The following is an 86,792-nucleotide window of genomic DNA, read 5'->3' on the forward strand; positions in this document are numbered from 1 at the left end:
CTAATATGGTTCGTGTCACGAACTTTCTAGTTCGTGGCACGAACTGCAACCTTCTCTGAGGAGCACGAAATCATGAGTCGCACAGTGGCGGTCATTGGCGGAGGCTACGGAGGCGCTTCGGTCGCCAAGGCGCTGGAGTCCGAGGCCGACGTCGTCCTCATTGATCCCCGGGACGCGTTCGTCAACTCGGCCGGATCGCTGCGGGCACTGGCCCAGCCCGACTGGGCGAGCAACATGTTCTTCCCCTTCGAGACGTTGCTTACCAAGGGCACGGTGGTACGCGACCGCGCGGTCTCGGTGGACCCCGGCGGTGTCACCCTGGCCTCGGGCGAGCGTGTTGCGGCGGACTACGTGGTCCTGGCCACCGGGTCCAGCTACACCTACCCGGCCAAGCCCGCCTCCGACTCGATCAGCGCGGCGATGGACGACCTGCGCTGGACGCACAAGGAACTGCGCCAGGCCGACAAGGTGCTGATCCTGGGTGCGGGTCCGGTCGGCCTGGAACTGGCCGGAGAGATCAAGGAGGTCTGGCCGGGCAAGCACGTGACCATCGTCGACCCGGCCGGGGAACTGCTCCCCGGGTTCCAGCCGGAGGTGGTCGAGGACCTGCACGGCCAGCTCGATGCCCGGGGCGTCGAGGTACGCCTGGGCACCAGCCTGGCGGCGCTGCCGAGCACCGAACCCGGCCGGGCCGACCCGTTCGCCGTCGCCACCACCGACGGCGAGGAGATCACCGCCGACATCTGGTTCCGCGCTTATGGGGTGAGCACCAACAGCGGCTACCTCGCGGACGGCAAGCTCACGACTCTCAACTCGCGGGGCCAGGTCCCCGTGACCGAGTTCCTCAACGTCGAGGAGTACGACAACGTCTACGCGGTCGGCGACATCACCGATGTCGCGGAGGCCAAGATGGCCGGCTACGCGATGCAGCACGCCGAGGTGGTCGCCAAGAACATCACCGCCCAGCTGAACGGCGAGCAGCCCACGGCCACCTACCAGCCTCTGCCCTACCCCATGATCCTGCTCCCGCTCGGTCCGAACGGCGGTGTGGGCCAGCTGCCCTCTCCCGAGGGCCCGTTCGTCGCTCCGGCGTCGATGGTCGCCGAGTTCAAGGGCACGGACCTGTTCACCGGCCGTTTCATCGAGCAGTTCGGCCCCACAGTCTGAAGAGACAGCCGGAAGAGACCACCTGAAGGGTTGGCACACATGCAGTACACCCGCCTGGGCCGCAGCGGCCTGTCGGTGTCCCGGCTGGTCCTGGGCACCATGAACTTCGGGCCGCAAGCATCCGAAGCCGACAGTCACGCGATCATGGACCGTGCGCACGCACACGGAATCAACTTCTTCGACACGGCCAACGTGTACGGCATCCAGCCGGGCGACGGCGTCACCGAGGAGATCATCGGCCGGTGGTTCGCCGCCGGCGGCGACCGGCGCGCCAAGACGGTGCTGGCCACCAAGGTCTACCTCCCGACGGGCGATGGGCCCAACGAGTCGTTCCTGTCCGCACTGCACATCCGGCGCGCGTTCGAGGCGTCGCTCAAGCGGCTCCAGACCGACTACATCGACCTGTACCAGATGCACCACATCGACCGGAATACGCCCTGGGAGGAGATCTGGGAGGCGTTCAGCGTTCTGCGCCAGCAGGGGAAGGTGCTGTACTTCGGCTCGTCCAACTTCGCGGGCTGGCACATCGCGCAGGCGCAGGAGGCCGCGCGGTCCCGGCACTTCCTCGGACTGGTCTCCGAACAGTCGAGGTACAACCTGATGACCCGTTGGGCCGAACTGGAGGTGCTGCCCGCAGCCCGGGCGTACGGCGTCGGCGTGATCCCATGGGGGCCGTTGAACGGTGGCGTGCTCGGCGGCGCCCTGCGCAAGCTCAAGGAGGGGGGCGCCTCCCGTGGCGCCTCGGGGCGCGCGGCCGCCACGCTCGCCGAGCATCGGGAAACCATTGAGAGATATGAGAAGTTGTGCGCCGACCTCGGCGCGGACCCGGCCCACGTCGGACTGGCGTGGCTGCTCGCGCAGGACGGGGTGACCGGGCCGATCATCGGGCCGCGTACGACCGAGCAGCTCGACGGCTCGCTGCGCGCACTGCAGATCACACTCGACGACGGCATCCTGGCCAAGCTGGACCAGCTGTTCCCGCCGCCGGGACCGAACGGGGCCAAGCCGGCACCCGAGGCGTACGCCTGGTGATCACATCCCTACTCTGAACGCCGGCATGCCGGCGATCACGTCCGGGCCGTTGCCGACGTCTCCATGCCACGACGGCTTCGCGGGCACACCGTGCGCAGCGGACTGACCGGCGACACAGCACATCGAATGAAAGGCAGAGAATTGTCTGTACAAAAGGTCGTCTTCGGGTTCGGCGCGCACAGCGGTATCGACGACGGGCCGGAGCTGCTGCGCATGGTCGAACAGGCCGACCGCGACGGGCTCGACCACTTCTCGCTGTCGGACCATCCCTACATCGGCAGGCGGCTGGACGCCTACGCTTCCATCGGATTCATCCTCGGACGCACGCAGCAGATCTCGGGCTTCGCCAACGTGACCAACCTGCCGACCCGCCCCGCTCCGATGCTGGCGCGGATGGTGACATCGCTGTCGGCGCTGTCCGGCGGTCGCGTCGTGCTGGGCATGGGCGCGGGCGGGTTGTGGGATCGGATCTCGGACATGGGAGTGCCACGGCTGTCGCCGGCCGATGCCGTGGACGCCTTCGAAGAGGCGATCATCCTGGTCAAGAAGCTGTCGGGTGGCGGACCGCCGGTCACCTACCAGGGCCGCCACTACCAGGTTGACCAGATCGAGCCCGCTCCCGTGGCCGCGCCCCCCGTGTGGACCGGATCGGTCGGCCGGAAATCCCTGGCCGCCACCGGCCGGGTGGCCGACGGCTGGATCCCCGGCCACGCGGCGGATTGGCTCAGCGACCGATATCGGACCTCGCGACCGATCATCGACCAGGCGGCGGCGGCCGTGGGCCGCGATCCGCACGAGATCCGCACGGTCTTCAATCTCCCCGGGCGCATCACCGACCGGCCGCTGCCCGCCACGCGCGACCGCGAGGGCCGCTGGATCGGCGGTTCGGTGGGCCAGTGGGTCGAGGAACTGACCGAGGCCGTACTGGAGCATCGCGCATCCGGGTTCACGCTCTTCTCACCCGAAGGCGGGACGCAGGACCTCGTCTCCCTCGGTCACTGGGCCACAGAGATCGTCCCGGCCGTACGCGAAGCGATCGCGAAGGAAGACGGCTAGGCGGTGGATCACGTGCCATCCCGCGCAGCGGCTTGAGCACCGTGATGGTCGCCTCAGGCGAGCCGCCACGCGAGCAGCCCCTCGGGCGCATCGGTCTGCACGAACCCGGCGCCGACCAGCTCGCCTTCGAGCGTCTCCCACACCGGACGGTAGGCGTGGCCGACGATCTCCTCCTCGCTGATCACCTTGCCGTCCTGGGTGATCTGGTAGAGGTAGCGGGCCGTACACACCTCCCCCTCCGCCCCCTCCGAACCCTCCGACTCGAGGATCTCGGAGGAGACCGTGTAGGTGTGCCGGCCGACCTGACGCGACTCCAGCTCCTTGAGGGGGCGCACCGGCGGGGCACCGCCGGCGCGCCAGGTGAAGACCAGCAGCCCGCCGGGTTCCAGCTGGGCCGCCAGCACCGGCCAGAGCCGCTTGCGGTAGCCCGACTCCATGGCGTACATCACGTTGATCATCACCATGGCCTCGACCGGCTCGTCCAGGGCCACGCTCAGCGCGTCGCCGGGGAGCACGGTCACGCGCTCGAGCAGTTCCGGACGCGCGCCCAGCCGGGACAGCAGCACCGCGCGCATGCCGGCCGAGGGCTCCAGCGCGAAGATCTCGGCGGGCGTCCAGTCGGCCAGCGACGTGGTGATCAGGCCGGTCCCCGCGCCGATCTCCAGGATGCTGCGCCGTACCCCCGCGAGGAGCGGGGGGAGCTTCTTACGGATCTCCGGCACGTGCCCGTTTTCGTGGAACAGGTCATAGAAGGGGAGGGAGATGAAGTCGGTCACGGCGGGCCACGCTACTCCACGCCCGGGGCGGCTGACCGTCTTTCCGATCTCGGCTTCGGCGTCACTGTGGCCCCTGGCTCATGCTCGGCGGGGCGCCGGAGCACACAATGAGGTGTGGCCCGATGGGTGCTGCACGTCGACCTCGACCAGTTCGTCGCCGCCGTCGAGTTGCTGCGCCGTCCCGAGCTGCGCGGCCGTCCGGTCGTCGTCGGCGGGGACGGTGACCCGACCAAGCGCGGCGTGGTCAGCACGGCCTCGTACGAGGCGCGTCCGTACGGCGTGCACTCCGGCCTTCCGCTGCGCACCGCGGCGCGGCGATGCCCGGACGCGGTGTTCCTGCCCGTGGACCGCGAGGCGTACGAGGCGGCGTCGGCTCAGGTGATGGCGACGCTGCGGGAGTTCGAGGCCGTGGTCGAGGTGGTCGGCTGGGACGAGGCGTTCCTCGGCATCGTCGACGACGATCCCGAGGGGACGGCCCGGCTCATCCAGAGGCGGATACGGGAGTCCACGGACCTCGACTGCACGGTCGGCATCGGACGGAACAAGCTGCAGGCCAAGCTGGCGACCGGCTTCGGCAAGCCCGCCGGCGTCTTCCGGCTGACCGGCGAGACGTGGTTCGACGTACTGGGCGACCGGCCGACGGACGCCCTGTGGGGAGTGGGGCCCAAGACCGCCAGACGGCTCGCCGCCATGGGGATCGGCACCGTGTCCGAGCTGGCGGGCACCGATCCGCGCGTCCTCGCCGAACGGTTCGGCCCCACGATCGGGCCGTGGCTGGTCCGGCTCGCCCGCGGCCAGGACACGTCGCCGGTGGTCGGCACGCCGTACGTGCCGCGTTCGCGCAGCCGTGAGACCACCTTCCAGCACAACCTCGACGACTGGGACGAGGTGCGGCGCGAGGTGGTACGGCTGGCCCGGCGGGTGGCCGACGACGTGGCCGCCGAGCGGCGGCCCGCGGTCCGCGTCGTGGTCAAGGTGCGCTACGCGCCGTTCGTCACCCACACCCACGGCCACGCCCTGGAGACGCCGACGGCCGAGCCGGCGACGATCGAGGAGGCGGCGCTCGCCGCCCTCGACCGCTTCTCGGAAGGGCGGCCGGTTCGGCTACTGGGCGTCAGAGCCGAGTTCCCCGGCTAGGGAGCGTCCACGAACCTTGGCCGGTCACTTGGCCCGGAAGGAACCTGCGGTCCTCGCGAAAGGTCGGTGGGCACGGAGTGCGGGAGGCCACGGCATCCGGTGGACTCGGTGCCTTCCACTCACCGCCCGCGGGGGCGCGTCGGCCGTCACCCATCGGAATCTTGCGCGCTCCGAGTCCTCCCGATCAGGTGGCCGTCGTGTCACACATCCCCCATCATTACAGTTCGCGATCAATCGATCGCTGACAGTCACAACAAAGGGAGATGCTGTGGTGGCCGAGCGGGAGGTCCCGGCGGAGTGGATGGCGAGCTGGCCCGGACCGGGCGAGCCGGTCGATGTGCCCACGCAGGACCGGCCGCACCTCGACTGCGGAACCGAGTCGTGGCGGTTCGCCGCCGACCTGCGCGATGAAGACGGGGAGGAGCTCCAGCTCCTGGTCACCTTCATGAGCCACCGGACCACCAGGCCGGACGGCAGCCCGTTGACCTCGTACGGGTGTTCCTGGAGTACCGCGGAGGGTGCCACCTACCGCACCGAGACCTGGCGTGACGTCGGCGCGCTGGAGCTGACCTGTCTGGACGCGTCCAGAGGTTGGGATCCCTGTGTGGGCGAGGCGGTGTGGGAGGCCTGCTCCAGCGGGCGGCCGATCGCCCCCGACCAGGTGTTCCCCGGCCCGGTCCGGCTCGCCGCCGGTGAGCTGCGTCTCGATTTCGGCGGGATCGCCGAGCTGTCCGGGGACACCGACGGCACCTATCGCATCGTCCTGCGCGGCGACCGGGAGAGCTGGCGCCTGCGGCTGCGCCCCCTCAAGCCCGCCGTGACGGAATCGGTGCGGCTGGGGGCCCCGCTCGGCGTGGACGAGGCGTGCTACACGTACGTCGTGCCCCGTCTGGCGGTCGAGGCGACGCGGAGCCGGCCGGGACGGCGGGACGCGGCGATGTTCGGCGAGGCGATGTACCGGCACGCCTTCGGCGCGGCCGAGCTTCCCCAGGCAGACGCCCGTGCGCCGATCGACCACAGCCGGACGTGGAGCGGGTTGCACCTGGACAACGGCTGGGAGGTGGTGGCCGTCCACTCCCGGACGGCGGACCTCGCCGGCGGCGTGGCCGACCGGCCGGCGTCGGTGGTGCTCGTGGCGCCGGACGGCGTCCGCCACGAGGCTCCCGCGCAGCTCACGGGTGCCGCGTCGTGGAACTCGATGACGACGCTGAACTCCTATCCCACGGAGTGGCGGATCGAATCACCTCAGGCGGGCCTCTCACTACGGGTCCGCACCCGCTTCCCCGAGCAGGAACGGTACGTCGTCTTCGGCCTGGGCTCCCAGCTGGACGGCGGCGCCACGGCGGAGGGCACGCTGCACGGCCGACCGGTGCGCGGCAGCGGATGGCTGGAGGTGCTGCCGGTCAACCGCATCCCCGACTTCGAACGTCATATGGAGCGGCTGCGTGAGGTCACCCATGCCGAGCTTGTACGCGTATATCCGGATGCTCCGGAACCTGCGGCGATCGCGGCGTTGGCCGGGATGGACCTGGACGGGGGATGGCCCATCGACCTCGTCGCCGACCCGCTGCACCGCTCGCTGGTCGCGCCGATCCGGCACATGGCCGACGCCATGGGCAAGGGCTGGCGCAGCTACGGCGCGCTCGCCGCGATGGAGATGCTGGGCGTGGACAGCCGGTCGTATCCGGAGCTGACCGCGCTGGCCGAGTTGCTGCACACGGCCAGTCTCATCGTGGACGACGTGGAGGACAGCGCCCCGACCCGCCGGGGCCGTCCCTCGGTCCACACCGTGTTCGGCCCGGCAACCGCGATCAACACCGGGACGCACGCGTACTTCGTCTTCGACCAGGTCGTCCGACGACTGCTGCCCGACGACCCGCGACGGCGGCTGCGCCTGTACGAGGCCTACCTGGGCGGCCTGCGCCGCAGCCACGCCGGGCAGGCGCTGGACATCATCGGACACCACGACGCCATGGACGCCGCCGTCGCCACGGGGGACGCCGGCACGGTGCTGCAGAGGGTGCGGACCACGCACCGGCTGAAGACCGGCGGAGTGGTCCGCGGAGTGGGAGAGTTCGGGGCGATCCTGGCCGACGCGGACGACGAGCGGTTCGCCGCGATCAGCGCGTATTACGAGGCCGTGGGGCTGGCCTACCAGATCAACGACGACATCGCTGACCTGCTCGGCCTGCTCGCCTCCCCCGGCGACGCCGCCGCCCGGGTCGCCCGGGTCGCCGGCGAGGACATCCGCGAGGCGAAGGTCACCCTGCCCCTGGCCCACGCCGTCACCCTCCTGCCCCGGCCCCGGCTGCGCGAGGTCTGGGAGATCGTCCGCGCGGGCGGCACCGCCGACCCGGCCGCCGCGGTCCGCGTCGCCGAGGCCCTGCGGGACTGCGGCGCCGTCGCGGCGGCGCTGGCCGACGCCCGCGAGGTGATCGACCAGGCATGGAAGCCGCTGCAGGATCTGCTGCCCCTCAACCGGCACACGATCACGATCCGCGCCCTCGGCATCTATGCCGCCCAGCGCTACCTCGACGAATAACCGTCCGCCGGGGAGCCGGCCCACGGCGACCCCGGCCCGACGTTCGGGGACTCGCTGAACCTCGCTATCCCCCGGCGGTGGCTGCCAGGTGAGTACCCCAAGGCGGTCTGAGGCACTCTGGCCTCGCCGAACGCCACCCGGCGGTGGCTGTCGTGCGATGCCCCAATGCGGCCCCAGGCGCTCGGGCCTCGCTGAACCTCGCTGTCCCCCGGCACCCGGTGGCGGCTGCCGTGCCCTTCGGCGCCGCCCCGGAGGTCCTGCCGTGCCGCCCTGTCACGTGACGTCCGAGGGTTCGGGGAGGGCGGTGGTCTCGCCGGGCACGACGCCGGAGCCGCCGCGTGGCGCGGGCAACAGCCGCGCCAGCCCGCCGGGCAGCCACCAGTTGCGCGCGCCGAGAATGCGCATCAGGGCCGGGACCAGGGCCAGCCTGATGACGGTGGCGTCCAGGGCGATCGCGGTGGCGACGGCCAGGCCGAGCTGGGCCAGCTCGTGGCGGTGCGCGGTGAGCAGCGCGCCGAACGTGGTGACCATGACGGCCGCGGCGACGGTGATCGGCCGAGCGGTGTGGCGCAGGCCGTGGACCACGGCGTCGGTGTTGTCCCCACTGACGTGGTAGTGCTCGGCGATGCGGTGGATGAGGAACATCTCGTAGTCGATCGAGAGGCCGAACACCAGCGTGAAGGCCAGCAGCGGGATCAGCGTGTTGACCTGGTGGCCGACGATCTGCGGGAAGTGGCGGGTGGCCAGGGTCAGCAGGCCGAACGCGGCGGTGACGGCGAGCAGGTTCATCACGACGGCCTTGATCGGCAGCAGGACGCTGCGGAAGGTCACCAGCAGGAAGACCAGCGAGCACCCGAGCACGAGCGCGATCACCGTGCCGAGCTGGGCGGTGCTCTCCTCGACCAGCTCGGAGAAGATCGCGTTGGGCCCGGTCACCAGGACGCGCTGGCCGGGCGGCAGCAGGGCCGGAGCGTCGTGATCCGTGAGCCGCCGCGCCAGCGCCGTGGTCACCGGATCGTCGATCGGCGTGCGCACCACGACGAGGATGACGGTCAGGTCGCGGCCGTTGTCCATGGGGGCCGCCAGAGCGACCCGCGGGTCCGCGCGGAGCGCGGTGACCAGCGGGCCGGTGTCGACCAGCGGCGCTCCCGTCGCATGCGGCAGCACCACGGCCAGCGCGGACGCGACCCCGTCGGCCTCCATGTACGTCAGCCCTCGCCCGAGATCGGTCCGGGCGATCGAGGCGCGGTCCAGGTCGAAGCCCAGGTGCAGGCCGGCGGCCGGCGCCGCGGCGGCGGCGAGCACACCGGCGCAGGCCAGCGTGTACGCGATGGGATGGCGCATCAGGTGGCGCGCCCACCGGCTCCACCCGCCGCCGTCTCCGTCGCGTTCCGGCCGGCCGGGGTGGACGCGCCGGCGCCGGCCGGCGGCGCGCCGTCGGCGCGGCAGTCTCAGCCGCCCCCGGGCCAGCCACCGGTCGGCGGCCACCAGCGCGGCGGGCAGCAACGTCAGGGCCGCCGTCGCGGCGATCACGGCCGCTATGCCCACCGCCGCCGCCATCGTGCGGATCATCGACATGCGCACCACGAGGAGCGCCGCCGCCGTCAGCGCGACCGCCAGGGCACACCAGCCCGCCGTCCGCCCCGCGGTGCTCGTGGCGACCCCGGCGGCGTGCACTCGGTCATGCCCCATGCCACGGGCGCGGCGGTAGCGCAGGAGGATCAGCAGCGCGTAGTCCAGCCCGAGGCCCATCCCGACGGTCGCCGCCACCGCCAGCATGAAGGTGTCCGTCTCGGTGCCGAGCAGGCTCGCCGCCGCGAGCACGCCCAGAGCCGTCACCATGACGGTCAGGGCCGTCGCCAGCACCACCAGAGCGGCGCCGGCCGCCCCCAGGCCGATCAGCAGCGCCAGCAGCGCCACTGGGACCGCCACCAGCTCGGCCCGCCGCAGGTCGGCCAGATCGGCCTGCTTGGCCTCCGCGAGCGTGGCGGTCTCGCCCACGATGTGCGCGTCCACGAGAGAGTCGGACGCCTGCCGTACGGCGCGCTGGGCGGCGTCACGCAGTAGCGGCAGAGCCGCCTGGCGCGCCGCCTGGTCCCCGTTCAGGCCGACGATCGCGTACGCCCGCCGCCCGTCCTGGCCGCGCAGCGGAGGCAGGAGCTGCACCCCGCCGACCTGCGGCTGGGCCGACACCGCGCGCACCCCGGCCTGGAGCGCGCGCTGGTACGTCTCGTCGCCGCTCGACAGCGTCGCCGACGCGAACACGAGCAGCATCTGCTCGGTGCCCAGCCCGGCGAAGCCGTGCTCCAGCAGGTTCGCCCCCGCCGCCGAAGGCGATCCGTTCACTCGCACGGCGGGCGCGACGGCCCGCTGGAGCAGACCGGGCGCCATCAGGGCCGACGCGGCCAGCAGTACCAGCCACACGGCCAGCACCGCCCGGTGACGGCGCGCCACCGCCTCCCCCAGCCACAGCCAGACGGAGCGGCGCCCCGACACGGACCGCGGCCCGCCGGCCGACGCCCGGGATGACAACGCCATCAGCCCCTCCAGGACGATCAACGGAAATCACAAAGAGAGATCGAGCAAGCACAGATCGTAGCCATGCCGACCGACGTTTCCGCCGCGACCGCGAACCCCGCGCCACCCAGGCGAGTGAGGGTCCGGGAAAGGCCGGAGGTACGCTCTGGTCCCGTGAAGTGACGACGCGCCGTCCCCTTGCCCGACGCCGTACGAGCCGTGCTCCGGCGTCGGACTGATCGTGTCCGCATCCGAATCGTCCACTTCCGAAAGAGCGCCTTCGATGACCGACCAGACGTTTCTCGACCACGTCGCCGACCGCCTCGCCGCCCTGCCCGCCGTACGTGCCGTCACGCTGGGCGGCTCCCGCGCGCAGGGCACCCACACCCCGTCCAGCGACTGGGATTTCGCCCTCTACTACCGCGGCGGCTTCGACCCGGCCGACCTGCGCGCCGTCGGCTGGGAGGGCGAGGTCTCCGAGATCGGCGGCTGGGGTGGGGGCGTCTTCAACGGCGGCGCGTGGCTCGACATCGACGGACGCCGCGTGGACGTCCACTACCGCGACCTCGACGTCGTGGAGCACGAGCTCGCCGAGGCGGAGCAGGGGCGCTTCCACTGGGAGCCGCTCATGTTCCACCTGGCCGGCATCCCCAGCTATCTGGTGGTGGCCGAGCTGGCCGTCAACCAGGTGCTCCGCGGCACGCTGCCCCGTCCCGCCTACCCTGCGCCGCTGCGCGCGGCGGCCCCGCCGATGTGGCGGGGCCGTGCGGACCTGACGCTCCGGTACGCCAGGTCCGCCTACGCCGCGCGCGGCCAGGTCACCGAGGTCGCGGGAGCTGTCGCCGTCGCGGCGATGCAGACCGCCCACGCCGTCCTCGCCGCGCGCGGCGAATGGGTGACCAACGAGAAGCGGCTGCTGCAGCGAGCCGGGCTGCGCGACATCGACGCGATCGTCGCGACACTACGGCCGGAGCCGGAGGCCCTGACCCGGGCGATCGACGAGGCCGCGGCTCTATTTGCGCTCGCTTCGCTCGCGCGGGCTCGGGGCGCCTGAAGTCGGCTCGTGCCCTCGTCACGTCCTCACTCGTTCCTCGCTCCGGGCGTTCCTCAGTTACTTCACCGCCGCGCCCCTCGCGTGATAGTTCGGCGCTGTAGTGATTGAGCCCACTCATTCCTCAGTCCAGACACCGCCGCGCCCCTCGCGACCCGCCGGGCCGGTCGGACGGCCGGCTCAGGCGGGCTCGTCCGCCGACGTGACCGGCGGGAGGGGCAGCGGCCGGTCGAGAAGGAAGGCCAGGAGCAGGTCGCGGTAGAGGTCGGGGCGGCCGTTCGCGATCGAGTGCCCGGCGCCGCGCACGTAGACGAGGGTCGATTCGGGCAGCGTGCGGCGGTAGTCGTAGGTGACCGCCCACTTCAGGTAGTCGCACTCGCCCCGTACGACGAGCGTGGGCACGTGGACGGCACGCAGCCGCGGCCGCGGGTCGGGGACGGCGGCCGCGTCGGCGGACGTCATCTGGTTGGAGTAGAAGCCGGGCCGGTTGTCGTGGACGGGCGCGGGCGCGCTGCCCGGGCAACCGGTGGCGTCCTTGGCGGTGAGCAGCAGCTCGCGGAAGTACGCGTCGGCCTCGGAGTCGGGCACGAGGGCGTGCGCGGCGGCCGGGTTGACCTGGAGCAGCAGCGCCTGGGCGAGGAACCGGGGGGTGGAGGTCAGCTCGTCGGCGAGTTCGGCCTGGGCCGGGGCGAGCCGGTCCCAGGGGCCGCCCGGCCCACCGGGGAAGGCCGGTTCCCAGATCGCGCCGGGCGAGGTGAGCACGGCCTTGGCGACGTTGCCGGGATGGGCGGCCATGTAGGCCGCCGACAGCGTCCCGCCCCAGGACCTGCCGACGAGGATGACCTTCTCGGCGTGGATCGCGCGGCGGATAGCGTCCAGGTCGGCGACGTGCCGGCCGACCGTGTAGCCGGTCACGTCGGCCAGCCGCGTGGAGCGGCCGGCGCCGACCTGGTCGTACGCGTAGACGTCGAAACCGGCGGCGGCCAGCTCCCGTCCCCCCTCGGGGACGCCCTCTCCCGGCGTCCCCGGCCCGCCGTGCAGGAAGATCACCGGCGTCGGCCGGGCCCGCCCCGACGCGGGGATCTTCACGTACGCGATGCGGGAGCCCGTGGGCAGGTCCCAGTGGGAGACCCCGGGCGGGGCCGCGGCCACTGGCGGCACGGGGAAGGGGTGGAAGACCGTGGCGGCCCCGAGGCAGGCGCCCAAGAGGACCACCACGGCGACGTACGGCCACAGCGCCCGCGGCGCGCCGAACCGCCGGACGGCGGGGCGTCCGAACAGCCAGGCGGCTCCGGCCGCCGCCATCAAGCCGGCCGCGCCGAACACCGCCACCACCGGGACGAGGGCGGCCGTCCCGAGGAGCGCCGCCGTCCCGGCCACGACCGCGGCGATCATCCCGGCGAGCGCCCACGCACCGCCGTACAACAGGTTGGATCTCATGCGAACGACGCTAGGAAGCCGATCTCGCCGCCACCTCATGCCGCGGAACCGTCGTCACCCCCGCCGCGCGGCGGGGTCGCCCTCCCCCTCGGCGAAGTCCGGCTCAGCGGACCCCCGGGCGGATCAGGCCGGTCTCGTACGCGGCGATGGTCGCCTGGAGACGGTCGCGGACCCCGAGCTTGGCGAGGATCACCGCGACGTGGTCCTTGACGGTCGCGGGGCTGATGCCGAGCACCTCGCCGATCTCGGCGTTGGTGAGGCCGCGGGCCATCTGCGTCAGCACCTCGGTCTCGCGCCGGGTCAGCGTGCGGAGTACCGCCGCGTCGCGGGGTTCGGGCTCGGACGCGAACCGGTCGATGAGCCGCCGGGTGACCCCCGGGTCGAGGAGCGCGTCTCCCGAGGCCACCACCCGGACCGCGTCGGCGAGCCGCTCCGGCTCGGTGTCCTTGAGGAGGAACCCGCTGGCGCCCGCGCGGAGCGCGGCGAACAGGTACTCGTCGAAGCCGAACGTCGTCAGCACGACGACCCGCGTGCCGGGTGCCTCGGCGCCGATCCTGGCGGTCGCGCGCAGCCCGTCCAGGCCCGGCATCCGGATGTCCATGAGGGCCACGTCGGGCCGCAGCGCCACGGCCAGCGCCACGGCGGCCTCGCCGTCCGCCGCCTGACCCACCACACTCAGGTCGGGTTCGGCGTCCAGGACCGCCGCGATGCCCACCCGCACCACCGCCTGATCGTCGGCGACCGTCACCCTGATCACGCCAGCACCTCCGGGATCCACACCCTCGTCGTCCCATACTCGTCCTGCGAGAAGCCGCCTCCGGCCGCGTCGGCCAGCGCGCGTAGCCGCCGCTCCGCGCCAGGGGAGGACGGCCCCGACACCGCCACGCCGTCCGCGTGGCAGGCCACGGTGACCTCCGGCCCGCCGTGCCGCAGGATCAGCTCGGCCGCCCGGAACGCGGCGACCTCCACGCTCGGGGACGCCGCACGCCGCGTCCCGGCGTAACGGACGGCGCCCTGGTGCCGCGCGGCGAGCAGGGCGATCCCCGCGATGGTCGGCGGCGGGTCGTCCCCTTGAAGCCGCAGCTCGTCGAGCGACTCCCTGAGCGCGGCCAGCCCGGCCCTGGCCTCGGCCAGCACGTCGTCCAGCCGACGCGCGTCCGCGGCCGCCACGATGGCCCTGGCGTGTCGCAGTGCCGTACGGCGCAGCTCCGCCGCCAGGCGGCTCCGCTCCGCCAGCACGACCGCCGCCGCCTCGCGGCCGAGCAGGTCCCGTTCCCTGGCCATGGCCGTACGGCGCCGCCCGCGCCGGGCCGCGACCGCGAGGCCGAGCGCCCACGTCGCCGTCGCGGGGACCGCGACACCCATGGCCAGCACCGCCCACGCCGCCAGCCGGTTTCCGATGATCCCGGGCCCGCACGCCAGGGCGAGCCCGCCCACCGCCGCCACGGCCGCCGGGGCCATGGCGCCCCACCGCCGGAGCGCGGGCCGGCCGTACGCGCCCACCGCGTACAGCAGCGCCAGCTCCACCCAGAGACACCACAGGAAGACGTCTCCCGCGGGCTGCGTCGTCCAGCCGGCGAGCCCGGCGGCGAGCAGAAGCGGATAGACCGACAGCGCGGCCGCGAGGCCGGCGAGCGGCGCCCGCCTGCGCAGGGCGAGCGGCAGGGCGTGCGCGGCGAAGAGCGGCACCAGCAGGGCGACCTCTCCGGGCAGCTCCTCGGGCACGTCGGCCGTCACCAGGCTCGTCCCGATGGACAGCGCCAGCGCGAGGATCGCCAGCGCCACGTCGGCCGCCTGCCGGCCGCGCCACTCGTACGTCGAGGACGGCGAGGACGGCGAGTACGTCGAGGACGGCGAGGACGGCGGGCGGTCTTCGGGGGCGAGCGGGAGTTCGGCGCGTACGGCCCACCCCTGGCCCTCCGGCCCCGCGGACAGGGAGCCGCCGCAGGCGGCCGTCGCCGCCCTGAGTCCCGCGAGTCCGTGACCGCCGCCCAGCCCGCGCGCCACGTCCCCGCCGTTCACGGCCGGGTCGCCTGGAGTGTTGACGACCGAGACGAGCAGGCGGCCGTGCTCGCGCTCCACGCCGACCCGCACGTCGCCTCCCGGCCCGTACCGCAGGGCGTTCGTCAGCGCCTCGCGGACCACCCGGTACGCGACCGCGGCGATCTCCGGCGGGGCGCTCCCGCCCGTTCTGCGGTAGCTGAGCCGGGGGTCGGGCCAGGTGGCGATCAGGGCATCCAGATCGGCGAAGTCCCCACGGCCGGCCGGGGTGTCGGCGTCGGTCAGCCGCTCCAGCTCCTCGACGGCGAGCCGTCCGGTCTCGGCGGCGTGCCGGGCCGCCTCCTCGACCAGGGCCTGATCGGCGAGGCGCAGCGCGGACGCGGAGCCGACCACGATGCCGGTGAGCCTGTGGGCGGCGGTGTCGTGGAGTTCGGCGGCGAGGCGGTGCCGCTCGACCTCGGCCGCGACCCCGGGAACGTCCGGCGCGGCCGCCCGGTACGCGGCCAATGCGAGGCGTCGCGCCCGGCCGCGCCTGCGCGCCCTGCCGAGGGCCCACGTGACCGCGCCGAGGCCGACGGCCAGCAGCGCCACGCCGGTGACGGACCTGGCCGGCTCTCCGAGCGCGATCGCCGTGCCCGCGCTCAACGCCGCGGCGACCGCGACGCCCCCGGCGGCCACGCCCGCGGTCCGCCGCAGGGCCAGGCCGTACAGCGCCGCCGTCACGATGAGCGGCGGGACCCACCACAGCCAGCCGGGCAGCATGGCTCAGTCCGCGTCCGCGGAAGCGCGCGACGGGGCCTCATGGACCAGGCCGCGTTCGAGCGCGGCCGCGGCGGACCCCTCGCAGTGCAGGCCGGTCATCCTGCGCCGCCCGGCCGGGGTGCCGGCGGCACGGCGGCGCGGAAACTTCCCCGGCTCGCCGCTTCCTCCCATGCCGCCAGGCTACCGGCGTCCCCTTCACCGGGCCTCCACGAAGGATGCCCCTGCCAGTGGTGGCCCACGACAAGCCGCTGACGGTGGTCACCCTGTTCCTCCTCGGGGCCTGCGGGTTCGGGTTCCCCGTACGTGCTGCGGGTCGCCCGGCGGGATTCCGCGCTGGTGGGCACCACGAACACCGCGGCGTTCGGCGCCGGGATCACCCGGTCCCGCACAGTGCCACCCCCGGGGCGCCCCCCCTCACCCGCGGCGGGCGACGAGGCCCGCGTCGTGCGCGACCAACGCGGCCTGTGTGCGGTTGGCGCAGTCCAACTTGGTCAGCACCCGCGAGACGTACCCCTTGATCGTCGTCTCCTCCAGGTACAGCCGAGCGGCGATCTCCGCGTTGGACAGGCCCTCGCCCAGACCGGCCAGAACGTCCTGCTCCCTCGTGGTGAGCGCCGCCACCGCGCGCCGCGCCTCGTGACGGGCGGCCACCTCTGTACGGGTGAACTCGGCCAGGAGCCGCCGGGTCACCGACGGTGCGAGCATCGCGCCTCCCGTGGCCGCCGCCCGTACGGCCGCGACGATGACCTCCGGGTCGGCCTCCTTGAGCAGGAAGCCGACGGCGTGCGCCCGCAGCGCCCGGTGGACGTACTCCTCCAGGTCGAAGGTGGTCAGCATGACGACCTTGGGCGGGTCCGGCAGCCGGGCCAGCCGTTCGGCGGCGGCCAGCCCGTCCACCACCGGCATCCGCACGTCGAGGAGCACGACGTCCACCCGGTGGGCCATGGCCTTCTCGACCGCCTCGGCCCCGTCGTACGCCTGGGCGGCCACCTCGATGTCGCCCGCCGTCGCCAGCAGAGCGGACAGGTAGGCGCAGACCATGCGCTCGTCGTCCACGACCATGACGCGGATCATGACGCGACCGCCGTGACCGGCAGCTCGGCGCGTACCTCGAAACCGCCCTCGGCGGTCGGACCGGCCCACAGGGCGCCGCCGACCAGGGCGACCCGCTCACGCAGGCCGAGCAGGCCGCTGCCGCCGCCGGGCAGCGGGTCGGCCGGGCGGCCCGCCCGAGGAGGGGTGTTGCGCACCCGGACGCCGACCCGTTCGGGGCCGTAGTCCACCTCGACCGCGACAGAGGCGCCGGGTGCGTGCTTGCGCGCGTTCGTCAGGGCCTCCTGCACGATCCGGTAAGCGGTCCTGCTGAGCGGGGGCGGCAGCTCCGGCGCCTCTCCCCTGACGACCAGCTCGACGGGGACGCCGACGGAGCGGCTCTCACGTACCAGTGCGTCCAGGTCGGGCAGGTCCGGCTGCGGCGACAGCGGGGCCGCCTCGACGGGGTCGCCCGCCCGCAGGACTCCGACGACCGCCCGCAGCTCGTCCAGGGCCTGCACCCCGGTCGCGCGGATCTGCTCGGCGGCCGCCCGCACCTCCTCGCCCCGGACCGCCTCCGCCCGCATCCGCAGGGTGCCGGCCTGGAGCACCATCAGGCTGACCCGGTGGGTCACCACGTCGTGCATCTCGCGGGCGAGCCGCGCGCGTTCCTCGGTGCGGGCGCGCTCCACCTGCCCGCGCGCCTCCCGCTCGGCGAGGTCCCGCCGGGTCCGCACGTACAGGCCGAGCAGCAGCGGGGCGCAGACGATGACCGCGGCCTCGACCACGAGTCGCGGCGGCGCGACGGCCGGCCACCCTTCTGGCCTGCCGGGGCCGGCCGCCACCGCGATCGCCGGCACCGCCACCGCCCACAACACCCGTGAGTCACGCACCCGTACGGCGAGGGCGTAGGCGGCGAACGGCAGCGCGAACGGAACACCGCCCAGCAGGCTCGCGGCGGCGACCCCGACCGCCACCGGCACGGGGTGACGCCGCCGCAGCACCAGGGCGAGGCCGCACGCCGCCTCGACGGCGATGCGCCCGGGGGTGGTCACCGCGCTCCCGAACGTGCCGAGCGTCGCCACTCCGATCCCGAGCAGCAGCTCCCACCCCCACGCCGACATCCCGAACCCCCGCACGCCGCACACCGTATCCCGACATTTGCCCAGGTAGCGCGACTAGTCGGGCGAATACCTACTTTCGTGGGTATGTGCGGTACGCGTTCCATACGAACGGTCAGGAGCGCCCGTTCTTCCCGCACAGCAGCGTGTCCACCAGCGCGACGGCGGCCGCTCTGCTCTCGTCCTTGTTCATGCCGGTCACCGACAGCACCACCTGGCGGCGGCCGTCGCGGGTGTTCCCCACGTACGTGTGGAAGCCGGGGCTGCTGCCGCCGTGCGCCAGGCTGTCCACGCCGCAGCTCAGCCGCCTGACCTCCAGGCCCAGGCCGTACCCGAGGCCGGGAACGCCGGTGTCGTGGGAGATGTCCACCGTACGGGTCATCTCGGCGAGCTGCGCCGGGCGCAACAGCTTGCCCTGGAGCAGTGCGGCGAAGAACCGCTGAATGTCGCCGGCGGACGAGATCATCTCTCCCGCCGCCCCGGCGACGGAGGGGTTGAACCGCGTGACGTCCGCCATCGTCGCGCCGGGCTCCATCGAGAGCGGCATGTAGCCGTGGGCGTGGCGGCCGGGGATCGCCGGCGACGTGCCGGGCACGACGGTACGCCCCAACCCCAGCGGGCGCAGGATCCGGCGGGTGATCTCCTCGCCGTAGGAGCTACCGGTGACCTTCTTGATGATCATTCCGGCCAGGAAGTAGTTCGTGTTGGAGTAGCGCCACCCCTTGCCGGGGGCGAAGTAGGGCGGGTTGCGCAGCGCGAGGCGCACCAGTTCCTCGGCGGTGTAGGTGCGGTACCGGTTGCGCAGGAACTCCTCCCCGTACAGCGGCACATCCTTGTCCTGCGAGTAGTCGTACAGGCCGCTGGTGTGGTTGAGCAGCTGCCGCACCGTGACGCCGTCCCCGTTCGGGACCACGCCGGGCAGCCAGCGCTCGACCGGGTCCTCCAGCGAGAGCCTGCCCTCACCCACGAGCTGCAGCACCACAGTGGCGACGAAGCTCTTGGTGGTGCTGCCCATCCTGAAGTTGGGGTCGTGCGGCACCGGCTGCGTCCCGCCCAGCCGCGCCGTGCCCGCGCGTTCGGCCCAATGGCCGTTCTCGTCACGGACGTCCGCGAACGCGCCGACGGACCCCCGCGCGACGACCTGCTCCAACGCCTGGCGCAGCTCGACGTCGCCTCCGGCGGCCGGGGCCGCGAAGGCCGGGGTGGCCGACGCGAGCGCGACCGGCAAGATGAGGGCCGCGAGCAGGGCGGCGCGGGCGCGGCGGCGGTGAACGATCGGCATGTGATCTCCCAGATCCGTTGATTGGGGCCGCGGCCTGGCCGCGCGCCCTGAGGACCGTGCCAGTCTCGTTCGCGATCATCCGGCCGCCCCAGCGGGGAAAGCAGGAACCTGCGGACCTACGGAAGTAGGTGATCGGCCGCCGCCGTCATCCGATTCGGCCGTCCTCGGCCGTCCGGCCCCCGACGTGCGAGGCCAGTTCTGCGTGCAGCCGCGCAACCGCCTCCCTACCGTCGCCGTCGCGCCAGGCCAGCGCGACGCGATGCCGCGGAGCACCCGCGAGCGGACGCCAGACCAGCTCGGGATGGGTCGCCTTGGCGGCGGGCACCAGCGAGATGAGGTCCGGGTCGGCAGTGAGCAGGTGGACGACGGCACTGAGCCGCCGGCTGTGGCACACCTGGACCTCGGGCCGCCACCCTGCCGCGGCGCAGGTCTCCAGCACGTGGTCGTGATAGCCGGGGGCCTCCTCACGGTCGAACCAGAGCAGGCGGCGACCGGCGAGGTCGTCCGCGGACAGTCCGTCGGGCAGTCCGTCGGGCAGCGGGCGCCGCCGCCCGCCGATCACACCGAGCGGCTCGTCGGCCAGACGCAACAGGCGCAGCTCCCCGACCTCCACGGGTTCGAGGAGGAGGCCGAGGTCCAGCTCGCCCCGGGAGAGCAGCTCCGGCTGCTCCGCGCAGGTGGCGTCATGGAAGGCGGCTTCCACGCCGGCGGCGTCGGCGGCGGCGCGGACCCGCCCGAGCAGGTCGGGGCCGATCCCGTTGGACAGCCCGATCCTGAGCGCGGGCCGGTAGCCGGCGGCGAGGTCGCGGATGTCACGCAGGGTCCGTTCGGAACGGGCGAGCAGGTCACGCGCCGCGTCGAGCGTCGCCACCCCCGCCGGGGTCAACCGCAGGCCGCGCGAGGTGCGCTCCAGGAGGGAGGCGCCGACCTCCTTCTCCAGGGCCTTGATTTGCTGGCTCAGCGATGGCTGGGCGATGTGCAGCCTGCGGGCCGCCCGGCCGAAGTGCAGCTCCTCGGCCACCGCCTGGAAATAGCGCAGCCGGCGCAGGTCCCACCCCATTCCGGCAATGATAGGCGCGGCCTATCGGACGTGCGGAAACATGTCTTGGACCAACATGTCGGCGTCCCTGTGGACTAGAGCCATGTCTATCGTCTTGTGGGTGTTTCAGGCCCTGCTGGCCGCGCTGTTCCTCGCCGCCGGCGGTCTCAAGATCGCCAGGCCGCTCGACGCCCTGACCGGGCTGATGCCGTGGGTGGAGGACTTCTCCCGGCTCCAGGTCATCGGCATCGGAAGCCTGGAGATCCTCGGCGCGGCGGGCCTCGTCCTTCCCGGGATCACCCGGATCGCACCCGTGCTGACGCCGATCGCGGCGATCGGCCTCGCGATCCTCATGGTCGGAGCCACCGTCACGCACCTGGTGCGGGGAGAGGCGCACCTGATCGCGGGGAACATCGTCGTGATCGTCATCGCCGCGGTCGTCGCGTGGGGACGCCTCGTCTCCTGGCCGCTCTGAACCCGCATGGGCGACCTCCGCCGCAGACACTCCTCTCGTATTTGAGTTGCCGGCGAGCGAGGTCAGGAAGACCAGATGGCCGGGCCGCCTGGCGACCATGCGGCTCGGCCGCCAAGCGGGCGACCCGCCCTGACGAGGCCCGTCGCCAATCAGCTCGTGATCCCGCATGCGCCGATCAGAGTCTGTTCGACGCCGTCCGCGGTGGTGGGGAAACCACTGGCCACGATCAGCTGCGAAACGCCACTGGACCGGGTCGTACGCCTGCCCGGGAAGATCAGTGTGAAGACGAAGTCCGGGTGCGGGCAATGACGGGTGACCTCGTAGCCCCACGAAAGGCGCCTAATGCATGACTGTCGCACCGCCGTCCGTGCCCGGGAGCGCGCGGATGACCGCTGATCCCACCGACGCGGAGGTGATCGAGCGATCCCGGCACGAGCCCGAACTGTTCTCGCTGATCTTCGATCGGTACTACGCGCGGATCCACCGGTACGTGTCCTCCCGGCTCGGGCCGAGCGCCGCCGATGATGTCGCCGCGGACACCTTCCTGGCCGCTTTCGACCAGCGTCGGCGATATGACCTGACACGGCCGGAGGCGAGCGCCTGGCTTTTCGGCATCGCCACCAACCTCATCGGCCGTCATCGACGGTCCGAGGTGCGCCGGTACCGGGCGATGGCGCGGATGGACGTCCGTGACGACGGCGACTCCCACGACGAGAAGATCGCCGAACGGGTCAGCGCCGAACGCATGCAGCCACGGCTGGCCGCCGCGCTGGCCGACCTGTCCAAGCACGACCGGGACGTGCTCCTCCTCGTCGCATGCGGCCAGCTCACGTACGACGAGGTGGCCCGCGCCCTCGGCATTCCGGCCGGAACCGTCGGCTCGCGGCTCAACCGCGCCAGGAAACGACTCCGCACGACCCTCGGTAAGGAGATGAACATCCATGGATGAGATGACCATGCTGCGCGACCACCACGACGCCCAGCCGGCGCCTTCGCCCGCCACGGTCCGCGCGGCGCGGGAACGGCTCGCGGCACATTCGCGGTCCCGTCGTCTCCGCGTACCCCGCCTCGGCCGGCTCTCCCTGGGGATCGGCGCCCTCGGCCTGGCGGCCTGCGTCGGCCTCGTCGTCGTCCAGGTGATCAATGACGACACTCGGGTGAGCACGCTGAACGCCGTACCGGCCGGCGCGGTCCAGGTGCTGGACCGGGCCGCCACGGCCGCCCGTCAGCAGGACGACCCGCGTCCCCGAGCCGATCAGTACGTCTTCGCGGAGTCACAGAGCGGCGACTATGTGTCCGGCCCCGGGCAGACGCCCAAGTGGCAGGGCATGCGGCGGATGATCTGGCTCCCCGTGGACGGCAAGCGCGAGGGACTGCTGCGGGAGCGGAGGACCGCCGGCGGCGGATCCACCACCGGCGCGTGGAGCACCACGGTGCTCAGGCAGCCGGGTGGTGGGCCCCTGGACGTCCAGAACAACTACGCCGCGCTCGACCGGCTCTCCCGGGATCCCGACGAGTTGCTCGCACAACTCCAGCGGAGGTATCCGGCGCAGCACAGCTCCGATCCGGCTCGTGACCGGAGCGCCGACGAGCAGGTCTTCGACGGGATCAGTGGGATGGTGGCGGAAAGCTACCTGCCGCCTTCGCTGCGGGCCGCGCTGTTCCAGGCGGCCAAGAAGATCAAGGGCATCACTTTGGTCGAGGACTCGATCGACGCCGCCGGGCGGCACGGCGTCGCCGTGGCCCTCACCTTCCGCGAAGGTGTCCGCCAGGAAATCATCTTCGACCGGCAGACGTACGCCCCCCTGGGCTCGCGCAGCGTGCTCGCCGACGCGGCGGCGTACAACCGCCTCTTCTCCGATCTCAAGGGCGTGCCGCAGGGCCGAACGCTGTCGGCCACCGCCCTGGTGAACACGAGGATCGTCGACGCCCCCGGCCGGCTCCCCTGACACTGCCGTGTCTATTTGCGCTCGCTCCGCTCGCGCGGGCTCGGCACCGTGATGATTGATGGTGCTCGCGCGGGCTCGGGGCGCCCTTGAGGCCTTCGCGGGAGGGTGTTCTGGCCGGTAGGCGAGTTATCAGTTAAGAAACTTGACAGATGAGGGGCTCGATCCCGACGATGTAAGCGCGGATCCGTTCCCCCCATCCAGCAGCTCGCCGACGAGGAAATCCGCCGACGACGTCGCCGGCGCGCGCCACTCACCCGTGCCCTCACCCCCCTCGATCGGCGCGACGGCTCCGATCGCTCCTGGTTCGGGAGAACCCCCATGCGAAACCGAACACCGCGCCTGCTGACGCTGGCGGTGGCACTCCTGCTCGCGGCCCTGGGTGCCCTCGTCACCCAGACCTCGGCCAGCGCGGCCAACCTGCTCGTTAATCCGGACTTCGAGACCGGAACCCTCTCCCCCTGGTCCTGCACCGGCGGGCTCGGATCGGTGGTCGGCTCCCCGGTCCACTCCGGCACCAAGGCGCTGGCCGGCGCGGCGAGCGCGTCCGACACCGCCCAGTGCAGCCAGTCCGTGTCCGTCCGGCCGAGCACCGCGTACACCCTGTCCGCCTGGGTCCGCGGCAGCTACGTCTACCTGGGCGTGAACGGCGGCGGGTCCACCTGGACCTCGTCGCCCTCGGCGTACACGCAGCTCACCGTCTCCTTCACCACCGCGGCCGGGCAGACCTCCGCCGTCATCTACCTGCACGGCTGGTACGGCCAGGGCACCTACTACGCCGATGACGTGAACTTCGACGGCCCGGGTGGCCCGTCTCCTTCGCCGTCCGCCTCGGCGTCCCCCTCCGCCTCACCCTCGTCCTCGGCGTCGCCGTCTCCGTCGGCCTCTCCGTCCGCCTCTCCGTCTCCGTCGGCCTCGCCCTCGACGTCACCCACGGGAACGACGTGCCCGGTGAAGTCCCGGCCGACCGGCAAGGTCGTGCAGGGGTACTGGGAGAACTGGGACGGCGCGTCGAACGGCGTGCACCCGCCGCTCGGCTGGATCCCGATCACCGACTCGCGCATCCAGGCGCACGGCTACAACGTCATCAACGCGGCGTTCCCGGTCATCCGCTCTGACGGCACCGTCCTGTGGGAGGACGGCATGGACTCCACCGTCAAGGTCGCGACTCCCGCCGAGATGTGCCAGGCCAAGGCCGCCGGCGCGACGATCCTGATGTCCATCGGCGGGGCGGCCGCCGGCATCGACCTCAGCTCCAGCACGGTCGCCGACCGCTTCGTCGCGACCGTCGTGCCGATCCTCAAGCAGTACAACTTCGACGGCATCGACATCGACATCGAGACCGGCCTGAGCGGCAGCGGCAACATCAACCAGCTCTCGGCGTCGCAGTCCAACCTCATCCGGATCATCGACGGCGTGCTCGCCCAGATGCCCTCGAACTTCGGCCTCACCATGGCGCCCGAGACGGCGTACGTGACCGGCGGCAGCGTCACCTACGGCTCCATCTGGGGCGCGTACCTGCCGATCATCAAGAAGTACGTCGACAACGGCCGCCTCTGGTGGCTGAACATGCAGTACTACAACGGCAGCATGTACGGCTGCTCCGGCGACTCCTACTCCGCGGGCACCGTGCAGGGCTTCACCGCCCAGACCACCTGCCTGGACAAGGGTCTCGTCATCCAGGGCACCACCATCCGGGTCCCGTACGACAAGCAGGTCCCCGGCCTGCCCGCCCAGCCCGGAGCCGGTGGCGGGTACATGGCGCCCTCGCTGGTGAGCCAGAGCTGGAACGCCTTCAGCGGCAACCTCAAGGGCCTGATGACCTGGTCCATCAACTGGGACGGGTCGAAGGGCTGGACCTTCGGCGACAACGTCAAGGCACTGCAGGGTCGCTGACCCGTACGCGGGGGCCGCTCCCGTCCGCCCGGGAGCGGCCCCTTACGCGTCTGAGCCCCGGTCAGCCGTGTGGCCGCGAGATCTCCACGACCCGGAAGGCCAGGCAGACGACGGCGGTCCGATCGTCGACCGGCGCGCCGACCCCATCCCAGTAGCGGCGATGGACGTCGCGCCACTCCTCAAGGGAGGCGTCGCCCTCGCCCTCGGCTCTGGCGTGCTCCCACGTCACCTCCACGAAGGTTGTCACCTCCACGCCGGTGACCTCGACGGTGGCGATGGAGCGGCCCTCGTCGTCCAGGAGCGCCAGGCGCTCGCCGGGATACTCCAGGCCCTCGGTCTCCTTCGTGTAGTCCTCGACCAGCAGGCCAGTCGTGGCGGTCTTCGTCCCGGCCAGGACGAGGGCGTTCAGCTCGCGCCGCACCGCCCCCGGGGTCCCCAGCTCAAGCGAACGCATCCCGTCGACTCTCGGCCACATCGCCTCTCCGCCTCTCTCCGCTGCGTGAGCTCCAGATCGGTCCGCCGGACCATCTCGTCGCGGTGGCGGTCGAATGTCAGGCGGCTGATGCGGTCACAGTACTGACCGGCCACGATGCCTGACGATCTTTTTTCAGCTCGGCCCGGGGGGAATCCGTGCCGCGATCCGGCCGCGGGCGTGCTCGCGTCTACGTCCGGGGGCGGCGCGTCCGGAAGTCGTCCGCGATGGCGTCGAACGTGGCCCACCGGACGCCCTCGTGCCCGCTGATGTGCTCGATGAGGCGCTCCAGCATGAGCAGGACCTGCGGGCGGCCGGAGACGTCCGGGTGGATCGTCATCGGGAAGACGGCGTACTCCGACTCGCGGTGGACCCAGGTGAACTGATCCCGCCACATCTGCTCGATGTCGCGGGGGTTGACGAACCCGTGGCTGTTCGGGCTGGCCTTGATGAACATCATCGGCGGGAGGTCGTCGAGGTACCAGCTCGCCGGGATCTCGACGAGGTCGGTCTCCTGTCCGCGCACGAGCGGCTTCATCCACGCGCGGGCGTCCTTGGCGTAGTCGATCGCCGTCCAGGTGTCCCCGACCCGGACGTAGTAGGGCTCGAAGTCGCGGTGCATGAGCGAGTGGTCGTACTTGATGCCGCGTTCGAGCAGCAGCTCGTTGGTGACCGGCGAGAACTCCCACCAGGGGGCGACGTACCCGGTGGGGCGCCGGCCGGCGCGCGTCTCGATGAGCTCGACGCAGTGGTCGAGGATCGCCGACTCCTGCTCGCGGCTCATCGCGATCGGGTTCTCGTGGCTGTATCCGTGCAGCCCGATCTCGTGCCCGGCAGCCACGACCTGGTCGAACTGCTCCGGAAAGGTCTCTATGGAGTGGCCGGGCCAGAACCAGGTCGCCGGCAGGTCGTACTTCTCCAGCAGGGTGTTGAGCCGGGGAACGCCCACCTCTCCGGCGAAGACGCCGCGCGAGATGTCGCACGGCGAGTTCTCGCCCCCGTAGGAGCCGAGCCAGCCGCCGACGGCGTCGACGTCGATCCCGAACGCCACGAAGATTTCCTTGGCCACGGCGCGTCCTCTCTCCAGGCTTCGTTCACGGACGTGATGTGACGGGGGTCAGACGTACGGCGCGATGGTCGGCTCGGTGACGGCGACGCCCTCGGAGATCAGCAGCGCCAGCAGCAGCCTCGCGTGGTAGAGGGGCAGCGCGCCCATGCTGAGCGCGCCGGCCCGCACCAGGTCCGCCCCTCCGGCGTTGCCGTACGTGGGCACGACCGGCCCCTCGGCCACGCGGGTGGACAGCCCCACGACGGTTCCCGCCGCCACCGCCTCGGACACCCACTCCAGCAGCGCGTGGTTGGCGTTGCCGACGCCGGTCCCGGCGAGCACGACCGCCTCGGCGCCGGTGCGGACGGCGGCCCGCGCGAGCGCCGCGTCGGCCCCGGGGTGGACGGTCACGATGTCCACCCGGGTGCCGTCGAAGCGCGGACCGGGCCGGGCGAGCGGCGCCGGGCGCACCGGCAGCGCCGTGATCACGACCCCGGACGCGCCGATCCGCCCGATCGGCCCGCCATCCGCGGTCCGGTACGGCTCGGCCGCGACGGTGTGGTGCTTGCGGGTGCGCCCGGGGGAGAAGATCCGCCCGGCGAACGAGATGACCGCGCCGCACCCGCGCGCCCCGGGGGACGCGGCGACGGCTATGGCCTCCCGGAGGTTGCGTGGCCCGTCGCTGTCGGGCTGGTCGGCGGCCCGCTGCGCGCCGGTGAGGACGACGGGTTTGTCGCCGTCGTGGACGAGGTCCAGGAGGAACGCCGTCTCCTCCATGGTGTCGGTGCCGTGGCTCACCACGACGCCGGTCACCTCGTCGCGGGCCAGCGCGGCCGCCACGGCTTCGGCGATGACGCGCAGCTCCCGGTGGCCGAAGAGGTAGGAGCCGAGGTTGAGCACATCGCGCCCCTCGACCTCGACGTCTCCGTAACCGGCGGAGCCGAGGAGCTGCGCGGCGGTTCTGCGCGCCACCGCCGCGCCGCCGGGGTCGCTGATTGAGGCGATGGTCCCGCCGGTCGCGATCACGACGACGCGCGCGACGGCCGCGGGCGCGCCGTCGAGTCCGTCGTCCCTGGTCATGCCGGCCCCCCGTTGTCGGCGCGTGGTCGGCCCCTACCCAGGGACGGGGCGAGCATGACAGGCCCCGCTTCCCGACGCGGCACGGAATTGTCGGTGCCCGCTGCAAAACTCCTCCCGTGGACGACGACGTGCGGCTGAGAGCCGTCGAGGAAGCGGACCTGGAGCTGTTCTTCCAGCACGAGCACGACCCCGAGACAGTGCGGCGGTCGAAGTTCCCACCCCGCGAGCGGGACAGGTTCATGACCCACTGGCACACCAGGGTCCTGGGCGACCCCACCATCCTGATCCGCACGGTCACCGTGAACGGCGAGACGGCGGGCAACATCGTGGCCTGGTGGGAGGAGGACCGGCGCTTCATCGGGTATGTCTTCGGTCGCCCGTTCTGGGGCCGCGGCGTCGGCACCACTTCCCTGACGCTCTTCCTGGAGCTGGAGCAGGTCCGCCCGCTGTACGCGGACCCCTACAAGGGGAACACCGGCTCGGTGCGGCTGCTGGAGAAGTGCGGCTTCCGGTCGTCCGGCACGATCATGCACGGCGAGAACGAGCACATCATGTTCGTGCTGGACAGGACGTGACCTCGCACCGCCGCGCGCGGGAGCGGGAGACCGTCTCGCCGGCCCACAGCAGCGTTCCCGCGACCGGGAAGAGCGCGCCGAGCACGCAGACCGCGGTCCAGCCGTAGGCGGAGTAGACGATTGCGGAAAGGCCGCTGCCCAGCGACCCGGCCGCGAAATAGCTCGTCATGTAGGCGGTGTTCAGCCGGCTGCGCGCCTCCGGACGCAGCGGATAGAACAGGCTCTGGTTGCTGATGTGGGTGCCCTGGATCCCGAGGTCGAGCAGCGCCACCCCCGCGGCCAGCGCGGCCACGCTCGTCCGACCCAGCGCGAGCAACACGAAGCTCACCGCCGTCGCCGCGACGAACGCGCCGGTCTGGGTCCGGGCGTGGCCGCGGTCGGCCAGGGTCCCCGCGAACCGCGCGGCGAGCGCCCCGGCCACGCCGACGAGGGTGAACAGACCGATCTGCGCGTCGCTCCACCCGTAACCGGGCCCGGCGAGCAGGAAGCCGACGCTGGTCCAGAACACGCCGAACGACGCGTACGTCAACGCGCCGTAGGCCATGCGCAGCCGCAGCACCGGCTCCTCGGCGACCAGCCGCACGACCGAGCGCAGCAGGGCGCGATAGCCGAGCCGGGTGCTCGGCGCGACCACCGGCAGCCTGCGGTACAGCAGCAGCGAGGTCGCCACCATGAGCGCGGCGGCCAGCCAGAACACCGCCCGCCATCCGGCCACCTCGGCGACCAGGCCGGCCACCGTGCGGGACAGCAGGATGCCGAGGAGCAGCCCGGTCATGACACTTCCGATGACCCGCCCGCGCTCGTCGGGCCGGGCGAGCGTCGCGGCGAACGGCACCAGCACCTGGCCGACCACGGAGGTGACGCCGACGAGCAGGGCGGCCACGCCGAGGACGGGCCAGCTCGGCGCGAGGGCCATCCCGGCCAGCGACAGCGTGGTCGCGGCGAGGATGGCGACCAGCAGGCGGCGCCGCTCGACCAGGTCGCCGAGTGGCACCAGGAGCGCCAGCCCCACCGCGTAGCCGACCTGGCTGGCCGTGACGACCAGCCCGACGCTGGTCGTGGACGCGCCGAATGCGGCGGCGATCGCTCCGACGAGCGGCTGGGCGTAGTAACTGTTCGCCACCACCATGCCGGAGGCCAGCGCCATGACCAGCACCAGACCCCGGTCCATCCGCCGATCGTTTCCCGCGTCTGACGTCGAGCTTCGCATCGCTCCATCTTCAGACGGGGCCGATTAAGCTGTCCAACGCATCTTTCTTGTCGCACTGATCGGTAGAAGCGCTTAATCTCGGCGTCAGCGCGTACGCGCCAGCTCGGCCAGGAAGGCGCGCGCGGCGGGGTTGACCGGCGGCCGGGTCACGAGTGCGATCGTGCGCGTGGGGGCGGGGTCGCCGAGCCGGGCGATCGGCAGGCCGCCGCGCTGCGCGACCGGCTCGGGCACGATCGCGACCCCGAGCCCGTGCCCGACGAGGGCCAGGAGCTGGTCCATCTGGCTGACCCGGCAACTGATGACGCGGGCCAGCCCCTCTCGCGCGCACAGCTCGCGCACCACGGTCTGCAGGCCCATCCCCGCCTGGAAGTCCACGAACGGCTCGGCGTGCAGGTCGGCGAGAACGACCCGGCCGGCCGTCGCGAGCCGGTGCCCGGGTGCGGTGATCAGCACCAGCTCCTCGACGCGCTCCTCGACGACCAGCACGTCCGGCGGCAGCGGCGTCGCGTCCCTGGCCAGGTACGCCAGGTGGAGGTCTCCCGCGCGGACCTGGTCGAGAAGTCGCGCCGTGGGCGCCTCGACGAGCGTGATCTGCACGCCGGGGTGGGCGCGCCGGAAGCCGGCGAGGAGCGCGGGCAGATCCACCGAGGAGAGCGTCTGCACCGTGCCGACGGCGAGCCGTCCGCCGGTCAGCTCGGAGACGGCGACCACCGCTTCCTTCGCCCTCCTGGCCTGGTTGACGAGCTGGCGGGCCAGGGGCAGCAGCGCCTCTCCCGCTACGGTGAGCGCGACCCGCCGCGTACTGCGGCTGAACAGCTCGCCGCCCAGCTCCCGCTCCAGGCTGCGGATGGACGAGCTGAGCGCCGACTGCGACAGGCCGACGGTCTCGGCGGCCCTGGTGAAACTCAGGTGGTCGGTGACGGCCAGGAAGTGCTCCACCTGCCGCAGCTCCATGAGACCCTCCACCGCTCGCCTCGGCGTCCGACACCCTGGCCCTCGCCCCGCGTCACGCGGCCGGGCCTCCACCGTACGAGGGCGAGGGGCCCGGCCGACACCGGGATCCGCCGCCGACCTGCCGGACAGGCAGAGCCGTCGGCGCTGCTGGCGCGGTTATCTGTTAAGAAACTTGACAGATAGGGTACCGATCTCGACCATAGAGGAACGCGGATCCGTGTGCGAGGAAAGCCCACCGGCGACGAGGCCGGTGCACCATCACCCCCCACGATCGGCGCCCGACGGCTCCGATCGCTCCTGGTGCAGGAGACCTTCATGCGACCACGCACGCTGCTGCGCGCGACGCTGGCGTTTTTCGCCACCGCCGCCGCGACGCTCACCCTCACCGCGACCCCGCCCGCCACCGCGCAGGCGTCGGCCGCCCTTCCCCCGCACGTGTTCGCCCCGTACTTCGAGGCGTGGACGGGCGAGGACCCGGCGACGCTCTCCGAGCAGTCCGGGGCCAAGTACCTGACCATGGCGTTCCTCCAGGCCGCGACCCGCGGGTCGTGCACGGCCTACTGGAACGGCGACACCGACATGCCGATCGCGGCCTCGACCTTCGGCGCGTCCATCACCAAGATGCGGAACGCGGGCGGCGACGTCATCCCGTCCTTCGGCGGCTACACCGCCACCAACACCGGCACCGAGATCGCCGACAGCTGCACGAACGTCAACTCGATCGCCGCCGTCTTCCAGAACGTGATCAACACGTACGGCGTCACCCGGATCGACCTCGACATCGAGGACAACTCGCTGGACAACAGCGCCGGGATCGACCGCCGCAACAAGGCGATCAAGCTGACCCAGGACTGGGCCGCGGCCAACGGGAAGGCGGTCCAGTTCTCGTACACGCTGCCGACGACCACGCACGGTCTCGCCGACAGCGGCCTGGCCGTGCTGCGGAACGCCAAGACCAACAACGCCAAGGTCGACGTCGTCAACATCATGACGTTCGACTACTACGACGGCGCGAACCACAACATGGCGAACGACACCCAGACCGCGGCGACCGGGCTGCACGACCAGCTCGCGGCGCTGTATCCGGACAAGACGTCGGCGCAGATCTGGAACATGATCGGTGTCACCGAGATGATCGGCATCGACGACTACGGCCCCGCCGAGACGTTCACCACCGCGGACGCGGTGCCCGTGCTCAACTGGGCGACGTCCAAGGGCCTCGCCATGATCTCGTTCTGGGCGCTCCAGCGCGACAACGGCGACTGCCCCAACGTCCCCGGCTCCGACAGTTGCTCGGGCATCCCGCAGAGCACCTGGTACTTCAGCCAGACGTTCGCGCCGTTCTCCGGCGGCGGCCAGCCCCCGAGCGACGACTTCTCGCTCGCCGTCTCGCCGGCGTCCGGCTCCGTCGATCCCGGCGCCGCCGCGACCGCGACCGTCAGCACCGCGCTGACCGGCGGGAACGCGCAGACGGTCACGCTGTCCGCGACCGGCGCGCCCTCCGGGGTGACCGCGACCCTCAGCCCGCCCTCGGTCACGACCGGCGGCAGCTCGACGCTGACGCTGGCCACCACCTCGGCGGCCCAGCCCGGCAGCTATTCGATCACCGTCAGCGGCACCTCGCCCGCGGGCAGCCACACCGCGACCTACACCCTGACGATCAACGGATCCGGCGGCACCACGATGGGCAACCCCGGCTTCGAGTCGGGCGCGCTCAGCCCGTGGACCTGCCAGAACGGCGGCGCGGTCGTCGGCTCCCCGGTCCACTCCGGCGCGCACGCGCTGCGGGTCTCGCCCAGCGCGAGCCAGACCGGGCAGTGCACGCAGTCGGTGACGCTCGCGCCCAACCACAGCTACACGCTCAAGGCGTGGGTGCAGGGGAACTACGCCTTCGTCGGCGTCTCCGGCGGCGCCACCGGCAGCACCTGGACGTCGTCGAGCGGCTGGAAGGAGCTGTCCGTGCCCTTCACCACCGGCGCGTCCGGCACGGTGACCGTCTACGTCAACGGCTGGTACGGCCAGGGCGACGTCTACGCGGACGACTTCTCCATCACCTGACCGTCTCTCGGCCGGTCCACGTTTCTCGGCCGGTCCACGTTTCTCGGCCGGTCCACATCGAGGCCGCCGTACCCGCGGGGTACGGCGGCCTCATGCGTGCGGCGAGGTTTTGACGGTCGCCGCTGTTAGGCTGCCGCCCCAACGACCACCCGGTACGGCCTCCATATGGGCTTCCTTACGGGCCCGCACGACCCCGCCGTACGGACCGACTCGAGAAACGACCGCGAGGACCGAGTGAGCACGTCCACCGAGCGGCTCGACGCCCTGCGAGGCGGCGCCGCGCCCGTCGACCACAACGCCCGCACCGTCGCCGCCCTGGCCGGCAACCCCGGGTGCGACCGGCGGGCGGTGCTCGACGCGGCCGGGATCAGCAAGCGGGACACCGCCGTCCACCTCGGCCACCCCGCCCCCTTCGGGCAGTCGCCGTTCGCCCTGGCCCGGGCGAGGTCCTTCGAGGAGCTGGTGAAGGCCGACCGCTGCGCGCACCTGCTGCGGCTGCTGCGCGAGACGCTCGGCCTGCCGATCCCCGCGATCGCGTACGTCGACGTCCCGCAGGCGGGCGGCCAGGCCACCCGCGAGCTGCGGCATGCCCGCACCCGCAAGGAACTGCGCCTGGCCGCCGAGAGCGCCGTCCGGGACGGCTCCGGCGACGGCACGCTGGTCGACCACCCGCTGCTCACGCTGCCGGTCGCGGGCCACGAGGTCTACCTGGATCCGGCCGTCCTCGCCGTCCAGGCCGGGGGCCGGTTCCACATCGTCGAGATCAAGTCGTTCGCCGTCATCGACGGCGCCGCCGACTCGGCGCAGGTCGCCGCCGCCTCCCGGCTCTCCGCCGTCTACGTGTACGCGTTGAAGGCGATGTTCGCGGCCGAGGGCATCGACCCCGGGCTGGTGTCGCACGAGGTCGTGCTGGTGTGTCCCAAGGACTTCGCCAACCACCCCACCGCGACCCTGCTCGACGTGCGCCTGCAGCTCGCCGCGCTCAGGCGGCAACTGTCGCGGCTCACCCGCATCGACCGGATCCTCGACCGGCTGCCGTCCGACCTCACGTTCAGCCTGGAGCAGTCGCCCGCCGAGCTGGCCCGGGCGGTCCGCACGGTCGAGGCCAGGTACGCGCCCGAGTGCCTGTCCACCTGCGAGATGGCGTACTTCTGCCGCTCCGACGCCCGCGGGTGCGGCTCGCTGGAGGTCCTCGGCCGGGTCACCCGCGACGACCTCGGCGGCCTCGACTCGGTGGACGCGGTGCTCGATCTCGCCGCCGGCGACCGCCGCGCCTCGTCGGAGCACGCCGAGATAGCCGAGCAGCTCCACCACGTCCATGCGATCTATCGCGCACACGCCACGGCCGAGGCGGTCGTCGCGTGAACGAGCGAAGCGAGCGAACCGAGAAGCACAGCAGCGAGCGAAGCGAGGGAACCGACAGGCGCCGCGGCCTGCTCACGGGCCCGGCGAGCGTCGGCGAGGAGGGGCGGTGAGCGTCGTGACGTCCTACGCCCGCGCGCTGGCCGTCCGCGAAGGCCGGGCGCAGCCGATCGCGACCGTGCGGCACCTGCACCTGGCGGCCGACCCCCTGGTCTTCATCCCGCTCAGGCTCGCGGGTGAGGCCGCCGCGCCGCTGGGCGCGATGGTGGGCAACGACCCGGCCCGCCCCCACCTGCTGGTCGTCCCGCAGCCGCGCAACCGCGACCTGCGGTTCGCCTTCATGGCCGAGCTGGCCCGGATCATGCTTCCGTACATCGAGGGCCGGGCCGCGGCGACCGAGACGGTCCCGGGGAAGAACGAGCGCGAGCGTTATCTGGACGCGCCGCAGGTCATCGTGCCGGGACGGGGCGCGGTCGAGTTCGTCCGGCTGCTGGGCCGCTCCACCCGGTTCCGCCGCCCCGACGGCCCCTACCCGGTCGATCCCGCCGTGCCCGTCCTCGGCCAATGGCTGACCTACCTGTACGAGCGGACCGAGTTCGCCGGGTCGTCGGCGCTGGTCCCGATGACCGAGGCGCTCTCCCTGCACTGGGCGACCGGGCAGAGCCCGATGGAGGACGCGAACCTGGCCACGCTGCTGGCGTGGGTCTGTCCGCCGCCCGGCCGCACCGGGCAGGAGGCGGCCGCCGCCGCGGAGGACCCCGTCCTGTGGCCTCCGGCCGGTCCGGACACCGATCCGGGCTTCGACGCGCGGGTGCTGCGGCCGGCGATCGACGCGTACGACGCGTCCGGCTCGCCGGAGCCGGTCCGCGAGGCCCTGCGCGGCCAGTTGGAGCCGACCTGGCGGCTCATGTGGCGGGCCGTCGAGCTGCTGCGCGGCCTGCCCGAGGCGGCGAGCGTCGGCGAGCGGTGGGCCATGGACCGGGACCGGTACACCCGGGAGGTCGCCCGCCTGGCCGAGGGCGGCCCTCCCCGGGGCCGCCGCGACCGGGCCGGATCCGCCGCCGCGCGGCTCTGGGACATGGAGTCGGCGCGGCAGTCGTACGACGCGCAGCGCGCCTACGACGACCCGTTGGTGATGGCCGAGCATCGCGCGACCGGCAAGGCGTTCGCCGGCGAGGTGGTCCACGTGGACAGGGAGCGGACGATCCTGCTGCCCGGAGGGAAGAAGCCGGTGTCGCGACCGCTGGTCACCGTCCGCACCGCCGACCCGGTACGGCTCGCGCCGGGCAAGAAGGTGTTCTCCGCGCACCGGCGCAGGCAGTCGGGCGAGATCGTCGAGAGCGACGGCGGCCTCGTCGTGGTGCAGCTCAACGACCAGCTCGCCAAGGGCGCGGGCGTGCCGGGCGTCGGCGACGCGGTCTGCTTCACCGAGTTGGACCTCGGCGGACGGATCCGGCCCGGCTTCCCGGCCGCGGAGGAGACGCCCTGGACGCACGGCGGGCCGCCCGCCGCGTACGAGCCGACAGACGAGGACGCCGAGGAGGACTGGTCGTGACCGTCGCCCCCTTCCCCGACCCGCTCGGCCCCGCACCCGCCGACCCCTGGCCGGAGGGCGGCCCGGCGGAGGCGGCGGCCCGCGCCACCGCCGCGATCCTCGCCGACTTCACCGGCGGCGCGCACCGGGGCGTCATCGTCGACTCGCCACCGGGGGCGGGCAAGTCCACCCTGGTCGTGGCCGCCACGCTGGAGCTTGCCCGAGCCGGCGAGCGCCTGATGATCGTGGCGCAGACCAACGAGCAGGTGGACGACCTGGCCGACAAGATCGCCACGCGCAACCCGTCGCTCACGATCGGCCGCCTGCACAAGGACGGCTTCCAGGTGCCCGAGCGGGTGGCCCGGCACCCCGGCGTCCGGGCGTCCAAGAAGATCGACGACGTGGCCTCCTGCTCGGTGGTCCTCGCCACCGCGGACAAGTGGGCCTACGTGGCCGGCCAGACCTGGCAGTGGGCGATCATCGACGAGGCGTACCAGATGCGCTCGGACAAGCTGCTGGCCATCGCCGCGCTGTTCGAGCGGGCGCTCTTCGTCGGCGACCCCGGCCAGCTCGACCCGTTCTCCGTGGTGGAGACCGAGCGCTGGGCGGGCCTCGCCTGGGATCCCCTGCAGAGCGCGGTGGCCGTCACCGCCCGGCTCAACGACCTGCCGGTCCACCGGCTGCCCGTCTCCTGGCGGCTTCCGGCCTCGGCCGCCCCGCTCGTCTCGGAGGCGTTCTATCCGTTCACGCCGTTCCGGTCGGGCACCGGGCCGGGCGAGCGGGTCCTCGAACTCGCCGGCCCCGGATCGCCCGTCACCGGGACCCCCGCCGCCTGGGACCGCGCTCTTGAGGAGGCCGCGGCGACCGGCTGGGCGCTGCACGAGCTGCCCAGCCGCCATACGATACGGACCGACGCCGACGCGGTGCGGGCGTGCGCCGGGCTGGCGACCCGGCTGGTGGAGCGCGGCGCGGTCGCGCACGACGAGCACGGCTCGCATCGCGTGGACGCCGCGCGCATCGCCATCGGCGCCGCGCACAACGACCAGGTGGCCGCCATCCGGGCCGCCGGGGTCCCGGACGGCGTCACCGTGGACACCGCCAACCGGCTCCAGGGCCGGGAGTACGACGTGACGATCGTCCTGCACCCGCTGTCCGGGCGGCGCGACGCCACCGCCTTCCACCTGGAGTCGGGCCGCCTGTGCGTGCTGACCTCGCGCCACCGGCACGCCTGCGTCGTCGTGGCCCGCGCCGGGATCCCCGAGCTCCTGGACGCCCACCCGAGCACCGGGCGGGTACGGCTGAACGAGCCGGTCAAGTTCCCGGACGGCTGGGAGGCCAACCAGGCGGTCCTCGCCCATCTCGCCGCCCACCGCGTGCCCGGCTGAGCGGAGCCCGCCGTGTCAGCCGGCGGGCGGGACGGCGGCCAGGTTGAGGATCTCGTTCTCGTCCCCCGGCTCGACCGTCTCCGTGGTGCACGTTTTGGCGCCCGGCGAGGGGGCGGCCCCTTCCGCGACCAGGGCCTTGCGCTGCCGTTCCGGCATCGCGCGACAGGTCTCCTTGGTCTCGACATCCTGGGCGTTCCAGTAGAAGACCTGGGTGGACGAGGACGAGACGCCGTGCCCCCATCCTCCGCCGCCGCGGCCGTCCGCGCTGGCGGCGCCGATGGCGCCCGCCTTCCCCGTGGCGAGGTCGTAGAGGACGGGAAGCAGGACGCTGCCGCTCACCTCGGCGAAGCGGCCTCCGTAGATCTCCCCCATGTGCGAGAACCCGGTCAGGCGGCGGACGTCGGCGCCGTCGACTCGCATGGAGACCGACGTCCCGTCCACCGCGCCGAGGCACCACTCGGTGGAGCAGCGCAGGCCGGTCACGCCGGGAGGCGGGGTGATCGTCCGCCGCGTGCCGTTCTCCAGATCGACCAGCAGGGCCTGGTTGGCGTTCCGCCACTTATCGTCAATGAAGGGGTCGCCCGGCACGTCACGCGCCCACGGCCAGGAGTCCAGCCACAGCCCGTCGGTTCCCTCGACCTTCTCGGGCTCCCCCCCGGTGATCGGCATCCGGTACACCCCACCGGACTGGGGCGACCAGACGATGTGATCGCCGGTGACCCCGATCCGGTCCACCAGGGCCAGATCCCCGGTCACCTCGCCGACCCGGACCGGCTCTCCGCCCTGCCGGGGGACGACCCAGAAGTCCGCCCACTTCCGGCCGTTGTTCGGGGTGGTGCCGTACCAGGCGATGTAGTCGCGGCCCGGCTCGACGTCCTGCACGTAGTAGCCCTTCCCGCCGGGGGTCATCGTGGCGAGCACCCGGGACGCCCGCGTCCGCGTGTCGTAGACCTCCAGCCGGCCGGCCTTCTCGAACGACCCCTCGGCGGTGAGCAGGATCTCCGTGGGGCCGAGCGCGGTGACGGGCCGGTATTTGAAGCCGTCCGCGGCCTTCTTGGGAAACGTGGCGACCGCCTCCGGCCACACCTCGCGGGCCCGTGGTTCCTTGTCGGCGCCGGCGACGTCGGGCGCGCCCGCGGCGGCCGACGCCACCGGGTCGGCGCTCCGCGCGACGTGGCCACCGCGTACGACGGCCGTGCCGCCGAGGACGACGGCGACGACCCCGGCTGCGGCCAGGAGCGACCGGTGGCGGCGGCGCGTCCTGCGCCTGCGGCGGTCCGCGACGCCCCGGTCGAGGTCGGCCGGGACGGAGGCGCCGTTCGCCGCGTTCCTGAGCGCCTCGACGAGATCGTTTTCCGTTCTCATACTTCCTCCATCCGGATCGCGCGGCGCTGGATCCGCAGCTTGTCGAGGGCGCGCGAGGCCTGGCTGCGTACGGTGCCCTGGGAGATGCCGAGGATCCGCGCGATCTCGGCGTCCGGGAGGTCCTCGTAGTAACGGAGCACGAGCACCGCTCGCTGTTTCGGCGGTAGCCCGGCGAGCTCCTTCCACAGTCCGGCATCGCCGTCGAGCAGCGGGTCGGTGTAGCCGTGCTCGGGCGTGTCCGCCACGAGGTGCTCGCGCCGCCTGCGCCGCCACCAGCTGATGTGCTGGCGGGCCATCACTGTCCGGACGTAGCCTTCGGGGTCTTCCTTACGGACGACGCGCCGCCAGGCGTCGCCGAGGCGCAGCAGCGCCTCCTGCACGAGGTCGGCCGCGTCGTGCGGGTTGCCCGTCAGCGCGACGCCGTAGCGGAAGAGAGCGCCGCTTCGTGCCCGGACGAATTCGTCGAAGGTGTCGTCCACGATCCCAGGGACGTCCGAGCGTCCGGATCCGTTGCATCGCCGTCAGGACGGCGTCCAGTGCTTGTGGAGGATCGTCTCCAGCCGCCGCACCACCGGGGTCCAGGAGGAGGGGAGCGTGTAGCGGAGAACGCGGTGGCCGCGGTAGGTCAGCGTGTAGCCGATGAAGTCGGCGCCCGGCGGCTGGGGCTCGGAGTCACCGAGCCGCAGGTGGGCGAGGTCGCGGCGCAACGCGCGCATCTCCGCGTCGGTGAGGCACGTCCGCACGACCGGTCCGGTGCGGCGGCTCAGCCGGACGCATCCGTCGGTGTACACGGTGACGCGGTCGTCGAAGCCCACGAAGCCGCCCTGCTCGCGGAGCTGCACCAGCACTTTCTTCCGCGCGGCCGCCGCCTGCGCCGACGACTCGGGGGCGATGGTCGTGACACCCACGATCAGGACGAGTGCCGCCAGAAGCGTGATTCGCCAAATCCTCATACTTCCTAGGACGTACCGGAGGATCGATCGGCTCAAACCTCGCCATACAAGGGTGAGAAAAACGAGAGGGGCCCGGCGTCACCGCCGGGCCCCGACCAAGGGTGTTCCCCAGAGAGGCCGGACCTCTCGTTTCCCCGGTCGCTGGTCCCGCTAAAGGATCGAGCCGGACCAGACGTTCGCGGCCTGCGCGTACACGCCGTAGGTCTCACCGTCGAAGTACGGCGAGAGGCTGGTGTCGATGCGCTGGTTGTTGTCGCGGTCGGCGAGGGCGATGGTCACGCCGTTCAGGTAGCCGAGGCGGCGGGCGTTGCTGTAGTTGAGCAGCCAGGCCGAGCCCATGGAGCCCTCACCGGTGAAGGAGGACTTCAGACCCTGCAGCTCCTCGGCCTTCATCGAGGGCGCGGTGGCGCCGAAGGTCTTGCCGTAGCTCCACTTCGCCACCTGGCCGGTGAACGGCTTGGTGCCGTCGGGGTGGGAGCCGCTCGGGTAGCCGAACATGAACACGTTCTTGCCGAGCTTCTGGTTGTAGGCGAAGCCCTGGCCGCCGACCCGGTCGCCCAGACGGCCCGCGTCGGTGATCTCGCGGATGATGTAGGTGTCCTTGTAGTACTTCTCCGCGGCGTCCTTGACCCACTTCTTCACGAAGTACTGCTTCTTGAACGCCTCGACGACGCGCTTGCCGCGCTTGAGCTGCAGGTCACCCTTGAACGTGCCGGCCTTCTTGGCCTTGGACAGCTCGTGGTACTCACGCAGGGAGATGCGGACCCAGTCGTCGCCGCGGAAGCCCCACTTCTCGCCGTTCTTCATGGCGGTGGAGGCGTTCGGGGCGGCCTTGTACTGGGCGCCGGTGACCTCGTCGGCGGTCAGCTTGACGCCGTCGACGCCCTTCTTGATGTACTCCCAGCGCTTGGCGAAGGCGTCGGCCGGCGGGTCCACCTCGGTGCCGCCGGGGACGGTCTCCTTCCAGTACGGCCCGTCCTCGGTGTACTTCTCGGCGAACTCCGCGGCGGTCACCTCCTGGGAGATGATCTGCTTGTCACCGGTGTAGGCGTCGTAGGCCTTCTTGTCGACCGCCTTGTCGCCACCGATGTTGATGCCGTTGTACACGGTGACGAACGCGTAGTCGCGGTCGCCGTCCTCGTACACGTCGAAGTCGTAGTGCGTGAACGCCTGCTTGCCGACGTAGATGCCCCAGGGCGCCTTGCCCTTGTAGTAGCCGGGGACGAAGATCCACTTGTCCAGCGTGGCCTTGCTGCTCTTCGTGTCGTACGCGCAGTGCCCGGCTGTGGCGACGAGGTTGCGGTACTTGGACTGCACCGAGGTGCCGGTGCACCAGTGCGGCTTGCCGTCGGCACCGAGGAAGAACACCTTGCCGATGTTCATCGGGAGGTTGACGTTCTTCGACTTCGAGACGGTCTTCTTCTCGTCGCCGATGGCCGGGACGACACCCGGCTTCGAGCTGCCGGCGAAGCCGCCGGTGGAGACGTGCTTGGCCGAGACGACGGGCTCGACGTTGTACGGCGTCGCCTCCTCCAGTGTCTTGGACGACCAGAAGAACGCCACCTGCTGGGCGACGTTGGAGGTCCCGGCGAGGGTCTCCTTGACCTTGTAGTTGTTCGCCGCCTGGGCCGGGGTGGACACCATGGCGGTAGCGAGGAGGCCGGCGGCGGTGGCGAGGGTTCCGCCGATGGCGAGGGTGCGCTTCAAGGGGGATGCTCCTTGCGCTGTCGTGGGACGTCACCTGCGCCCCATCCGTCAGTAAAGGACAGGCCAAGAAACTACAGAGGGGTCCGGGGGTTCGTAAGGGTCGTCATCCACAGCGTTTTCCCAGGTAAATGGCCGTTATCTTTTCGTGATCAGGCGCGGACGCGGCCTCGGGGCGCGGAGCGCCTCCAGGTCACCCCGGGTTTCCGGTCACCTGGACCCGCCGTTCGGCGAGCTGTCAGGGAATGTTCAGAATGTGACGCGAATCACATCAGATTCTCGGCACCGGATTCGCCATTCGCCCGTCTAAAGCGGCCCGCACATATGAAAGCCGCTGAGTGAGACCCACGGAAACTGGCGCGCCTGTGATCGACAGGCGGCCGTCGCGACGCCCCCCGCCGCCGCGGCGCCACAATCCACCGGATATGCGGACTTATCGTGATCACCTGAGGTAGGTCGGATGATGGGGTAAGTTGGCCGATCATGGATCGGCCGTTCGCGCACGTGCCCCCGCACGCGCCGCCGCACCGGCCGGCGTCCGCGAGCCGTCGGGCTGGAGGTCGAAGGGCGTGAACGCGGAGACTTCCGCATGGGAGCGGCGGAGCGCGGTGCGGGTCGTTCCGCCCGTCCGGCCGCGCAAGCTGGCGAAGGTCCCCTTCGTCGAGCTGGCCGACGGGCGGCTGCAGGGCGTCGTGTCGAGCGGCTCGGACATCGAGCGGGTGTACGTCTCGTCGTTCACCGCCGGCACCCACGCGTACAGCTGCAGCACCAACAACAACCGGCCGTGCGGCGCCCTGCCGTCCGGCAGCTCGCCGTGCAAGCACCTGCACCTGCTCGCCGCCGAGGCGGTGCTGCAGTACGGCGTCGACCGCGTCGCCCGCTATCTCCGCGTCGACGTCGGTGACGGCGCCTCCACGGGCGCGGACCTCGTGGACAGCATGAACGGCCAGGTCGAGCGCGCGCCGGCGGCCACGGTGTTCAGCCGGTTCCTCCGCCACCTGAACTATCTCGAGATCCCGGACACGACGACGCCCATCCCCGAGATGCACTGGTTCCCGGCGCTGGGGGCGGGCCGCTGATGCTCGCCGTGAACCTTTCCGAGCTGCTCGACGGCCCCCTCCACGGGGTCGAGGAGGCCCTCGACCTGGTCGCGGGCTTCGACGACGCCCTCGTCCACGGGCTCGCCCGGCTGGGCGAGGACCGCGCCGCCGCCCTGTCCGCCCTGGCCGGCGCGTTCGCCGGAAGCCCCCTCGGCGTACGGGCGGGCGAGGCGGCCGAGAAGATCGCCGCGGGTTCGGTCACCGACGAGCACCTGAGCGTGCTGGCGGGAGGCCGGGCGGCGCTGTTCGGCGCGGTGCACGACGCCCTGCTCGGCCGCCTCGACGGCGCGCTGGGCCGGGCCAGGGCTCCGTGGGAGGCGTCGCCGTCCGCGGCCTCCTCCGGCGCGGACAACCTGCTCGCCGGTTGCCGGTCCTGGCTGCACGAGCTGGCCATCACCGGCTGGCGCGGCGTGGACCACGACCTCGTCTCCGCGGCCGACCAGACGATCGAGGCGCTGCTCGCCGTACCCGGGCTGCGCAGGACGGCGGTTCTGCTCGACGGCCTGGCGGCCGAGCTGCGGGCATCGAGCCCGATCGCGACGATGGAGCGGCTGCCCGCGCGGCGGTGGGCGGACCTGTGGACCCGCGCCCTGCTGCTGTCGCAGCCCGGCGGCCCGGCCGCCGCCGTGCCGGAACCGGCGGCGACGGTGTCGGGACGGCTGCTGCTCCTCGGCGTGGACGTCCACGAGCACGGCACGGCGGTGCAGATCCAGGTCCACGCCGTGCTGGAGCCCGCGGACGGCGGCCCGGCGCGGCTGGTGCGGGCGAGTGTCGCCGCGCCGAAGGTGGACACCATCGTCGGCCCCGCCCTGTGGCGGCTGCTCCAGTGGCACCCGGTGCTGCTGGGCGCGCTGGCCGAGCACCGCAGCCTGGACATCACGGACCAGCCGATCCTCGACAGCGGCGACCTGGTGTGGCACGACGACCGGGCCGAGGCCGGCGAGCCCGCCGACCCGTTCGCCACCGCACGCGTCCTGCTCGGCGGCGCGCTCGCCCCGGCGGTGCCGCCCCTCGACCGCCATCCGGTACGGATATCCGAACCCGTGCTGGTGGAGGGGTACACGGCGGCAGCCGACGGCGGCGAGGTCACGTTCGACCTCGGCGGGCGGCCGCTCGCGGTCGACGTCGAGCGGCTGCCGTCCTGCGGACCGCTCACGCCCGAGCTGGTGGCGGCCTCCACAGCGTGCATCGGCCTGGTCCGCTGGGACGGCGGCAGGTGGGCGCTGCAGCCCCTCGCCGTACAGGCGACGGTCAAGCGCAAGCCGGTCACCGCGCACAACGGAGACTGGGCGCTCGGCCCGACGGATCCGAAGGTCATGAAGGCGGAGGCCAAGGCCGGCGACTCGGTCGCCGTGCTGCGCGAGCGCGCCGGACGGCTGCTGCGGCGATGAGCGACCCCTTGACCACGCCCCCGGCCGACCCGCCCGCCGCACCGGAGGTCAACGCCGACGAGAACCGGCGGCAGGTGCTCTACTGGCGGCTGCTGGCCCGGCTGTTCGACTCGGAGGAGCAGCCGACGCTTGAGGCGGCGAGCGTCGCCGTCGCCGGGGATCTCGGGCTGCCGCCCGCGCTGCTCGACCCCTCGGTGTCGGTGGACAACCTCGTGCAGCGCTTCCCCGAGCTGGGCGAGGAGCTGCGGGACCTGATGGCGGAGCCGGAGGACGCCGCCGCCCCCGAGCGGGTCGGCGCGGACGAGGTCCGCCGGGCCGTCCTGGTGTCGAAGCTGCTGCTCAACGTGTTCTCGACCGGGACGGGCAGCGTGACCGCCACCCAGCTCGCCGACTGGCAGCAGGACGCCGCCTGGTTCCAGCGCGCGCTCGGCTGCGAGCCGGGGCAACTGCGGTCCCGGCCGGGCGGCGAGGAGTTGGCCGGCGTGCTGGCCGGTCTGGAGGGCGACCTCGTCCGCCGGATGCGGCTGCGCGAGGTGCTGGCCGACCCGGCTCTCGCGCGGCGGCTCACGCCGAGCATGTCGCTCATCGAGCAGCTCCTCCGGGACAAGGCCAACCTGTCCGGTGTCGCGCTGGCCAACGCCAAGGCGTTGATCCGCAGGTACGTGGACGAGGTCGCCGAGGTGCTGCGCACACAGGTCGAGAAGACGACCGTCGGCTCCATCGACAGATCCGTGCCGCCGAAGCGCGTGTTCCGCAACCTCGACATCGAACGCACGATCTGGAAGAACCTCACCAACTGGAGCCCGGACGACCAGCGGCTCTACGTGGACCGGCTGTACTACCGGCACACCGCCAGGCGGACCACGCCCGCACGGATGATCGTGGTGGTGGACCAGTCGGGGTCGATGGTCGACGCGATGGTGAACTGCACCATCCTGGCGTCGATCTTCGCCGGGCTGCCGAAGGTGGACGTGCATCTCATCGCGTACGACACCCGGGCGCTCGACCTGACCCCGTGGGTGCACGACCCGTTCGAGGTCCTGCTCAGGACGACCCTCGGCGGCGGCACCGACGGCACGGTCGCGATGGCCCTGGCCCGGCCGAAGATCGCCGACCCGCGCAACACCGTCATGGTCTGGATCTCCGACTTCTACGACAACCGGTCGCTGCTGACCGACTTCCAGTCGCTGCACCGCTCGGGCGTGAAGTTCATCCCCGTCGGGTCGGTGAACAGCTCCGGCCACCAGAGCGTGGACCCGTGGTTCCGTCAGAACCTCAAGGACCTGGGGACCCCCGTGATCTCGGGCCACATCCGAAAACTCGTGTTCGAGCTCAAGAGCTTCCTCACCTAGGAGACCGCGATGACCGACGACATGTTGCGTGCCCCCGCCGAGGTCAAGTACGCAGAGGAGCTCGACTGGCTGGAGTCGATCGACGACGGACCCAAGCCGTTCTCGTGGCGGCTGAGCCCCCGCATGGTGCGGCTGTTCGTGCTCGGCTCCGAGCGCTCGGACGGGCTCGACCGCGAGATCTCCCAGAAGTGGTTCGGCGACCGCAGCTTCGTCGAGCGCAGCATCGTGACCCTGGCGTCCGACCGGGGGCTGCTGCTGATCGGCGACCCGGGCACCGGGAAGAGCTGGCTCGCCGAGCTGCTCTCCGCGGCGATCTGCCGCAACTCGACCCTCGTCGTGCAGGGCACCGCGGGCACCACCGAGGACCACATCAAGTACTCGTGGAACGTCTCGATGGTGATCGCCAAGGGCCAGTCCCGCGAGTCGATGATCCCATCGCCGATCATGACGGCGATGGAGGGCGGCGTGATCGGGCGCTTCGAGGAGCTGACCCGCTCGACCAGCGACGTGCAGGACGCGCTGATCTCGATCCTCTCCGAGAAGTACGTGTCGATCCCCGAGCTGGACGACGACAACATCGTGTTCGCCAAGCCGGGCTTCTCGATCATCGCCACGGCCAACAGCCGGGACCGCGGGGTGAACGACCTCTCCTCCGCCCTGAAGCGGCGGTTCAACTTCGTCCGCATCCCGGTGGTGACCAGCCGGCGCAGCGAGGCGGAGATCGTGCGGTTCCGCACCACCGAGCTGCTCCGCCGGCACCGGATCGACCTGGACCTGCCGCCCACGCTGCTGGACATCCTGCTGCAGAGCTTCGCCGACCTGCGCGCCGCCGCGGCCTCGGCGACCAGCGACGACGAGAGGCTGGAGTCGGCGCTGTCCACCGCCGAGCAGATCGGCGTACTGGAGGACGCGATCCTGCACAGCCACTTCTTCGGTGACCAAACACTGCGGGCGCGGACGCTCGCCGGCTCGCTCGTGGGGTCGCTCGCCCGCCGCAGCCCGGAGGACCTGGCCATCCTGAACAAGTACTGGCACGGCGTGGTCGAGCCGCGCGGCAAGCAGGACGGCGGGGATTGGCAGGAGTTCCTCGAAGGCGGCCGCGAGGCCATCGCGACGCTCTCGTGACCCCCTTCCCACGGCCGAGGCCGGGGGTCTCCACGCGCAAGGAGATTCCATGACTCCGGACACGTTCGACGCGCTCCGCGGGCAGCTCCTCGACGCCGCCAGGACCTTCGCCCACACGACCGGGACCGCCGAGGCCGCGTCCGACGCGCTGGCCGGCATCCTGTCGGGCATCGTGGACGACGTCGACCGGGCGCTGGCCGAGGAGCTGGAGATCTTCCCGGTGTGCCACCACTCGCCGGCCTCGGCCCTGGCCATGGTGCGCCGCCTGCGCGAGAAGCAGCCCAAGGTCGTCTACCTGGAGCTGTGCGAGGACCTGCGGCCGCTGCTCGACGAGCTGCGCAACTGCCGCCTGCCCGTGGCGTTGCAGGCCTTCGCGTCCGAGCTCGACGGCTTCCCGCCCGGCGCGGGGCCGCTCAGCGTCGTCGCCCCCATCACGGAGGCGTCCGCCGAGTACCAGGCCATCGCGTACGCGCTGGACACGCCGGGCGTCGAGCTGGTGCTGGTGGACCGCTCGACCGACCACGTCTTCCAGTGGCTGCCGGACGAGCCCGCTCGGCCCGCGCCGTCCGAGGGCGACGAGGACGCCGAACGCGCCGAGGAGGCGGCCCTGCACGGCGACGCCGTCGGCATCGAGATCGGCGACCTGCGCCCGCGCTTCGCCGAGCTTGAGGCGCACCTGCTGCACCACGGCAAGGTGCGGCATTGGTCCGAGTGGTGGGACCAGTACGTCGAGCAGCCGCTCACCGGCGCGGACTACGACACCTATCGCCAGGTCATGGTGCTCATCGGCAGCCTGTTCCGCCGGCTGCGGCCGTCGGAGGACGAGCGGGTGGCGCGCGACGAGGAGCGCGAGCGCTACATGTGGACCCGGATGCGCGAGCACCTCGCCGCGTCCGGCGCCGACCCGGCCGACTGCCTGTACGTGTGCGGCGCCTACCACGCCGCGAGCCGGGTCGAGCAGTTCGGGCTGGCATCGGACGCGCCGTACGAGATCAGCCCCCGGACCGGGACACGCTGGCGGTACGGGCTGATCCCGTCCAGCCACTCCGCGATCGAGGCGCAGTTCGGCCTCGCCTCCGGCACGGTGTCGATCGCCGCCGCCACCTGGAGCAAGGCGGTGACCCGCTTCCGTGACACGCCGTTCCGGCTGGACGGCCAGAAGGGGGCCGCGAAGCGGGCCAAGCGCGCCCCGCTGCCGCCGCCCTCGACGGCGGCGACGCCGGCCGCCGACCGGCTGTCCGGCTTCCTGTCGAGCCCTCCGGAACAGGACGGCCTCGACGAGGCCGAGCTGCTCGGCTGGTGCGTGGACATCGTCCGGCTGGCCCGCCGCAACGGCTACCTCGCCAGCACGGCGGACGCCATCGCCGTCTTCGAGACGTCCGTCCTGCTCGCCGGGATGCGCAACCGGGCCAGGCCCACGCCGTACGACTTCCAGGACGCGGCCGTCACCTGCATCGAGAAGGATGTCGTGCCGGGCCGCCGCGACGTACGCCGCCTGTGCGAGATCCTTCTTGGCGGCGACCGGATCGGCCAGGTGGGGTACGAGGCCCTGCCGCCGCTGGCTCGCGACGTGTACGACCGGCTGGAGCCGCTCGGCGTCGACCTGGAGAAGCGCACCATCCAGCGGGCGCTGCTCGACCTCTCCACGAACCCGGAGCTCACCGGCTGCTCGGACCTGCTGTGGATCCTGCGCCGCCTGCTGCCCGAGGACGCGGTACGTCCCATCATGGGCGAGCGACGGCTGGGCGAGCGGTCCACCCAGGAGAGCTGGGACCTCGCGATCGGCCGCCACCAGCGGTCGATCATCGAGCTGGGCTACGAGGGCATCACCATCGAGCAGGTGCTCGAGCAGCGGCTCCGCCGTACGGTGTGGGATCCCAAGGCGACCGCGGCCGTCGCGCTCGGCGCCGTCGAGGACGCCGTCCTGTACCTGGGCGGCGGCCGACTCGCCGACGAGCTGGGGGCGCGTGCCGTCGAGCTGCTGTCCGCCGAGCGCACGGTGGACGACGCCCCCGAGGTGCTGCGCCGGATCCGCCGCCTGCTCACCTACTATCGCGCCACGGAGCCGGCGCTGCCGGGGTGGTGCGAGGCGTTCGTCACCGCCGGGTACGCGCATTACTGCACCCTGCTGCCGACCGCCTTCGTGGACGAGGAGACCGGCGTACGCCAGGTGGCCGCGATGCTCGGCTTCCTGTTCAGCATGGAGAGCCTCGCGCTGGCCCTGGGCTGCGACCGCGCCCAGCTCGAACTCGCCGTGCTGCAGTCGCACCCCGAGGCGCCCGCCAAGGTGGCGCTGCTGTGGGCGGCCCGGTCCCAGCTCGGCCTGCTGCCGATGGCCGAGCTGCGGGAGCGGTGCGACGCGCTGCTCGCCAACCCTCTCGTGGTCCCGTCGTTCCCGATGTACCTGAGCGGGTTCGTGCAGGCGCTCGAACCCGCTCCCGCGCTGGCACCGTTCGTGGTCGAGCTGCTGTCCAAGGCGTTCGCGCGGCTGCCCGACGCGGTCCTCCTCCCGTGGCTGCCCAAGCTGATCACCACGCTGCGCGACCAGGCGGGCGAGCTGGTGCCCGTGCTCGTACGCGAGGCGGGCCGCACGTTCCCGGCGGCCCTGCCGTCCCTGGACGCGTTCGTGCCGCCGTGGCTGGGCCGGCCGCCGGGCGCGGCGAAGGCGGGGCCGGGCGGGCACGCGGGGACCGCGCCGGTCGGCGGGCCGGTGGCCGAGCTGCTGGCGGGCCACCGGGCGGCGTGCGACGCCGTCGCCGCCCTGCTCGGATGCGACGGCGGATGGCAGGAGATCACCGGCGTCGGCGCGGACAGCGGGGAGGCGGGCGCGCTGCTGGCCCGGCATCCCGAGACCACCACCGCCCTCGCGGCCCTGCTCGAGCGATAGCACCCGGATCAGGGACGGTCGTCGTCCCCGTCGTCCTCGGCGTGCAGGCGGACGAAGCCGTCAAGGGAGGTCCGATAGTAGGCGAGGTCGTCCTCCATCCTCGCCCGGGTGAAGCGGGCGGGCTCCCGCTCGTACGCCTCCCGCCCCGGCTCCGTCCAGAACGACGCCTCGGGCAACGCGTCGGCGTCGTCCGGGACGAACTTCAGCGCCTCCGCCACCGCGTCGGCCGCGAACCGCCAGTCCGTGACGATGTCCATGTATCGCTCGTCGGAGGACGGGTCGGCGGCGAAGAAGAGCGACGCCTCCAGCGCCCTGCGCGCGTAGGTGGTGCCGATCTGCACCCACTGGCCGGGGTCGATCAGCTCTGAGACGCCTGAGCCGAACGTCAGGTCCTCGCGCCGTACCTCCGCCTCCGCGACGTACGGGACGAAGACCTCGGCGTCGTCGAGCGTGACCCGCCAGCCGTCCTCCTCCTCGGACAGCACCGCGTGCTCGGCGGCCCTGCGGCCTCCGGGGCCGCCCGTCACGTCCAGGTAGACGTACGCCTCGACCAGCGAGCGGGCCGGGCCCCCGCCGGAAAACCCCGGTCCGCCGGGGTGAGCCGCCGCGCCCTCCCCTCCCGGGCCGGCGGGGCTCTCGCGGTCAGCCATGCCGGGCCACCAGATCGCGGTAGGTGTCGCGGACGATCAGCAGCCGGTCGAGCTGGAAGCGGCCCGGCTCCGCCGCGCGCATCTGCCTTCCGCGCTCGGACCAGAACCCGTCGTCGGGGACCTCCTCCTCGCCCGGCGGGATGAACTTGACGATCTCCTCGACCGCCGCCGCGGCGACCGACAGCGCGCGGCGCGCCTCGGCCGGATCGTCAACCGGCACGTTTCCCGCGGTCAGGTCGGCCACCCACATCCATTCGCCGGCGTCGAGGAGCTGGGAGGGCTCCGATCCGCCGAACGTCGGATAGCCCGCCGACGCGACCGGCCGCTCCGGCAGCCCGAACAGGAACTCGCGCTCCGCGCCGCAGTCCTCGCAGGTGCCGGCGTAGCGGTCGACGAGCGCGCCGTCCATGCTGGCCAGGCCCCTGTCCCAGGTCGTCTCCACGGAACCGCACTGCTTGCACGGATGCAGGTCGAGGTAGAGATGCGCCTCGTCCCTGGTCCGCGCGACCGCGAACGTCATAGCCGTCCTCTCCTAGGGAATCCCCATCATGCCTCGGCCAGGACCGCCTCGCCGCGCCGGCCGCAGACGCAGGGCCCCTCAGCCGGGCACCGGCAGACGTCGTCCTTCAGCGGATCCCAGTCCTCGCCGCCGTCCGGCCCGAGCCGCCTGTCCTCGTCGTCGTCCTCCTCCGGCGGCTGCCAGCCGGTGACGTCGCTGAGGCGGCGTCCCCGCTCCAGGAACTCCCGGACGCCGGAGGGCCGGGGGCCGTCCACCAGGGCGGCGATCCGGTCGAGCAGCGGGTCGGGCGCGAGCCCCCGGAACCGCTCGGCGCCGCCCGCCGCCAGCCCCAGCCGCCCGGCGATCTCGACCAGCACCCGCAGCCGCGCCGCGCGCTGCTGGGGCGTCGCCGTGTCCACCTGGCGTACGGCCTCGCCCAGCTCTGCGAGGGCGCGGGCGTCGGAGACGGTCAGTGCGTCGGCGTCGGGCGCCCCGGACAGCACCGTGGGGCTCGTGGGCAGCCCGGACGCCTCGGCCACCGCTTGGGCCACGGCCGCCGCCGCGGCCCGCTGGTTGGCTCCGATCGTGAGGTAGGGCCGGACCGGGACGTCCACGTCCGCCGCCGTCCCCGGGTCCGGAGCGGACCCCACCCGGACGGTGACGGTCTCCCCGCCCGGCACGGTGACCTCCAGCAGGCCGCCGCCCAGCCGCCGTACGCTCGCGCCCATGTCGGCGGCGGCCCGCTCGGCCGCGTCGGCGGCGGCCCGCTCCGGCAGCGTGAGCGGCCGGGCCTGGACGGCCTGGGGCGCGGCGGGAGCGGGTGAGGCGTCGCCGTTGAGCAGGTCCGCGATCGAGGGCTTGGCTCTCGACTCCGTCGTGGTCTCCGTCGCCTGCCAGGGCGGCGCGGGCGGGGTGTGCCCGCGCCCGGCGATGTCGTCCGCGATGGCGTCGATCGCCTCGGCGATGCGGGCCTTGACCACCGGATCGGTGGTCTCGCTCCACTTGCGGGAAAGATGCGCGTGCTCGTTGAGGCGCGGGGTGAGGCAGTGGTCGGTGCCCTCCTCGTGCGCGTGCTCCGGCAGCGAGGACCGGATCACCCCCTGCGGCGCGCCCGCCGCCTCCGCCGCATGCTGGTCGGCGACGTGCGAGATCTCGTGCACCAGGACCGAGGAGACCACGGCCGGGTCCGTACGCGGGGCGATCGTGATGATGTGCGGGTCCTCGGGCGTCCCGGAACGGTACGTCGTGTAGCCGGTCCGGCCCTCCCCGGGATCGCCGACGACGACGCGGGCGTGCTGCACGCCGTTCGTCGGCGTGGTGACGGCGACGACCGCGCCGTCGAGGTCGGCGGGCGGCGCGTCCGGTGCGATCGGAACGCCCTGGTCGGTGCTCCAGTCGAGCGCGGTGACCCCGCCGCCGAAGTCGGCGACCGAGATGTTCTGGCCGACCAGCTCCGTCACGGTCAGGTCGGGCACCCCCGCCGGCCGGGCCTGGGTGTCGAAGGGCGTGCCCGGCAGCGCCGGCGACGGCGCCCCGGCCGCACTCTGCCCCACGCTGCCGCCCTGCGCCTCGGCGCCGGGCGCGGCGGACTCCGACGGCCAGACCGGCGTCGGCGCCGCCGGCTCGACGTTCTGGTCGGCCAGCGCGGCCATCACCCGGTCGGTCAACGTGCCCGACCTCTGCGGGTCCGTGAAGATCTGCCGCAGGTCGAGGCCCGCCGCCGCGTCCAGCACGTGGGGCGGCAGCGTGGCGACCGCCTCGGTGAACCCGCCGTCCGGCTTCACGCTGTGCAGGGAGCCGTCCGGGGCGGCCAGGTAAATGTCGGCGTGCTGTCCGTCTCGTACGGTGAACCGGACGACCTGGCCCTCGTCCCTGGCCTGCTGTCTCGCCCTGGTGGCGTGCCCGAGCAGATCACTGGGATCCAGTCGTTGGTGGGGACCCTCCGGCTGTTTGAGCGCGGACCTCGGCTGCGACTCGTCGGTGAAATCCCATCCGGGTCGTGCCTGGACCCCGGCCTCCATGCGGGCCTGCATCTCCTTGAAGTCGGCCTCGAACATGACCACGAGCACCTCGCCGGAGGCGGCGGAGGGCAGCCTCACCGGGGTCCTGAAGGGAGCCTCGTTGCCGTCGGTCGACCGCGTCTTGTGCTGGAACGTGAGATCGTAGTCCACCCGGGCCCGGACGGTGACGACCCTCGCCCTTTCGAACGTGCTGGCCTCGTTGCGCAGGCCGCTGTTGTCGCTGACACCGTCCGACGCCTGCTCTCCCACGCTCGCCGAGATGTGGCCGAAGGCCGTCTGCCCGCCCACTCCGCTGCTGATCGGGAGCAGCCGGCCGCGAGAGGTCGAGATGGACGAGGTGTGCTGGACGCGATCGACCACACCGAGCTCGGCCTCGACCGGAATGTCCCCATTCGGGGCGACCACGACGGGGCCGGACACCACCTGAAGGTCGGAGAGATGGGCCTCGACACGGACGTCCACGCCCTGGCTCGTGGTTCCCTTACGGATCGTCGGAACCAACTCGTGGCCGCCGGGGGCGGCCATCTGCCCGAAGGCGGCGGTCATCGACATGGGCGATAGCCGAGCCTCCAGCTCCGCCATCTGCTCCCGAGCCGCGGTGGCGCCCACCATTGACGTCAACTGCTTCTGGACCGCGTCGTACAGGCTGGGGCGGCCGTCCTGGGCGTTGTGCACCGAGCTGACATAGTGGGCGGGCGGCAGCTCCGCCCGCCTGGTGTCGGTGATCCAGTCCGGCTCCGCCGTGCTGTCGTTCACCGGCCGGGTCATGCCGATCGGCATCCGGCGGACCAGGACGGCGTCGAACGTCTTCGTGGACCGGCCGTCGCCTCGGCGTTTCACCCTGTCGAGGGCATGGCGCGCCGGCTGGCGCCCCGGTCCCATCCGCACCGGCGTGCGTTCCACCTCGATCACCAACTGGTACCGCTGCTGGACCCGGTCCACCCCGCCGAACTGCGCGATGCGCTGCAGCCTGGTGACCTGCTCCGTGCTGGCGGCCCCGTACGAGCGGCCCCGATCCGTGCTGACGCTGCCGTCGGCGCCCGCGCCGGACCCGTCTCCCGAGCCCGACAGGCTGAAAGAGTGCGAGCCGCTGTACGAACCGGAGTCGGAGACCTCCCGGTAGAGATAGTCCTGCTGGATCAGGCCGGCGTCGTAGGTGCGACCGACGAGTTCGGCGCTGCCCGGCACCGGAACCAGTTTGGCCCGGACCGTGACCAGCTCGGCCCGGCCGCTCGACGGGTCGGCCAGGGTCTCGTAGGTCTTGACGTAGCCCCGCGGGCTGAGCATGTCGTTGACGTGCCCCCGGACCCGGTCTCCGGCGAAGTCGACGTTGAGGCTCCGGCGCATGACGGGGCTGCTGTCGACCGCGCCGGGCGCCGCCTCGTCGATCGCGGTCTGCACCGCGTCCAGCACGGTGACGGACGCGGTCTTGTCCGTCACCGCGAAGGTCTCCACCGCGGCGAACCCCACGGTCCCGTCGTAGTGCGGGGCCACCCTGACCTGGCGCAGTTTCCGGGTCAGATCCGCCGCTTCGCTCAGCGCCCGATCGAGCCGCTCCTGCTCCGCCAGGCCCTTCGGGTCGATGTCCACCTGCTCCAGGCCGCTCACCTTGATCAGGGCCGGCAGCAGGGTGTCGGCGGTGTGTCCGTCGGCGAACGAGACGTTCTTCCCCGCGTCGCGTGCCTGCTTCAGCTCGACCAGGTACTTCTGGACCAGCGAGGTCGCGAGGGTCCGGTCGAGGGTCAGGCTGCCGTTCACGAACCTCTCCACCGCGTCGGCCACCTGGCTCAGCGGAAGATCGAGCTTGCCCTCGGTGTAGAAGGTCAGCGCGTCGTACTCCGGAATCGAGTAGACGACGGGACGGCCGTTCAACGACGCGTTGCCGGTCGTGGCCTTCGCGCTGCCGCCGAGTTCGGTGAAGTCCGGAACGCTTTCCTTGCCCTCCAGGGCGAAGTCGACGGTGCCGCGGAATATGTACTGCTTGCCGGTTTCGATGATGAGCTGTTCCCGGCCCCAGATGTCGAGCTGGCCGTGAGATCTGGAGCGGCCGCCCGAGCCCGTGTGGCTGCCACCGCCACCCTGGTGGGCGGCGCCGTGGCCGTCGGAGTCGGAGATGCTGTTCGACGAGCCGCCGGAGGTGCCCCAGCCCCGGCCCCAGCTCACGCCGGCGCTGCCCATGGTGAAGTTGATGTCGCCCACCACGAGGTCGGCGACGCCGACCAGGGACGCCTCACCGAAGCTGCCATTGATCGTCAGCGACGCCTCCGTCGGCAGAGCGCCCTGCGGCCGGACGCCCACTCCGGTGCCGTACGGCGAGTTGCGCCACTCCGGATGCGCGATGAGGTTGCGCACATTGCTGAACGCCACGAAGTGGTGGTACGCGGCGGAGTCGCGACGCATGCTGCGGGGCAGCACCTGCCGCACCCGCTCCAGCATGCCGGTCGTGTCCATGTGCAGCAGCGTCGCCCGGCTGAGCACCTCCTCCGTCAGCCGGCCCACCTTGTGCGGCTGATGGGGCGTGTCCACGGGGAGCAGGTCGGTCGCGAAGACCAGCCGCGCGCTGCCGTCCCCCGACACCTGATCCACGACCTTGTCGTCCGCGACGATGTCGACCACCACCTTGTGGGGCACGTCGAAGAGAGCGACCTCGCCGCCGCTTTCCACGAGTGTCACCCGGTTGACGGTGCCGCCGACGCTGGAACCGGTCGAGCGGGTGTAGTTGCCACCCTTCTTGCGCTCGTGCGTTCGCGTCTGCCCGTCCTCACCCTCGGCCGACCCCTCCGACGTGCTGTACGGCACGTCCAGGCTGCCGGTCCAGCTCCGGCCGCTGCCGCGCCCGGCGGTGTCGGACCCGATGTCGAGGTTGACCACGGCCTCGGTGTCGGTGCGCCCGAGGTAGGTCGCCGCGTCGTGATCCTGCTCCAGCCGGACGAGCAGCGTGTACGTGCGCGACGACCGGCCGAAGCCGTCGCGGGTCAGGGTGATGGGGATGCCGTCCTGGGCCGCCTGGTCGTATCCGGTCTCCAGGCGCTGCGACGAGAGCTGTTCGAGCACCTCGCGCAGGTTCGCCATCTGTCCGGCCCGCTGTATCGGGAGCCGGGAGTACTGCGGGACGCCGTTCTCGAACTTCGGGACGAGGCCGAGGTCGGCGAGCTTCTCCAGGACCTGCTTCCTGACCTCGTCCACGCCGGTCAGCCGCTGGACCAGCGCCGGACCAGCGCCGTGCATCGCCGCCTGGTCCGTGGCCGTCTGGTTCGCGGCTGCCATCCCACGGCGCCCGAGCTGCGGCGGCCGGAGCCAGGTCGGCAGCTCCATTTTCCGGCCCGGCGGACGCGATCTTTCCGGGTCCCCTCTGAGCATCTGGTCGCCGTGCCGATCCCGCCGAGGCTTGCCGTTGGGCAGCGTGAGCAGCGCCGCCTCGTCGACCGGGAGGCCGTACCGGTAGGCGTCGGTCTCCGGCATCCGGAACAGTCCCTCGCTCGTGCCCGTCACCTTGTCGAGCACTCTGGAACCGTCGGCCAGAACGATGGTGACCTCGTGCTTCAGCGTGAGCTGGTACCCCTGGGTGTGTCCCGTGTAGCGCTGGACGCTGGGGTGGATGGCGTTCCCGTTCGCGAACGACGACTGCGAACGGGAGACTCCGCGCCCGGCCCCGGCGGTCACGTCGACATCGCCGTAACCGCCGGGAACCGGAACCCCGCCGATCATGTCGCCGAGGACGGGGATGGGCAGTGCGCTGACCGACGCGGAGAGGGATCCGTTGAACGACTCGCTGCCGGTGGCGTTGGAGTTGCCCACCCGTAGCCGTTCCTGCCAGTGGTCACGGGTCGCCTGGCCGACCAGGACGGCACTGTCCTTCTGAACCGTTGTCCTGATCGTCACGGTGGCCACCGGCCGGCCGTGCCTGTCGGTGATCACGCGAGTCATCCCGTAATCGGGATCGGTCGCCTCCCCGAGCCGGCCCGGCAATTCGTCGTTGATCATCGTAAGGATCTGCTGCCGGGTGATGCGGCCGATCCTCGTCTCCCTCTCGTGGAGCGGCTCCACTCCCGCCCGGCCGCGGACCCTTCCCAGACCCTCGTGGAGGCGCCCGATGACGTCGTCGGCGAGTTGGTCCAGCCCGGTCAGGCCGTTGACGAAGTGCTCGGGCAGCCGGTGGCTCTCCTTGCCCGGGTCGATGGTGGCCGTCCTCTCGGGAGGCCCGACGGTGTAGGCGTGCGAGACCCAGATCCGCTGTGATGGAGCGTCCCCCGGCGCCCCGGAACTGATCGTCCCGACCTCCTGCCAGGTGCTCTGGCGGGGGGTGCGCACGCTCACCGACCAGGTGGCCGCGGCGTCGAACAGCAGGGACTCTCCCCGGTTGTCCTCGACCGCGCCCGCGAGGGCGTAGTCGGCGGCGCCGGGACCGCGCGACCACGAGCGCCCGAAGGATACGTTGATCCCCACATTGCCCATGATTTCGAGCGCGGTTCGTATGTGCTCCTCGGGGACCATGGGGGCGATCAGCCCGGGGCCGACCGGCACCGTCAGGCCGCCGCTGCCCGCCTCGCCGGTCCGGGCCGAACGGCCTCCCTGCGGCATGACGCCGAGCATGATCTCCGAGGCCACGATCTCCGGATCGATGATCTGGACCATGTCGGAGAGGCTGAGCCGGATCTTCAGCTCCACCGCCGACTTCCCGGTGCCGATGCGGAGGATCGCGCCGTCCGGCGAGACGACCTTCCGGAAGTCGGCCCGGAGGATGTGCTCCAGCTTCCGGGGAGTGAACCGACGCGGGGAGCCGTTCTCGGCGAGCACCTTGTTGATCATGTCGGTCAACGGCGTCAGGTGCGCCAGGTTGCGGGTCGGCAGCGCCGAGGGCAGCGACACCTCCGGCGGGAGGGCCGCGTTCACCGACTTCAGGTACTCATCGTGGAGCGTACGGGCGTCCGCCAGCAGGCTGGTGAGCCGCGACATGGCCAGGGACGCCTCCTGGGGGTTCGACGACGTCGCGGCCAGTCTTACGAGGCCGGCCACCTGCCTGTAGGCATTCCTCGCCGCCTCCGCCTTCTCCCGCGCCTTCGCGTACGCCTCGGCGATCCGCAGGTGCCTGGCCTGCTTGGCCCGGTGCTGCGCCTCCGCCTTCTCGTGATTCGCCTTGCGCGCCTCCTTGCCCCGGTCGCGCATCGCGGCGGTTTCGCCGGCCTTGTCCTTAGCGGCGTTCGCCTCCTCCTCCGCCTTGCCCGCGGTGTCTTCGTGCGACTCTGCCTGTTTCCTCAGCTCCTCCTCGGCCCGGGTCAGATCGTCGGCGACGCGTTGCAGCTCGGCCAGGTACGGCCTGGCCCGGTCCGCAAGCTCGGTCCGCGCCCCGCCGAGATCGTCGACCAGCCGCCGCAGCTCGGCCAACGCCGCGTCGGCCACAGTAGGCGCGTGAACTTGGCGTACGGGAGGCGTCACACCCCAGGGCGGCGGCGGGGGGATCTGCCCGTGCTCGCGGAGGTCACGGGCGATGCCGTCGAGATCGACCTGGATTTTCCAGCGCTCGTCCGCGGACGTCGCGTCCTGCCACTTGTGGACCAGGTAGGCGTACTCGTTGAGCCGGGCCGGCACACATCCGTCGAGCTCGTTCTGCTGTCGGCCCCGGCGGAAGAGCGTCCTGCGGATGACACCCTGTTCGGGCCGGCTCAGCTCGTGGAGAGTGTCGGTGATCTCGTGCAGCACGACACGAGCGATCTGGTCCGGGGCCATGTGCGGCGCCATGTGGATGATCTGGTCGCCGCCGCTGCGGTTCACGTGGGTCTCGGCCATGAGGCGGGAGTCGAGGCCACCGATCACGATCCGGAAGCGCTGCGTGCCATGGTCCGTGCTTTTCACCACCAGGGTCGCCTCGCTGCGGGACCAGGCCCAGCTCTCCACCTCTCCGACCGTGAACTGGGACGCCAGGAGCTTCTCGACCTCGGCGCTGACCTCGTCGTCGGTGAGGCGCTGGTTCGGGCGGCCGTCAGGGACGAACCAGGTGCCGGCGATCGGCCGGGACGTGACGGTGCCGGGGCGGCTGGTGACCGGCTCGGGGGCCGGCGAGGTCTCCTGGCTGACGGCCATCGCCTGGCTCATGGCCAGGAGCGCCTGGGTTCGCAGCGCGGCGGCGTCATGACCGTTCGCCGCGGCGGCCTCCAGGACGGAGCGGACGGCGCGCAGCATCCTCGGCGTGATCACGTAGTGGCCGGACTCGTCGGACACGAGATGCCCGCCGTCCGCCAGCAGAACGGCCCCCGGTGCCAGACGGTTCAGCGCGTAGTCGAGCGCGGCGTCCGCGCGCAGGCCGACGGGCTGCCCGGGGGCGAGGTCGCCCGCGTACGCGTCCTCGGGCGTGGTGTCGGCGGCGAACTGCTCGTCGAGCATGGCCAGCGCCTCCGCCTGCAGCGCCTCGTCGTCCTCCACCTGCGCCGAACGCCGCCTCATACTGTCGATGACGCGAGCCACGGCGGCGGGAGGGACGACGACGTCGGCTCCCTGAAGCGGCACGATGAGGCCACCGTCAGGGAGCAGAACGGCATTCGGATGGCCGTCGAGCAGTGCCCGGAAGACCGCCTCCCTGGCCCGAGCCAAGTGGGGGTTCGTCTCCTCCTGGGCGAGCGTGGTCGGTGTGGCCTCCCCCTGTGCCGTGTCGGGTGCCGTGTCAGGCGCGGGCCGGGCGTCCGGCGTGCTGTTCGGAGCCACCGCCGCGCCCGTGTCGCCGTCCGTGGCCGTGTCGCCGTCCGTGACCGTACCGCTGTCCGGAGCCGGAGCGGTGTCCCGGGTCGCGCCGGTGTCGGTGGTGGGAGCGCCGTCGGGGGAGCCGTCCGTCCTGGTCTCCGCGTCGGATGCCGCCGGAGCCGGATCGGTCGACTGGTCGGGGGTGGCCGACGTCGCGTCCGGCTGCGTCTCGGGCGCGACGGGCGACGCCTCCGGCCGTGCGTCGGGCGCGGCGGGTGCGGCATCCGGCTGGGTACGGGCCGTGGCGTCCGGCGAGGTCGTGGCGTCCGGCCGGACGTCCGGCGTGGTCGCCTGCTCGTCCGGCACCGCCACCCGGGGACGTGTCTCCTGCTCGCCGGCCTTGTCCCGCGCCTCCTCGTCCGGCGTGGTCGCCGCCGCCTCGTCGGTGTCGGTGGTCGCCCGGCGGTCCGTGTCGGTCTTCGCGTCGTTCGCCGCGCGCGGAGCGGTGTCGGGGCTTGTGTCGCCGCTCGTGTCGGGGTCGGAGTTCGCCTCGGCGTCGGTCCGGGTCTTGTCGTCGGGCTGGCTTCTCCGGCTGCCCCGGCCCTCCGCGTCGGCGGCCGTCGGGGCCACGGCGCGACGGCCGCCGTCCTCCGCGTCCGCGGTGACCGGGCCCGTACGCGAGGCCGTACCGCCTCCGGAGGGGGTGGACACGGAGGTACCGCCGCGTGTGGCGCCGCCGGAGGCCCGGCCGCCGCCGCCCGCACCCGCCCCGGCGCCGGCGACCACGCCCCCGGCACCGCCGCCCCCGGTGCCTCCCGGGGCGCCCCCGGTGCCCGTGGCGTCGCCGCCCGATCCACCGCCCGCGTTCGGGTCGATGGTGAGGCCCATCCGGCGGGCGTCCGACTGGGCCGCCATGTCGTACGCGGAGGCGAGCGTGGTGGTCGGATGGGAGAGCGCTGTGTAGACCTCGGGGTTGAACGGGCTGATCGACCCGGTGCGTCCGACACCGCCGAAGAACGCGCCCGCCAGAGACTCGCCGGAGAACGGGTTGCTCCACTCGCCGTACACCACGCCGTTGGCGATGTAGCTGCCGGCGGGGGACGCGACCATGTTGCTGACGCCGGTGCTCAGGGCCCGCCCGGCGAAGCCGGGGACGTTACTGGTGATCCGGGAGATCGGGCCGGCCAGCTGCATGCCGGCCACCGCACCGGTGCCCGCGCCGATGAGGGCGGCCTTGGACTTGTCCCAGTCCCAATCGGTGCGGGTGCCCATCTGGATCTGCTGGTACTGGGCGACGCCGTCGATGAAGAACTCCTCGCCCATCTCCTCGATGAGCTCCCGGCCGAGCGGGGAGGCGAGCAGCCGTGCGATCAAACTCCGCCCGGTCGGGCCGCTGAGCGCCGCGAGCTTGGCGACCTGGGTGGCTCCGGCCCCGCGTCCCGCGACGGCGGCCAACCGGGCGAGGATGCGGCCGATCGCCGCGCGGCCCGCCTGCGCGTACGGGCCGATGAGCGGCGTGGTCGAGCCCGCGGTGAAGAACGCGACGTACATGGCGATGGCGATGGCGACGGCCGTCACCCAGAACGCCACGTTGACGGAGAGCTTGGAGTACTGCGTCTCGACCGCGAAGTCGCTCGCCTGCCCGGAGTAGCCGAGCGCGCCGCGGGAGATGCCGTTCAGGCCGGCCTGGTTCCCGAACATGTTCTGCGCCCGGCCGACGAAGTCGGCCGTCGCCGGCGCCTGCCAGCCGGCCACGACGGTGCGGACGGCCTTCCCGGCCGGCTCGGCGTGCGGCGGGAGCCCGGCCGCCATTTCCTCCCACGCCTGGGCCAGCTCCGACAGCTTGCTCTCGCTGGCTTTCGGCCACTCCTGCCCGGCCGAGAGCAGGGGGACCAGGGTGTAGACCACCCAGTCGGGCAGGGCACCGGTCTCCCAGGCGGGCGTGACGTCCCTGTCGATGTGGACGGCCACGCCCTGCCGGGTCGCCTGCCCGGCCTGGTTGACGATGGTGCCCGTGCTCGTGGCCATGCCGTCCCCGCTCCGCCGCTCAGTCTGGGTTCACATCCGGACGCCCGGGTGGGGCGTGTCAAACCTGCCGCACCGTGTCCTGGGCCGTGTCGTCCTGGGCTGCGTTCGGGGCGGTGACCCGCACCGTGCTCGGGGTCCTGTACTGGCCCGTGCCGTCCGCCATGACCTGGGCCAGGTCCTGGGCGTGCGCCTCGTCCACGCCGTGCGTGTTGTCGAACGTCGTGCGCAGTCGCGGGCCCGCCTCGGCGATCTCCTTGACCACGGCCTTGCCCTTGGCGATGAGGGCCTCGGGACCGCCGTTCTGGTAGTAGGAGTTCCGGAAGGAATCGCCCTCGCTGCCGTCGCCCCACGGCTCGGCCGAGTTGAGCTCGGTGATCCTGGCGACCAGCCCGGGGTAGGCCCGCTCCAGGTCGCCGGCCATGGTGCTCCATTGCGAAAGCCCTCTGGTCACCGCGGTCCTGTTGATGGCGACGCCGTCGTAGGGGCCGTTCATCGCTTCCCGCCCATCTGGTCGGCGAGCTGGGTCATCACCGTTTCGATGTCGCCGTCGAGGTGGGCCTTCATCTGGTCGGGCGGGATCAGCGGCTCGAAGATCTCGACGATCCGCTCCTGGGCCGTGGCGGCCGCCCGCTGGATGGTCTCCGTGATGGCGTCGGCGAGCGCGCGGGCGTCGGGACGGCGGTAGACGCGCGGGTCGATGTCGAGCCGGATCACCTCGCCGCGCGCGCCCACGGTGACCGAGACCATGCCGTCGCGGGACTTCTCGGTCACCTGGATGGCCTTGGCCTTGGCGTGCAGTTCGACGCCCTCGTCCTGGAGCCGCAGGAAGGTGGTGCGGAGCTGCTCGGTGTAGGCCCGAAGACCGGCGACATGCGCCTCGATGTCGGACTCCACGACACACCCCCTGAGTCGCGCCCGCAGATCACGCTTTCGGGTTAGTTTCCGATAAGTGAACATCATCCGACAAGAGCATTACCAAAATCGATGATCTCCGGCAGAGGTTCACAAATCCAGGGGGACGGCCCGTTCCTGGAGCTCGCCGACCTCGGCGCGCGGGACCCACGCCCGGTAGACGCCGCGTTCGATCCGTTCGAGCCCGAGCGCGACCGCCTCGGGCGCGGAGCCGCCGAGATACTCCAGCAGCAGCTCGCCCTCGCGCTCGGCGTGCACGTGGAACTCGGCGTCACGCCACCGGCAGAGGGTCGTCACGAAGTGCACGGACTCGCATTCCGCCACCGGGACGGTCCGTACGTGGCATCCCGGCTCGACCTCCTCGAACCCCTCGGCCGGCTCGTCCCGGCGCAGCCGGACCCACGTCTCCAGCGCGGACGCCTCGGGGCTGCACGGGTAGTCGGCGCCGTGCCAGCGGGCGCGGTAGAAGTGCCACGTCACGACGCCTCCTCCCGGACCCCGACCAGCAGCCAGCGGCGCAGGTCGCCGTGATAGATGGCGTGCCGGCGCTCCCTGCCGTCCACGGACAGCTCCCAGATCTCGGCACCGTGGGTGAGCCCGACGCCGTACACCTTGTACTCGCGGATGACCTGGTCCGGGTTGGGCACCAGGCCCAGCCCCACGAAGGGCGGCTCCTCCACCACCCATCCGGCCACCGCGTCACGGCCCTCCTCGTCCCGCCCGCCGTACGGCGTGCGGTACAGGCCGAGCCCGACGGGACGCCACCGCAGCAGCGTGAGCGCGCCGTTCGCGGTGAACGCGTCGGTGCGGCCGAGCGCCTCGGCTAGCACGGCGGGCGTGGCGATGTGCGACACGTCGAGGGCGTGGTGGCAGTAGCCGGAGACCCGCGGCTCACCGCCGTACAGCAGCTCAGGCACCTCCTCCGGGCACAGCACCTTCTGCAGGACGGGGACGCCCCTCTCGGGGGCGAGCGCGAGATCCTGGGCGAGCGTGGGGACGGCGAGCCTGGCCACCGTGCCCGACTCCAGGAGGAAACCGACCGGCAGGCCGGGGTTGATCGCCAGCCCCCAGCGCGGGTCGGGCCACCCGGCGGCCAGTTCAAGCAGGGAGACGACCCGGTGGTGCGTGGCGACGCCCCCGGTGCCCAGCGCCATCGTCTCGGCCGAGGTGTAGGCGATCAGCCAGGTCCGCCGGCCGTCGGAGGCGGTCGGCCAGGCGACCGGCTCCGCGCCCTCGAACGCGGCCCGGGTGATCGGCAGCGCGAAGTCGGCGTCTTTGAGCATGCTGAGGCACAGTGCCGTACGGCCGGCCGCGAAGGCCGCCCAGAGCTCCTCCTCGAACGGGCCGGACGGCGGCACGGCGGGTCCGCCATCGCCCGGGTCCTCGGGTCGCTGCACGCTGATCACAGTAGGCCAAATCCGGCGGATCGCCCCACCTTCCCGGTATCTTCCGAGGCCGCGCGCACTCCCTGGTGTTCGTCCAGTTCGGCTCGCGCTTCACGACCGACGGCGTCGACCACGGATCGGCCGCCCGGTTTACTGCCTTTACCGGCAAATCTGGCAATGTGGACGGATGACGGTCCGCGGGGTGCTCTTCGACATCGACGACACGCTCTTCGACTACTCGACCTCGGAGCGGGTCGGCCTGCTCAAGCACCTGGCCGCCGAGGAACTGCTGGAGCTGTTTCCCTCGCCCGCCGACGCGGTGGCGCTGTGGCGGCAGATCATGGAGGAGGAGTACACCCGGTTCCTCGCCGGCGAGCTGACGTTCGCCGGCCAGCAGCTCGCCCGGGCCCGGCGGCTCCTGGCGCACGTCGGCCGCCTTCCCGCGGGTGACCCGTCCGACGACGCGCTCTCCGTCTGGTTCGCCAGATACACCACGTTCCGGAAGTCGGCGTGGGCCGCCTTCCCGGACGCCGCCCCCGCGCTCTCCTCGCTCGCCGCGCGCTACCAGCTCGGCGTCGTCTCCAACTCGACGCTCGCGCACCAACGGGAGAAGCTGCACGCGATCGGCCTGCTCGACCACTTCGGCGACGCCGTCCTCTGCTCGGAGGAGCACGGCGCGCCCAAGCCGGACCCCGGCATCTTCCTGGCCGGGTGCGCGCTCCTCGGCCTGCCGCCGCACCAGGTCGCGTACGTCGGCGACAAGTACGACGTGGACGCGTGCGGCGCCCGGGACGCCGGGCTGCGCGCGTACTGGCTGGACCGGACCGGCGCCGGGGCCGACGTGCCGGGTGCGGACGGCATCACGGTGATCACGTCGCTGGATGAGCTGGTGACCCTGCTGGCCGCATGATCCCGGAGGCCTCCCTCGTCTGCCGGTGCGCCGGGCGGCGGCCGGGGGGCTGGGTGGGGGCCGGGCCGGGGAACGCCGGAGGGATCGCGCAGGTGATCGGCGCGCCCCTGGAGACGACGTCCTGCTTCCCATGGTGGACGATCTTGAGCGGGTCCCCGTCGAGCAGCGTGTACGTGGCGCACGCCTGGTCCACCTTGACCGTGAGCCGCCGCCCCAGCAGGGACACCGTGAAGGAGAGCCCGGTGAGCGCCGAGGGCAGCCGCGGCGCGAAGCAGAGCACGCCGCCGTGGTGGCGCATCCCGGCGAGCCCCTCGACCAGAGCGATCCAAGCCCCGACCAGGGCCGCGATGTGCAGGCCGTCGCGGGTGTTGTGCTCGACGTCCTCGAGATCCATCAGCGCGGCCTCGGCGAGGTAGTCGTAGGCCAGGTCCAGATGGCCCACCTCGGCCGCGATCACCGACTGCGTGCACGCCGACAGCGAGGAGTCCCGTACGGTCATCCGCTCGTAGTAGGCGAAGTCGCGCGCCTTCTGCTCGGCCGTGAACGCGTCGCCCCGGCGGTGCAGCGCCAGCACGAGGTCGGCCTGCTTGACGACCTGCTTGCGGTACAGGTCGAAGTACGGGAAGTGCAGCATCAGCGGGTACTGGTCGGGTCGCGTCGCGGCGAAGTCCCACACCTGGTGCTCGGTGAAACCGTCGGCCTGCGGGTGGATCCCCAGCTTCTCGTCGTAGGGCACGTACATCGCCCGCGCCGCGTCCCGCCAGGCCGCCATCTCCTCCTCGTCCACGTGCAGCTTCCTGGCCTCCACGGGGTGCCGTTTGGCCGCGTCGGCGGCGGCGTACAGGTTCCGCTGCGCCATCAGGTTCGTGTACACGTTGTTGTCGGCGATGGCGCTGTACTCGTCCGGACCGGTGACCCCGGGGATGCGGAAGTCGCCGTCGGCGTCGTGGTGCCCCAGCGACCGCCACAGCCGCGCGGTCTGCACGAGCAGCTCCAGGCCGACGCCCCGGTCGAACGCCTCGTCCTGGGTGATGTCGTTGTAACGGCCGACGGCGTCGGCGATGGCCGCGTTGATGTGGAAGGCCGCCGTCCCGGCGGGCCAGTAGCCCGAGCACTCCTCCCCGTGGATGGTCCGCCAGGGGAAGGCCGCCCCGCGCAGCCCGAGCTGCCGCGCCCGGTCCATCGCCATCGGCAGCGTGCTCTGCCGCCAGCTCAGCGCGTGGGCGACCGCCTCGGGCAGCACGTAGGTCAGCACCGGCATAACGAACGCCTCGCTGTCCCAGAAGCAGTGCCCGTCGTAGCCGCTGCCGGTGAGGCCCTTGGCCGGGATGCCCCTTCCCTCGCCGCGCGCCGTGGCCTGGAGCATGTGGAAGAGCCCGAACCGCACGGCCTGCTGGATCTCCGCGTCGCCCTCCACCTTGACGTCGGCGCGGGCCCAGAAGTCGTCCAGGTAGCTCCGCTGTTCGGCGAGCAGGCCGTCCCAGCCGGTCTGGCGGGCGGCGGCGAGCGCGGCGTCGGCCTGGTCGCGCACCGCCGGACGCGACCGCGCACCCGACCAGCCGTACGAGACGAACTTGATCACCCGGAGCGGCCGGCCGGGCTCGAGCGAGGCGATCACCGTCACCCGGCCGAGGTCGGGGAAGCTCTCCGCGACGACGCCGGTGCCGTCCGGACCGTCGACGACGTGATCCATCGCGGCGGCGACGCGCAGGCCGCTCGCGCGGGTGTTGTGCACGAGCACGACGCGGGCCTCCCGCGCGGCGTTCTCGCAGGAGATCAGCGGCGCCTCCACCGCGGCGGCGACCCGGGGGTCGCCCGCCGCCGTGGGCATCTGCTCGTTGGCGACGAGCTCGGACTGCACGACCACGCGTAGCGGCTCGTCGATGGGCTCCACCTCGTAGCAGATCGCGGCGACCGACCGCTGAACCAGCGACACCAGCCGGACGGAGGACACCCGGACCGGGCACCCGTCCGGCGACTCCCATTCGACGGTCCGCCGCAGCACGCCGTCGCGGAAGTCCAGGGTCTGCTCGTGCGCGCGCAGCCGTCCGTAGCGGATGTCGAACGGCTCGTCGTTCACGAGCAGGCGGATCACCTTGCCGTTCGTGACGTTGATGACGGTCTGCCCCGACTCGGGGAAGCCGTAGCCGGCCTCGGCGTACGGCAGGGGCCGCACCTCGTAGACACCGGACAGGTAGCTACCGGGCAGGCCGTGCGGCTCCCCCTCGTCGAGGTTGCCGCGCCAGCCGATGTGCCCGTTGGACAACGCGAACAGCGACTCGGACTGGGCGAGGACGTCGACGTCCAGCCCGGTCAGCCGCAGACTCCAGGGCTCGCACGCGAAAGCGGGATGAGTGATCATGATCGCTCCAACAGCTCGGCGAGATCGGAGACCACCACATGGGCGCCGTGCTCGCGCAGCGCGTCGGCCTGCCCGACCCTGTCCACACCGACCACGCAGGCGAAGCCGCCGGCCCGCCCGGCCTCCACCCCCGCGAGCGCGTCCTCGAACACCGCCGCCTCGTCCGGCGCCACCCCGAGCGCCCGCGCGGCGGCCAGGTAGGCGTCCGGCGCCGGCTTGCCCGCCAGGTGCTCCCGGACGACGGTGCCGCCGTCCACTCCCACCTCGAACAGGTCCTCGATCCCTGCGCCGGCGAGCATCTCCCGGCAGTTGGCGCTCGACGACACCACCGCCCGGTGCAGCCCGGCGTCCCGCACCGCGTGCACGTAGCGGACCGAGCCCTCGAACACCTCCACGCCGTCCCTCCTGAGCCGGTTCAGCATCAGCTCGTTCTTGCGGTTGCCCAGGCCGTTGACGGTCTCGGCGTCCGGCGGGTCGTCGGGCTCGCCCTCGGGGAGCCGGATGCCGCGCGAAGCGAGGAACGCGCGGGTGCCGTCCGCCCTCGTCTTGCCGTCCACGTACGTGTCGTAGTCCTCCACGTCGTCGAAGGGGTCCAGCGGAGTGCCGGTGCGCGCGGCGCGCTCGCTCAGGAATCCGTCGAACATCTCCTTCCACGCGGCGGCGTGCAGCCGGGCCGTACGCGTCAGGACACCGTCCAGGTCGAACAGGCAGGCCCGCACCCGGTCGGGTAGGCCCAGTTTCCTCGGGGACAGATCCATTCTCAGGCGACCTCCTCCACGCTTCCGGTACGGTCGCCCTTCCCCCTACCCGTGAAGGGCGGGATCACCGGAAATCGCGGCGGTCAGCCGCGCCCGGCCGCTTGCCTTCTCGCCGGGGTCGTCTCCCGCGCCCGGCACGGCGGGCAGCCGTACGGTGACCGCGAGGCCGCCCTCGGAGCGGGCCCGGGCGGCGATCGCGCCGCCGTGCGCGTCCACGATGGCGCGGACGATGGACAGGCCGAGCCCGGCGCCGCCCGCCGACCGCACCCGCTCGCCGTGCAGCCGCCGGAACGGCTCGAACAGGTCGTCCACCTCGTACGGCGGGACCTGGGGCCCGGTGTTCTCCACCGTGACCACCACCTCGCCGGCGGCGTCGTCCACGCGGAGCGTCACCCACACGTCGCCGTCGCGGACGTTGTACTTGACCGCGTTCTCCACCATGTTGGCCACGCAGCGTTCCAGCAGCAGCGGATCACCCTGGACGACCGCCGGGCGCAGGTCCTGGTGGACGACAACCCTCCGCTTCCGCGGCGCGAGCGCCTGCTCCTCCAGCACGACGCGGACGACGTGCCGCAGATCGACCGGCCTGCTCACGGTGAGCTCCTGCTCCGACTGGGCGAGCAGCAGCAGCCCGTCGATCAGCCGCTCGTACCGCGCGTTCGTGCCGAGCAACGCGCGGGCCAGCGCCTTGAGGTCCTCGGAGGCGGCCGGCTCCTCCAGCGACACCTCCAGGACCGTGCGGTTGATGGCGAGCGGGGTGCGCAGCTCGTGCGACGCGTTGGCGATGAACCGGCGCTGGGCGTCGAACACGCGGTGCAGCCGGTCGAGCATCGCGTCGAAGGTGTCGGCCAGCCGCTTGACCTCGTCCTGCGGGCCGCGCAGCGCGATCCTCTCGTTCAGCGCGATGCGCTCGTGCGGCCTGCTCTCCGAGAGCCGCCGCGCGGTCTCGGTCACCCGGCCGAGGGGTCGCAGCGCGCGTGCGGCGACCAGATGGCCGAGCAGCAGGGCGACGATCCCGGTAAGGACCATGACGAGGAGCGACGACCGGGTCGTCTCCTGCAGCACGTCGGCGGCCCGCTGCTCGACCTCCGTCTGCACCAGCTGCGGGACCGCGCCGACGAGGGTCGGGGTCAGCCTCAGCTCCGTGAGCGGGTCGCCCAGGCCCGTCAACTTCGCGAACTTCATGACGAGCCGCTGGTCCAGCGCCCGCGCCGTCATCAGGTGCCCCACCCACAGCACCGCCGAGCTTCCGGCGAAGAACAGCCCGCCGTACAGCAGGGTCAGCCGCGCCCGCAGCCCCAGCCGGTTCCAGGGGAGCGCCGCGGCGAGGATGCGTCGCGCCCGCGACGTGCCGCGGGCGGTCAAAAGCGGTACCCCCTGCCAGGCACGTTCTCGATCAGCCGCGGCTCGCCGAGCTTTCTGCGCAGCGAGGTGAGGGTCACCCGCAGCACACCCGTGCCCGTGTCGGCGTACTCGTCCCAGACGGCCCGGAGCAGGTCGGCCGAGGAGACCAGGTTCCCGTCCGCGCGCAGCAGTTCGAGCAGGACGTCGAACTCCTTGCGGTTCAGCGCGATCGGCCGCCCGTCCCGGGTGACCGTACGGCGGGCCGGGTCGAGCCGTACGCCGGCCCGTTCCAGCACCGGGGGCGCGGCCCTGGGCGAGCGGCGGCCGAGCGTCCGCACCCGGGCCACCAGCTCGGCGAACGCGAACGGCTTGACCAGGTAGTCGTCGGCGCCGAGGGACAGCCCGTCCACCCGGTCGCGCAGCCGCCCAGCGGCGGTGAGCATCAGGACCCGGCTCGCCGGGCTCGCGGCCGCCAGCGCCCGGCAGACGTCGTCGCCGTGCACCTCCGGGAGGTCGCGGTCGAGCACGACGACGTCGTAGTCGACGTAGGCCGCCAGTTCGAGCGCCTCCTGGCCGTCGTAGGCGACGTCCACGGCGAGTGCGTGCAGCCGCATCCCCCGCGCGAGGGCGTCGGCCAGCTGTTCCTCGTCCTCGACGACGAGCACGCGCATCCCTGCCTCCCCGGATCCCGAATCCGAGGGTGACCGACCGGGTGTTAACGGCGGATAAGGCGAACCCGCCTCTGCTGATTTATCCGCGTTTAGCCCCGAGATCGCTGGAGTTGGTCCGCGCCCCGGGCGAGCGACCCGGGGGCGAAGGAGTGAACCATGAAGATCCGGCTACTCGCAGCCGCGGCGCCGCTGGCACTGGCGCTCGCCGCCTGCGGCGGTGCCGCCTCCGGGGACGGAGGAATCGCCTCGGCGGGCGGTGGCGCGTCCGGCCCCGAGTCCTCCCCGTCCGCGTCGGCCACCCTCGACGCGCGGGAAGCACAGCTCAAGTTCGCCCAGTGCATGCGCGAGCATGGCATCGACATGCCCGACCCGGACACGAGCGGCGCGATCCGCATCCCGTTCCCCAAGGGCATGGACAAGAGCAAGGGCGACGCGGCGATGAAGGAATGCCAGCCGCTCATGGAGCAGGCCGTCGGCGACCGGGCGAAGGCGCCCGATCCGGCGACCCGCGACCGGATGGTGAAGTTCGCCCAGTGCATGCGCGAGCACGGCGTCGACATGCCCGATCCGAGTGGCGGCGGCATCAAGATGACGATCCCCGAGGGCGGCGAGCAGAAGCTCAAGGAAGCCCAGGAGGCGTGCAAGGAGTTCGCCCCCCAGATGAAGACGAACCCGTGAGGAAGGCGCTCGCCGCCGTCGCCGGCCTCCTCGCGCTCGCCGCCGGAACGACGGCGGCACTCCTCGTCGGCGGTGACACGGAGGCGGCCGCGCCCCAGGCGCCGTCCGTCACCGCGACCGCCGCGATCACCCGGCAGGACCTGGTGGACACCAAGACCGTGGACGGCGCGCTCACCTACGCCGGGGAACGGCGGATCGGCACGGACGCCTCCGGCACGGTGACGTGGGTCGCCAAGGAGGGTTCCACGATCCGCCGCGGCCGCCCGCTGCTCAAGATCGACCGCAAGCCCGTCGTCCTGCTGTACGGCAGCCTGCCGCTCTACCGCCCACTGCGACAGGGCGTGGACGACGGCCCGGACGTCGAGCAGCTGGAGCGCAATCTCAAGGCCCTCGGCTACGGGAACGACCTGACGGTGGACGAGCACTTCAGCTACGCGACGTACCTCGCGGTCAAGGCGTGGCAGGAGGACAACGGCCTGCCGGAGACCGGCCAGGTGGACGCGACACAGGCGGTGTTCCTGCCCTCGGCGGTCCGGGTGACCGAGGCGAAGGTGTCGGTGGGCGACCGCACCGCGCCCGGGCGGCCCGTGCTCACGATCAGCGGGCTGCGGCGGCTGGTCCACGTGGACCTGGACACCGGCGACCAGGCACTCGTGAAGAAGGGCGCCAGGGTCACAGTGGAGCTTCCCGGTGGGGAGCGGATCAAGGGCCGCGTCCGCGCGATCGGCACGGTCGCCAAGAGCGCCTCGGCGCAGGGGCAGGGCGACGACAGCACCACCGTGGACGTCGACATCACCCTGGACAAGACGCCGAAGACCCGGCTGGACCAGGCGCCGGTCGAGGTCGAGCTGGTGAGCGAGCGGCACAAGAACGTGCTGGCCGTCCCTGTGGAGGCGCTGCTCGCGCTGCGCGAGGGCGGGTTCGGCGTCGAGGTCGTCGAGAACGGCGCCGCGCGCCTCGTGGCCGTCAAGACCGGCGCCTTCGGCGGCGGCATGGTCGAGATCAGCGGCGAGGGCTTGACCGAGGGCATGCGGGTGGGGGTGCCCGAGTCGTGAGGGAACGGATCGACGAGCGCCCCACGCTCCGGGACGGCGACCCCGACGCGCCGGACGGGCCGTACGTGGTGGAGCTGCACGACGTGACCAAGATGTACGGCGGCCGGGTGCAGGCGCTGCGCGGGGTGAACCTGACGATCGGCGCCGGCGAACTGGTTGCCATCGTCGGGCCCTCCGGGTCGGGCAAGTCGACCATGCTCCACATGATCGGCACTCTGGACCGGCCCACCGGCGGCACCGTGCGGATCGCCGGACACGACGTCGCCGGCCTGTCGGACCGGGAGCTGTCCGCGCTGCGCGCCCGCCATCTGGGGTTCGTCTTCCAGAAGTTCCACCTGTCCCCTGGGACGAGCGCGCTGGACAACGTGGCCGACGGCCTGCTGTACGCGGGCGTGCCGCTGCGGGTCCGCCGGGAGCGCGCCGCCGCCGCGCTGGAGCGGGTCGGCCTCGGCCACCGGCTCGGGCACCGGCCGGAGCAGATGTCGGGCGGCGAGCAGCAGCGGGTGGCGGTGGCCCGCGCGGTGGCGGGCGATCCGCCGCTGCTGCTCGCCGACGAGCCGACCGGGAACCTGGACTCGGCCGCGGGCGCCGAGGTGCTGCGGGTCCTGCGCGACCTGCACTCCGCCGGGACCACGATCGCGGTCATCACGCACGACATGGAGATCGCGGAGTGGTGCCCGCGCCGGGTCCGGGTCCGCGACGGACGGATCGTCGGCGACGAGGGCTCCGGCCACCGCCCGCCCGCGGAGATCACGATCGGAGCCCGCGAATGACCCGGAGGCTCGTGCCCGCCCGGCTCGGCCCAGCCGACGTCCTGCGCGTCGGCGCGGCCGGACTGCGCACCCGCCCGACCCGCGTGTTCCTGTCCGCGCTGGGCATCGCGATCGGCATCGCCACCATGATCGCGGTGATCGGCATCTCGTCGTCCTCGCGGGAGCAGCTCCTGCGCCAGCTCGACCGGCTCGGCACCAACATGCTCACCGTCTCGGCCGGCCATACCCTCTTCGGCGAGACGTCCCAGCTCCCCACCGACGCGGTCGCCATGGTCAAGCGGATCGGCCCGGTCAGCACGGCCGCCGCCACCGGCACCGTCGAGGCGACCGTCCGGCGGACGAACCTGATTCCCAAGGCGGTGACCGGTGGCATCGCCGTACAGGCGGCGACGACCGACCTGCTCACCACGCTGGAGGGAAACGTCGCGAAGGGGACCTGGCTGAACGCCGCGACCGAGCGGCAGCCCGCCGTCGTGCTCGGCTCCGTCGCGGCGAAACGGCTCGGCGTGGACCGGATCGGCGTGCAGGTGTGGATCGGGAACCGGTGGTTCACCGTCGTCGGCGTACTCGGTCCGATGCCGCTCGCCCCCGAGATCGAACGGTCGGCGCTGGTCGGGTTCCCGGTCGCCGCCGAGCGCCTGGGCTTCGACGGACACCCGACGACGATCTACGAGCGGTCGGCGGAGGAGTCGGTCGAGGCCGTGCGGGCCGTGCTGCCCCGTACGGTGAACCCGGAGAACCCGGAGGAGGTCGAGGTCAGCCGGCCCTCGGACGCGCTCGCCGCGCGGGCCGCCGCCGCGGGCGCGTTCACCAATCTGCTGCTCGGGCTCGGCGGCGTCGCGCTGCTGGTCGGCGGGGTCGGCGTGGCCAACACGATGGTGATCTCGGTGCTGGAACGCCGCAAGGAGATCGGCCTGCGCCGCTCCCTCGGGGCCACCCGGGGCCAGGTGCGGATCCAGTTTCTGACGGAGTCGCTGCTGCTGTCCGCGCTGGGCGGCGTCGCGGGGTCGGTGCTGGGCGCGCTGGCCACGGTCGGCTACGCGCTGTCCCAGGACTGGCCGCCGGTCGTGCCGCCCTGGTCGATCGCGGGCGCGGTCGGCGCCACGCTCGTCGTCGGCACGGTCGCGGGCCTCTATCCGGCCATGCGCGCCGCCCGTCTGTCCCCGACCGTGGCGCTGGCCGCCGCCTGACGCCGGTAAGGAGCACGTGCACTGGCGGGCGGGCCCGGCCTCCGGCGGATCACCTCACCACAGATCGCCGAGGTCGGGTCCCAGCCAGAGCAGTGCCGCGTCGAACATGTCGGGGTCGACCGCGGCCCGTTCGCGGGTCGCGGCCGGGTCGGGCGTCTCCGAGATGGTGGCGGTCCCCGGCGGCCCCGGATCGCCCTTCAGCGCCTGCTCGGGGGCGGTCACCGTGATGTTCTGGGTCACCGAACAGACTCTGACGTTGCGGCACAGGACGTTCTGGACGCTGGTCGCGCCGCCGATGTCACTGGTCGACGTGTGCTGGTAACCGTGAAGGTTCGTCGGGCTCTTCACCGACGAGATAGTGCTGTTGCGGGTGCCGTTTCCGGCGTTGGTCTCGTCTCCTCCGCCGCCATCGCGGGCGGATCTGACGGCGACCGCTTTGCGCCCCGCCGCGGACCGCTCCGTCTCCGCCTGGGCGGGGAGCGACGCGACGTTCACGACGAACGCGGCGAAAGCGCAGGCGCCGGCGAGAAAAAGGGGTGTGCGGATCTTTCCGCCGCGCATCCCGCTGTCATGCTGACAAAACATCTGTGTCGCCCTCTGCTCAATTCGGACGAATTCCGGCGACATTCGGCCGGAACCGTTTCGCCAGCGTACTGGCCGCCCGTACGAGAATCCGAGCACACATGACGAGATAAATGGTTATTACGGCTTCATTACCGTTTATCCGGCGACAGCGGGGTGCTTCATCACCCGTGGAAGAACTTGATCTTCTGGAAGATCCGGCAGACCCGCGACCCCTTCTTGCAGAGGGCCGACTGGGTGTTGGAGTTCCTCGCGGTGCTCGACGCCTGTTGCAGGCCGCGTTGGATGGTGGGGCTGTTGACCGAGGCCGAGTAGTTCTTGTTGCACTTGCCGTTTCCTGTGTTTACGACGGGACCGTGGCCGTACGCCATCGTGGTCACCCAGGCGGCGGGACGGATCGCGGTCGCGTCCGCCCTTCCCTGCGGCCACGCGACCGCCCCGGCGATCGCGACCGCCGTCACGAGCGGCGCGAGGCGCAGGGCGTCACGGATGGACGGGACGTGCGACGTCTCCACGAGATGACGAGCCATGTCGTTGTGGCACCTGCCCCTTCACGTCATTCGGCGGCGAACACGTCGTGGCGGAAATGAAACGAGCGATGCCAGCCTGTGTACCCTACGGCCGTCCGCCTGCCACGCACCCCAGGGTCCCTGGCGGAGATGATGACCGGATCTTGCCTCGGCACGGGAATTCGCGACCCTCGAAAAACGAAATCAAGCGAGATATCCAAATAGTTGCCGCCGACAACGCGCCCGGAGAATCACGGAACGCCTGCCGCAGAGCAAGCTGCGGTATCGGCGGCTCTCGCCCTCGTGATGGATCTCATCCAGGGTGGAGACCTCCGCACCCTGCTGCGCGAGCGCGGCACGCTGGCCCCGGCCGAGGCGGGCCGCCTGATGGCCGAGGTCGCCGACGCGCTGGCCACCGCGCACGCCCAGGGCGTCGTCCACCGCGACGTCAAGCCGGGGAACGTCCTGCTCGACGCGGCCACCGGGCAGGCGCGGCTGACCGACTTCGGCGTGGCCCGCATCGTCCACGGTCCGGGCCTCACCCAGACCACCTCGGTCATCGGCACACCCGCGTACCTGGCCCCCGAGGTGGCCGACGGCAGCACCCCGACGCCCGCCGTGGACGTCTACGCGATCGGCCTGATCCTGTACGAGCTGCTCGCCGGGCGCACGCCGTTCGTCGGCGACCATCCCATGGCCCTGCTCCGCCAGCACGCGACGGCCATGCCGCGGCGGCTGCCGGGGATGCCTGATCCTCTCTGGCGGGTCATCGCCGCGTGCGCCGCCAAGGAGCCGTCCCGGCGGCCGGGCGCGGGCGACGTGGCGGCGGCGCTGCGCGGGGCGGCGCCGTCGCTGGCGGGGCTGCCCGCCCTGCCTCCCGTCCCGAGGGGAGAGGCGCCGTCGGCGACCTCCGAACCCATCCCTCTGCCGGCCCCCTCCTCAGAAGGCGCGGGAGGCACGGGCCCGGTCGCCACGGGGTCGGCGACTCCGGGCGAGGAGACCTCACTCTCGGCCCCGCGCCGCCGCTCCAGGAAACGGCTGATCGCCGCTGCGGCGGCCGGCACGGCGCTGGCGCTCTCCACAGCCGCCGTGGCCGTCGTCGCTCCCTGGCGGGCGTCCGACGCGAGGATCGAGAAGACCCAGGCGCTGCAGGACGCGTCGACGGGCGGGCTCGGGGAAAACCCGAGCGCCACGCCGCGCGGCGTCGCGTCCGGTTCCCCGACGCCGAAGCACCGGACCCGGCCGAGGCGGACCCCCTCGCCGGATCCGGTCGTCTCCCGGCCGCCCGAGCCACCTGAGCCCGGTCCGACGAAATCGGTGACCCGGAAAACCCGCACGCCCGCCCCCGAGAAACCGACGACGGTGGAGCCGGACGAGAAGACGACGGTCATCGGGAGCGGGCAGGCGTCCGAACCCCGGTGGCGGTGCCGTTCGTGGTTCTCGCCCAGCACCGGCATCGAGATGTCGCCCTGCATGGCCATGGTGGGCGACGTCTTCTACCTGCTCGGCCGGATCAAGGGGTCCAGCGGCGTCCGCTCCGACATCCACGTCCAGCTCTACAACACCGACGCCGACGTCAACGTCTCGCAGCCCTTCATCTGCTCGGGCGTCTCGCCGTCCCAGGACGGCGCGATCGTGACCTGCGGCCCCTTCACCACCACTGCGCCACGCATCGGGGCCAAGCACGACGTACGGCAGCGCTGGCGCAAGACGGGGGCACCCGCCTTCAGCGGCGGCGTGGAGAGCCCCTGGACCCTCTGGTAGCCCGCCCGTCCTCCCGTCGAGGGAGACGATCGGAACGGGCGCCGTCCGGCCGCCGGTACGGTAGATCGCCTCGGTTGATGATCTTCGCATGACAACCTAAGGTTGTCATGCATGGAGCCATCCGAATTACTCTCACAGGCTCGGTCACGGTCGACCGACCCGGCGGACCCCCTTGAGACCCTCTCCGCCGCGATCACCCTGGGCGAGGAGCTCAGCCGTGACACCGACGCCCTGCTCGACCTCGCCGTACGCGACGCGCGCGCGGCGGGCGCATCCTGGACCGCCATCGGAGAGCGGTTCGGGTTCTCGAAGCAGGCCGCCAGGAAGCGCTTCTCCCCGCCTTTCGCCGGTCGCCATCTGGCGAACCGCCGGAAGAAGCGCGACGCCGCCTGCTCCTTCTGCCGCCAGACACCCGGTCCCCGCAGCCACATGGTTCACGGCGAGGCGGGCCGGATCTGCGGCGCCTGCGTGTCACTGGCCAGCGACATCGTGGCCGACCTCGCCAAGCGCCGATAACCCGTAAAGCGGCGCAGGAACGGGGGACCCCGGGTCCGGCACGAACCCGGCCCGGGATCCTCGTCCCGCGAACCGATCAGGTCACGGTCAGCTGCTCCTGATAGCGCTCCTCCCGCCACAACTCCTTGCCGAGCACCTCGGCCAGCGCCGTGGCCGCGTCGTACACGTCCACGTAACGCACGTACAGCGGGGCGAAGCCCAACCGCATGATGTCCGGCTTCCGATAGTCGCCGACGACGCCCCGGTCGATGAGCGCGCGCATCACGGGATAGCCGTCCTGGTGCCGATAGCTCACCTGGCTGCCGCGTTCGGCGGGGTCGCGCGGCGTGACGAGGGTCAGATCGGGGCACAGCTCGTCGAGCAGGTCGATGAACAGCGTGGTCAGGGCCACGCTCTTGGCCCTGATCTGCGCCATGTCGACCGTCTCCCAGATGTCGAGCGAGGCGTTCAGCGCGCTGTAGGAGAGCACGGGCGGGCTGCCCGCGGCGAACCGGCGCACCCCGTCGGCGGGCCGGTAGTTCGGCTCGAACGCGAACGGGTCCGCGTGCCCGTGCCATCCCGAGACGACGTTGTACGCGGCGTCCTGGTGCCGCTCGGCCACGTAAAGGTAGGCGGGCGCGCCCGGGCCGCCGTTGAGGTACTTGTACGTGCAGCCGACGGCGAAGTCCGCGTCGGCGGCGCGCAGGTCCACCGGCACGGCTCCCGCGCTGTGGCAGAGGTCCCAGATCATCAGCGCCCCCGCGGCGTGCACCCGCGCGGTCACGGCGTCGATGTCGCGCAGCGCGCCGGTCCGGTAGTCCACGTGGCTGAGCAGGACCGCGGCCACGTCGTCGCCGAGCGCCTCGTCGAGCGACCCGATGTCCCTGATCTCGTACGAGCCGAACGCCCTGGCGACGCCCTCGACGACGTACCGGTCGGTGGGGAAGTTCTCCAGGTCGGAGACGATCACGCGGCGGCCGGGCCGGAGCGGCAGCGCGGCGGCCATCACCTTGAAGATGTTCGTCGACGTGGAGTCGCCGGCGAGGACCTCGCCCGGCCCCGCGCCGATCAACCGCGCCAACCGGTCTCCGGTGGTCTGCGGCAGGTCCCACCAGCCCGCGGTGTTCCAGCTCGCGCCGAGGTCGCGGCCCCACTCGGTCTCCACGGTGTGCGCCACCTTCGCCGCCGTACGCCTCGGCAGCGCGCCCAGCGAGTTGCCCAGCAGGTACGTGATCCCGCTGGGCAGGGAGAACTCCTCACGCATATCCCGCAGCGGGTCCTCGCTGTCGAGGACGTAACAGTCGGCACGGCTGACAGACACGATGAACTCCTTTAGTCGGTGGCCTTTTCGTGAAGTACCGCCAAATGCGGCGTCGCACACAACAGCGGGCGCGATGACCTCGTCGAGTGGCCGTGATCCTCTCATCGGCCGCAGAATGTCCGCCATGTGGCTGGTGTGGCAGATGTGGGGACATGTCATCGTGGCCGCCGTGCTGGCGGTCCCGGTCGCGCTCCTCGCCGCCCACCTGCTCGCCCGGCGGAGGGCGGCGCGCGGCCACCCCCACCCGGCCCGCACGGCGTACGCCGACGTCGGCATGATCGTCGGCACGCTCCCCTGGCTGTGGATGATCCTCACCCCGGGAAGCGGCACGGAGGGCGTCAATCTCGTCCCGCTACGCGATCTGGCCGCCGTGCTCCAGGCGCCGGCAACGACCGTGATCGTGCAGGTCGGGGGCAATCTCCTGGTCTTCGCGGCGCTGGGCGCGCTGCTGCCGGTCAGGTCCGCGCGGTTCGCCCGGCTCCGGACCGTGGCGCTCGTGGCCGCCGCCGCCTCGATCACCGTCGAGGCCCTGCAGTACGGCCTGCATCTCCACCGGGTGTCGTCGATCGACGACGTGCTGATCAACACGGCGGGGGCCGTCCTGGCCGCGATCATGACCCGGCACTGGCACGCGCGCGACCCCCGAGACGGCCGGACCGTTCCACGGTAACGGGTAGCGATTCTCCCCGGAGATCGTCACACAGGCACGATCCACTCAAAATAAGCCCAGGACCAACGTCATTTCCTGTGCGATCGTGGACAAGACGGGGCAAGTTCTCTACAGACGCTAACCCCCCGTTGGTGACAGAGGGTGATCAAACGTGACGGAATCGGCCCCGGTGCATCACGAGCTCCCGATCTATCGGCGCATCGCCGACAGGCTACGCGACAAGATCCTGTCCGGCGATCTGCACGACGGAGATCGGCTACCGGGCGAGAACGCACTGATGGCCGAGTACGGCGTCGCGCGCGCGACGGCCCGGCAGGCCCTCGCCGTGCTCATCAACGAGGGCCTGGCCGTACCCAGGCGCGGCTCCGGCGTGTACGTCCGGTTGTTCCGCCCGATCCGCCGGCACGGCTCGCGGCGGCTCGCCCGCGAGCAGTGGGCGGCGGGCCGCGCCATCTGGGACACCGACGCCCACGGCCGCGCCTACGCGGTCGACCAGGTCCAGATCGAGCGGGAGGCGGCGAGTGAGGAGGTCGCCCGCGTACTGGACACCGGCGAGGTGTGGGTACGGCGGCGGCGTTACCTGGTGGACGACCGGCCGGTCCAGCTCGCCGCCTCGCACTTCCCGGCCGACCTGGTCGAGGGGACGGCGGTCGTGCTGCCCGACACCGGCCCCGGCGGCGTCTACGCCCGGCTCGGCGACCTCGGCCACTCCCCGGCGCATTTCACCGAGGAGCTCCGCGCCCGGATGCCCCACCCGCGGGAGACGGATCTGCTCGGCCTGCCCGCCGGCACCCCCATCATCGCGATCATCCGCACCGCCTACACCGCGGAGGGCCGCCCCGTCGAGTACAACGAGATGGTCCTCGACGCCGCCTCGTACGTGCTCCAGTACGACTTCGACGCATAGGTCAAGGAGACCGCCGGCGTTAGAAGGACATGACCATACCGATCATTGATTTCTCTAGAGATGTCGCGCACCTTGAATAGAGAGGCCACGTCGCGTCCGGCGCCCACGGCACCCCAGGACGACGGAGGCGGCAGGGCCCGGCCACGAGCGCGGAAGCCTCCGACCCTATCGGGGGCGGAGGCTTCCGCATCCTTGATCCCCCGTGGGGGCGTCGCCACTGGTGCCATCCCAACGACGCCTCCACGGGCACCAGACGCGCCACCCCTCGGCGGCCGTCCGTCCGCGGCTACCGGCGCTGGCCGGGCTGACCGTGCTGCTCGTTCTGCTCGTTCTGCACCCGGACCACGGCGACGTCCGTCGTCACGTCGATGTCCTGGGCGGGCTGCTGCGGGACGCCCTCCACCGGCACGCCCTCCACGATGACCCGGATGTCCTCGTCCTCCTCGGCGGCGCCGTCGGCGGGCGCGAGTTCGAGCGGCTGCTGGACGACGTGCGCCTGCGGCGGCAGCACGGCTGCCTCGTCGATCAGGGGGCCCGCCGCGCTCTCCCGGTGAAGCAGGTCGCCCAGGACCGACCCGATCTCACCCAGCCGGCGCATGACCTCGGCGTGCGTGTCGGTCAGATAGGCCACGCGACGGCCGGTGTGCTCGTCGAGCGAGGCGGCCCGCTGCTGGGCGGCGGTGAGGGTCGCGTGCGACTCGGCGCGGGCGTCGCCGACCAGCTTCTCCGCCTCCAGGCGCGCGACCGTGAGCTGCCGGTCGGCCTCGGCGCGCGCTGCGCGCAGCGCGTCCTCGGCCTCGGCCCGCGCCGTGTTCAGAGTCTCCTCCGCGTCGGAGCCCGCCTGGGCGAGCAGGCGCTCGGCGGCGCTGGTGGCGTCGGCGACCCGGCGCTCGGCCTCCTCCTGGGCGGCGGTCCTGATCGAGTCGGCCTGCTCCCGCGCGGTCGTGACCATCCGCTCGGCCTCGGTCATGGCCTGCTCGCGCAGCTGCGTGGCCTCCGACTGGGACGCCTCCTTGTTGGCCGCCGCCTCCTCCTGCGCCAGCTTCAGTATCTGGCTCAGCCGCTCGCCCAGCTCATCGGGGTTCTGCGGGGCGCCCGCGAGCCTGCGGCGCGCCTCGGCCAGCTCGGCCCGGCCCTGCTCGGCCTGGTCGATGGTCCGCGCAAGCCGCTCCTCCAGGTCCCTGATCTGGTTCCGGGTCCTGATCATGTAGTCATGGACCTGCCTGCGGCTGTATCCACGCATGACGACCTCGAAGGAGTCGTCACTCAAGAGGTCGGGGAAGTTCTCGGTCTGATTCGTCATGACAAGCCCTGGGGTTGGGAATTGAGGCGGTAACGCACGTCAGGACATGACTTTCCTGCTATCCGCCCTACCTCGCAACCCGAACGCCCGACCTCGCACCCCTGGACGCTCCGCCCACGCCCGCGCCGTGCGACCGGGAGCCCGCCGAGAACACGCCCGTGGGATCATGGCGCCATGCCGTACATCGCTGCTCTTGACGACGACGCCACCCCCGAACTGCACCCCGAATCATGGGTCGCGCCCGGCGCCGTGATCGTCGGCCGGGTACGGCTCGGCCGCGCGTCGAGCGTCTGGTACGGCTCGGTCCTGCGCGGCGACGACGAGCGGATCGAGGTCGGGGCCGAGTGCAACATCCAGGACCTCTGCTGCCTGCACGCCGACCCCCGGCAGCCCGCGATCCTGGAGGACCGGGTGAGCCTCGGGCACAAGGCGATGGTGCACGGCGCCCACGTCGAGACGGGCGCGCTGATCGGCATCGGCGCGATCGTCCTCGGCGGCGCGCGCGTCGGCGCGGGCACGCTGGTCGCCGCGGGCGCGGTGGTCACGCCGGGGGCGCGGATCCCGGCGGGAGTGCTGGTCGCGGGTGTGCCCGCCAAGGTCGTCCGCGAACTGACCGACGGCGACCGCGCCTCGTTCGCCCACACCCCGGACAACTACATGGCCAAGGCCCACCGCCACGCCGCGGCGACCCGGCTCACGTCGGAGTGACGTCGGGCGTCCGGCACGGATGCCCGACGATCCGCGGTCACTTCGGAATGGCCGCGAACGCCGCCGCGACGACCTGGGTGAACGTGTGCACGAACGTCCCAGTCTGCGCGCCGTCCGCGGCTCCGGTGAACGAGCCGACCAGCGGCCGGTGGTCCGAGAGCTCGGGATTCGTCTGGATCACCTCGGCCCCGGCGTTCCGATAGTTCGACTGGCTGGCGAAGATGTAGTCGATCTTCCGGCCGCCCCGCGTGGTCGGGTTGCCGCCGCGGCTCTGCTTTCCGGCCGGTCCCGCGTCCACCTCCGTGTAGTTCCCCGCACCGAGGCCCGTCCCGTACACCGCGCCCATCTCGGGGTGCTCGGGCATGCGGTTGAAGTCGCCCCCGAGGATGATCGGCACGCCCCCCGCCCACCGGCCGATCTCGCCGGTGACCTGCTGCGGGGACTCCAGGGGCGAGATGTGGGTCACGCAACCGACGCCGTACTCCATGCCGATGACGGAACGCGCGCACAGCACGCCGCGCCGGTGGATGGGCGCGGACGGGTCGGCGTCCGGGTTGTCGACGACCAGCCGCCGGCGGAACGGGGCGCCCACGACGCCGTTCTTGAACGCCAGGGCGATGCCGGCGGTCCTGCCGTTCGGCGCCGTCGTCTGGTCGGTCAGGTCGCCCCAGATCTCGCGGCAGTTGGCCGACCTGCCGAGGCCGTACCAGACGAAGTCGTAATCGGGGAGCTCCCGCTGCAGCAGATCGACCTGGGCGTAACACATCTCGGTGAAGGACGCGACGTCCACGTCCCTGCTCCTGATCAGCGCGGAGACCTCGGGCGCCCAGACCCGCCGCCGTTCGGGGGTCAGATCCTCGCCGCAGGTGTTCCGCTTGTTGTTGCCCCCGCACACGTTGTAGGTGAGCACGCTCACCCGGTACGTCAGCGATCCGTCGGCCGCCCTCGCCCCGGCGGCCCCCACGAGTGGTGAGGCGAGCAGCACACCGGAGATCAGAAGCCTGGCCATGTCATGTCGCCGCGTACCGATCATAGCTCACTCTCCATAATCAATAGACTACTGAGCGTAGCAAACGTGATCATACTAGCGAGACGGGGATAGATCGCGGCAAAAAGGACGTCTTACCCCACCCACGCACCGGTGGTGAAATTCCCCACGTTGATTGCCATGACGGGCGCGGCCACCGCCAGGTATGCCATGAACACCCAGGGACGGCGCGAGCCCACGATGCCGACGGAGAGATAAAGCGGCCACCACAGCAGCGAGGCCCGCCCCACGGACATGTAGAACGACGACATCGCCAGCAGCGCCACCGCCTGCGGAGCGAGATAGGCGACGTCCGCCCACCGGAAGCGCGCCAGCCGCCAGACGATGAGCGCCACGAGCACCGCCGCCGCCAGCATCTCCTCCTGGTACGACGTGCGCAGCGCCACCTCGTCGATCGAGCGGTTCCAGGTGTTGAGGAACACCTGCCAGGGCTTCTCGGGGAACCGCCCCCAGTACTGCGCCTCGGCCGCCTTCCACGCCATCAGGTCGCCCGTACGGTTCCAGAGATAGAGCATGTACGCGAGGACCGGCACGCCGGGCAGCGCCAGCCACGGCAGCTTGCGCCACTGCCTGCCGTTCTCGGCGACCAGGAACATCACGGCCAGACCGAACGCGAGGAACAGCCCGGACACCCGGATCGAGGACGCCAGCGCGGCGCAGACGGAGGCGGCGGCCCAGCGCCCCCGGCGGGCGAGCAGCCACGCGGGGATCGCCAGCGCGAGAAACGGCGCCTCCGAGTACCCCGCGAGCAGGAACACCGCGAACGGGCTGAGGAAGAACGCCAGCACCGTCCAGGTGCCCGTTCCCTGCCGGTAGGAGTCGCTCAGCCGGGACAGCGCCACCGCGACCACCGCGCTGGCCACAAGGGACACCAGGACGATGGCCAGGCTCCAGTCGGAGATCAGCCAGTGCAGGTCCCGCAGCAGCAGCGGCAGCCCGGGGAAGAACGCGACCAGCTTCGGCGCGTCAGTCATGTCCGGCGGGCCGTCGTAGCCGTACTGCGCGATCGCGATGAAGTTGTCCGCGTCCCACGGCGTGAGCCGGTCGAGCAGGGGCGCCTCGGTGCGGCCGGGCGCCGCCAGCACCATGTAGATATACGTCGCGACGTGCCAGAAGAACCAGATCAGCAGGGCGGTCCGGTCGGCCGGCCGGCCGAGGAGCCGCCGCAGCCGGCCGAGCCGTTCTTCCCCTCGCGCCACGCCGGGGTCGATTGCGGGTTCCACTCCGGCCTCCGCCCGCTGAGTCTCCGTCACGCTGACCAATGGAAGTACGTGACACCCCCCTGTGCAAAGGGAGAGTCGAGAGGAAAACCCGACTCCCCACCCGGGCCCCACCATCCTCCCAGGTCATCGGCATAACTCGGGTGAAAGTTTCAGGCCGTCGTGTCGGCGGCGGGATCTACCATTGCCGGGTGCACTGGGACGGCTTCACGGCGATCGAGCGGGACGTCCGCGCCATGGTCGCCGATCCGCGGTGGGCGACGCTGCCCGGTCCCGCACGCGCGCAGGCGATCGCCGCGCGGGCCCTGATGGCCCCCGACGGCTCGTGCTGGCTGTTCGGCACGCACGCGCGCTGGTACCGGCTGGACCGGGTGGACGGCCGCTGGCACCTCTCGGCGCCCCCGGCGCTGCCCCACGTCCGCTCCGCCGCCCGCCCGGCGCCGGGCGCGGCGATCCCGCCGCTCCTCGTGCCCGACGGGCCCGACTTCGCGGTCGAGCGCGGCTCCACGCAGGGGTTCGTCGGGCCGGACGTGCCCCAGGGCGTCACCGAGCGGATCAGGGAGCTCGTGGTCGCGCACCGCCGGCTGGGCCGCGACGACTTCCCGCTGCCCCCGGGGTCGTTCCACGACGTCTTCGCCGCGGACGTCGCCGGCACGGTCGCCGCCGTGTGGGCGACGATCATGTGGTGCGCCTACGCCCCCGCCTTCGACGGCAACGAGGTGCTGCTGTCGATGTTCGGCGAGTTCCTGGCCCGGCCGCTGCCCGGGGACGAGTGGGTGCGCTGGCTCCCGCCGGTCCCCCTCGACGCGATCGTGTCGCTGTACGCCGAGCGGATGCTCGCCCGGCCGGGCGAGGCGGGGGCGCGGCTCGCCGGGCAGATGGCCGGGCTGGTCGTCGAGACCGCCTCGGCGCTCCGGGCCGACGCGCGGTTCCGCCCCAGGGCCGACGCCCTCCTCGCGATGGCCGGCCCGGCCGCCGCGAGCCCCTGGCTGGACGGCCCGGCGGCCCAGGCCGGCGCCGTACGGCAGGCCTGGCTGGCCCGCCGCCCGCCACACCTCGCCGTGGCGACCCTGTCCGAGACGTCCCCGGGCGAGCACTTCCGGCACCGGCTGTACGACCTGGTCGAGGCGCTGGGGCACGTGACCGCCTCGGGAGCCGACCCGCGCGCGGTCGCCGCCTCACTGCTCGCCGCCGACGTCACGGCTGTGACAGGGGGCGCCACGGCCGGCGTGGTGCCGCTGCTCTACCCCTGGATGGACGACGAGATGCGCCGGTCGTTCTACGTGACGCTCACCGACCGGGCGCATCCGCTGCGCGGTTGCTGGCCCTCCTCGGGCGCGCTTCCCGCCGCCCTGGTGCCGCCCGGCCGCGACGCGGCCGCCGCCCTGCTCGGAGCCGCGTACGCCACCGGCCTGGCCTGGTGCGCGGTGACCGGCACGGCGCCGCCCCCGCGCGGGTTCCCGGTCGCGTCGGCGCTCGTCGCGTGCCTCATGCACCAGCGGGACGACACCGTTCCCGGCGTCACGGTGACCAAGGAATTCCACGAACGGTCAGAGTCCGGGTGGCTTTTTCACAGCTGACGCATTGTTCACGCGAAACCCATGAAGCGCGATAACCTCTGCTTTTACCAAAGCATCCGGACCCCCTCCCGAAATTAACCGAATTGTGATCTCAGAATCTGGGAAATGGTTACTGATAGGGGGCGGACCAGCCCCCAGGAATGGTCCCGATGGGCCATGTCGGGGAAAGACAGCCGGACGTAACCTCGTGATGGGTGTGGGCTGCAGAAGGAAGGACGACGCGGTGGGGCACGACGACCTGGACTCTCGGGTCCACGACCGTGTCGCGTTGGACGAGATCGCGCTCTACGCAGAGGTGCTGGAGGCCGTCAACTTCAGCGATGAGCGACTGACCTTGGAAGAACTCGACAACGCACTCGGTTTGGGGACTTCGGCGAGCCGCTGAAGGCGAATACGAGAAACCCGACAGCCGATCATCCCGGACTCCGGCGACGGAGTCCGGGATCGTTTTCCCGGACTAGTCAACCAGTCCCCGCCGAAACTCCCTGCCACCGCTCAGGAAAGGCTTCAGGAGCGTACGAGCCGGGCGATGGCCGCGGACGCCTCCTTGATCTTCTCGTCCGCCGCAGGGCCGCCCTCGTTCACCGCGTGGGCGACGCAGTGCGCGATGTGGTCCTCCAGCAGCCCGAGAGCCACCGCCTGCAGCGCACGGGTGGCCGCGGACACCTGGGTGAGAATGTCGATGCAGTACGCGTCCTCATCGACCATCCGATGCAGCCCTCGGATCTGTCCCTCGATCCGGCGCAACCGCGTGAGATACGCCTGCTTGTCACCGCTGTACCCGTGCATGACCTCACGCTACCCGTTTTGGGTATGAACGCCAGTCACTCGCGGGATCGCAAACCGTACATCAGCTCCTGCCAGCGGGCCGCGATAGCGTCCGCGGCGTGCGTCGCGGCGGTCCGGAGGGCCCCGCCGGCGAGCGCCAGGCGGCGGCGGTCGTCGTCCACCAGGCCGAGCAGCGCGGCGGCGTACGCCTCGACCTCGTCGTCGCCTTCGGGCACCAGCACGCTGTCGTGGCCGGGCCGGACGAACTCCACCGGTCCGCGCGGGCCCTCGAACCCCACCACCGGCACACCGCAGCTCAGCGCCTCGACCACGCTCATGCCGGGCGCCTCCTGCCGGGACGGCACCGCCACGATGGACGCCTTGGCGAACTCGCCGGGCAGGTCGGACGTCGCGCCCATGAAATAGACGTGGTTGTGGAGGTCCAGCTCGCTGACGAGGGCGCGCAGCCGCTTCTCCTCCGGGCCGGTGCCGTACAGGCGCAGCCGCCAGTCGGGCCGCTTGTCCGCGACGATCGCGAACGCGCGGATCAGCCGGTTGTACGCCTTGACGGGCACCAGCCGGCCGCCGGCGCTGACGATGCGGTTGTCCATCCGGGATCGCGGCCACGGGCCGGCGGGCAGCGCGTCCGGGATGGCGTGCACCGAGAGGTCGTCGTCGAGGAGGCGGGCCCACTCGTCCCGCGCGCCCGCCGTGCTGGTCACCACCGCGTCCAGACGGGGATAGAACCGGCGGACCGGGTCGGGCACCGAGGGGCGCGACCACTCGCGGGCGATGCGCACCACCTCGCGCGGCGCGTGCCGGGCGGCCTGGACGCCGAGGCCGGGCCGGGTCGTGACGAGCACGTCGGTGCGCAGCCCGCGCAGGGTGCGCCAGAGCGCGACCTCGGTGCGCACCTGGCCGGGGGGCAGCAGGTGGCGCACGCCGGGGCGCGCGTCGACCAGCCAGCGCAGGGAGACCCGCGGATCGACCGGGAAGAACGGCGTCTCCCTGGTCCGCTTGACGCTCACGACCTCCACCTCGTGCCGCGCCGCCAACCCGGCCGCGAGGTTCAGGGTGGCGCGCACGTCTCCACGCATCGCGTACGCCGAGGGGACGAGAAAGGAGATCTTCACGCCCCTACCTCCAGCCGCAGCTCGTCGTCGGAGGTGAAAGTGGGGGTGACCGGGACGCCGTCCACGAGCACGCGCGGGAAGTGGACCCGGCGGCGCTTGCCCTCGACGTCGTCGATCCTGGCGCCCAGCGGGAGCGGTCCGTCGACGCCGTCCACCTCCAGGGACGGCTGCCAGACGCCCTCCTGCTCGGGCGCGGCGGCGAGCACGTCGCACAGCGAGAGCGCCGCGTGGAATCGCACGCCCTGCACGGTGGCGGCGACGGTCACGCTCGCGTCCCGCTCGCCCTGGCCGTTCTGGTGGCCGCGGCGCATCGCCAGTCGCGCGTCGCGGTTCCGGTCGTCGTCGTCCAGCCCGGTGTACGCGAGCAGGCCGGTGACCTCGAAGCGCCCCTCGCGGAACCACACCGCCCGGACGTCCGCCACCGGCGCGGCCCGGTCGATCTTGACGGCCAGAAAGCCGTTGCGGGTCCGATACGCCCGGTATGCCAGTGTGCGCCGTCCCAGCGCGTACGCGTCGAGGCGGTCCAGGGAGAACCCGGGGTCGACGCTGCGCATCCGCGTCCGAAGACCGTCGCGCTGCAGGTAGGCGTCCCAGCGGCCGGGCGTGAGCGAAAGCGACGCCAGCGGGACCGCGAGCCCGGCCGTCCCCGCCGGGGCCTCGGCCTCCTCGTGTCCGTCAAGGGAGATCAGGCGCTCGGCTCCGGTGCCGCGGTGCCGCAGGACCAGCCGCTCGTCGCCCGTCAGCGGCTCCTCAAGCGTGATCCGTACGGAGAGCACGTCGGCAAGGGTGACTTCGGCATTCGTAACGATCACGCTCACCGCGCAGCCCCCTCCCCGTTGATTGAGCCACGTTGAGGCTACCGTGATTTTCCCGTTATGTGGATATGCCGAGAAAGGGATTTGGGATCAACACCCCGTTTTCCGACACTCCTTGTCGCTTGACCGAAAAATTCCACAAATTGTAGATAAGATAGACAAGCGACGGGCCGCCCTTCCCGTTCCTCCCCGGGAAGGGCGGCCCGTACGGCTTCGCCCTCGGTCAGCCTG

General features: G+C 72.1%; 71 protein-coding genes. 32 read left to right on the forward strand and 39 right to left on the reverse strand.

Annotated elements, in window-relative coordinates:
* Positions 1 to 72 precede the first annotated feature (72 nt).
* From AWQ68_RS13615 to AWQ68_RS13625, 3 genes are all read left to right on the forward strand, one after another.
* Positions 73 to 1,167 carry an NAD(P)/FAD-dependent oxidoreductase gene (locus AWQ68_RS13615; protein WP_066940044.1) on the forward strand — a complete coding sequence of 365 codons (1,095 nt, stop codon included), beginning with the start codon at positions 73 to 75 and terminating at the stop codon, positions 1,165 to 1,167.
* Positions 1,168 to 1,206: 39 nt separating this feature from the next.
* Positions 1,207 to 2,199, forward strand: a complete 993-nt coding sequence (locus tag AWQ68_RS13620) for an aldo/keto reductase (protein WP_066940047.1) — start codon at positions 1,207 to 1,209, stop codon at positions 2,197 to 2,199.
* Positions 2,200 to 2,340: 141 nt separating this feature from the next.
* Positions 2,341 to 3,255 (forward strand): LLM class flavin-dependent oxidoreductase, encoded by a 915-nt coding sequence (locus tag AWQ68_RS13625; RefSeq protein WP_066940050.1) that lies wholly within the window; start codon positions 2,341 to 2,343, stop codon positions 3,253 to 3,255.
* A gap of 53 nt (positions 3,256 to 3,308) precedes the next feature.
* On the opposite strand, the gene AWQ68_RS13630 is transcribed toward AWQ68_RS13625, so the two are convergent.
* The gene (locus AWQ68_RS13630; protein WP_066940053.1) at positions 3,309 to 4,031 is read right to left on the reverse strand and encodes a class I SAM-dependent methyltransferase; all 723 of its coding nucleotides are present in this window, start codon (positions 4,029 to 4,031) and stop codon (positions 3,309 to 3,311) included.
* Positions 4,032 to 4,145: 114 nt separating this feature from the next.
* Between AWQ68_RS13630 and AWQ68_RS13635 the strand changes: the two genes are divergently transcribed.
* Both AWQ68_RS13635 and AWQ68_RS13640 read left to right on the forward strand, forming a co-directional pair.
* A complete protein-coding gene (locus AWQ68_RS13635; RefSeq protein WP_066940056.1) occupies positions 4,146 to 5,168 on the forward strand; it encodes a DNA polymerase IV in 1,023 nt (340 codons plus the stop codon).
* 271 nt (positions 5,169 to 5,439) lie between these two features.
* Positions 5,440 to 7,710, forward strand: a complete 2,271-nt coding sequence (locus tag AWQ68_RS13640; protein WP_157545272.1) for a polyprenyl synthetase family protein — start codon at positions 5,440 to 5,442, stop codon at positions 7,708 to 7,710.
* A gap of 273 nt (positions 7,711 to 7,983) precedes the next feature.
* On the opposite strand, the gene AWQ68_RS13645 is transcribed toward AWQ68_RS13640, so the two are convergent.
* Positions 7,984 to 10,248, reverse strand: coding sequence for an MMPL family transporter (locus AWQ68_RS13645; protein ID WP_157545274.1), 2,265 nt, complete (start codon positions 10,246 to 10,248; stop codon positions 7,984 to 7,986).
* Positions 10,249 to 10,510: 262 nt separating this feature from the next.
* Between AWQ68_RS13645 and AWQ68_RS13650 the strand changes: the two genes are divergently transcribed.
* Positions 10,511 to 11,281, forward strand: a complete 771-nt coding sequence (locus AWQ68_RS13650) for a nucleotidyltransferase domain-containing protein (RefSeq protein WP_066940065.1) — start codon at positions 10,511 to 10,513, stop codon at positions 11,279 to 11,281.
* Between the two features lie 177 nt (positions 11,282 to 11,458).
* Here the strand turns inward: AWQ68_RS13650 and AWQ68_RS13655 are convergent, their stop codons facing one another.
* From AWQ68_RS13655 to AWQ68_RS13685, 8 genes are all read right to left on the reverse strand, one after another.
* Positions 11,459 to 12,718, reverse strand: coding sequence for an alpha/beta hydrolase (locus tag AWQ68_RS13655; protein WP_066940069.1), 1,260 nt, complete (start codon positions 12,716 to 12,718; stop codon positions 11,459 to 11,461).
* 103 nt (positions 12,719 to 12,821) lie between these two features.
* Positions 12,822 to 13,475 (reverse strand): response regulator, encoded by a 654-nt coding sequence (locus AWQ68_RS13660; protein WP_066940072.1) that lies wholly within the window; start codon positions 13,473 to 13,475, stop codon positions 12,822 to 12,824.
* A complete protein-coding gene (locus AWQ68_RS13665; protein ID WP_066940075.1) occupies positions 13,472 to 15,481 on the reverse strand; it encodes a sensor histidine kinase in 2,010 nt (669 codons plus the stop codon). The genes AWQ68_RS13660 and AWQ68_RS13665 overlap by 4 nt, the downstream gene beginning before the upstream one ends.
* A 3-nt stretch (positions 15,482 to 15,484) precedes the next feature.
* Positions 15,485 to 15,652: a hypothetical protein gene (locus tag AWQ68_RS42415; protein WP_157545276.1), complete on the reverse strand. Its 168-nt coding sequence runs from the start codon at positions 15,650 to 15,652 to the stop codon at positions 15,485 to 15,487.
* Between the two features lie 243 nt (positions 15,653 to 15,895).
* On the reverse strand, positions 15,896 to 16,555 hold the full coding sequence (locus AWQ68_RS13670; protein WP_066940078.1) for a response regulator transcription factor: 660 nt from the start codon (positions 16,553 to 16,555) through the stop codon (positions 15,896 to 15,898).
* A complete protein-coding gene (locus tag AWQ68_RS13675; RefSeq protein WP_157545278.1) occupies positions 16,552 to 17,652 on the reverse strand; it encodes a sensor histidine kinase in 1,101 nt (366 codons plus the stop codon). The genes AWQ68_RS13670 and AWQ68_RS13675 overlap by 4 nt, the downstream gene beginning before the upstream one ends.
* Positions 17,653 to 17,749: 97 nt before the next feature.
* Positions 17,750 to 18,916, reverse strand: coding sequence for a serine hydrolase domain-containing protein (locus tag AWQ68_RS13680; protein ID WP_066940084.1), 1,167 nt, complete (start codon positions 18,914 to 18,916; stop codon positions 17,750 to 17,752).
* 145 nt (positions 18,917 to 19,061) lie between these two features.
* The gene (locus AWQ68_RS13685) at positions 19,062 to 19,976 is read right to left on the reverse strand and encodes a LysR family transcriptional regulator (protein WP_066940087.1); all 915 of its coding nucleotides are present in this window, start codon (positions 19,974 to 19,976) and stop codon (positions 19,062 to 19,064) included.
* 82 nt (positions 19,977 to 20,058) lie between these two features.
* Between AWQ68_RS13685 and AWQ68_RS13690 the strand changes: the two genes are divergently transcribed.
* From AWQ68_RS13690 to AWQ68_RS13705, 4 genes are all read left to right on the forward strand, one after another.
* Positions 20,059 to 20,430, forward strand: coding sequence for a DoxX family protein (locus AWQ68_RS13690; protein ID WP_066940089.1), 372 nt, complete (start codon positions 20,059 to 20,061; stop codon positions 20,428 to 20,430).
* Positions 20,431 to 20,815: 385 nt separating this feature from the next.
* Positions 20,816 to 21,379, forward strand: coding sequence for an RNA polymerase sigma factor (locus AWQ68_RS13695; protein ID WP_066940092.1), 564 nt, complete (start codon positions 20,816 to 20,818; stop codon positions 21,377 to 21,379).
* Positions 21,372 to 22,379, forward strand: a complete 1,008-nt coding sequence (locus AWQ68_RS13700) for a CU044_5270 family protein (RefSeq protein ID WP_066940095.1) — start codon at positions 21,372 to 21,374, stop codon at positions 22,377 to 22,379. Before AWQ68_RS13695 ends, AWQ68_RS13700 begins: the two co-directional genes overlap by 8 nt.
* A gap of 318 nt (positions 22,380 to 22,697) precedes the next feature.
* Positions 22,698 to 24,272 carry a glycosyl hydrolase family 18 protein gene (locus tag AWQ68_RS13705; protein ID WP_066940098.1) on the forward strand — a complete coding sequence of 525 codons (1,575 nt, stop codon included), beginning with the start codon at positions 22,698 to 22,700 and terminating at the stop codon, positions 24,270 to 24,272.
* 61 nt (positions 24,273 to 24,333) lie between these two features.
* Here AWQ68_RS13705 and AWQ68_RS13710 read toward each other — a convergent pair whose 3' ends face one another.
* The 3 genes from AWQ68_RS13710 to AWQ68_RS13720 all read right to left on the reverse strand — a co-directional run bounded on the left by AWQ68_RS13710 (position 24,334) and on the right by AWQ68_RS13720 (position 26,872).
* Positions 24,334 to 24,726 carry an ASCH domain-containing protein gene (locus AWQ68_RS13710; protein WP_245655898.1) on the reverse strand — a complete coding sequence of 131 codons (393 nt, stop codon included), beginning with the start codon at positions 24,724 to 24,726 and terminating at the stop codon, positions 24,334 to 24,336.
* A gap of 208 nt (positions 24,727 to 24,934) precedes the next feature.
* Positions 24,935 to 25,813: a polysaccharide deacetylase family protein gene (locus tag AWQ68_RS13715; RefSeq protein WP_066940104.1), complete on the reverse strand. Its 879-nt coding sequence runs from the start codon at positions 25,811 to 25,813 to the stop codon at positions 24,935 to 24,937.
* A 48-nt stretch (positions 25,814 to 25,861) separates the two neighbouring features.
* Positions 25,862 to 26,872, reverse strand: a complete 1,011-nt coding sequence (locus tag AWQ68_RS13720; RefSeq protein WP_066940107.1) for an asparaginase — start codon at positions 26,870 to 26,872, stop codon at positions 25,862 to 25,864.
* A gap of 116 nt (positions 26,873 to 26,988) precedes the next feature.
* On the opposite strand from AWQ68_RS13720, the gene AWQ68_RS13725 reads away from it, so the two are divergent.
* Positions 26,989 to 27,447 (forward strand): GNAT family N-acetyltransferase, encoded by a 459-nt coding sequence (locus tag AWQ68_RS13725; protein WP_174554105.1) that lies wholly within the window; start codon positions 26,989 to 26,991, stop codon positions 27,445 to 27,447.
* Here the strand turns inward: AWQ68_RS13725 and AWQ68_RS13730 are convergent.
* Both AWQ68_RS13730 and AWQ68_RS13735 read right to left on the reverse strand, forming a co-directional pair.
* Positions 27,422 to 28,618: an MFS transporter gene (locus AWQ68_RS13730; protein WP_218006870.1), complete on the reverse strand. Its 1,197-nt coding sequence runs from the start codon at positions 28,616 to 28,618 to the stop codon at positions 27,422 to 27,424. The genes AWQ68_RS13725 and AWQ68_RS13730 overlap by 26 nt on opposite strands.
* A gap of 123 nt (positions 28,619 to 28,741) precedes the next feature.
* Positions 28,742 to 29,611, reverse strand: coding sequence for a LysR family transcriptional regulator (locus AWQ68_RS13735; protein ID WP_066940114.1), 870 nt, complete (start codon positions 29,609 to 29,611; stop codon positions 28,742 to 28,744).
* A gap of 315 nt (positions 29,612 to 29,926) precedes the next feature.
* Between AWQ68_RS13735 and AWQ68_RS13740 the strand changes: the two genes are divergently transcribed.
* The 4 genes from AWQ68_RS13740 to AWQ68_RS42425 all read left to right on the forward strand — a co-directional run bounded on the left by AWQ68_RS13740 (position 29,927) and on the right by AWQ68_RS42425 (position 35,950).
* A complete protein-coding gene (locus AWQ68_RS13740) occupies positions 29,927 to 31,669 on the forward strand; it encodes a glycosyl hydrolase family 18 protein (protein ID WP_066940305.1) in 1,743 nt (580 codons plus the stop codon).
* Between the two features lie 234 nt (positions 31,670 to 31,903).
* Positions 31,904 to 33,034 carry a hypothetical protein gene (locus AWQ68_RS13745; RefSeq protein ID WP_066940308.1) on the forward strand — a complete coding sequence of 377 codons (1,131 nt, stop codon included), beginning with the start codon at positions 31,904 to 31,906 and terminating at the stop codon, positions 33,032 to 33,034.
* A 106-nt stretch (positions 33,035 to 33,140) separates the two neighbouring features.
* Positions 33,141 to 34,586 carry a hypothetical protein gene (locus tag AWQ68_RS42420; RefSeq protein WP_066940118.1) on the forward strand — a complete coding sequence of 482 codons (1,446 nt, stop codon included), beginning with the start codon at positions 33,141 to 33,143 and terminating at the stop codon, positions 34,584 to 34,586.
* A complete protein-coding gene (locus tag AWQ68_RS42425; RefSeq protein ID WP_157545280.1) occupies positions 34,583 to 35,950 on the forward strand; it encodes an AAA family ATPase in 1,368 nt (455 codons plus the stop codon). The genes AWQ68_RS42420 and AWQ68_RS42425 overlap by 4 nt, the downstream gene beginning before the upstream one ends.
* 15 nt (positions 35,951 to 35,965) lie before the next feature.
* On the opposite strand, the gene AWQ68_RS13760 is transcribed toward AWQ68_RS42425, so the two are convergent.
* From AWQ68_RS13760 to AWQ68_RS13775, 4 genes are all read right to left on the reverse strand, one after another.
* Entirely contained in the window at positions 35,966 to 37,315 is a 1,350-nt protein-coding gene (locus tag AWQ68_RS13760; RefSeq protein WP_066940121.1) for a TolB-like translocation protein, read from the reverse strand.
* A complete protein-coding gene (locus AWQ68_RS13765; protein WP_245655899.1) occupies positions 37,312 to 37,794 on the reverse strand; it encodes a SigE family RNA polymerase sigma factor in 483 nt (160 codons plus the stop codon). Before AWQ68_RS13765 ends, AWQ68_RS13760 begins: the two co-directional genes overlap by 4 nt.
* Before the next feature lie 42 nt (positions 37,795 to 37,836).
* Positions 37,837 to 38,268 (reverse strand): hypothetical protein, encoded by a 432-nt coding sequence (locus AWQ68_RS13770; RefSeq protein WP_066940127.1) that lies wholly within the window; start codon positions 38,266 to 38,268, stop codon positions 37,837 to 37,839.
* 150 nt (positions 38,269 to 38,418) lie between these two features.
* Positions 38,419 to 39,975 carry a trypsin-like serine peptidase gene (locus AWQ68_RS13775; protein WP_066940130.1) on the reverse strand — a complete coding sequence of 519 codons (1,557 nt, stop codon included), beginning with the start codon at positions 39,973 to 39,975 and terminating at the stop codon, positions 38,419 to 38,421.
* A 566-nt stretch (positions 39,976 to 40,541) separates the two neighbouring features.
* Between AWQ68_RS13775 and AWQ68_RS13780 the strand changes: the two genes are divergently transcribed.
* Genes AWQ68_RS13780 through AWQ68_RS13800 form a run of 5 tightly spaced genes read left to right on the forward strand, consistent with a single transcriptional unit; the run spans position 40,542 to position 47,827 of the window.
* Entirely contained in the window at positions 40,542 to 41,051 is a 510-nt protein-coding gene (locus AWQ68_RS13780; RefSeq protein WP_066940133.1) for a hypothetical protein, read from the forward strand.
* Positions 41,051 to 42,463 (forward strand): hypothetical protein, encoded by a 1,413-nt coding sequence (locus AWQ68_RS13785; RefSeq protein WP_066940136.1) that lies wholly within the window; start codon positions 41,051 to 41,053, stop codon positions 42,461 to 42,463. Before AWQ68_RS13780 ends, AWQ68_RS13785 begins: the two co-directional genes overlap by 1 nt.
* Complete coding sequence (locus AWQ68_RS13790; protein WP_066940139.1) at positions 42,460 to 43,815, forward strand: VWA domain-containing protein; 1,356 nt, start codon at positions 42,460 to 42,462, stop codon at positions 43,813 to 43,815. The genes AWQ68_RS13785 and AWQ68_RS13790 overlap by 4 nt, the downstream gene beginning before the upstream one ends.
* Before the next feature lie 9 nt (positions 43,816 to 43,824).
* The gene (locus AWQ68_RS13795) at positions 43,825 to 44,940 is read left to right on the forward strand and encodes an ATP-binding protein (protein WP_066940143.1); all 1,116 of its coding nucleotides are present in this window, start codon (positions 43,825 to 43,827) and stop codon (positions 44,938 to 44,940) included.
* Between the two features lie 49 nt (positions 44,941 to 44,989).
* Entirely contained in the window at positions 44,990 to 47,827 is a 2,838-nt protein-coding gene (locus AWQ68_RS13800; protein WP_066940146.1) for a DUF5682 family protein, read from the forward strand.
* 8 nt (positions 47,828 to 47,835) lie between these two features.
* Here AWQ68_RS13800 and AWQ68_RS13805 read toward each other — a convergent pair whose 3' ends face one another.
* From AWQ68_RS13805 to AWQ68_RS13835, 7 genes are all read right to left on the reverse strand, one after another.
* Entirely contained in the window at positions 47,836 to 48,477 is a 642-nt protein-coding gene (locus tag AWQ68_RS13805; RefSeq protein ID WP_084463954.1) for a hypothetical protein, read from the reverse strand.
* Complete coding sequence (locus AWQ68_RS13810) at positions 48,470 to 48,997, reverse strand: hypothetical protein (protein WP_066940149.1); 528 nt, start codon at positions 48,995 to 48,997, stop codon at positions 48,470 to 48,472. Before AWQ68_RS13810 ends, AWQ68_RS13805 begins: the two co-directional genes overlap by 8 nt.
* A gap of 26 nt (positions 48,998 to 49,023) precedes the next feature.
* The gene (locus AWQ68_RS13815; protein ID WP_066940151.1) at positions 49,024 to 59,700 is read right to left on the reverse strand and encodes a WXG100-like domain-containing protein; all 10,677 of its coding nucleotides are present in this window, start codon (positions 59,698 to 59,700) and stop codon (positions 49,024 to 49,026) included.
* 58 nt (positions 59,701 to 59,758) lie between these two features.
* Positions 59,759 to 60,193 (reverse strand): hypothetical protein, encoded by a 435-nt coding sequence (locus tag AWQ68_RS13820; RefSeq protein ID WP_066940154.1) that lies wholly within the window; start codon positions 60,191 to 60,193, stop codon positions 59,759 to 59,761.
* Positions 60,190 to 60,594 carry a YbaB/EbfC family nucleoid-associated protein gene (locus AWQ68_RS13825; protein ID WP_066940156.1) on the reverse strand — a complete coding sequence of 135 codons (405 nt, stop codon included), beginning with the start codon at positions 60,592 to 60,594 and terminating at the stop codon, positions 60,190 to 60,192. The genes AWQ68_RS13820 and AWQ68_RS13825 overlap by 4 nt, the downstream gene beginning before the upstream one ends.
* Before the next feature lie 108 nt (positions 60,595 to 60,702).
* On the reverse strand, positions 60,703 to 61,092 hold the full coding sequence (locus AWQ68_RS13830; protein ID WP_066940161.1) for a UCP033725 family protein: 390 nt from the start codon (positions 61,090 to 61,092) through the stop codon (positions 60,703 to 60,705).
* Positions 61,089 to 62,009, reverse strand: a complete 921-nt coding sequence (locus tag AWQ68_RS13835; protein WP_245655900.1) for an SseB family protein — start codon at positions 62,007 to 62,009, stop codon at positions 61,089 to 61,091. Before AWQ68_RS13835 ends, AWQ68_RS13830 begins: the two co-directional genes overlap by 4 nt.
* Before the next feature lie 175 nt (positions 62,010 to 62,184).
* Between AWQ68_RS13835 and AWQ68_RS13840 the strand changes: the two genes are divergently transcribed.
* Positions 62,185 to 62,907, forward strand: a complete 723-nt coding sequence (locus tag AWQ68_RS13840; RefSeq protein ID WP_066940164.1) for an HAD family hydrolase — start codon at positions 62,185 to 62,187, stop codon at positions 62,905 to 62,907.
* Here AWQ68_RS13840 and AWQ68_RS13845 read toward each other — a convergent pair.
* From AWQ68_RS13845 to AWQ68_RS13860, 4 genes are read right to left on the reverse strand one after another with little or no spacing between them, the layout of a single operon-like run.
* Positions 62,867 to 65,269 (reverse strand): glycoside hydrolase family 65 protein, encoded by a 2,403-nt coding sequence (locus AWQ68_RS13845; RefSeq protein WP_066940167.1) that lies wholly within the window; start codon positions 65,267 to 65,269, stop codon positions 62,867 to 62,869. The genes AWQ68_RS13840 and AWQ68_RS13845 overlap by 41 nt on opposite strands.
* Complete coding sequence (locus AWQ68_RS13850; protein ID WP_174554106.1) at positions 65,266 to 66,027, reverse strand: HAD family hydrolase; 762 nt, start codon at positions 66,025 to 66,027, stop codon at positions 65,266 to 65,268. The genes AWQ68_RS13845 and AWQ68_RS13850 overlap by 4 nt, the downstream gene beginning before the upstream one ends.
* A gap of 45 nt (positions 66,028 to 66,072) precedes the next feature.
* Positions 66,073 to 67,392, reverse strand: coding sequence for a sensor histidine kinase (locus AWQ68_RS13855; RefSeq protein WP_066940170.1), 1,320 nt, complete (start codon positions 67,390 to 67,392; stop codon positions 66,073 to 66,075).
* A complete protein-coding gene (locus AWQ68_RS13860; RefSeq protein ID WP_066940173.1) occupies positions 67,389 to 68,042 on the reverse strand; it encodes a response regulator transcription factor in 654 nt (217 codons plus the stop codon). The genes AWQ68_RS13855 and AWQ68_RS13860 overlap by 4 nt, the downstream gene beginning before the upstream one ends.
* Positions 68,043 to 68,198: 156 nt before the next feature.
* On the opposite strand from AWQ68_RS13860, the gene AWQ68_RS44890 reads away from it, so the two are divergent.
* The 4 genes from AWQ68_RS44890 (at position 68,199) to AWQ68_RS13880 (ending at position 71,738) form a co-directional block, all read left to right on the forward strand.
* Positions 68,199 to 68,720: a hypothetical protein gene (locus AWQ68_RS44890; protein ID WP_066940176.1), complete on the forward strand. Its 522-nt coding sequence runs from the start codon at positions 68,199 to 68,201 to the stop codon at positions 68,718 to 68,720.
* The gene (locus AWQ68_RS13870; protein ID WP_066940179.1) at positions 68,717 to 69,775 is read left to right on the forward strand and encodes an efflux RND transporter periplasmic adaptor subunit; all 1,059 of its coding nucleotides are present in this window, start codon (positions 68,717 to 68,719) and stop codon (positions 69,773 to 69,775) included. The genes AWQ68_RS44890 and AWQ68_RS13870 overlap by 4 nt, the downstream gene beginning before the upstream one ends.
* Before the next feature lie 92 nt (positions 69,776 to 69,867).
* Positions 69,868 to 70,548 carry an ABC transporter ATP-binding protein gene (locus tag AWQ68_RS13875; RefSeq protein WP_084463979.1) on the forward strand — a complete coding sequence of 227 codons (681 nt, stop codon included), beginning with the start codon at positions 69,868 to 69,870 and terminating at the stop codon, positions 70,546 to 70,548.
* Positions 70,545 to 71,738 carry an ABC transporter permease gene (locus tag AWQ68_RS13880; protein WP_066940181.1) on the forward strand — a complete coding sequence of 398 codons (1,194 nt, stop codon included), beginning with the start codon at positions 70,545 to 70,547 and terminating at the stop codon, positions 71,736 to 71,738. The genes AWQ68_RS13875 and AWQ68_RS13880 overlap by 4 nt, the downstream gene beginning before the upstream one ends.
* A 54-nt stretch (positions 71,739 to 71,792) precedes the next feature.
* Here the strand turns inward: AWQ68_RS13880 and AWQ68_RS13885 are convergent, their stop codons facing one another.
* Both AWQ68_RS13885 and AWQ68_RS13890 read right to left on the reverse strand, forming a co-directional pair.
* Positions 71,793 to 72,299 carry a hypothetical protein gene (locus AWQ68_RS13885; protein ID WP_066940183.1) on the reverse strand — a complete coding sequence of 169 codons (507 nt, stop codon included), beginning with the start codon at positions 72,297 to 72,299 and terminating at the stop codon, positions 71,793 to 71,795.
* 185 nt (positions 72,300 to 72,484) lie between these two features.
* Positions 72,485 to 72,850 carry a hypothetical protein gene (locus AWQ68_RS13890; RefSeq protein WP_157545282.1) on the reverse strand — a complete coding sequence of 122 codons (366 nt, stop codon included), beginning with the start codon at positions 72,848 to 72,850 and terminating at the stop codon, positions 72,485 to 72,487.
* A gap of 204 nt (positions 72,851 to 73,054) precedes the next feature.
* Here AWQ68_RS13890 and AWQ68_RS13895 point away from each other — a divergent pair, with 204 nt between their 5' ends.
* Positions 73,055 to 74,593: a protein kinase domain-containing protein gene (locus AWQ68_RS13895; RefSeq protein WP_281217633.1), complete on the forward strand. Its 1,539-nt coding sequence runs from the start codon at positions 73,055 to 73,057 to the stop codon at positions 74,591 to 74,593.
* Positions 74,594 to 74,704: 111 nt separating this feature from the next.
* Positions 74,705 to 75,109 carry a ClpX C4-type zinc finger protein gene (locus AWQ68_RS13900; RefSeq protein WP_066940192.1) on the forward strand — a complete coding sequence of 135 codons (405 nt, stop codon included), beginning with the start codon at positions 74,705 to 74,707 and terminating at the stop codon, positions 75,107 to 75,109.
* Positions 75,110 to 75,185: 76 nt separating this feature from the next.
* Here the strand turns inward: AWQ68_RS13900 and kynU are convergent, their stop codons facing one another.
* Complete coding sequence (kynU, locus tag AWQ68_RS13905) at positions 75,186 to 76,412, reverse strand: kynureninase (protein WP_218006873.1); 1,227 nt, start codon at positions 76,410 to 76,412, stop codon at positions 75,186 to 75,188.
* Positions 76,413 to 76,533: 121 nt separating this feature from the next.
* Here kynU and AWQ68_RS13910 point away from each other — a divergent pair, with 121 nt between their 5' ends.
* The gene (locus tag AWQ68_RS13910) at positions 76,534 to 77,079 is read left to right on the forward strand and encodes a VanZ family protein (RefSeq protein WP_066940194.1); all 546 of its coding nucleotides are present in this window, start codon (positions 76,534 to 76,536) and stop codon (positions 77,077 to 77,079) included.
* Between the two features lie 151 nt (positions 77,080 to 77,230).
* Positions 77,231 to 77,986 (forward strand): GntR family transcriptional regulator, encoded by a 756-nt coding sequence (locus AWQ68_RS13915; RefSeq protein ID WP_066940197.1) that lies wholly within the window; start codon positions 77,231 to 77,233, stop codon positions 77,984 to 77,986.
* A gap of 286 nt (positions 77,987 to 78,272) precedes the next feature.
* Here the strand turns inward: AWQ68_RS13915 and AWQ68_RS13920 are convergent, their stop codons facing one another.
* Positions 78,273 to 79,289 carry a coiled-coil domain-containing protein gene (locus tag AWQ68_RS13920; protein WP_084463957.1) on the reverse strand — a complete coding sequence of 339 codons (1,017 nt, stop codon included), beginning with the start codon at positions 79,287 to 79,289 and terminating at the stop codon, positions 78,273 to 78,275.
* A gap of 174 nt (positions 79,290 to 79,463) precedes the next feature.
* Here AWQ68_RS13920 and AWQ68_RS13925 point away from each other — a divergent pair, with 174 nt between their 5' ends.
* On the forward strand, positions 79,464 to 79,997 hold the full coding sequence (locus AWQ68_RS13925; protein WP_066940200.1) for a gamma carbonic anhydrase family protein: 534 nt from the start codon (positions 79,464 to 79,466) through the stop codon (positions 79,995 to 79,997).
* 37 nt (positions 79,998 to 80,034) lie between these two features.
* Here the strand turns inward: AWQ68_RS13925 and AWQ68_RS13930 are convergent, their stop codons facing one another.
* A complete protein-coding gene (locus tag AWQ68_RS13930; protein WP_066940202.1) occupies positions 80,035 to 81,006 on the reverse strand; it encodes an endonuclease/exonuclease/phosphatase family protein in 972 nt (323 codons plus the stop codon).
* Between the two features lie 113 nt (positions 81,007 to 81,119).
* The gene (locus AWQ68_RS13935) at positions 81,120 to 82,268 is read right to left on the reverse strand and encodes a mannosyltransferase family protein (protein ID WP_084463959.1); all 1,149 of its coding nucleotides are present in this window, start codon (positions 82,266 to 82,268) and stop codon (positions 81,120 to 81,122) included.
* 188 nt (positions 82,269 to 82,456) lie between these two features.
* On the opposite strand from AWQ68_RS13935, the gene AWQ68_RS13940 reads away from it, so the two are divergent.
* Complete coding sequence (locus AWQ68_RS13940) at positions 82,457 to 83,845, forward strand: hypothetical protein (RefSeq protein WP_245655901.1); 1,389 nt, start codon at positions 82,457 to 82,459, stop codon at positions 83,843 to 83,845.
* Between the two features lie 223 nt (positions 83,846 to 84,068).
* Positions 84,069 to 84,230 (forward strand): hypothetical protein, encoded by a 162-nt coding sequence (locus AWQ68_RS43545; protein WP_169808914.1) that lies wholly within the window; start codon positions 84,069 to 84,071, stop codon positions 84,228 to 84,230.
* 122 nt (positions 84,231 to 84,352) lie between these two features.
* On the opposite strand, the gene AWQ68_RS13945 is transcribed toward AWQ68_RS43545, so the two are convergent.
* Genes AWQ68_RS13945 through AWQ68_RS13955 form a run of 3 tightly spaced genes read right to left on the reverse strand, consistent with a single transcriptional unit; the run spans position 84,353 to position 86,564 of the window.
* On the reverse strand, positions 84,353 to 84,634 hold the full coding sequence (locus tag AWQ68_RS13945; protein WP_066940205.1) for a metal-sensitive transcriptional regulator: 282 nt from the start codon (positions 84,632 to 84,634) through the stop codon (positions 84,353 to 84,355).
* Positions 84,635 to 84,669: 35 nt separating this feature from the next.
* Complete coding sequence (locus AWQ68_RS13950) at positions 84,670 to 85,746, reverse strand: glycosyltransferase (protein ID WP_066940208.1); 1,077 nt, start codon at positions 85,744 to 85,746, stop codon at positions 84,670 to 84,672.
* Entirely contained in the window at positions 85,743 to 86,564 is an 822-nt protein-coding gene (locus AWQ68_RS13955; RefSeq protein ID WP_066940211.1) for a hypothetical protein, read from the reverse strand. Before AWQ68_RS13955 ends, AWQ68_RS13950 begins: the two co-directional genes overlap by 4 nt.
* Positions 86,565 to 86,792: the final 228 nt, after the last annotated feature.

The organism is Microtetraspora fusca, assembly GCF_001570365.1.
Taxonomy (GTDB): Bacteria; Actinomycetota; Actinomycetes; order Streptosporangiales; family Streptosporangiaceae; genus Microtetraspora; species Microtetraspora fusca.

Bases quoted from the DNA above. Each gene is read 5' to 3' on its own strand.
- AWQ68_RS13670 (WP_066940078.1), bottom strand. From the start codon at position 16,555: ATGATCCGCGTCATGGTCGTGGACGACGAGCGCATGGTCTGCGCCTAC.
- AWQ68_RS13930 (WP_066940202.1), bottom strand. From the start codon at position 81,006: ATGGCCAGGCTTCTGATCTCCGGTGTGCTGCTCGCCTCACCACTCGTG.
- AWQ68_RS13890 (WP_157545282.1), bottom strand. From the start codon at position 72,850: ATGGCTCGTCATCTCGTGGAGACGTCGCACGTCCCGTCCATCCGTGAC.
- AWQ68_RS13840 (WP_066940164.1), top strand. From the start codon at position 62,185: ATGACGGTCCGCGGGGTGCTCTTCGACATCGACGACACGCTCTTCGAC.
- AWQ68_RS13680 (WP_066940084.1), bottom strand. From the start codon at position 18,916: ATGCCGATCGTTCACCGCCGCCGCGCCCGCGCCGCCCTGCTCGCGGCC.
- AWQ68_RS13885 (WP_066940183.1), bottom strand. From the start codon at position 72,299: ATGCGCGGCGGAAAGATCCGCACACCCCTTTTTCTCGCCGGCGCCTGC.
- AWQ68_RS13900 (WP_066940192.1), top strand. From the start codon at position 74,705: ATGGAGCCATCCGAATTACTCTCACAGGCTCGGTCACGGTCGACCGAC.
- AWQ68_RS13945 (WP_066940205.1), bottom strand. From the start codon at position 84,634: ATGCACGGGTACAGCGGTGACAAGCAGGCGTATCTCACGCGGTTGCGC.
- AWQ68_RS13700 (WP_066940095.1), top strand. From the start codon at position 21,372: ATGGATGAGATGACCATGCTGCGCGACCACCACGACGCCCAGCCGGCG.
- AWQ68_RS13805 (WP_084463954.1), bottom strand. From the start codon at position 48,477: ATGGCTGACCGCGAGAGCCCCGCCGGCCCGGGAGGGGAGGGCGCGGCG.
- AWQ68_RS13705 (WP_066940098.1), top strand. From the start codon at position 22,698: ATGCGAAACCGAACACCGCGCCTGCTGACGCTGGCGGTGGCACTCCTG.
- AWQ68_RS13710 (WP_245655898.1), bottom strand. From the start codon at position 24,726: ATGCGTTCGCTTGAGCTGGGGACCCCGGGGGCGGTGCGGCGCGAGCTG.
- AWQ68_RS13650 (WP_066940065.1), top strand. From the start codon at position 10,511: ATGACCGACCAGACGTTTCTCGACCACGTCGCCGACCGCCTCGCCGCC.
- AWQ68_RS13880 (WP_066940181.1), top strand. From the start codon at position 70,545: ATGACCCGGAGGCTCGTGCCCGCCCGGCTCGGCCCAGCCGACGTCCTG.
- AWQ68_RS13790 (WP_066940139.1), top strand. From the start codon at position 42,460: ATGAGCGACCCCTTGACCACGCCCCCGGCCGACCCGCCCGCCGCACCG.
- AWQ68_RS13785 (WP_066940136.1), top strand. From the start codon at position 41,051: ATGCTCGCCGTGAACCTTTCCGAGCTGCTCGACGGCCCCCTCCACGGG.
- AWQ68_RS13910 (WP_066940194.1), top strand. From the start codon at position 76,534: ATGTGGCTGGTGTGGCAGATGTGGGGACATGTCATCGTGGCCGCCGTG.
- AWQ68_RS13720 (WP_066940107.1), bottom strand. From the start codon at position 26,872: ATGACCAGGGACGACGGACTCGACGGCGCGCCCGCGGCCGTCGCGCGC.
- AWQ68_RS13925 (WP_066940200.1), top strand. From the start codon at position 79,464: ATGCCGTACATCGCTGCTCTTGACGACGACGCCACCCCCGAACTGCAC.
- AWQ68_RS13685 (WP_066940087.1), bottom strand. From the start codon at position 19,976: ATGGGGTGGGACCTGCGCCGGCTGCGCTATTTCCAGGCGGTGGCCGAG.
- AWQ68_RS13740 (WP_066940305.1), top strand. From the start codon at position 29,927: ATGCGACCACGCACGCTGCTGCGCGCGACGCTGGCGTTTTTCGCCACC.
- AWQ68_RS13815 (WP_066940151.1), bottom strand. From the start codon at position 59,700: ATGGCCACGAGCACGGGCACCATCGTCAACCAGGCCGGGCAGGCGACC.
- AWQ68_RS13645 (WP_157545274.1), bottom strand. From the start codon at position 10,248: ATGGCGTTGTCATCCCGGGCGTCGGCCGGCGGGCCGCGGTCCGTGTCG.
- AWQ68_RS13760 (WP_066940121.1), bottom strand. From the start codon at position 37,315: ATGAGAACGGAAAACGATCTCGTCGAGGCGCTCAGGAACGCGGCGAAC.
- AWQ68_RS13820 (WP_066940154.1), bottom strand. From the start codon at position 60,193: ATGAACGGCCCCTACGACGGCGTCGCCATCAACAGGACCGCGGTGACC.
- AWQ68_RS13795 (WP_066940143.1), top strand. From the start codon at position 43,825: ATGACCGACGACATGTTGCGTGCCCCCGCCGAGGTCAAGTACGCAGAG.
- AWQ68_RS13810 (WP_066940149.1), bottom strand. From the start codon at position 48,997: ATGACGTTCGCGGTCGCGCGGACCAGGGACGAGGCGCATCTCTACCTC.
- AWQ68_RS44890 (WP_066940176.1), top strand. From the start codon at position 68,199: ATGAAGATCCGGCTACTCGCAGCCGCGGCGCCGCTGGCACTGGCGCTC.
- AWQ68_RS13665 (WP_066940075.1), bottom strand. From the start codon at position 15,481: ATGCTGCCCGGCTGGCTGTGGTGGGTCCCGCCGCTCATCGTGACGGCG.
- AWQ68_RS13860 (WP_066940173.1), bottom strand. From the start codon at position 68,042: ATGCGCGTGCTCGTCGTCGAGGACGAGGAACAGCTGGCCGACGCCCTC.
- AWQ68_RS13730 (WP_218006870.1), bottom strand. From the start codon at position 28,618: ATGGACCGGGGTCTGGTGCTGGTCATGGCGCTGGCCTCCGGCATGGTG.
- AWQ68_RS13735 (WP_066940114.1), bottom strand. From the start codon at position 29,611: ATGGAGCTGCGGCAGGTGGAGCACTTCCTGGCCGTCACCGACCACCTG.
- AWQ68_RS13800 (WP_066940146.1), top strand. From the start codon at position 44,990: ATGACTCCGGACACGTTCGACGCGCTCCGCGGGCAGCTCCTCGACGCC.
- AWQ68_RS13620 (WP_066940047.1), top strand. From the start codon at position 1,207: ATGCAGTACACCCGCCTGGGCCGCAGCGGCCTGTCGGTGTCCCGGCTG.
- AWQ68_RS13875 (WP_084463979.1), top strand. From the start codon at position 69,868: ATGTACGGCGGCCGGGTGCAGGCGCTGCGCGGGGTGAACCTGACGATC.
- AWQ68_RS13695 (WP_066940092.1), top strand. From the start codon at position 20,816: ATGACCGCTGATCCCACCGACGCGGAGGTGATCGAGCGATCCCGGCAC.
- AWQ68_RS13920 (WP_084463957.1), bottom strand. From the start codon at position 79,289: ATGACGAATCAGACCGAGAACTTCCCCGACCTCTTGAGTGACGACTCC.
- AWQ68_RS13845 (WP_066940167.1), bottom strand. From the start codon at position 65,269: ATGATCACTCATCCCGCTTTCGCGTGCGAGCCCTGGAGTCTGCGGCTG.
- AWQ68_RS13770 (WP_066940127.1), bottom strand. From the start codon at position 38,268: ATGAGGATTTGGCGAATCACGCTTCTGGCGGCACTCGTCCTGATCGTG.
- AWQ68_RS13850 (WP_174554106.1), bottom strand. From the start codon at position 66,027: ATGGATCTGTCCCCGAGGAAACTGGGCCTACCCGACCGGGTGCGGGCC.
- AWQ68_RS13615 (WP_066940044.1), top strand. From the start codon at position 73: ATGAGTCGCACAGTGGCGGTCATTGGCGGAGGCTACGGAGGCGCTTCG.
- AWQ68_RS13655 (WP_066940069.1), bottom strand. From the start codon at position 12,718: ATGAGATCCAACCTGTTGTACGGCGGTGCGTGGGCGCTCGCCGGGATG.
- AWQ68_RS13690 (WP_066940089.1), top strand. From the start codon at position 20,059: ATGTCTATCGTCTTGTGGGTGTTTCAGGCCCTGCTGGCCGCGCTGTTC.
- AWQ68_RS42415 (WP_157545276.1), bottom strand. From the start codon at position 15,652: ATGGGAGGAAGCGGCGAGCCGGGGAAGTTTCCGCGCCGCCGTGCCGCC.